Genomic DNA, 113,393 nt, shown 5'->3' with positions numbered 1-113,393 from the left:
GGATCCGCGCCTGCATGGCGCAGCGGCACTTTCGGTGCTGGCGCATCTGGAAGACTTGGTGGAGAAGGGTCAGGTGGAAACCGATGGGCCGCCGGCGCTGTTAGGAACATATCGACCGGCTTGAACCGTCTCAGCTTCCGGCGATGCCGAGCAGTTCGGCATCCAGCGCCTTCAGGTAACCATCGGCCAGATCAGCGCTGACGCCGAGATCATCCTGGCCATAGCGGGAGGCAACACGGATATCGACGAGCGTCGTTTCCGCCTCCTCGCGAATACGGATCAGTATGTCGCATGGCAGGCCAAAAATGCGGGTTCGCACGTCGCCCTGCAGGATGACATCGGTATTCTGGCGGATGAGTTCCGCCACTCCATCACGGAAGGGACGTGGCGTCGGCACGGGAACGATGGCGGGCACATCTCCGGCTGCGCTGTCATCCTGGGCTGGATTGACGGTCTGCGGGCGTCCACGCCGCTTCGGCCTCACATTGCCATTCGGATCGGCCACATCGGCGCCTTCGGCCTTGACGATGGTGATGTGATAATCATGCGCGACCTTGCGCACCGCCTCCAGAACACGGTCGGCAGCGCCCTCGTAGCGGCGGCTGATCAAGGCGGGATAGGCATCGAACTGCGCCTCGCGTTCCTGCTGCGTCACCAGATGGCGCGGCGGCAGCCACAGCTGCCGCGCATCCGGTGTTGCCAGCCATTCCGGCGGATCGTTGAGATCGGTCGAAATCTCGTAGATATGCGGCCGGGTCCAGTAGCGCTCGGCACCGAAGCCGAAAATGGCAAGCGGCAGGGCGGCATAGATGAGAGCCTTGACGGCGGAGACGCCGCCAATGGCGGCACTCTGCCAAAGCTGAGCAAGGCCGACCAGCGCAAGCAGCACCGCCAGAATGGCACAGCCGGCGGAAATCAGGAGCAGCAGAACGAAGTAAGGCGTTTCCAGCGGCGCGAAGCGATGGCCGATCAGGGTCACCCCGCAGAGCACCAAGGCAAACGAAGCAATCAGACGCGCGGCGCGGGCGGCATGTGAAACGGGACGGTCGAAGCGAATGGTCATCAAGGGCTCGTCGGCGCGTCGGATCGGAAGCCGGATGCACCGAATCCCAAAATACGACCTATGTTTAGATCAAGAAACGGCGAAAATAAATCGAATGTCACGGCACCAACATGCAATGTTCTCTCAAGGCTCAAACCAGTAACGCCTAAAGCGCGTCGCGATCTCTGAGATTCGCTCCTCGCGCTTTAGGCCCTCGTTTCTTCGCATGACGTTATCGCAAAACCGCTACGCACTTTTGCGCGCCATGCTTTAGACCAAAAACGTGAGCGCTTGCTTAAATTCCTAAAAAAGGCCATTCTTTAGCGTTTTATCGAGGCTTCGAAAGGACTTGATGAGATGGAACCGATGCTTTCTCAAGACGTCGCTGCCAAGGCACTGCCGGGCGCGGCAATTGCCGGAGCCGATACGGTCGACCCTATTCTGCCGTTGGAACTCCTGGAGCTGGAGCTTTCGCTCGAAGGTTTTTCCGGCGGGGAACCGGGCTTTTGCGAGGCCGTGCGGCACGCCACCTCGGCGGTGCACGGCGATTTCCTCTTCGATCTCCCCGCAGCAGGACTGATCTCCGATTGCCGGAGGCTGGCCGTCATCCGGATTCCCGAAAGCGATGCGACGATGCGCACGCTCTTTGCCGCGCTGGACGAGGATGGCGCGGAAATCCGTTTGCTGCAGCCGGACGAAGAGACCGAACACCTGTTACGTTTCGCCGATGCCTTCGTCGATCTCTTGCAAAGGCTGCCGGCAAAGCCCAAGGAAGCAGCGTAAGCTATCCGGCCTACGGTCCAATACGCCTTTCGCGCCATGCCGCGTGGCGCTATAGTTCGTGCCTGCACATCAGCATCCAGGACACAAAGTCATGCGTATCGCCGCCTCCATCCTTTCCCTCCTCACCATCACGCTTGCGCTCTCCTCCTGCCAGACTGCCGAGGAAATACGCGCGGCTGACGAGGCGAGATGCAGTGGCTACGGCTTCAGGCCAGGCACCCAAAACTTCGCTAATTGCCTGATGAATCAGGATCTTAGCCGGCGCGCGGACCAGCGGGCTTTCATGGAAAGCAATGATGATTTCTTCTGGGGTCCGACCGTCGTCGTTGGCGGCCCGGGATATTACTATCATCGCGGCTACTGGCGGCACTGACCGGGATATTTCAGCTTTAGAGAATCAGGCTCGCCCTTTGATCGCCGCCTGGGCTGCGGCAAGCCGCGCGATCGGCACGCGGAAGGGGGAACAGGATACATAGTCCAACCCGATATCCTCGCAGAAATGGATCGAGGCGGGGTCGCCGCCATGCTCGCCGCAGATGCCGAGCTTCATATCGTTGCGCGTGCGGCGGCCACGCTCCGATGCAATGCGGATGAGCTCGCCGACTCCGTCGAAATCGAGCGATATGAAAGGATCGTGCTCAATGATGCCCTTGCGCTGGTACGTCGGGATAAAAGCGGCGGCGTCATCGCGCGACATGCCAAATGTCGTCTGCGTCAGGTCGTTCGTGCCGAAGGAGAAAAATTCGGCAGCCTCTGCGATGATATGGGCGCGCAAGGCGGCGCGTGGCAGCTCGATCATCGTGCCGACGAGATAGTCGATCTTCATCTTCGCTTCGGTCATCACGGCGCGCGCCACCTCGTCGATGCGGGCCTTGACGTAATCGAGCTCCGAGCGCAGGCCAACGAGCGGCACCATGATTTCGGGTACAACGGCGGCCCCCGTTTCGCGTGCGGCGAGGACCGCCGCTTCGAAGATCGCGCGGGCCTGCATCTCGACGATCTCCGGATAGGAAATCGCCAGACGACAGCCGCGATGGCCGAGCATGGGATTGAACTCGTGCAGCGCATCCACCCTCTGGCGCAGGGCGGCCGGCTCCATGCCCATGATGCCGGCAACCTCGGCGATTTCCTCATCCGTTTTCGGCAGGAATTCGTGCAGCGGCGGATCGAGCAGCCGGATCGTCACTGGCAGGCCATGCATGATGGTGAACAGGCCGGTAAAATCGAGTCGCTGCATTGGCATGAGCTTGGCAAGGGCGGCACGGCGGCCCGCTTCATCCTCCGCAAGGATCATCTCGCGCATCACATGGATGCGATCGCCCTCGAAGAACATATGCTCGGTACGGCAAAGGCCGATGCCCTCGGCGCCGAAGGAACGGGCCGCGCGCGCATCGGCGGGTGTGTCGGCATTGGTGCGCACAGTCATGCGGCGCGAGCGGTCCGCCCAAGCCATGATGCGCCCGAAATCGCCCGACAATTCCGGCTGGATCATCGGCACTTCGCCCTTCAGGACCTGGCCGCTAGAGCCGTCTATCGTGACGATATCACCTTTCTTCAAGGTGACGCCAATGCCGATCAGCTTTTCATTGCGCATGTCGATGCGCATGGTTCCGGCACCGACGACGCAAGGAATACCCATGCCGCGGGCAACGACGGCTGCGTGACTGGTCATGCCGCCGCGCGTGGTCAGGATGGCCTCGGCGGCATGCATGCCATGAATATCTTCAGGGCTCGTCTCGATTCGCACGAGGATCGCCTTGCGACCTTCTTCCTCGGCAATGATCGCCTCTTCGGCGGTAAAGACGATCTCGCCGGTGGCAGCACCAGGCGATGCAGGAAGACCGGAGCCGATAACCTCGCGGCGGACGCGCGGGTCGATCGTCGGGTGCAGAAGCTGGTCCAGTGTCGTCGGCTCGATGCGGGAAACCGCTTCGTCTTCCGTGATCAGCCCTTCATCGACCATGTCGACGGCGATCTTCATCGCAGCCTTGGTGGTTCGCTTGGCATTGCGCGTCTGCAGCATCCAAAGCTTGCCGCGTTCGATGGTGAACTCCAGGTCCTGTACGTCGCGGTAATGCGCTTCCAGCTGTGCGCAAATACTGCGAAACTCGGCAAAGGCTTCCGGCATCAGCTTTTCCATTGACGGCTTGTCATAGCCCGACGCGATGCGGGCGACTTCCGTGATGCTTTGCGGCGTGCGGATGCCGGCAACGACATCCTCGCCCTGCGCATTGACGAGGAATTCGCCGTAAAGCTCCTTCTCGCCGGTCGAGGGATTGCGGGTGAAGGCGACGCCTGTCGCGGACGAATTGCCGAGATTGCCGAACACCATCGCCTGGATATTGACGGCGGTGCCCCAGGCCTCGGGAATATTGTGCAGATTGCGATAGGTGACGGCGCGCGCGTTCATCCAGCTGGCAAAAACGGCACCGACAGCACCCCAGAGCTGAACCTCCGGCTCCTGTGGGAAGGCCTCGCCCAATTCTTCCTCGATGACTGCCTTGTAGATCGAGACGACATGCTGCCATTCAACGGCGGTGAGATCGGTATCGAACTCATGACCGAACCGCGCCTTCTCATCCTCCAGAATCTCTTCGAAGACCTCATTGTCGAGACCCATGACGACATCGGCATACATCTGAATGAAGCGGCGGTAGCTGTCCCAGGCGAAACGAGCATCGCCGGCATCGTGGCCGAGCGCCTGCACTGTAGCGTCATTGAGCCCGAGATTGAGAACCGTGTCCATCATGCCCGGCATAGAGGCACGGCCGCCGGAGCGCACGGATACCAGCAGCGGTCGTTCCGTATCGCCGAACTTGCGCCCGGTGATGGCCTCCATTCGCTGCAGACCTCGCATGACCTGCGGCTTCAGCTCCTCAGGGATTTTGCGGCCGTTCTTGTAATAGAAGCTGCAGACATCGCTGACGATCGTCAGTCCCGGTGGAACCGGCAGGCCGAGATTGCACATTTCAGCAAGATTTGCGCCCTTGCCGCCGAGCCGTTCAAAATCGCCGGCGCCCCCCTCGGCCTTACCGTCGCCGAATGTGTAGACCCAATTCGTCATCGTCTCCGTCCAACTCCTCCGGTGCTCCCGATTTCGATCAATTGATCGAAATCGGGAGCCTCCGGGTCCATTCAAAGCGACTTGACGGCTAAAGCGGTTCAACTTTTTCACGGAACCTCTGAACCGCTCTAGCTCTTTGTTTTCACGCAATTCCGGATGGAAAACCGCTGCGCACTTTTCCTGGAATTGCTCTAAGCTTGCGGCTCGCGCTGGGCGAGGATCTTGTCGATGCGCATGCCGTCGAGATCGACGATCTCGAAATGCCAGTCCCCAAAGGAGAAGCTTTCACCCACCTCCGGCAGATGGCCGAGCTGGTAAAGCGCAAAGCCTGCGAGCGTATGGAAATTGACGTCCTCGTCGCTGAAGCGAAGTCCGAGCCGCGCGAAGGCGTCATAGACCGGCATCATACCTTCCATCAGCAGCGATCCGTCGGCGCGCTCGACGACATCGGGCGTGTCGTTGTCCATGTCGGGCAGATCGCCGGCGATCGCTTCCAAAAGATCCGTTTGCGTGACGATGCCTTCCAGGCTGCCATATTCGTCGATGACCATGGCGAGGCGAACGGGGGCACGCTTGAAGTTTTCCAGCACCTTGAAGACGGCCGTAGATTCATGAACGACCAGCGGCTGGCGGATGACGGCCATCGGGTTCAGCGGCTCGCCATTCAGAAGCTGATCGAGCAGATCCTTCTTCAAGATCATGCCGATCGGCTCGTCGATCGAGCCGCGGCCGACGAGAAGCTGCTCGAAGCGGCTTTCACGGATGGTCTTCTGCATTTCTTCCGGCGGATCGTCGGCATCGATCCATTCGACCTCGAGCCGCGGCGTCATGATGTCGGAGACATCGCGGTCGCCGATATTGAAGACGCGTTCGACCAGATCCTGCTGCGCCTGCTCCAGAAGGCCCGCCTCCTGGCTTTCGGCAATCAGCAGCTTGATCTCGGCCGGCGAATGCAGCGAACCCTCGCCTGCGCCAGGGCGCAGCCCGAAGAGGCGAAGCACGAGATTGCCGAGGCCGTTGAGCACGGTGATGGCCGGGCGCAACAGGAAGAGGAACAGGCCGAGCGGTCGCACGACACCGAGCGCAGTGCCCTCGCTGCGCTGCAACGCCAGGCTCTTCGGCGCGAGTTCACCAAGCACGATATGAAGTGCCGTGATGATAATGAAGGAAATGGCGACGGCGATCGCATGCGACCCAGCCGCGGCCCATGTTCCAGGCAGAAAATCGAGCAGAGGCTCGAGCAGATGAGCAAGAGCGGGTTCGCCGACCCAACCAAGCGCCAGCGACGAAATGGTGATGCCGAGCTGCGTGGCGGCCAGATTGGCGTCGAGATTGTCGACCGCCTTTTGCAGCGCCTTGGCGTTCATCCGCCCTTCGGCAACAAGTTCCGTCACGCGGCTGCGGCGAACGGACACCAGAGAGAACTCCGCCGCAACGAAAAAACCGTTGGCGGCGACGAGCAGCAATACGGCAAGTATTCCGAGGATATCGAAAATACCGCCAGTCGAATCAGACATACTTCCCTTCCGGGCGGATCAGCGCCCATGTTGTTGATCGAAGACCGAAACTAGCACGCTTTCATGATGCGCGGCAGCCGACGCGGCAATTTCTTGTCGAAACGGGAACAGTTTTCTCAATCCAGACGTGGAACGGCGCTCAAGCGATTTCGCGCAGCCGTTCGGCGGTTTGCAGATCGACAGAAACGAGTTGCGAGACGCCCTGCTCCGCCATGGTGACGCCGAAGAGGCGATCCATGCGGGCCATGGTGATGGGATTGTGCGTGATGACTACGAAGCGAGTCTCAGTAGAGGCCGCCATCTCGTCCATGAGGTTGCAGTAGCGCTCGACATTGTGGTCGTCGAGCGGCGCATCCACTTCGTCCAGGACGCAGATCGGCGCGGGATTGGTGAGGAACACCGCAAAGATCAGTGCCATGGCCGTCAGCGCCTGCTCGCCGCCGGAAAGCAGCGTCATGGTCTGCGGCTTTTTGCCCGGCGGGCGGGCGAGAATTTCGAGGCCTGCCTCCAGCGGATCATCCGACTCGATGAGCTGCAGTTCCGCCGTGCCGCCACCGAAAAGATGGGTGAACAGCCGCTGGAACTGCGCATTGACGATGTCGAAGGCGACGATGAGGCGTTCGCGACCCTCGCGGTTGAGGCTCTGGATCGCGCCGCGCAGCTTCCGGATGGCGTCGATGACGTCATCGCGCTCCTTGATCAGCGCTTGCAGCCGCTCCGTCAGCTCCTTGCTTTCCTCCTCGGCGCGCAGATTGACGGCACCGAGACGCTCACGTTCGATCTTCAGGCGCTCCAGCTCGCGCTCGACCTCGCGCAGATCAGGCACGTTTTGCGATGCTGAAAGGCCGGTCAGGCGCATGGCCTCATGCGGCTCGACATTCAGGGACTGGCGGATGCGCAATTCGCTTTCCTGCCGACGCTCACGCGCCGACACCAGCCGCTCCTCGACGCGGCCGCGCTTTTCCCGGCTTTCGGCAAGCTCGGAGAGTGCCGTCGCCGCATGGCGATCGGCTTCGCGCTGGATGCCTTCAGCTTCGGCAAGGCGATCGGCGGCCTGGCGGCGAGCCTCCTCGGCCTTCTGCAACTCGTTCATCAAGGCGCGGCGCTTGTCGTCGAACTCATCGGGTGCCAAATCGAGCTCGGCCGCCTCCTCGCGCGCTTCCTCTTCACGGTCGCGCAGCGTCTGAATGTGCTCCTCGGCGCTGGCTGCGCGCTGACGCCAGGTGTCGCGCTCCTGGCGGATCGCCATGATACGACGTTGCCGCGCCTCGTTTTCGCGGTTCAGGCCCTCATGGCGGGCGCGTGCTTCGGCCAGCACACCGCGATCCGTCGCGACTTCAGCCTGCTGGTCGCGCAGCTTCAGATCGATGGCGTCGAGATTCGGCGCATCTTCCAATTCGATGCGGGCGTTCTCTTCCTGCATGACAACGTCTTCCAGCTGCTCCTGCAGCCGACTGACGGCCTCGACGATGACGTCGCGGCGGCGGATAAGATCGCCGGAAGCCCGTTCCGCCGCAGCTAGCGCTTCGCGCGCCTCGGCCAGATGACGGGCTGCAAGGCGGCTTGCGTCACGGGCGGTGGCCAAACGGCCTTCTTCGCCCCGGATCGCATCGGCGGCGGCAGAGAGGCGCTCCTCGGCCTCGACAAGCACATCACGGGCGAGCTCGGCTTCAGCCTCCAGCTCGGAGAGGCGGTTCTTCTGGGCGAGCCGCAGGGCAGCCGCACTCGGCGCATCCGCTCCGGTCACGTGACCATCCCAGCGGAACACGGCGCCATCCCTGGTCACCAGCCGCTGTCCCGGCTTCAGCTCGGGCATCAGCCGCAGCGCATCTTCCACCGAGACAATGCCGATCTGGCGTAGACGGCGCGTCAGTGCCGCCGGCGCGCCGACATGGGTAATCAGCGGCGCGGCGCCTTCCGGCAAGGCCGGGTCGTTAGCACCGCTGCCATTGTCCGACCAATAGACCGGTGCCTCGGAATTGAGCGAGGATTCCAGATCATCGCCAAGTGCAGCGCCAAGCGCCGTTTCGAAGCCACGGTCGACACGCAGCTCTTCGGCAACAGGCGAAAAGGCACCGGACGTGTCGCCCGCCGCCAACATCTTGGAAATGGTCCGCGCCTCGGTTTCCAGCGCATTCAGACGCGCCCGCGCCTGCTCGACCGGACCACGCGACAGCGCCTCGGTTTCACGCGCCTTGGCAAGAACGGCTTCGATGCGCTGGATCTCGCTTTCCGCATCCGCAACGACACTTTCCGCCGCCTCGACCATGTCGCGCTTTTCACTCGGGTCGGGCAGATCGGCCATCTTCTCGTCAATGGCGGCAAGCTCGCGGTTCGCTTCATCGGCCTGTCGCTCGAGCCGCATCTTGCGATCGGCCAGATCGCGGATGGCGCGCTCCAGCTGATTACGGGCAGCGGCAGCTTCGGCGCGTTCTGCGGTCAGAACAGTAAATATCCGCTCGCTGTCAGCGAGCTTGGCGGCGGCCTCCTCGAAGGCGATACGCGTCTCTTCCGCAAGCCTACCGGAATCGGCAAGAATATCGGCGAGATCGGCTTCTTCTGCGTCGAGCTTTTCCAAAATAGCGGCATTGTCGGCGACGAGGCGCTGCTCGCGGTTGATATCCTCTCCGAGCTGCGCCAGACGACGGATCAACTCATCCCGCCGCCGCAGGATACGATTGACATCCTCCTCCAGCTGCGAACGGGCAATCTGCAGACGCTGCAAAGCGGCGGCGGCTTTCGCCTCTTCGTCGCGCAGTTCCGGCAGCTTGAAACTGGCGATGCCCTGTGCCTTTGCCGCTTCCATCTGGACCTGCGCCTTTTCGGCGACAAGCACGGTTGCCTGGTTCAGCGCGCTATCGGCCTCGGCTTCGGCTTCCTTGGCCTGCACCCAGCGGATATGCAACAGCATCGCCTCGCGGGCGCGGATATCGGCGGAGAGCATCTTGAAGCGGTTGGCCTGCCGCGCCTGGCGCTTCAGGCTCTCGATCTGGCTTTCGAGCTGCGACGTTACATCGTCAAGCCGCTCGAGATTGCTTTCGGCGGCACGAAGGCGCAGCTCGGCTTCATGGCGGCGCGAGTGCAGGCCAGAAATGCCCGCCGCTTCTTCGAGCAGCTGGCGTCTCGCCTGGGGCTTTGCCTGGATCAGCTCGCCGATACGCCCCTGCCCGACCATGGAAGGCGAACGGGCACCGGTAGAAGCGTCGGCGAACAGCAGCTGCACATCCTTGGCGCGCGCTTCCTTGCCGTTGATACGATAGACCGAGCCCTGCTCGCGTTCGATGCGGCGCGTCACCTGGATTTCGTCGCTGTCGTTGAAAGCGGCGGGCGCAGTGCGATCGCTATTGTCGAGGTAGAGGCCGACTTCGGCGGTGTTGCGGGCCGGGCGATTGCCGGATCCGGAGAAGATCACGTCGTCCATGCCGGAGGCGCGCATGTTCTTGTAGGAATTCTCGCCCATCACCCAGCGCAGGGCTTCGACAAGATTGGACTTGCCGCAGCCATTCGGGCCGACGACACCGGTCAAGCCGCGCTCGATAACGAATTCCGCCGGTTCGACGAAGGATTTGAAGCCGACAAGCCTCAGTCTATTGAACTTCATGGGCTGATCTCCGCCCTCCCCTCGAAGGGGAGGGTCGGACCGAAGGTCCGGAGTGGGGTGATCATGCGTTCACCCCAGAAATCACCCCCACCCGCGCGTTCCGCGCGACCTCTCCCCTCGAGGGGGAGGTAATGGAAAGCAGGCGCACGACCTCGGCCGCCCGCCTGTGATCGAAAAAGGCGCGGATCAGAGCAGGCTGTCGATAAGCTTCGACATGGCAGCAACAGACATGTCCCCTGCATAGCGCTTGCCATTGATCAGGAAGGTCGGCGTTGCATTGACACCGAAATCCTTGGCTGCGCGTTCCCGTACGGAATTGACATCATCCAGAAGCTTCTGGTTCGTCAAGCATTTCGTGAAGCTATCCTCAGTAAAACCAGCGAGTTTCGACATTTGCAGCAGCGCAGCGCGTCCATCGACGTCAGGCGAGGCCCAGGCGATCTGCTGCTTGAACAGCATTTCGACCATCGGCATGTATTGTTCCTGCGGGGCGCAGCGGGCCAGCATGAAAGCTGCGGCAGCGCGCGGATCGAACGGGAATTCGCGGATGATGAAGCGAACCTTGCCAGTATCGACGTATTTCTGCTTGATCGTATCGAAGGTCGTGACGGCGAAATGCGCGCAGTGCGGGCAGGTCAGCGACATGTATTCGACGATCTTGACGGGCGCATCTTCTTTGCCGAGTGCGATCTCCGGCAGCGGGCCGGGCTTCAGCACTTCGTTCATGTCGACATTGCCATCCGACGGCGGCACTTCATCTTCGGCTGACGCGGCGGATGCGGTGTCGGCAAAGGCAGAGAACGCCACGGAAAGAGCTGCAACGGCAGAGCCGCCCAGCAGGTGGCGTTTGGTCAAGAGCATGTCGGACATCGGCATAGAGTCACCCGTCGTTGAAAGAGGTCTTCGAAGTTTCATGCGATATAACGGCAGCTTGCCGCTAACAAGGCACGGTTGGCCAACTTTCTTCAAAGAATTGTGACCTGGGAAAGACAAAAAGCTAAAATTGCTATCGGAATCGATCCGGATCTATGCAAATTCAGTGTTCATCGAGCAAGGTCGCTGGGATATTTTGCCCAGCATAAAAGAGACGTAGAATGACGACCTGCTCGTTCTTTATATGATAAGCGGCGGTAACCCGCCGCTCAAACACCATAATACGAACACCCGGACCTAAACTCTCGCGTTGAGGCCCTCGGGCCGCCATTGTTTTAAGTGTTTCGCACTGCTCCCGAAGTCTTCGGATAAATGACAACGCGCGGCTCGGACTATCTTTCGCAATGAACTCATAGATGCCAATAACGTCTTCTTCGGCAAGAGCGCTGAAAGAGACCTTATACGTCACGACCGGCGGCTTTCATTCGCTCAGCATGCATTCTTTCAACTTTATCAAAAACCTCGTCCGCATCTCTGCTGGGTCGCGGATCATCAAGAGCTTCCTGGATCTTTGCGCGCATTATTTGATCGATGACTTCCTCTTCACGGTCCAACGCCCTCAAAGCAGCGCGCAGGACTTCACTGGCGGAGTCGTATGCTCCGGATTCCAATCGGGCATCCACGCTACGCTGCTGCTTACCCAATGTAACCGTGATTGGCTTGCTGCTTCGCATATCCAGTTCCTCGCAAATCTCGCCTGAGTATGACAGTGTCATTGGCGGGAAAGCAAGCCCGGATTATCTCCTACCGGCGTTTCCAGGCCATGGCCGTGCCAAGGCGCTGAACCGCGGCCCTGATCTTCTCATCCTCGATGCCCTCAATCATATCAGCCAGCTTGCGCGCGGCCTCGCCCTTCAAAGGCGGTGGTGTGTGCGAACGCCTGGACGCGATCGAGACCGACTTCTGCACGATACGGATCTGATTGACGGCATAGAAACCGAAGAAGCTGTTGATGCGCTGGATGAGTTCGCCCTGGGCATGGGTCAGGAAGAGTGCGCGGGCGCCCTCGCAGGCAATCGTCAGTACGCCGGGTTGATAGCGGTCGTCCATGCCGGGGCCGGTTCGCTTTGCCCATGCGATCTTCTCTGGCCGCGTACAGTCGGCAAAGTCCTCGCCGGCGATTTCGTCCCAGCAGCCGAGCAGCGTTGTGTTGATGCCGGCACGCTTTGCCAGCACCGGATCGACGATACCGTTGGTCAGCTCGGAAATCTGCTTTTCGCCTTTTCGGGGATAACTCATCTCAATCGGCTTCCGGTGCATGCTTTGTGCATCGCGGACCTTGATCGCCCGACGCAGCTTGGCCAAGTATAGAGCACTTCCCCTCGACGCGGCAAATCATGACCACGACTTTAGAATCCCCCACGGCCGCACGCCTGCTTGCCTGGTACGACCGACATCACCGCGACCTGCCCTGGCGGGTCTCGCCGCCGATGGCCGCGAGTGGTATCAAGGCCGATCCCTATCGCGTCTGGCTGTCGGAAGTGATGCTGCAGCAGACGACAGTGCCGGCGGTCAAATCCTATTTCGCGAAATTCCTGGAGCGCTGGCCGACCGTCAATGATCTCGCCGCGGCTGCGAATGAAGACGTCATGGCTGCCTGGGCAGGGCTCGGCTACTACGCTCGCGCCCGCAACCTGAAGAAATGCGCCGAAGCGGTTGCAGCCGATCATGGCGGCCGTTTTCCCAACACCGAGGAGGGTCTGCGAGCGCTCCCGGGTATCGGCGATTATACATCTGCCGCGGTTGCCGCCATCGCATTCAATCGCCAAGCAGCCGTGATGGACGGCAATGTGGAGCGCGTCATTTCCCGTCTCTATGCGATTTCGGCGCCGCTGCCGGGCGCCAAGCCGCTGATGAAGCAGAAGGTTGCCCTGCTGACACCTGCGGACCGGCCAGGCGATTTCGCCCAGGCAATGATGGATCTCGGCGCGACGATCTGCACGCCGAAGCGCCCGGTCTGTTCGCTCTGTCCCTTCAACGGCGCCTGTCAGGCGCTGGCTGCATATGATCCCGAACGTTTCCCGGTCAAGTCAGCCAAGAAGGAAAAGCCGGTGCGCCAAGGCGCGGCCTTCGTCGCAGTCAATGACGAGGGTGAAATCTTCCTGCGTCGTCGCATTGAAAGCGGGCTGCTCGGCGGCATGACCGAGGTTCCGACGACCGGCTGGACGGCACGCATCGATGGCGAGACCGGCATAGAGGCGGCCCCCTTCCCGGCCGATTGGCAACCGGCCGGCACGGTGACGCATGTCTTCACGCATTTCGAACTGCGGCTGTCGATCTGGCGTGCCAAATCGGTCCCGCGGAATGACAACCATGACGGATGGTGGGCGCCGGTTACAAATCTTGAAGACCAGGCACTGCCAACAGTCATGAAAAAAGCGATCGCGCAGGCTATTCCCAATGCGTTCGCAAAAAGCCTTTAAATCAGATTCAGGAATTCATTTATGACGACGGAAATACGGCATATCGTTTTCGATATCGGCAAGGTTCTCATCCACTATGATCCAAACCTTCCCTACAGCCGGATCATTCCGGACGATGCCGAGCGCCAATGGTTTTTCGCCAATGTCTGCACGCATGAGTGGAATCTTGAGCAGGATCGCGGTCGCACCTGGGCAGACGCCGAGGCCCTGCTGATCGCCGATCATCCCGAACGGGAAGAACAAATCCGCAGCTTCCGTAAATATTGGCATGAGATGGTTCCGCATGCTTATGACGATAGCGTTGCCATTCTGGAGCAGTTGATCGCGGAAGGCCGCGACGTCACCATGCTGACCAATTTTGCCTCCGACACCTTTCGCGAGGCGCAGGAGCGCTATCCCTTCCTCAAGAAGCCGCGCGGCGTGACGGTTTCCGGCGATATCGGCCTGATCAAGCCGGATGTCGCTATTTATGATACCCACGCCAAGAGCTTCGGTCTCGACCCGGCCTCGACGATCTTCATCGATGATTCCTATCCGAACGTCGAAGGTGCGCGGGCCGCCGGCTGGCATGCAGTTCACTTCACCGGTGCCGAGAAGTTGCGTAGCGATCTCGCCGCCCATGGCATAAAGGTTTGAGCCGATGATCTTTGACCCTGCAGAACGCATTGATCTGTTCCATGATGCAATCAATCGCCTCGACTATGAGGCGATCGAGAACTTCTTCGCCGAGGATGCCACCTATGTTTCGAACGGCGTCGGCAGCCTTGCCGGCCGCGCGGCGATCATGGAAGCCTTCCGCGGCTATTTCGACACCTACCCGGATCAGACGGCATCGAACTCCCTCGTGGAGACGCTGACGCCGCTGTCCGGCCGCGCCGTCTGGTCTGTCCGCGCCACCAACAGCAAGACGGGCAAGCCGCTGATCCGCGAAGGTGAGGAAACGATTACGTTTAACGAAGACGGCCGTGTCGTGCGCGTCGACGTTACGGATTATCAGGACTTCTAAAATCTGACACTAAAGACGCACAGGGCCTTGCCGGATAGATCGTCCGGCAAGGCCCTGTGCATTTCACCTTCTTCCCTGACTGGAGGTACACGGCGGAAGAAGGCGGATACGTTTGCGGGAAATGGGCCGAAGCTACTCGACCTTGGCCAGATCGCTGCGGATGATAGCTCTGAGTTCGTCGATCGGGCGCAGGGAACGGCCGTCGTCGAAATGCCAGAACATCCACCCATTGCATGCATCAAGGCCCTGAACTTTCGCTCCAAGGCGATGAATGGAACCGGCCTCGCCACCCGAGGCGACCGTGCCGTCAGCGCGCACGATAGCGCTATAGCGGCGCTTGGCATCCGTCAGCACCTGGCCCGGCTTGATAAGGCCGCTTTCGATGAGAACGTTGAAGGCAACGCGGACTTCGGCCTTCTTGCCGGTCATCACAGTCAGTTCCGCCTTGCCGAGCGGTTCGACGGCGGCGATGCGGGCGCTGGCCGCATCGATATAATCCTGCTCGCGCTCGATGCCGACGAAATGGCGGCCGAGGCGCTTGGCAACGGCGCCGGTCGTGCCCGATCCGAAGAAGGGGTCGAGAATGATATCGCCGGGCTTGGACGAGGCCATGATGACGCGGGCGAGCAGCGCTTCCGGTTTCTGGGTCGGATGCACCTTCTTGCCATCGTCGCCCTTCAGCCGCTCATTGCCGCTGCAGATCGGGAACAGCCAGTCGGAACGCATCTGCACGTCGTCATTGGCGGCCTTCATGGCATCGTAGTTGAAGGTATAGCCCTTGGCCTTGGCGTTCGGGCTCGCCCAGATCATCGTCTCATGCGCGTTCTGGAAACGGCGGCCCTTGAAATTCGGCATCGGGTTGGTCTTGCGCCAGACGATGTCGTTGAGGATCCAGAAGTTCAGATCCTGCAGCGTCGCGCCGACGCGGAAGATATTGTGATAGGAGCCGATGACCCAGATCGTGCCCGTCGGCTTCAGCACGCGGCGGCAGGCGAGCAGCCAGGCGCGAGTGAAGGCATCATAGGCTTCGAAGGAGGCAAACTGATCCCATTCGTCATCGACGGCGTCGACCAGCGACTGGTCCGGACGATGCAGCGTGCCGCCAAGCTGGAGATTGTACGGCGGGTCGGCGAAGATGACGTCGACGGATTGATTGGGCAGTGCCTCAAGAGCGGCCACGCAATCGCCCTTGATGATCGTGTCGATCCAGGACCCCGGAACGGCTGAAGTCCTGAGGTCGGCAAGCGGGAAAACTGACGCCATGTGATACTCGCTGTTACACTTACTCGGTGCTCTTAACTGAGTGTTATGGTTACCTAACTTGGTTACCAAAGACTAAAGCGGCATCATATTTTCTGCATTCCCGACGAAACCGCCGGGAATGCGGGTGCCACCAATTGGTGGCTCGATGTTGAGTTGCCTCACATGTCGTGCACTGCGTGGCTATCATCAGGCGCTTCGTCCCGCACCATCATTCCGTAATCGCGAAGCACCTGCGCGACGCGCAAACGATAATCGGCAAAGACCGTCTTGCGACCCGCTTTCTGGGCGGCACGATGGGCCTCGCGATTTCGCCATTGGCGAACGACAGCCTCGTCGCGCCAGAAGGACAGCGACAGGATCTTGCCCGGGTGAGTGAGGCTCTCGAAGCGCTCGATGGAGACGAAACCGTCGATCGTCTCCAGTTCGGAACGCAGCCTTGCGGCAATGTCGAGGTAATGCTGACGTTCGTCGGGATGGGGAATGACTTCGAAAATGACTGCGATCATGGCGATATCCTTGGAGTATGCGGCAGGGAGATGTTTTTCAGAAAGATGCGATCTTCCTGCAAGATGAAACGCTCGCGGCGGGCAAGATCGAGATTGGCCTGCGCCAGCGGATCGGCGGCGAGGCTCTTGCGATAGGCCTCATAGGCGGCGAGATTCTCGATATTGTAGATGCCGTATGCCGTCGTCAGCGACCCCTCATGCGGGGCGAAATAGCCGATCAGGTCGGCGCCGTTACGCGGAATGATCTGGCCCCAGGCTTTGCCATATTCCGCGAAGGCGTCCTGTTTGAACGGGTCGATCTGGTAGCGGATGAAACAAGTGATCATTGGCTTTCTCCTTTGCTGATGGGAGTGTTTTCTCACATTGCAGGACGGAGATGGTTCGGTTACGATCGAAGTATGAAAGAAGGTCCAGACATAGCACAGATCGGCTCGCTGATCGGCGATCCGGCGCGAGCGAATATCTTGACGGCGCTAATGGGCGGCCAGGCGTTGACGGCAACAGAACTGGCGGCAGCTGCCGGCGTGACGCTGCAGACAGCTAGCGCCCATCTTTCCAAGCTCGAAGCGGGCGGCCTGCTGGCACAGCGCAAGCAGGGCCGCCATCGCTACTTCACACTGGCAGACGATCGCGTCGGCAAGCTGCTCGAGGGTATCATGGGTTTTGCCGCCAGCCGCGGACATCTGCGCCATCGTCCCGGTCCAAAGGAGCCGGCACTGCGCAAGGCACGCATCTGCTACGACCATCTCGCCGGCGATTACGGCGTGCGCATGCTCGACAGCCTGATCGAGGCCGGGTCGATCTCCGCGGTGGGCGAAGGTCTGAGCCTGACGGTCGACGGCGAAAGGCATCTGGGAACGATCGGCATCGACGTCTCCGGATTGCGCTCGAGTCGCCGCCCGCTTTGCCGATCCTGCCTGGACTGGAGCGAGCGGCGCGCGCATCTCGCCGGCAGCCTCGGCAAGGCGCTGCTTTCGAATTTCCTAGACAAGGGATGGGCGCGGCGAACCGAAAACAGCCGCTCGATCTTCTTCACGCCCGAGGGCGAGCGCCGCTTTCTGGCGCTCTTTCCACTTGAGTTGAGCGATGGCGCCCGGCCGCCAGAGGCCTCACAACCAGAGCTGGATAACACGCCTTAGGCTGTCTTGATCAGCACACCGCTGAAACTGCTTGCAGCAATGTGACTGCAGAGCTCACCCCATTCGCAGCCAAGGCAGGCGTGACGGATTTCACCGCTGGCGAAATTACGGCGGAGCTTGGAAAGCAGCCTGGCATCCGGCACCAACACGGTTCCGGGGCCGATCTCCTCGCCTAGCAATGCCGCGATATCGGCAAGAGCCGCCGCATCCCGCTCGACGACCGAGGTCTTGAAGCAATGCGGCTCCTCCCCGTTCAGAAGGGGCACGCAGATGTCGTCGGGTCCGGAGACCAGCTTGATCTCCTCCCCTTCCGACAGCCGCTTGGCGATGCGGCGATAATTGTCGGTGAAGGTTGAAGTATAGCCTTCACCGACGAAGGTCAGCATGCAGAGCAGATGGTGGGCGCGAAGCCTGACGGTCAATTCAGACGCGCCTTGCCGCTGTAGACCTGGATAGTCTTCAGCACGGCAGCCGCAAGCGCCGACTTGAGCACGGCGCCGAGGATGAAAGGCACCACGCCAAGCAGCCAGCCTTTTTCCGCACCGATCAGTGCTGCAAGCCATGTACCGCCGATCGCAAGGCAGAGAATGTTGGCCGAGAGATGCGCCAGGAAGCTGCGCACGACGCGGTTGCCGCTCCAACCCCGCTCGGCAAGCCAGCCGACAAGGGCGGCAATGATCGGGAAGGATGCGAGATAACCCGCCGTCGGACCCATGAAGGGCGCAATGCCGCCTGCCCCGCCGGCGAGCACCGGAAAGCCGATCGCGGCTTCGCCCAGCCAGGCGAGAACGGTGACCGCACCAAGACGCCAACCATAGAGAGCACCGATCATGGTGATCGCGAATGTCTGCATGGTGATCGGCACCGGCACCATCGGCACCGAGATTCGCGATGCGAGCGCCAGGATCAGTGTTCCGGCGAGAACGAACACAGTCTTGGCAACAAGCGAACGCTGGCCAAGGCGAAGCGGATCAAAAGCGACTTCATCGTGATGCTGCAACAGGGACATAGGCTCTCCTTTCAAAATTATAGATAATTTTTCAGTCTCATCTATTTTATGAGAGAGATCGCGAAATCAGGCAAGTGGCAATCGCCGGATATTTTGAGTAAGCACAAATCCCGTTGAAAAATAAGAGCAATAAATCCGAAAAGCGTGGCGAACTTCAGCTGGATGTTGATCGAGCTGAAACAGCGGCAAAACAAGAAAACTCCGCACGGAGCATAGCCTGCGAGGCGCGCCCTACGAGGCATCTCAAAATTATCTATAATTTCAGCCGACGATTGCGAAGGCGTCGCGTGTCGATCCCGAAGGCGTGCGCACCGGCGCGCGGCCGATCCATTGCACATGCTTCTGCAGGATCGCTGCGGCCTCTTCGGCCCGCCCCTGACGGAGCGCCGCCAGAATGGCGCGATGGTCATGATCTGTGCGTTTTTCCCAGCCGGATTGCCAGGCGGAAAAGAGAAAGCGGGCGCTGGCGGCATGCAGGTCATCAATGGCCGCAAGCAGACGCGCCATGCCACAGGGCGCCAGGATCAGGCGATGGAAGCGGCGGTTCGCCTCCTCCCAGGCGTGGACGTCGCCGGCAGCATCACCGTCGCGCGTCGCCTGCTCGGCCTCATCCAGAATGGCTGCCGTCAGATGTGGCGCCGCGTGCTTGAGCGCCAGACCTTCGAGAGCCGCGCGCATTTCGGCAACCTCGCGGACCTCCTTGAGATCGAATGAGGCGACGCGGACGCCACGACGCGGCAGGCTGATCGCCAGCCCCTGCGCCTCCAGCCGCCGGAACGCCTCGCGCACGGGCACATGGCTCGTGCCAAACTCTTCGGCAATGTGATCCTGCCGCAGGCGGGCATCGGGCGCGATTTCGCCGCGGATGATGCGGTCGGCAAGCACCCGGCTGATGCGGCTGGCAATGGTGTCGTCGCGCTCCTTGGCCATGGCCGATCCTTAATGGCGACCCTGCCCGATGTCGAGCGACAACCAACGGTCATCACCTCTTTTGCGAATTTTGACCCTTTCGCTCACTGCAGCGCAGCCATGCCCGCCAACTGGTTGAGCTTTGCCGACATATCGTGTAAAGCCCGGCGGTCATTTTTCAGAGCATGTCCCGAAACACCAATGGTTTCCTGGAGCGTGCCGAACCCAGCCACATCAAAGGCAGCAATTTCATGAGCAATGGCTTCGACCTCATCATCTTCGACTGCGACGGCGTTTTGGTCGATTCGGAAATCATCGCGGCGCAGGTCGAATCGAAGCTGCTGACCGATGCCGGCTATCCGATCAGCACGGAGGAAATGGGCGAACGCTTCGCCGGCATGACCTGGCGCAACATCCTGTTCGAAGTCGAGCGCGAGGCCAGCATTCCCCTCTCCGCTTCGCTGCTCGACAAATCGGAAAAGCTGCTCGACCTGGCGCTTGCCAGCGACGTTCAGCCTATCCCTGGCGTTCCGCTGGCGCTGTCGCGCCTGCCAATGCCGCGCTGCATCTGCTCGAATTCCAGCTTCGCCCGCATCGAGATGATGCTAACGAAGGTCGGCTACCTCAAACTGTTTGCTCCTAATATCTTTTCCGCCAAGGATCTCGGCGCCGACCGCGTAAAGCCCAAGCCGGATATCTTCCTGCATGGCGCCAAGCAGATGAATGTCAGCCCGGCCAATACGATTGTCGTCGAGGATTCGGTCCACGGCGTTCAGGCGGCACGCGCCGCCGGCATGCGCGTCATCGGCTTCACCGGCGCATCGCACACCTATCCTTCGCATGCCGATCGGCTGACAGATGCCGGCGCCGAAACCGTCGTCAGCCGCATGGCCGACTTGCCGGGCGTGGTCATGGCGCTCGCCGAATGGGACGGCGTGCTCTGAGGCAATAGGCAATAAATGTTGCGGCTATAGTGCCGGCGGCAGCAAGGACAAGGTGATCTTTTCCTACTGCCTACTGACTGACCCCAACCTTAGTGACGCTTCTTGCGCGCTGGCTTCTCGCCCTTTGCCGGCTTCTGCGGGCCTTGGTCGAAGCCGATCTGGACGATGGTGAAGCCGCCCGAGCCGCCGGCAACCTGGATGTCGTTATCAGTGAAGAGGAACTGCGCCGTGCTTTCGCCCGGCGGGATTTCCGCCGTGTACATGATGGTCTTGCTATAGAGCGCATTGTCGTTGTCCATGACGGCAACATGGATCGGCAGGGTTATCTTGCCGGAGCTGCCCATGGGACCGGCAACCAGGCGTCCCTGCGCTACGACGTGAATGCCGAGGCTGGTGCCGTCCGTGGTGCACTGGCGGGTCGCCTGTGCCAGCGAAGCCTGATAGATCAGCTGGTTCGGATCGTCCTTGGCGCCCTTGGCGTAGGTGCGATAGACCGAATCCTCGTCGCGGATGACAGCCTGCGGGCACTTGCCGGCGACATAGGTCTGACCGCCCGTAGGTGCAGCAGTCGTGGCTCCGGTTTGCGGCGCTACCGTTACATCCGTTGCCGGCTGTTTTTCACTGTTGCCGCCGATGCCGAGAGTGCTGCAACCCGTCAGCAATGCCAGAAGCGAAGCGGAGAAAAGACGACGCGAAACCTTGCCAAACACTATAATTCCACCCTCTCCATATATTTCATGTAATCGGCCTGCAGCCTGTCAAACGGGCCTTTTATGACACTTGGCGATGGTCTATACCAGCGACGCAGCGAAAAATCGATTGGGTAGACACCGTTTTGGCTCACTTTTCGAGATCCACACATTGCCACAAACAGACGCCACATGGCGCCGATCCCACGCCCCTTGCGCAAACGCGAAAACCACGCGGCTGATCCGACGCAAAAAGACCGGCCGCCGTCGCTTCGTTCCTCTACCCTCTCAATCGATCACTCAGGCAATTTTGCGACCAAAGGAATTCTAGACCGTGGACTACATTTCAACGCGGGGAGAAGCCCCTGCCCTTGGCTTCTGCGACGCTCTTCTGGCTGGCCTTGCTCGTGACGGCGGGCTCTATGTTCCCCGTGAATGGCCTGTCCTGACGAAGAAGGAAATCCGCGCGTTCCGCGGCAAGAGCTATCAGGATGTCGCCTTCGCCGTCCTCTCGCCCTTTACCAACGGCGAGATCTCGGCAGATGTCTTCCGCGGAATGATCGACGACGCCTATGCCACCTTTCGGCATCCGGCCGTGGCGCCGCTCGTCCAGACAGGGCCGAACAGCTTCGTCATGGAGCTTTTCCACGGCACCACACTCGCCTTCAAGGATGTCGCCATGCAGCTGCTGGCGCGGCTGATGGACTATGCGCTGGAGAAGCGCGGCCAGCGGGCGACCATCGTCGGCGCAACCTCGGGGGATACCGGCGGTGCGGCGATCGATGCCTTTGCCGGCCGCGAGCGCACCGACATCTTCATTCTCTTCCCACATGGCAAAGTCTCGCCGGTGCAGCAGCGGCAGATGACCACGTCGACGGCAGCAAATGTGCATGCGCTGGCCATCAAGGGCAATTTCGACGATTGCCAGAACCTCGTCAAAGCCATGTTCAACGACGCAGCCTTTCGCGACAAGGTCAAGCTCTCCGGCGTCAATTCCATCAACTGGGCGCGAATCATGGCACAGGTTGTTTATTACTTCACGACCGCCGTCGCTCTTGGTGGTCCGGACCGGAAAATCTCGTTCACTGTACCCACGGGCAATTTCGGCGATATTTTCGCCGGCTACGTCGCCAAGCGCATGGGCCTGCCGATCGAAAAGCTTGTTATCGCTACCAACGAGAACGATATCCTGGCGCGCATGCTGAAAACGGGCCGCTATGAAATGCGCTCGGTAAAAGCCACCACCTCGCCGTCGATGGATATTCAGATCTCCTCCAATTTCGAGCGCCTGCTGTTCGAGGCCAACGGCCGCGACGCCTCCAAGGTGCGCGCCGCCATGGAAAGCCTGAAGCAGTCTAACGGATTTTCGGTCAGCGAAGAGGCTCTGAAATTCATTAAGAAGGACTTCCGCGCCGGCCGCGCCAGCGAGAAGCAGGTGGCCGAAACGATCCGCAAAACCCTTGCCGATACGGGCTATCTGCTCGATCCGCATACGGCGATCGGCGTCTTCATTGCGAACAAGAACGAGCGTCCCAGCAGTCCGATGGTAACGCTTGCGACTGCCCACCCGGCAAAATTCCCCGCCGCAGTAAAATCCGCATCCGGTATTGACCCGGCGCTTCCGACGTGGCTTGCTGGTCTGATGACCAGGGAGGAGCGTTTCGACATTCTCGATCCGGAACTTAAAGCCGTCGAAAGCTTTATCGGCAAGCATATCCGGACCGGCGAATAACAGACGCGGAAAGACAGGCGATGACAGTGGAGTGCACCCGGCTAGCGTCCGGGCTGACAGTAGCGACCCAATCGATGCCACACCTCGAAAGCGTGGCACTCGGCGTTTGGATCAAGTCGGGTTCGCGTAACGAAACCGAAGCAGAACACGGTATAGCGCATCTGCTCGAGCATATGGCATTCAAGGGCACGGCGCGGCGCTCCGCCCGGCAGATCGCCGAAGAAATCGAGAATGTCGGCGGCGAAGTCAACGCCGCCACCTCGACCGAAACCACGTCCTATTATGCCCGCGTGCTGAAGGACCATGTGCCGCTCGCCGTCGATATCCTTGCCGATATCCTGACCGAGTCGGCCTTCGACGAAGAAGAGCTGGCGCGCGAAAAGCAGGTCATCCTTCAGGAAATCAATGCCGCGAACGACACGCCCGACGATGTCGTCTTCGACAAGTTTTCCGAGGTCGCCTATCGCGGCCAGACGCTTGGGCGCGCCATTCTCGGCACGCCGGAGACCGTCGTCTCCTTCTCGCCGGAACAGATCCGCCATTATCTCGGCCGCAACTATACGACCGACCGCATGTTTGTCGTGGCGGCCGGCGCCGTCGACCATGAAAGCTTCGTGCGTCAGGTCGAGGAGCGCTTCTCCAGCCTGCCGATCAAACCGTCCGCTCCGCCCGTTATCGAGCCGGCGCGTTATATCGGCGGCAACATTCGCGAAACCCGCGACCTGATGGATGCGCAGATCCTGCTCGGCTTTGAAGGCCGCGCCTATCATACCCGCGATTTCTACTGCTCGCAGATCCTCGCCAATATCCTCGGTGGTGGCATGTCCTCGCGCCTGTTCCAGGAAGTGCGCGAATTCCGCGGTCTCTGTTATTCGGTCTACGCCTTCCATTGGGGCTTCTCCGATACGGGCATCTTCGGCATCCATGCCGCGACCGGCGGCGAGAACCTGCCTGAACTGCTGCCCGTCATTGTCGATGAGCTGCATAAATCCTCGCATGACATTCAGCAGCAGGAAATCGAGCGCGCCCGCGCCCAGATCCGCGCACAGCTGCTGATGGGCCAGGAAAGCCCGGCCGCCCGCGCCGGCCAGGTCGCAAGACAGATGATGCTTTATGGCCGCCCCATCCCGAACCAGGAGATGCTGGAGCGTCTGGAAGGCATCACGATCGACCGCTTGACGGATCTTGCCGGCCGCCTGTTCTTCGATACAGTACCGACGCTTTCTGCGATCGGGCCGCTGGAGCAGCTCGCGCCGATGGAGGACATCGTAACCTCGCTGTCGTCGCCGGTCCCTGCCTCCAGAAGCGCAAGCGGCTAAGGGCACGCCGCAGGCCTATGGGTGCAATTCTCGGGGGAGTGCTTGGCGGCATGCAAAAATCTGTCTTTCGGTTTCTCTCACGTCATACGGACGGGGTTGAACTCGAAAACGACAATTATTTGCTGCGTTTGCCGCGCTACTCCGATTTCAATCAATGGCATAAGCTTCGGGCGGAAAGCCGGCGCTTTCTCGAACCCTGGGAGCCTACCTGGCGACATGACGAGCTGACCGAGGGCGCCTATCGGGCACGCATCATCCGCGGAAAGCAGGAATACAGCTCCGGCCAGGCCATACCACTCTTCATTTTTCTCAGGGAAAACATGACGCTGGTTGGGGGCATCACGATCGGCTATATTCGCCGAGGTGCTGCACAGAGCTGCATGATCGGATATTGGATGGGCGAGCGCCACTCCGGTCAGGGCCATATGTTCGCCGCACTTCAGTTGGTTATACCCTATATCTTTTCCGGACTTGAGTTGCACCGAATTGAAGCAGCCTGTATTCCGGATAACGAGCGTAGCATGCGGCTTTTGGAAAAAGCCGGTTTCCAGCGGGAAGGTCATTTGCGCGGTTATCTTAAAATCAACGGTCAGTGGCGCGACCATGTGATGTTTTCAAGGTTGGCATCCGACACCAACCCGAACCGAAGCTTCGACCAGCGATGATCGCCGGAATGATGCAGACGTGGCCAACGGCCCGCCGGCTATGCGCCGTGATCGCAACGCTCGCGGCCGCCATGCTGCTGTTGATCGCCGGGATGGCCGATGCAGCCGAGCCCGTGAAGATCTCGCGTGACGATACTGCGCTCGACCTCACAGCGACGACCGAAATCTACACCAATCAGGGTGAAGCCTTTCAGGTTTCGACGGCAGCCGGCGCCGACGGCATCCGCCGCCGCATCGAGGTTCGCTCCTCTTCACCCAATCATCAGGGCGACTGGGCGGTTTTCGCGCTTGCCAACGTTTCCGAAGAGCAGCTTGAACGCGTCATCGTCGCGCCGCATTTCCGTCTCGTGAATTCAAAGGTCTTCTGGCCCGATCTCGGCTCGCAGCGCATCGTCGCGATCACGCCGAGCGAAGGTTTCGCGCTCGATCGTCAGCCGAGCGACGAGGCCGACGTCTTCCGTATCACGTTGAACCCCGGCGCCGTCGTCACCTTCGTTGCCGAACTGTCGTCACCGAACCTGCCGCAGCTCTATCTCTGGGAACCGAACGCGTACAAGGATACGGTCAACGCCTTCACGCTCTATCGCGGCATCGTGCTCGGCATCGCCGGCCTGCTGGCGGTGTTCCTGACCATTCTTTTCGTCGTCAAGGGCACGTCGATGCTGCCGGCCACGGCCGCGCTCGCCTGGGCGGTGCTCGGCTATATCTGCGTGGACTTCGGTTTCCTCGGCAAGCTCATCAGCATCACGTCAAGCGACCAGCGGATATGGCGCGCCTGTGCAGAGGTGGCGCTCGCGTCCAGCCTGGTGATCTTCCTGTTCACCTATCTCAATCTCAATCGCTGGCACGCTCATCTCGGTTATGTGACGCTCGCCTGGGTGCTCGGCCTTGCTCTCCTCTTCGGCGTGGCAATCTACGATCCGTCGATTGCGGCGGGCATTGCGCGGCTGTCGCTGGCGCTGACGGCAACGGCCGGCCTGCTGCTCATCATCTATCTCGGCTTCAGCAGATATGACCGCGCAATCCTGCTCGTTCCAGCCTGGGCGCTGATCCTCGTCTGGCTGTTCGGGGCCTGGATGACGGTTATGGGCAAGCTCGACAATGACATCATCCAGCCGGCACTCGGTGGTGGCCTCGTGCTCATCGTCCTGCTGATCGGCTTCACCGTCATGCAGCATGCCTTTGCCGGCGGCGCCTTCCAGCAGGGCCTGTTCTCGGATCTGGAACGGCAATCGCTGGCGCTGACAGGCTCGGGCGACACCGTCTGGGACTGGGACGTGGCGCGCGACCGCGTGGTGACGACGCCCGATATATCGGTGAAGCTCGGCCTTTCGCCCGGAACCATGCACGGCGCGGCGCGCAACTGGCTGCCGCGGCTGCATCCCGATGATCGTGACCGCTTCCGCGCGACACTCGACGTGCTTCTGGAACATCGGCGCGGCCGGCTGAACCATGAATTTCGTATTCGCGCCGAAGACGGGCATTTCCACTGGCTGTCGATCCGCGCCCGGCCGGTGCTAGGCTCCAACGGCGAAATCATCCGTTGCGTCGGCACGATCGTCGATATCACCGAGCAGAAGAATTCGGTCGAACGGCTGCTGCACGATGCCGTTCACGACAATCTCACGGGATTGCCGAATCGCCAGGTCTTCCTCGATCGCCTGCAAGCCGTTCTGACGCTGGCTTCCGATGGAAATCAATTGCGGCCGACGGTCATGGTCATCGACATCGATCGCTATAAACTCGTCAACGATACGCTTGGCTTTGCCGCTGGCGACAATATCCTGATCGCGCTGACGCGGCGTCTTCGCCGCCTGATGAAGCCGCAGGATACGCTGGCGCGTCTTTCGGGCGACCAGTTCGGCCTCATCCTCGTTTCCGAACGCGATCCCGCCAAGGTCGCCGACTTTGCCGACGCGATCAGCAAGGCGATCATGGTGCCGATCAATTTCGCCAACCGTGAGATCATCCTGACGGCATCAGTCGGGCTGACGTCATGGGTCGATCAGCAGGAAAATGCGGCCGGGATGCTCAGTGACGCGGAACTTGCCATGTACCGCGCCAAGCGCGCCGGCGGCAATCGCGTCGAGCCTTTCCAGCCGGCGTTCCGCAGCTTCGGCACCGACCGGCTGCAGCTCGAGACCGATCTGCGCCGCGCCGTCGAACGCAAGGAACTTTCGCTCGTCTATCAGCCGATCGTTCGGCTTGAGGATGCAGAAATCGCCGGCTTCGAGGCGCTGATGCGCTGGGAGCATCCGAAGCGCGGCAATATCCCGCCGTCCGAATTCATCCCGATCGCCGAGGCTTCCGATATCATCGGCCCGCTCGGCATGTTCGCGCTGGAGCAAGCGACCAACGACCTGAAGGCATGGCAACGGCAGACCGGCGACCTACCGCTGTTCGTCTCCATCAACCTTTCCAGCGTGCAGCTCCTCAACAACGAGCTTTACGACGATATCCGCGCCCTGCTCGCCAAGACCCATTGCGATCCGAGCCGCATCAAGCTGGAATTGACGGAATCGCAGGTGATGGAGAATCCGGAACAGGCGCGGCTGGTGCTCGATAAGCTGCGCGAAGCCGGCATCGGTTTGGCGCTCGATGATTTCGGCACCGGCTATTCCTCGCTCGCCTATCTCACCCGCTTCCCCTTCGATACGATCAAGCTCGACAAGGCGATGGTCCGCGATGATAGCGACAAAAAAGCTGTCTTGTTGCGCTCGGTCATTTCCATGGCGCGCGAACTCAATATGCGCGTCGTCGCCGAGGGCATCGAATCGGAAGAGGATGCGCTGGAGCTTGCCAAGATCGGCTGCAGCTACGGCCAGAGCTTCATCTTCGGGCCGCCTATGGGCTCGGATTCGGTGATACGCTTGCTGAAGGAACGCTTTCCGCTGACGAAGCGCGCCTGAGTATTCGATCACGCGCTGTCGATCAATTCCCTGATATAGTCGAGCTTGGCAACCACCGGCGGCGAGAGGATGAAGGGATAGGAATCCGGCTGCCCCATGCTGCGCTGGATGGAATTGATCGCTACGCTCAAAGGGATCCAGGCGCTGACGAGCTGCTCGGCGCTTTCTGCCTTGTAAGGATTGAAATCCACCTCGGCCGCCATGTCGTGATAGCGATGGGGATCGATTGCCAGGCCGAAGGAACGCGCCGTTTCCAGCGTATCGACGATGTGCAGATAATGTGCGAAGCATTCGGCAAAATCCTCCCAGGGATGGGAGCTGGCATAGGCGCTGATGAAACTTTCCTGCCAGTTTGCCGGCGGGCCATTGTCGTAATGGGCTTGGAGTGCTGCGCCATAATCGGCGCGCTCGTCGCCAAAGACGGCGCGAAAGGCATCGAATTGCCCGCGATCGCGGACAAGCTTGTTCCAGATGAAATGGCCGGTCTCGTGGCGGAAGTGGCCGAGCAAGGTACGATAGGGCTCGTTCATCGAGGTGCGCGCCTGTTCGCGCGTCACGTCGTCGGCCTCCGCGGCGCGGATCGCGATCAGTCCTTCCTCGTGACCGGTCATGGCCGGGACCACGGTATTGCCCTGCACCTCATCCTCTAGGAAATCGAAGACGAGCCCACCTTCGGGGTCTTGCTGTCGATCGGGATGCGGCAGGTTCCACCGCAAGAGCGAATAAAACAGATGCCGCTGCGCCTGGCTGATGCGCCGCCAGCGATCTATACCTTGTTGCGTACCAGCGTTCGGCACGAGACGATTGTGCCGGCAGGCAACGCAATAGGGCTGCGGATCGTCCGCATCGATGAGCCAATTGCAGATATCGAGTTCGGCATTCGCGCAGAAGCGAACATGCCGCGTCTGTTCGGAGACCGGATGCCAGTTCGTCTCAGTTTCTGCTTCCAGGGCATATATCGCCAAGCGATCGGGGACGAAACCGAGCTGATGACCACATCGAATGCATTGCCTGTTATCGAAATGAACAGGCTGTCCGCAATGATCGCACGTGAAAAGCCGCATACTCCCCCTCGGAAAACTTACTGGCTGGCAATAAAGAGCCTGCCACGTTTCCGTAACAGGCTCTTCCTCCCAACATCGCCGCTTCGACGTCAATTCAGACGGAGCAGCGATCATGGATTGATAAAAACAAGCAGCCGGTCACATCCGGTCGACCGCTCCCTTGACCTTATCCTTGGCTTTGCCAACGGCGGTTTGCACCTTGCCCTTGGCTTCCTGTGCAGCGCCCTTGGCGCGCATTTCCTTGTCATTCGTCGCCTTGCCGGCCATCTGCTTGGCCTTGCCGGCAATTTCGTTCGCCTTACCGGACACCTTGTCGGTCGTGCTGCTCATGTCTGACGCCTCCTTGCCTGCGACAGCGAAATTGCCGTCGCTCTGTCAGGAAAACGTCACGCACGCTATTTCGTTCCGAAACAACGCAAATCGGCTCAGCTATGGCCGGCATGGGGTGACAGCATGACCGGATTGATACCCATGAGAGCCAGCGCACGATCATACTTGTTCTCAAGGCTGCGATCGAAGATCAATTCTTCGTTTGCAGGGCAGTTCAGCCAGCCATTGTTGCCGATCTCCGCCTCGAGCTGGCCAGCGCCCCAGCCGGCATAGCCGAGCAACATCGTCGCCCGCTTCGGACCGCTTCCCTTGGAAATGGCCCTGACGATATCGAGCGTCGCCGTCAGGCTGATATCGTCACTGACCGGAATGCTGCTGTCGCTGATGTAATCGTCGGAATGCAGGACGAAACCTCGGCCGCTTTCGATGGGACCGCCGGTCTGGATCGGGAAATCGCGCGCCATCTGCGGAAGCACGATAGCATCGTCGTCCTTGATCATTTCGAGATGCAAGAGGACGTCGGTGAATGTCAGCTTCTGAGCCCGGTTGATGACGAAGCCCATAGCACCGGCATCGGAATGGGCACAGATATAAACAACCGTGCGATGAAAGTTCCGATCCTCCATGCCGGGCATGGCGATCAGGAACTGACCGTCGAGAAAACCTCTTTCGCGTCTATTCTTCAGCGTCGATAGGGACATCGTGCCTCCTGACCGCAGCCCGCAACTGCGCCGCCTCATACCAAGATGGGGCAATGTCATAAATCAATCAACTGAAAATGATCATTTACCTCTTCGGTCCTGCTGGCTCCTTGCAGCCCTATCCGCTAAATCCTTGTTCCATGATCGAAATAAGTACCGTTGCCCGCCTGTCGGCACTTCTCGCCACTTTGTTTTTCAGCACCGTAGCGACTTATGCCGCAACGAGCGAGTGGATAGACAATCAGGGCGGCAGAATGCGCCTGATCGCGCTGGCGCCGGACCCAGAAGGGCATATCCGCGCCGCCTTGCAGATCGAGCCGGAACCGGGCTGGATCACCTATTGGCGCGAGCCCGGTCAGGGCGGAATTCCGCCGCAAATAACGCCGGCAGCGAGCAGCGGCGTAATGCTGGAAAGGGCGGGCTATCCCGTGCCGAAGCCGATCCGTGTCGGCCCCATCCAGGAAATCGGCTACGACGCGCCGGTCACGTTTCCGCTTGATCTGCGCGTCACCGGCAAAGCGCCGGAAAAGCTTGAGCTGACAGCTTTCATCGGCCTCTGCAAGGATATCTGCATTCCTTTCCAGGCCGAATACTCCCTGCCCTTGCCGACGGATGTGCAGCCGACCTCGCACGAACTGGCTTTGCTCGATGCGGCAAAGGCCGTGCTGCCGAAGCCTCCTTCCCCGGATTTCGCCGTCCAGAGCCATAAGATCTCCACCGACGGCAAGAACCTTTCCCTGCATCTGACACTGCCGGAAGCGAGCGGAAATGCACCTGAGATCTATGTCACGGGGCCATCCGGCTATGTGTTCTTTCAGCAAGCGAATGCGAAGCGGGAGGGAACGACCTTCTCGGCCGATATAGTAATCGGCAAACTACCGAAGGATTATGATCCGAAGGGCCAAAGCTGGGGTATTCTGGTCGTCGACGGCGATCGGGCGATGGAAACCACCCTTGCGCTCGAATAGGCCGGATCTATAGTTCTCTGAACCGTCTTCAAACCATCGGCGGCCGTTCGAGCGCCCCGAAACAACGACCCAAGGAGAGAGCCATGACTATCGCCATCGGCGACACGCTGCCTGCCGCCACCTTCAAGGAAAAGACCGCCGACGGCCCGGTCGAGATCAGCACCGAGCAGCTGTTTGCCGGCAAGCGCGTCGTGCTCTTCGCCGTGCCCGGCGCGTTCACGCCCACCTGCTCGCTCAATCACCTGCCGGGCTTTCTCGAAAACCGCGATGCCATTCTTGCCAAGGGCATCGATGACATCGCCGTCGTTTCCATCAACGACTGGCATGTCATGGGCGCCTGGGCGCAATCGTCCGGTGGCTTGGGCAAGATCCACTTCCTCGCCGATTGGGACGGCGCCTTCACCAAGGCGCTCGGCCTCGAGGTCGACCTCTCGGCCGGTGGGCTCGGCATTCGCTCCAAGCGTTATTCCATGCTAGTGGAAAACGGCGTGGTAAAGACGCTGAACATCGAGGAAAGCCCCGGCCAGGCGACGGTTTCGGGTGCTGCCGCGATGATCGAGCAGCTTTGAGGTTTTGATAGATCAGGAAAGGCTGGACGCCCCCTGCGTCCGGCCTTTCGTTTAGCCGTGGAAGGACCTTAGCCCCTCTTTATTCCTTTTGTCTGCTTGTTACCCGGATATAATAGCCATCCGGATGTACGATACGGAAATCGCGCAACCCCCATGGCTGTAGGACAAGCTCCGATACCGTATGGCCGCAGGTTCTGGCGGCGTCATAAAAACTTTCCACATCCCCAGCGCTCAGCACGATTTCGACACCGAGGCCTGGTCGTTCGCCATTGCCAGCTCGGAGTGGATGATCAGGCCCAAGAGCCTCCCGCTTGTTGACGGAAATGATAGCCTCGCCATTCGAGAGCATTGTGTATTGTTCGCTTGTCTCGCCAACCACCTGGAAGTTCAGTGCCCGTCGATAGAATTCTATCGATGCCGCCACATCGGCGACAAACAGCTCAAGCCTCAGCTTCATAACATCCTCTCCTCCTCGTCTTGTAAACTTTGTCACCCGATATCGCGTGAAAATACAACTGGCGATGAGCGTCGCGGCGATAAGGCGCGGACATTAACGCCGGTAAATATTCCAGCCTTGTTCACCGCAAATTCGTGGCAGTTCACCGCCCGCCTCTTTTTCGCCGCATTTCATCGGCTACTACGTGTAATGTTATTACATAATTGAAAGCCCCTGGATGCCTTTTGATCGTGGTCCCTTCGCGTCGTCCCTCATGGGGCGCTCAGCCCTGATGCGCCTTGCCTATGTGGCGGTCGGTATTGCAGTGCTTTGGGCGGCTATCGGCTGGGCGGTGGCTTTGGCATGAACGACCTGATCCGCCTCAACAATCTCACCGTTACCTATGAACGTCATCCAGCCGTACACCATCTCTCGGGCGGCTTTGCCGCCGGCAGCCTCACGGCGATTGCCGGGCCGAACGGTGCCGGCAAGTCGACGCTGCTCAAGGCAATCGTCGGAGAACTGCGGCTGGCGGAAGGTTCGATCGATCGAGGGGCGCTGACGCGCAACGATTTCGGCTATCTGCCGCAAGCGGCCGATATCGTCAGACGCTTTCCGATTTCGGTTGCCGATACCGTCATGCTCGGTGCCTGGAAGAATGCCGGCGCCTTTGGTCGGTTCTCCCTAGAGGATGCCGAGCGGGCGCGCGAGGCGCTCGGCATCGTCGGGCTCTCGGGCTTCGAACGGCGGCATATCGGCTCGCTTTCGGCTGGGCAGTTCCAGCGCGTGCTGTTTGCGCGGCTGCTGCTGCAGGATGCCCGCGTCATTCTCCTGGATGAACCCTTCACCGCGATCGACCAGCGCACGACGCGCGATCTTCTCGACCTCGTGCTGCGATGGAATCGGGAGGGACGCACGGTCATCGCCGTGCTGCACGATTTCGAGCAGGTGCGAAGCTATTTCCCCGAAACGCTGCTGATCGCCCGCGAACTCGTGGGATGGGGCAAGACGCAGGATATTATGAGCCCCGCCAATCTCATCAAGGCGCGCGCAATGGCCGAGCGCTGGGATGAGGAGGCCGAAGCATGCCTGCCGGAAGAAGAGCATGAGAGTGGCGCGCTCGCAAAGCGGGAGCCGGCCGAATGACCGTCTACGACATCTTCCTCGCGCCCTTTGCGGATTACGGTTTCATGCGGCGCGCGCTGATTGCCTGCGTCTGCCTCGGCCTCGGCTCCGGCCCGATCGGCGTCTTTCTGATGCTCCGGCGCATGAGCCTGATGGGCGATGCCATGAGCCATGCCGTTCTGCCCGGCGCCGCCATCGGTTATCTTATCGCCGGCTCGCTGTCGCTGACCGCGATGGGGCTTGGCGGGCTCGTGGCTGGCCTTTCGGTGGCGCTGCTATCCGGCCTCGTCAGCCGCGCGACCGTGCTGCAGGAGGATGCGAGCTTTGCGAGCTTCTACCTGACCTCGCTGGCGCTTGGCGTCCTCATCGTGTCGTTGCGTGGCTCCAACATCGATCTGCTGCATGTGCTCTTCGGCACCATTCTCGCAATCGACGCGCCTGCCCTCTACCAGATCGGTACGATCACGACGGTGACGCTGCTGGCGCTCGCCGTCATCTACCGACCGCTCGTCATGGAATGCTTCGATCCGGGTTTCCTGCGTGCCGTCGGCGGGCGCGGACCGCTTTATCACTTCCTGTTCCTGCTGCTGGTCGTGCTCAATCTCGTCGCCAGCTTCCAGGCGCTCGGTACGCTGATGGCCGTCGGGCTGATGATGCTGCCGGCCGCCGTGGCGCAGCTATGGTCGCGCAGCCTGCCTGCCATGATGATAATCGCCACGGGTACGGCGACGGCATCAGGCTATATCGGCCTCATCGCTTCCTATCACCTCGAATTCGCCTCCGGCCCGACGATCATCATCACCGCCAGCCTGGTCTACGGCTTCTCCATTCTCTTCGCACCCTCGGGCCTTGCCCGGCGGTTCTTTCCCCGTCCCCATCTCCGGGGCTAATCCGAACAAGGAGACTCGCATGAACAAACAGAGACTGCTCCTCTCAGCCGCTGCGGCAGCCTTCGTCGCCTTTGGCGTCGCCCCACCTGCTTCCGCCGAAACCCTCAATGTAGTGGCGTCCTTCACCGTGCTTGCCGATATCGTCAAGCATGTCGGCGGTGACCATGTGAAGGTGTCGAGCCTCGTCGGCCTGAACGGCGACCCCCATGAATTCGAGCCGTCTCCAGCCGATGCCAAGACGCTGAACGCCGCCAAGGTCGTCTTCGTCAGCGGCGAAGGCCTGGAAGGCTGGATGGACCGGCTGATTACCGCTTCCGGCTACAAGGGAACGCCTGTTGTCACCTCCGAGGGCATCAACACCCGCACCATGGTCGACGACGGCAAGACGGTCACCGATCCGCATGTCTGGAACAGCCCGGTCAATGTGAAAATCTGGGTCGCCAATATAGAAAAGGCTCTGTCCGCGGCCGATCCGGCAGACGCCGCCGATTTCAAGGCCAACGCCGAGCGCTACACGAAGGTCCTGACCGAACTCGACACCTACGCGCACAGCAAATTCGACAAGATTCCGGACGATCGCCGCAAGGTGCTGACCAGCCATGACGCCTTTGGCTATTTCGGCCGCGAATACAAGGTCAGCTTCCTCTCGCCGCTCGGCGTCTCCACGGAAACGGAGGCATCGGCTGCCGACGTTGCCAAGCTGATCGAGCAGATCAAGACCGAGCATGTGAAGACCTATTTCTTCGAAAACTCGAACGATCCGCGCCTCGTCAAGCAGGTCGCCAAGGCAACCGGCGCCGAACCCGGCGGCGAGCTCTATGTCGAGGCCCTCTCCAAGTCCAACGGACCGGCTTCGACTTACGAAAAAATGTTCCGTTATAACGTTGACCAGCTCGCCGCAGCGATGGCGAAGTCGAGCTGACCATTCAACGCGCGTGGTCGCAGGCATGGGCTGCCTGCGACCACCTCACTTAAATGTTGAAATCGAAGACCATCAGGCCGGCCAGACCACCGTCCGTGGACGAAACGATGCGTTCGCCGACGGCGACGTGATCGGGATGCACCAGATAGGCATCGCGCGCTTCGACACTCTCGAAGGTGACGACAAATCCATCGGCGAAGCCGCCATGCAAGCCCTCGGGCGAGACATTCGGCCCATATTTCACATCAACAATGCCCGGAATGACCTTTTGCAAGGCGACGACGGCGTCGAAGAGCGCCCTCTTGTCGTCCTGTGTCAGGGCGGATTTAAGTCTAAGAAAAACGCAATGCAGGATCATAAGGCAATCTCCCTGGAAGTCGGCGGCAGCATAGAGGGAAAGGGCAGCCGGGCAAGGCACCAATTCGCGAACATTGCATTCCGGTAGCGAGGCGAATGGCGACGTGTTAGCTGGAAAAATAGCTCACACCGACAGATGAGCTTTGGCTGCCGCAGTGATTTCGCGTGTCAATTCCGCAAGCCGGTCGGCCGCGAGACGGTTCACTTGCCAATATAATGGAATATACAACGGCGTGTCCGGGATCAGTTCGACCAAGCGCCCGGCTTCCAGATGCTCCCGCACAAGCTGGATGGGATTCATTCCCCATCCCATGCCTGCAAGGCTGGCATCGACGAAGCCTTGAGTCGAAGGCAGCCAGTGGCTCGGATAGGCAAAATCCTCGCCGAATGTCTGGCGTATCCAGCGGCTTTGAAGCCTATCCTTCTGGTTGAAGGTCAGTGCCGGCGCGTTCTGGATCGCTTCCGGGGTAACACCTTTTGAAAAATGCCGGGCGATGAAAGCGGGACTTGCCGTCGCATGGTAGCGAAGCGCGCCGAGAAACATACGCCGACATCCCTGGATCGGCTTTTCCAGGCTGGTGACAGCTGCAATAACCCGCCCCCGCTGCAGCCATTCGGCCGTATGATCCTGGTCGTCGATGGCGATATTCAAGAGATAGGGAGAGCGTTTGGTAAAACCGGATATGGCTTCCACGAACCACGTCCCGAGGCTATCGGCATTCGTGGCAATGTGAAGCGTGACCCTTTGCTTGGGATCGTCGGGATCGACGAGCGCCGGCAAACGTCCGAACAGCTCGTCTTCCAGCATGCCGACATTCTCCATATGGCGGCAGAGCCAATCACCCTTTTCCGTCGCGGTGCAGGGATTACCCCTGACGATCAGGACGATGCCGAGGCGCTCTTCAAGCTGCTTCACCCGCTGCGAGACGGCCGAAGGCGTGACGTTGAGAATGGCTGCCGCCTTTTCGAAGCTGCCGGTCTGGACGACCATTGAAACGGCACGGAGAGCGGAATAATCGAGCATGGCTTAGTTTTTCTTAATCTGGATTAGCAACATTAAGTAGCCTAAATCTTCATATGCCGATACCGGAAATGCTCATCGGTTTTGGAGCACTTCGGTAGGCATGAATTTTTCGATCTATATGACGGGCCTGATGATGGGGCTCAGCCTGATTGTCGCGATCGGCGCGCAAAACGCCTTCGTCCTGCGTCAGGGTCTTCGCAATGAACATGTATTCGCCGTTTGCCTTGCATGTGCGCTCTCGGATGCCGCGCTCATCGTGCTCGGGGTGACGAGCTTTCGCCAGATCTCCGCGCTGCTGCCCTGGCTCGATCCTGTCATGCGCTATGCAGGAGCGGCCTTCCTGATCTGGTACGGAGCCAAGAGCCTCTATTCCGCCTTTCGTTCGACCGCGGTGCTGGCTGCCGGAGAGGCGAAGGCATCGAGCTTCCGGCAGACGCTTGCCATGTGCCTGGCGCTTACCTGGCTCAACCCGCATGTCTACTTAGACACGGTCGCGCTGCTTGGCACGATTTCCACCCGATTTCCGGGAAACGAAGCTTCATTTGCGGCGGGTGCCATGACGGGTTCTTTCCTGTTCTTCTTTTCGCTCGGCTTTGGCGCGAGGTGGCTGAGGCCGATCTTTGCGAAACCCGCATCCTGGCGCATTCTGGAAACGCTCATTGCCCTTACCATGTGGATGATCGCCACCAAGCTGCTGAGTGGAGTATGATTTCTGCGTTACATTCATGGACAGTCACACGGTGCTAAGCGTAGGACGATTTCAGCTTCTGCTTTTCGAGCGCTATCGCGGGTCTGAGCCTGACAGAGAAGGAAAACAATCGTGACGCTCTTTACTGGCCTTTCGGCCTTTCCGATTACCCCGACCGATGCTTCCGGACATGTTGATATTGTAGTGCTCGCCCGCCTGCTCGAACGCATCCAACTGGCGGGCGTTGATTCCATCGGGTTGCTCGGCAGTACGGGCGGCTACGCCTTTCTGTCACCCGAGGAGCGCCGGCGGGCCGTACAGGCGGCAATGACAAGTGTCGGCGGCAGGCTCCCCGTCATCGTAGGCGTCGGAGCGCTGCGGACCGACGAAGCGCAGGCATTGGCGCGCGATGCCAAGGCGGCCGGTGCGGACGGGCTGCTGCTGGCCCCGGTGTCTTATACTCCACTCACGGAGGAGGAGGTCTATCAGCACTTCGCAGCCGTCGCGGAAGCCGGCGAACTGCCGCTCTGCATCTACAACAATCCCGGCACGACGAAATTCACATTCAGCGATGGGCTGATTGCCCGCCTGGCAAAGGTGACGAATATCGCGGCGGTGAAGATGCCTCTGCCGCAAAGCGGCGATTTCCAGGAAGAGATAGGGCGTCTGCGCCAGGAAACGCCAAAAGGTTTCGCCATCGGTTACAGCGGCGATTGGGGAGCAGCGGCCGGGCTGCTCGCCGGTGCCGATGCCTGGTACAGCGTTGTCGGCGGCCTCCTGCCCGCCGAGGCGCTGGCGCTCACATGGGCCGCTCAAGCCGGCGACGCCGCTGAAGCCGAACGGCTCGATCGAAAATTCCAACCGTTATGGAGCCTGTTCAAAGAGTTCGGCAGCTTCCGCGTCATGTATGCGATTGCCGAAGCGCTCGATCTTTGCAGGATTGATCCGCCGCGCCCGATCCTGCCGCTCTCCGCAGCCGAAAAGGCGCGCGTGAGAAGTGCGCTCGATCATGTCTTAGCGTGATCGAGTTCTGTGCGGCGCGGCTGGTCCGAGTTTATCGCCGACGAGCTACTTCCGCTTAAACGGCTCCATGCCCTTGCGCGCCAGTTCGTCGGCGCGCTCATTCTCCGGATGTCCCGCATGGCCCTTGACCCAGTGCAGCGTCACCTTATGTCTGTTATAGGCCTCGTCCAGCGCCTGCCAGAGCTCGGCATTCTTCACCGGTTTCTTGTCTGCGGTCTTCCAGCCGTTCTTCTTCCAGCCGAAGATCCACTTGGTGATGCCGTCCTTGACGTAGACGCTGTCGGTATAGAGATCGACCTCGCAGGGGCTCTTAAGGGCGCCGAGTGCCGAGATCGCCGCCATCAGCTCCATGCGGTTGTTGGTCGTCTCCGCCTCGCCGCCGGAGAGTTCCTTTTCCACCTCGCCATAGCGAAGCACCGCCCCCCAGCCGCCGGGGCCGGGATTGCCGGAGCAGGCGCCGTCCGTAAAAATATCGACGTGCTTCATGCCTTCAGCCCGTATTCGGCTGATGAAGCGATCTGGCGGTGGAAGCGCAGTTTGCGCAGATATTCGATCGGGTCTTTCTTGGTGACCATTGCCCCGGCTGGGGTCGTCAGCCAATCGTAGAGGCGCGTCAGGAAGAAGCGCAGCGACGAGCCGCGGGCCAGCGTCGGCAGGGCGGCGATTTCGGCAGGGCTCAGCGGCCGCATGCTCTGATAGCCCTCCAGCAGCGCCATGCCTTTGGTGATATTATAGGCGTGATCCTTTTCGAAGCACCAGGCATTCAGGCAGATTGAGACATCGTAGGCGAGCTGATCGTTGCAGGCGAAATAGAAATCAATGAGGCCAGAGAGCTTGTCCCCGAGGAAGAAGACATTGTCCGGGAAAAGATCGGCATGGATGACGCCCGCGGGCAGACCCTTAGGCCAATGCTTTGCAAGGAAATCGAGTTCGCCGCGGATTTCATCCTGCAGGCCGGCTTCAACTTCGTCAGCGCGTGCCTCGGATTTTTCCCAGAGTGTCTGCCAGCCCGCGATCGACAATGCATTCGGGCGACGGATCTCGAAACCCTCGCCGGCAATATGCATGGCGGCCAGTGCCTTGCCGACTTCGCGGCAATGATGCGCTTCGGGCTTGCGCAGCCACATACCCTCGAGGAAGGAGATCAGGGCGGCAGGGCGGCCGGAGAGATGGCCGAGCAAGGCGCCGTCACGGCGCGGCAAGGGCAGCGGACAGGACAGACCACGGCTCGCCAGATGCTGCATCAGCCCCAGAAAAAACGGCAGATCGCCCTTGTCGACGCGCTTCTCATAAAGCGTCAGGATCAGCGGATCGCGGCTCGTATGTAAGAGGAAGTTCGAATTCTCGACGCCTTCGGCAATGCCCTTGTAGGAGAGCAACTCGCCGACATCATACTCGGTCAGGAACCACTTCAAATCGTCTTCGGTAATATCGGTATAAACGGCCACGAACTATTCCCTTGATACATATAAGCTGCCACAGCCACCCGCCCTCGTGGTTCGAGACGGCCCCCTTCGACAAGCTCAGGAGCGCCTCCTCACCATGAGGGCTGATCGAGGCGTCTGGCGGCAAAATTCGCTCCACCTCATCCTGAGGTGCTTTGCCGATGTAGCGTCAGCGCAAGCGGCAAGGCCTCGAAGGAAGAGGTGGCCCTCTCATTCTCCGTTGACGAAAGCCATATCTGCTGTCGTCAGCTCTATACTGCGAAGCTCGCGATTGACGAGGAAATTCTCGGTTTCCTTCACAGTTTCAGCGAGTTCCACCACAGCATTATAGCGGGCGCGGAAGGCTTCGATGATCTCGTTGACGATGACTTCTGGCGCGGATGCACCAGCGGACAAACCGACCGTCTTGATATCGCCGATATTATCCCAATCGATCTCGGCAGCGCGCTGGACAAGGACGGATTTCTTCGCCCCTGCCCTCAGCGCCACTTCGACGAGGCGCTTGGAATTCGACGAATTCGGCGCACCGACGACGATGAAGAGATCGCAGCCCGGCGCCGCCTCCTTCACCACTTCCTGGCGGTTGGTCGTGGCATAGCAGATCGAATCGGCGGCCGGTGCGGTGAGATTGGGAAAACGCTCCTGCAGCCGCGCAATGACGCCTGCGGTATCGTCAACCGAGAGCGTCGTCTGCGTGACGAAGCCGAGATTGTCCGGATCATCAGGCTGGTAGACGTCGGCATCCTCCACGGTCTCGATCAGCGACACGGCACCCTCTGGCAACTGCCCCATGGTGCCGATCACTTCCGGATGGCCGGCATGGCCGATCAGGACGACGTGGCGGCCAAGGCGATTGTGGCGCATGGCCTGCTTGTGCACCTTGGAGACCAGCGGACAGGTGGCATCGAGATAGAAGAGATTGCGCTGGTCGGCATCGGCCGGCACGGACTTCGGCACGCCATGCGCCGAGAAGACGACAGGCTGGGCGCGATGCTCGGCTGGAATCTCGTCCAGCTCCTCGACGAAGATGGCGCCCTTAGCTTCCAACCCTTCGACGACATAGCGGTTATGGACGATCTCGTGGCGGACATAAACCGGCGCGCCATAGGCTTTCAGCGCCAGAACGACGATCTGAATGGCGCGGTCGACGCCGGCGCAGAAGCCGCGCGGCCCGCAAAGCCGGATGGTCAGGTCAGGTTTGGAAACGGCTATGTTCATATCTCTTCCGAAATGCGACAGTGGCGTGAGCCATAGATAGGGCTGCACTGCCGCCTGCTCTATTCAGTCCGCATGATCTTATTCAAAAACCGCTGCGCACTTTTTGGGATCATGCTCTAGCGGAATATTCCATCGAAATGAAGCTATTCTATTGCATGCCTCTATTGTGAGGGCGCGTCCGGATGGCGCTTGCGCCACCAGGATATGGCGACGATCGCTGCCAGCGCCGCTGCCAAGCCATACCAGGTCACGGCATATTGCAGGTGATTGTTCGGCAGATCGATGATGGTGACGCCGCCGATGGGCAGACCTGCCGGATTGGGCGTCTTGTCGGCATCGATGAAAAAGGGCAGCACCTTGTCCTTCGGCAGGCCGACACTGGAGGTCATGACGTCCAGATCCTTCCAGAAGAAGATGTTCTTGCCGAGATCATTGTCCGGCATGCCGTCGGGCCGCTCGGTGAGTTTGGCGCGGGCAAGACCAGTGACAGTCTGTTCGCCGGTCAATTCACCCTGTTTGCGCTTTTCTGGGTCCTTCGCCTCTGTGGGAACGAAGCCTCGGTTGACGAAGACGAAGCGGCCGTCGTCCAGCTGCAGCGGCGTATAGATGTGATAGCCGGGATCGCCATCGTAGGTGGCGAGGAAATGCCGCTCCTTGTCGTTGAGGTAATGGCCGGTGGCGGTTACGACACGATATTCGATATCGCCGCCGGATGCCGCCATCGTCTCGATCGCCGACAAGGACATAGCCGGCGCGTCCTTGCGGGCCGCTATGTCAGCCAGCAGGCTCTCTTTCCATTGCAGTCGCTCGACCTGCCAGGTGCCGAGCCCGATGAGGAGGACGAGCGCAACGAGCAGAAGCAGCGCCTTGGCGATTTGCCACAAGGGATTGGCACGGCGCACAGGCACTGCGGCCTCAGTCACGGTGGACACGCCCTTCGGCGGCGTTGTTGCGATATTGCAGGGCAATCAGGATGCCCTTGCACCAGCGCAGTGACAGAAGCGAAAGGATGATCGTCAGCGGCGCGAACAGCACGATATAGACCCATACCGGCGGCGCATAATTGATCTGCATCCACAGGACCGAGCCGATAATGATGAAGCCGACGATCAGAATGACGAAGACCGCCGGACCATCGCCCGCATCCGCGAAGGCGTAATCGAGATCACAGGCCGCACAGCGCGGCTTCAGCGACAATAATCCATCGAAGAGCTTGCCTTGGCCGCAACGGGGGCAACATCCCTGTATGCCGACCTTGAACGGATCGACGGGCGCAAAGAGGGCGCTGTCGCTATGGGATGCCTCGTCCGGCGTATTATCTTGCTCTGAGCCCAAAGTTCCGTCTCGATCAGCTAAAATAGCGAGCGATCACATGAACCTCGCCCCTATCATTATAACTAACTGCGAAGCATGCATCCGTCCAATCGAAAAGCTCTCAGCTCCCCCTCATCAGCCTCAAAACAAGCAAAAGGGATCGAATTCATGCCATTCAGCGAAGGCAGTCCACCCGGCCGGATCATCATCCTCAATGGTGCGCCGCGGTCCGGAAAAAGCAGCATCGTCGAGGCGATACAGGCCGATTTTGAGGGCGTGTGGGTCAACCTCGGCGTCGACGCCCATGTGCGGCATATCACGCCCCCGCGCTACCGTCCGGGCATCGGCTTGCGTCCCGGCGGCGAGCGGCCTGATCTCGAGCCGCTGGTTGCGCGCTTTTATGCCGCACTCTATGCCTCGATCGCTGCACACAGCCGCATGGGATTGAATGTCGTCGCCGAGTTCGGTCATCATGACAGCTATTCCCAACCGCTCGGCATTCTCGCCGATTGCGCCCGGCTGCTGACGGGGCTGCCCGCTCTGTTTGTCGGCGTGCACTGCCCGCTTGATGTCGTGATGGGGCGGCGGCTGGCCGAAGGTCCGGAAAGACGGGACACTTACGTCAAGGTCGAGGCTGGCATGCCTGTCCCTGTGCCGGTCGTTGCCTGGCAGGAACAGGTACATCGGCCCGGCATTTACGATCTGGAGATTGATACGTCCGTGAGCGACCCCAAGGCATGCGCCGAGCAGATCCGGCGATTGCTCGCTGAAGGTCTGCCTCATCCGACGGCATTCGAGAGGATTGCCTCAAGGGATTGAGGGCATCAAAACAAAAGACAGGCGCTGAGCGCCGCCCCTGAGTTAATGTGGAATCCAAGTAAATACTGCTGCTGAAACCTTATGGCATAGGCATTTCGGACGGACAGCAATCTGGCAATCATACCGTCGCAGAATCTTGAGACTTGTTACGCCACTGGCTTTAGTCGCAAAATGTGCCGCAGGTTTCAGGGATTTTAGCGACAGCCTATGTCTCTTTATTCCATTCGAGAGCACGCCGTGCCGCGAAGAAGGCAGCCACAATGATCAAAATCGGCTCGATCGTGATCCATTGCTGTGAGTTTGAGCGCATGGTCGCCTTCTGGCAGGAAGCCTTGCATTACGTCCCGCGTGAGCCTGTGAGCGATGACTGGGTTGTGCTTCGTGATCCTGAAGGCCACGGCCCGAATGTCTCCTTTCAGGCCCGTGACCGAAGTGGCTGGCGGAGAAGCTGGCTGCACTTGGATCTTTATACCGATCGCCAGCAGGAGGAAGTCAATCGCTTGCTGACGATCGGAGCGAAACAGTACCCGTGGCGCTATCCGGAAAATGCCGACTATGTGGTTTTGCAAGACCCTGACGGCAATCTTTTCTGTGTCGTGCAAAAGCCGCAAATTTCCTGACTTTCGAACGGCGCAAAAGTCCAGCTAAAATATCGCTCGCAAAAGGAAGAGTTTCGCGACAGAAGGCATTCAGCATTTCAGTTAAAGGCTGGCGCTAAGCGCCGCCTTTGGTTTTCCAGAGATCGATACCGATCAGCCAGCTGCGAGCGGTGCGCCCCAGCTGCCCCAGACATAGATGCAGAAGAACAGGAACAGCCAGACGACGTCGACGAAATGCCAGTACCAGGCGGCCGCCTCGAAGCCGAAATGCTGCTTCGGCGTGAAATCGCCCCGGATGGCGCGAACCAGGCAGACCAGCAGGAAGATCGTGCCGATCAGAACGTGGAAGCCATGGAAGCCGGTCGCCATGAAGAAGGTCGCGCCATAGATCGAGTTTCTGAATTCGAACGGAGCGTGGGCATATTCATAGGCCTGGACGCAGGAGAACAAGGCGCCCAAGAGGACCGTCAGCGTCAGGCCCTGGATCAGTCCCTTGCGGTCGCCATGCAGCAGCGCATGGTGAGCCCAGGTGACGGTCGTGCCCGACAGCAGCAGGATAATGGTGTTGTAGATCGGCAGATGCCAGGGGTCGAGAACCTCAACGCCCTTCGGCGGGAACTGGCCGCCAAGGAAGGCTGTGCGCGATGCCTGGATCGCCTCGTTCGGGAACAGGCTGACATCGAAATAGGCCCAGAACCAGGCGACGAAGAACATCACTTCAGAAGCGATGAACATAATCATGCCGTAGCGCAGATGCAGCGAGACGACTCGGGTATGCGCGCCCTCATGCGCTTCCTTGATCGTGTCCGCCCACCAGCCGTACATGACGTAGAGGATCACGGCGAGGCCGATGAAGAACAGCCAGGGCTGCGCGAAATTGATCCCGAACAGATGTACCGCGCCGCCATTCAGGTAGCGCATGAAGCAGACGCCGCCGAAGGTGATCACGAACGCCCCAAAGGCCGCAATGATCGGCCACGGGCTGGGATCGATAATGTGATAGTCGTGTTTTCTCTGATGCGCCTCGGCCATATCAGCAATCCCCGAATAACTTTTTCCCATATTGCTTCCGGTCAAACCGAGAAGCACTCTCCATCAAAGTTTCTTTTCCACCGGCTTCGTACCGCCGTCATTGGAAGCCACGGGCTTTGCGCCTTCCCGCGGGTAGTAGGTGTAGGATAGTGTCAGCGCATTGATCGTCTTGGTTTCCACAGCCTTGGTGATCTCAGGATCGACATAGAAAACCACCGACATCTCGCGCTTTTCTCCGGGCGCGAGATCCGTCTCATTGAAGCAGAAACACTGGACCTTGTTGAAATAGACCCCGGCTTCCAACGGCGTGACATTGAAGATCGCCTGGCCGCGCTCCATCTTGTCCGACTTGTTCTCGATCTGGAACTTGACCTCGACCGTCTCGCCGATCTTCGGGCTCACCGACTTCTGCAGCGGCTTGAAATCCCACGGCAGGCCCGGCGCGACATTGGCGTCGAAGGAAACCTGGATCTGCTTGTCGAGGATGACGTTCGAGACCTGCTCGACGCGCTGCGTCGTGCCGTTATAGCCCGTCACCTGGCAGAACATGCGATAGAGCGGCACGGCGGCGGCGCACATGGCGCTCATGCCGACGACGAAGCTCAGGCACATGGCAACGATCATCCCGTTGTTGCGGCCGCCGCTTCTCGTGCTTTTTGTGACCTCCCCCTGCATGACGCCTCCTCAAACGTGTCCGGAACCGACCTTGATGATGGTGATTGCGTAGAACAGCACCACCAGACCGGCAAGCACCAGCCCGAGCGCAATATTGCGCCCTCGCCGCGATTTCTTCTGCGCCTCGGTCAGCTTGACGAGTTCGATCATAGCCAGCCTCCACCGCCACCCGACATCAGAACGGTAACGAGCCGGTCGATCAATAGCGCGGAAAAGATCGCGAAAAGATAGAAAATGGAGAAGCCAAAGAGCTTCTTTGCCGGCACCATCTTCACGTCGCCATCGGCCATGCGCCAGACGGCGATGGAACAGTGCACGAAGATCACGCCGAGGATCGCGGCAACAACACCATAGCCGAGGCTCGCAAAGCCCATGAAGGTCGGCACGACGCCGAAGATGGCGGTCAGCACCGCATAGACGACGATCTGATTCTTCGTCGTCTTAACGCCGGAGACATTCGGCAGCATCGGGACGCCGACGGCCTCGTAATCACCCATCTTGAAGAGCGCCAGCGCCCAGAAATGGGCCGGCGTCCAGAGGAAGATGATGAGGAAGAGCACAATGCTTTCGACTGGCACGCTGCCGGTGACGCAGGCCCAGCCAATAACGGGCGGGAAAGCGCCGGCTGCACCGCCGATGACGATGTTCTGCGGCGTCGAGCGCTTCAGCCACATCGTGTAGACGACGGCATAGAAGAAAATGGTGAAGGCGAGAATGCCGGCGGAAAGCCAATTAATCGCAAGACCGAGGATAACAACCGAGAAGCCTGACAGCACCAGACCAAAGGCCAGCGCCTCCGACGGATTGATGCGGCCTGAAGGTATCGGCCGGCTCTTGGTCCGGGTCATGACGGCATCGATATCGGCGTCGTACCACATGTTCAAGGCACCGGATGCGCCGGCACCGACCGCAATGCAGAGGATTGCGATGAAGCCGAGAACTGGATTGATATGACCTGGGGCCAGCACCAGGCCAGTGAAGGCAGTAAAGACGACCAACGACATCACGCGCGGCTTCAGAAGCTCGAAATAATCGCGCGCACCCGCTTCCGACAGGCCGGTTTCGCCTTGCTTTGCGAGCGCTTCGTGATTGTCGATGACCGTCATTCTCTCTTCCAATTATCCGTTGAACCGGACGCCGCTTATTACGGCGTCCGGAAATGAGCTACTTGATGCGCGGCAGCTCTTCCCACTGGTGGTGGGGCGGCGGCGACGACAGCTGCCATTCCAGCGTGGTCGCACCATCGCCCCAGGGATTATCGCCTGCGACGCGCTTCTTCGCGAATGCATCTATAACGCCCCAGAAGAAGAAGCAAAGGCCTACGGCTGCGACATAGGAGCCGATGGAGGAAACGAAGTTCCAGCCGGCATAGGCATCCGGATAGTCGATATAGCGGCGCGGCATGCCCGCACGGCCCAGGAAGTGCTGCGGGAAGAACACCATGTTGACACCGATGAAGGTGATCCAGAAGTGCCAGTTGCCGATCCGCTCATTGTACATGTAGCCCGTCATCTTCGGGAACCAGTAGTACCAGGCTGCGAAGATGGCGAAGACGGCGCCGAGCGACAGAACGTAGTGGAAGTGGGCCACCACGTAATAGGTCGCATGCAGTTCGCGATCGAGGCCGGCATTGGCGAGCTGGACGCCGGTGACGCCGCCGAGCGTGAACAGGAAGATGAAGCCGAGCGCCCAGATCATCGGCGTGCGGAACTGGATCGAACCGCCCCACATCGTCGCGATCCACGAGAAGACTTTGACGCCTGTCGGCACCGCGATGACCATCGTCGCGAAGACGAAGTAGCGCTGCGTGTCGAGCGAGAGGCCGGTCACGTACATGTGGTGGGCCCAGACGACGAAGCCGACGGCGCCGATCGCGACCATGGCGTAGGCCATGCCAAGATAGCCGAAGATCGGCTTGCGCGAGAAGGTCGAGATGATGTGGCTGATCATGCCGAAACCCGGCAGGATCAGGATGTAGACTTCTGGATGGCCGAAGAACCAGAAGAGATGCTGATAGAGCAGCGGGTCGCCGCCGCCTTCCGGCGCGAAGAAGGTCGTGCCGAAGTTGCGGTCCGTCAGAACCATGGTGATGGCGCCAGCCAGAACCGGGAGCGACAGCAGCAGCAGGAAGGCGGTGATCAGCACCGACCAGGCAAACAACGGCATCTTGTGCAGCGTCATGCCGGGAGCGCGCATATTCAGGATGGTGGTGATGAAGTTGATCGCACCGAGGATCGAAGAGGCACCGGCAATGTGCAGCGCGAAGATGACCAGATCGATCGCCGGGCCGGGATGGCCGACCGTGCCAGACAAGGGCACATACATCGTCCAGCCGCCACCAGCGCCGTAGGCACCTGCCGGGCCTTCGACAAACATCGAGAGGAGGAGCAGCAGGAAAGCCGGAACGAGCAGCCAGAACGAAATGTTGTTCAGGCGCGGGAAAGCCATATCGGGCGCGCCGATCATGATCGGCACCATCCAATTGGCAAAGCCGCCGATCATCGCCGGCATGACCATGAAGAAGATCATGATCAGCGCGTGGGCGGTGACGAAGACGTTGTACATCTGCTTGCCGCCATCAATGGCGGCATCGCCCGAAAAGCCGTAGACCATCGACGCCAGACCGCTGAAGATCTGGATGCCTGGCTCCTGCAATTCCATGCGAATGGCAACGGAGAGGAGGAAGCCGATCACGCCCGCAAAGATCGCGAAGATCAGATAGAGCGTGCCGATATCCTTGTGATTCGTCGAAAACAGCCAACGTTCGGCGAAGGTCTGCTTGTGTGCGTGATGATCGTCGTGCGCGTGAGCGTCGTGAAGCTCATGCGAGTGATCGTCGTGTGCCTTGGATCCAGCCATTGTTCCTACCCTCTTACTTCGCCGTATTTTCCGCGACCTTGACGGTCGTCGGCTGATCGACGGCGGCCATCAGAGCCTTGTTCGCCTTGCCGACGTCGGTTGCAGCAGCGGCAAGCCACTGCTTGTACTGATCATCGGAGACGACGCGGATGGCAATCGGCATGAAAGAGTGATCCTTGCCGCAGAGCTCGGAACACTGTCCATAATACAGGCCTTCGCGGTCAGCATTGAACCAGGTTTCGTTCAGACGGCCCGGAATGGCATCGATCCTGATGCCGAAGGCGGGCATGGCGAAGGAATGGATGACGTCGGCCGGTGCGGCGGTGATAAGAAGGCGAACGTTCTTGCCGACAGGCACGACCATTTCATTGTCGACAGCAAGCAGCCGCGGATATTTCGACTTGTCGTCCTTGCCGGCGGCGGTGCGGTCCTGTTCCTTCAGCATGAAGGAATCGAAGGCAACCGGCGTCGCGCCGCTGCCCTCATATTCATAATTCCACTGCCATTGCGTTGCCGTCGCCTTGACGGTGACATCCGTCTTCTCCGGGAAGGTCAGCTGATCGGTCAGTAGATTGAAGGAGGGAATAGCCAGGAAGAGAAGAATGAGGACCGGTCCGATGGTCCAGATGACTTCGATCAGCGTGTTGTGGCTCGTCTTGGACGGAACCGGGTTCTTGGAAGCCCGGAACTTGACCATGACCACCACCAGGAGGGCCAGAACAAGCAGCGTGATCGGAATGATAAACCAAAGCGTGTATGCCTCAAACCAGCGGATTTGATGCATGTTGCCGGTTGCCGCCTGCTGCATACCGGTTTCCCAAGGTCTCGGCTGATCGGCGTAGCTACCCGTCGCAAAAAGCAGACAGATCATAGCCGCCAGAGCCGCGTAAGCTCTTTTCATCACGATGTCTCTCCCTCCAGCGTTTGATCCCAGATCTTCCTCAAACGCAGTATCCCTACAATCCATTGCGCTTCAAACCACAGTTTGGGATGCTCCGCAACAACTCAAGACATTTGTTAGTGCGGCATTTTTGCGCGAATATCCCCCCATGCTTGTCTCGGACATGGCAAGCATTTCATCATCATACGAAAAATTGCATCGCGGTCCATGGCGCCGCCGGGACAAAATGGAGTAGACGTCGTATTTCCGCCGTAGTCGGTTGGAATCCAGCAGCCGGGGCTTTTCATTTGCCGGCCTGGGCTTCAACAATAGCGGCACTGATTCGAATCTAGAGGTTTCCATGGGTTTTCGTTCCCTCGCCCGGCTTTTGCTTGTTACCGGCAGCGTTGCTGCCGCAGTTGCTGCACCCGCATGGGCGCAACAGGCACAGCAGACTCAGCCGCCGGCGCAGCAGACCCAACAGTTGCAGCCGGACCAGCCGGGCCAACAGCAGCCGCATACGCAGCAGGTGCCAACAAGCCAGGTTCCGCAACCGCCGGGTACGGTTCGCTCCAGCCATGGCGCATGGTCCGTCGTCTGCGACAAGCCGGCCGGCGCCTCGACCGAGCAATGCGCGCTGATGCAGAACGTGATTGCCGAGGATCGTCCGGAAATCGGTCTGTCCGTCGTCGTGCTGAAGACGGCTGACCGCAAATCCAAGATCCTTCGCGTGCTGGCGCCGCTCGGCGTGCTGCTACCGAATGGTCTCGGCCTCAATATCGACGGCAAGGATATCGGCCGCGCCTATTTCGTGCGCTGCTTCTCCGACGGCTGCTACGCAGAAGTCGTGCTCGAGGATCAGTTGCTGAAGACGCTGCGCAGCGGTGCCACGGCAACCTTCATCGTCTTCCAGTCGCCGGAAGAAGGCATCGGCATCCCTGTGGATTTGAAGGGCTTCGCGGACGGCTACGACGCCCTTCCCTGACCGGATGGGCTTGCTCTTGCGCGGTGCGAAGCCTACATCGGCTCTGAACGGAGCACCTGATCCATGAATACCGATCTCCTTACCCTTTTCGATGCCGATGAAGCGAAGCTGCGCGGCATCGTTGCCAAGGCGCTTTCAGGCGCCGATGACGGCGAGCTCTTCGTCGAACATGTCCAGGCGGAATCGCTGACCTTCGACAATGGCCGGATGAAGGGCGGCAGCTTCAACACCGAGCAGGGCTTCGGCCTTCGCGCCGTTGCCGGCGAAGCGGTGGGCTATGCCCATGCGGGCGATCTGTCCGAAGCGGCCTTGAAGCGCGCCGCCGATGCGGTGCGTGCGGTGACATCCGGCTATGCCGGCTCCTATGCGGCCGCGCCACAGCGCACCAACAAGGTGCTCTACGGCGACGAGAACCCGATCGGCACGCCGAGCTTCGAGGAAAAGGCAAAGCTCCTGCAGCGGATCGACAGCTATCTGCGCGACAAGAACGACAAGGTACGCCAGGTGACGGCATCCATCGCCGCAAGCTGGCAGGTGGTCGACATTCTTCGCGCCGACGGTCATCGCGTCCGCGATGTCAGGCCGATGACGCGCGTCAATATCTCCGTCATCGTGGGTGACGGCGACCGGCAGGAATCCGGCTCGTTCGGCACGGGCGGCCGCATCGGCTTCGGCGATTTCGTCACGGAGGACAATTGGCACCATGGCGCCGACGAGGCGCTTCGCCAGGCGCTCGTCAATCTCGAGGCGATCGAGGCACCCGCCGGCACGATGGATGTCGTGCTCGGCTCCGGCTGGCCGGGCGTCATGCTGCACGAAGCCGTCGGTCACGGGCTGGAAGGCGATTTCAACCGCAAGAAGACATCGGCTTTCGCCGGCCTGCTCGGCCAGATGGTGGCCGCTCCCGGCGTTACCGTCGTCGATGACGGCACGATCGAGAATCGCCGGGGCTCGATCACCGTCGACGACGAAGGCACGCCTTCGGCCTATAACGTGCTGATCGAGAATGGCAAGCTGGTCGGCTACATGCAGGACCGGCAGAATGCCCGGCTGATGGGCATGAAGGCAACCGGCAACGGCCGCCGCCAGGGCTATGCCCATACGCCGATGCCGCGCATGACCAACACCTATATGCTCGGCGGCGACAAGACGCCGGAGGAAATCATCGCCTCGGTGAAGAAGGGCATCTACGCCGTTTCCTTTGGCGGCGGCCAGGTGGATATCACCTCGGGCAAATTCGTCTTCGGCTGCACCGAAGCCTACCTCATCGAGGACGGCAAGGTCGGCGCTCCGATCAAGGGTGCGATGCTGATCGGCAATGGGCCGGACGCGATGAAGCGTGTTTCGATGATCGGCAACGACATGAAGCTCGATACCGGCATCGGCAATTGCGGCAAGGCCGGCCAATGGGTTCCCGTCGGCGTTGGTCAGCCGCATCTGCGCATGGACCAGATCACGGTGGGCGGCACCAAGGCCTAGCCGCCCCGGCCTGCTACGCCTGAGGGCGAAAGAGCCACTTGCGCTCGACGGCGGCCGGCAGATCGAGGCCGTTGCGATGCGCGAATAGAAGAATATGGCCGAGCACATCGGCCGTTTCATCGGCAAGCGCCGTCGCAAGATCCGCGTCGCTCATGCCCTTGCGCCGCCCACGGCCGGTGACCCGATTCCAGATCTGGACCAACTCGCCCATTTCTTCCTGGAGTTTCAACACGAACCAGTCGTCGTCGCGCTCCATGCCATTATCGGCGGCGTAACGTTCTGAAGCCGATTCGAATTGCTCCATCAGATCTTTCAGCATCGAAATCGTTCCCTTTATGTTCCACACATCAATGAACGATTCCCGCAAAAAAGTCGAGCCGGCGGAGAAAAACACCGCCGCCTCGCTTCTATCCAATCAAGATTATGCTCAGCCCTTGCTCGGCAGCAGCATGCAATCGAAGTCCTTGCGCTTCAAGGCGGAGCAAGCCGAACTTGCATCGTCGCGGCTTGCAAAGCCGGTGAAGCGGGCGCGGTAGACCGTGCCGGCGCCCTTGCCGACGGCTTCGGTATAGGGCGAGGCATTGGCGAGCGCATTGCCAGCCTTGGACTTCGCTTCCGAGAGCAGATCCTTGGCAGCCTGGGCGGTTGGCGTCGCCGCGATCTGCACCTGCCAGCTTCCGGATACCACCGGCTTGCTGGCGGCTGCCGTCTGCTTGTTATCGACGAGGATCTCGTCCATCGCAGCCGGGCGATCCATCGGCACGGTGACGTTCGAAGCGGCGGCAAATGCCATCGGAACGACCTCGGTACGCTTGCGCGCCGGTGCAGGTGTCGTCGTGGCAGTAGTCTGGGCATCAACATCGACGGCAACATCGTCCGATGCAGACGCCACTTCAACCTGCTTGCCCATCTTGCCGCCGCCGACGCTCGCCATCAGACGCGATGTCGCCACGGGGGCTGCCTTGGGCACATAGCGATCCAACAGCGACGCCATCATCGCATCGCGGCCGCGCGCGGTGGCGCCGCCCATAACAACGCCGATCACCCGCCGATTGCCCTGACGCACGGCGCTGACGAGGTTAAAGCCGGAGGCATTCGTGTAGCCGGTCTTAATACCGTCCATGCCTTCATAGCGATACATCAGGTTGTTATGGCCGCGCACGTAATGGCCGCGGTAGTTGAAGCTCGTCTGCGAGAACAGCCGGTATTCCTGGGGATAGTTGTTGATGAGAGCGACTGCGAGCGTCGACATATCCCGCGCCGTCGTCCACTGCTGCATGTTCGGCAAGCCGGAGGCATTCAGGAAGGTGGTGCGGCGCATGCCGAGTTCGCGCGCCTTCTGCGTCATCATCCGGGCAAAGCCGCTTTCGCTGCCGCCGAGCGCTTCCGCCATGGCGGCTGCCGCATCGTTGGCGGATTTGATGATCATGCCATCGACGGCTTCGCGGACAGTCACCGTACCGCCGGGCTTGAGGCCGAGTTTGGTTGGCGGCTTGGCGGCGGCGAAGCGCGACACCGGGATCCGGGTATTCCAGCTCAGCTTACCGCGATGGATCGCCTCGAAGGTCATGTATAGGGTCATCATCTTGGTCAGCGATGCCGGATGGTTGAGGTCATCCGCATTACTCGATGCCAGCACTTTGCCGGTCTTTGCATCCATGATGAAATAGGCGCTGCCGGCGAAGCTCGCTACAGGAGCGCTCAACAGCAAGACGGCCGCAGACAAAGCCATCAGAAGTCGTTTCATAATTGTCCCCAACCGAAAGAATGCCAACACACCGCATCAATCCCTGTACGATTTTGCGACAAGAAGCCTGATATCGGTGCGATATTGAGGCAACAGCCTCGATAGTTCTTCAATTTTGCCTTTCCTGGTAAAATAAGCATTAACGCATTGGAAATTATGGCAAAGATTCAGTAAGGTTTAACGGGGATGCGCTACAGCGTTGACATTGGTCAACCAGGTCGAGCCGCATGGAACAGGGCATCAAGGTCCGCCTTAAGCGCACGATGATCTCAAGCGGGCTTGAGGCTGCCGCAATCTTGAAGGGTGCGGGACTGATGCGCGATGTTGCCGGTCTCGGCACGATCTTCACCCTTCATCACGTCCGCCCTGCCCTCCCCCGCCGTTTTGCGCCCAATGCGCATCTGGAGGTCTCGCCCGACTTTCTCGATCAGGCGGTCGCCCGGCTGAAACAGGACGGTTACGAGTTCATCGCACTCGACGCTCTTCCGTCACGGACAAAAGCGGCTGCCGGCAGGCCGCCCTTCGTCGCCTTTACGCTCGACGACGGCAACCGGGACAATCTTGACCACGCCCTACCAATCTTCGCGCGCCACGATGTGCCCTTCACCGTCTTCGTCGCCCAGGGGCTTTCGGAGCGGACCCATAGTTTATGGTGGGAGACGCTGGGCGAACTGCTTGGCGGGCTTGATCGCCTGACATTCGATTTCGGACGGGGAGAAGAGTTTCTGCCACTCGGCAAGGACAGCCAGAAGCATGCCGCATTTGCCCGCTTCGCCGCCTTTGTCCATAGTCATGAAGAAAGTGAAGCCATCGGCCGGATCGATGAGCTTGCGCGGCGTCACGGCCTGGAGCCGCTCGACATCGTCCATGCATCGATCATGGATCGGGATGAATTGCGGCAGCTCGCTCGCCATCCCCTTGCCTCCCTCGGCGCCCATACGGTGAGTCATCGGGCATTGGCAAGGCTGCCCGAGGCAGAGGCGGTCGCAGAAATTGCACTCTCGGCCGGTTACGTCGCTGACATCACTGGAAAGCGGCCAACCATAATCGCCTATCCCTATGGCACGAACGAGGCCGTCTCCTCGCGCGAGGGGCGGCTTGCGGCAGAGCTCGGCTTTTCCGTCGGCGTCACCACCCGCCCAGGCACGATCACGACAGCAAACGGCAACTCGCCGCTATTGCTGCCGCGGCTCTCGCTGAACGGCCATTACCAAAAGCCTCGCTTTGCGTCGGCGCTTGCATCCGGCATCCCCATGCGGCTGATGGGGCGCCGGGAAACGGCATAGGATTCAAAGCATGTCGCGCAAAAGTGTGCAGCGGTTTTGGTTTTGCGGCGACGACATGCGTAACATCCAAAGACCTGAAGTGCGGGAAGCGAATCTGAAAGATCGCGACGAACTTTAGGGATACATGCGCACCTTTTGCCAGGCTCCCTCCGGTACATCGCGGCGAAATTCGATGCGATCGTGCAGGCGGAACTGGCGGTCGTGCCAGAATTCGATCGACAGCGGCCGGATGCGGAAGCCGGACCAGTAAGGCGGGCGCGGAATATCACCTATCGCGTAGCGGGCAGTATATTCGGCAACGGCCTTTTCCAGTGCGAAGCGGCCTTCTAGAGGGCGCGACTGCTTTGAGGCCCAAGCGCCGATGCGGCTGCCGCGAGGCCTTGTCTTATAGTACTCGTCGGCTTCCTTATCGCTCACCACCTCAACCAGGCCGCGCAGGCGCACCTGGCGCCGCAGTGACTTCCAGTGGAAGCACATGGCCGCTTTCTTCTGGGAAAGAATTTCTTGGCCTTTCTGGCTCTCGAAATTTGTATAGAATACGAATCCGTCGCTATCGAAACCTTTCAGAAGAACCATGCGGACATTTGGCAAACCATCCTTATCCACCGTTGCCAGCGCTACCGCATTCGGATCGTTCGGTTCGGTGGTCTCCGCCTCACGCAGCCAGGACGCAAAGAGACTGAAAGGTTCGTTCTGTTCGGTGAAGTCACCGCTTGTTAACTCGTTTTCCGACATATTAATTCAAAAGCTCCGCAATTCCTAATAACCGCCGGCCCCTCTGGCTGGCCAAGAAGTTCGGGTGGAAGTCATAGCAAAGTCGATCGTTCATACAAAGCGCAAGCTTGCAAAAGGCGTGACGATGGCTGTCGCCCTCATCTCCCTTTTCACCCTTGGCGGCTGCGTCGGCGGCGGCATGGACTATCTGAGCTCGGCCAAAGTGGATCGCAGCGTATCGACGGGCACCGTGCCGACGGCACCGGTGACAGCGGACAGCATCTCCGACGAGGCGACGGTGCGCAATGCCGTCACCTCGGCGGACCTCAATAAGCTGAAGGGCCAGCCCATACCCTGGGCAAATACCTCGACCGGCAGCGCCGGCGTCATCGACACGATTGTCGAAAGCAATGCCTCCGGCGTGGTTTGCCGCCAATTCCGCACGAGCCGGCACTCCTATCAGGGCGTTGCCAATTTCTCTGGCAGGACTTGCCTTGTCGGCCTCGGCGAATGGCAGTTGCTGAGCTTCCAGCAGGCGGGCTGATCCGCCCTTCTTCCCTTTTTGCCTGCCTCCAAATCAGCTCACGCTGATAGGCATTCTATTGCCATCAGCGATGCGCCTCCGACTGCAAATCCCAGGCATCGGCCGTTAGCGATCGGCTAACCATGCCTTAAAATGCAGACCTTCAGGTCCTATCCGCCGTAACGCCTGATTAGCAACTTTTCCCGCAGGATCGGTTCATCGGCGCATTAGTCTTGCCTCCCATGACAGGAAGCAGGATGGCGAAGCGCTATCAACTGGTTCTTTGCTTGGGGTGCTGCGATGGGGCTTGAGCACTTCCATGAATGATGGCGGGAAAGATGCGGGATCCGTACAAGGTGCTGGGCGTTAGGAAAGATGCGGGGGCGGACGAAATCAAGTCCGCTTGGCGCAATCTGGCGAAGACCGCCCATCCAGATCACAATCCGGGCGATCCAACCGCGTCGGAACGTTTTGCCGAAATCGGCCGCGCTTACGAGACCTTGAAGGATCCGCAGAAGCGCAGCCGCTACGACCAGATCGCGCGCATGGCCGAGGCAAAAGGCCAGAGCCAGGAACAGACGATCATGCAACAGCGGCAGGCGGTTCGCGAGGCGGCCGAAAAGGCCAAGACAGCGCGCGCCAATGCCGACAAGATCATGGAAGAACTCGCGCGGGCGAATGCCCGTAAGGCGGCGGCTTCCGCTGCGTCCGGCCAACAGGGCAATGCCGCCGAATCGCCGGAAGACATGGTCGAGCGCATTTTTGGCGTGAAGGCCGGCCAAGCGCAGCAGGCACAGGCCACGGCGGCGGCAGGCGCAAAGCAGGCGGAAAAATCACAGGAGCAACCCGATACCGCGGCGGCCGAAGAGCCGCAGGTGGAAGAAGAGCAACTGGCGACAGCTTCCGCCGGCTCGCGCTCGGCCTTCGGCATTCTCGGCTCTCTGGTGCGACGCATCACGGGCGGCAATGCGCCCGAAAAGCCGCCGGAAAAAACCCCGGAGGTCGCCGCCGAAGCCACGGTCACGCTCGACGACATGCTGAAGAGCCGCTGGATTGCCGTTCCGCTGCCCGACAACCGTGAGGCGCGCTTCCAGGCGACGACTGATATCTCCAATGGCCAGGTGCTTCACCTTAGGGGTCAGGGACTCAAACTGCAGGGCATGCTGCGCGGCGATGTCGCCGTCACCGTGCATCTGTCGACCGACGGGCGCTTCACGCTCGAGGGCAGCGATGTGCGCACCATATTGCCTGTCAGCATCGAAAATGCGGTCCTTGGCTGCGAAACAACCGTCGATGGATTGAACGGGCCGGTCAGGATCACGGTGCCGGCCTGGTCCGGTTCGGATCAGGTGGTGCGCATTTCCGGCGAGGGATTGCCCGATGGCAATGGCGGAAAAGGCGATCTCATCGTCGAATTGCGGCTGATGCTGTGGGAAAAACCCGACGATAAGGTCACGGATCTCATGCGCAGCATGCGCGAGGGCCTTTTCCTGTGAAATTTTGGTGACAACAGCACCCTTTGTTACGATCCCTAACAGTTGATGATCTTTACGATGCTTGAACAGGGGAACGGCCTATGCCATAGGCAGGTCATTCGAAAGTTCAAGGGAGCAGAATATGGCTCAATCCACTGGCCTCATGGCAGGCAAGCGCGGCGTCATCCTCGGCGTAGCAAACAACCGTTCGATAGCGTGGGGTATTGCCAAAGCCTGCTCGGATGCCGGAGCCGAAATCGCATTGACGTGGCAGGGCGATGCCCTGAAGAAGCGCGTCGAGCCGCTCGCTCAGGAACTCGGCGCCTTCATGGCCGGCTATTGCGACGTAACCGAGCCGGCAACGATCGATGCCGTCATGGACACGCTAGAGGCGAAATGGGGCAAGATCGATTTCGTCGTGCACGCCATCGCTTTCTCCGACAAGGATGAGCTGACCGGCCGTTATCTCGATACCAGCCGTGACAATTTCACGAAGACGATGGACATCTCCGTCTATTCCTTCACCGCGGTTGCACAGCGCGCCGAGCGAATCATGAATGACGGCGGCTCGATGATCACCCTCACCTATTATGGTGCGGAAAAGGTCATGCCGCACTACAACGTCATGGGTGTCGCCAAGGCCGCTCTCGAAGCAAGCGTGCGCTACCTTGCAGTCGATCTCGGCAGCCGCGGCATCCGCGTCAACGCGATCTCGGCAGGCCCGATCAAGACGCTCGCAGCGTCCGGCATCGGCGACTTCCGCTATATCCTGAAGTGGAACGAGTACAACGCGCCGCTGAAGCGGACTGTCACGATCGACGAAGTCGGCAATTCCGCCCTCTATCTGCTGTCCGATTTGTCGACGGCCGTGACCGGCGAAATCCACCACGTCGATTCCGGCTATCACACGGTCGGCATGAAGGCCGTGGACGCGCCTGACATTTCCGTCGCGAAGGACTGACCAACAGGAAGCTGACCGTGTCGCCCATCCTCTATGTGATACGCCACGGTCAGACCGACTGGAATGCCGAGCGGCGCCTGCAGGGGCAGAAAGACATCGATCTCAACGCCATTGGCCGCGAACAGGCGCGGCAGAACGGCATCGATCTCGCCGAAATCCTTGCCTTCGAAAACCGGCCCTTCGATTTCGTCGCAAGCCCCTTGCGGCGCACCCGCGAAACCATGGAAATCGTTCGGCAGGCCATGGGGCTGCCGCCCAAGAACTACAGCACCGACGACAGGTTGGTCGAAGTGTCCTTCGGGGCTTGGGAAGGCTTTACTCTCAAGGAATTGAAGGCGACGGAGCCCGACCGTCTTGCCGAGCGCAAGGCGAACAAATGGGACTTCATCCCGCCCGGTGAAGACGCCGAAAGCTATGAAATCCTCTCCTGGCGTGTGAGCTCATGGCTGGCATCCGTCGACCGTCCAACGGTTTGCGTCACGCATGGCGGCGTCATCCGTACGCTGTTCCGTCTGATCGGCGATGTCGAAAAAGAAGAGGCGGCGGAAATCCCGATCCATCAGGACCAGATCCTGAAGGTTGATCCGGAAATGAAGATTATCGGCTGGATGTGACGCGCGTCCGGATGAGACCGAGGATCGTCGCCTCGCACAACTGCTTAAAACCGATCAATCGAAAGTTCTAGGTTCCCCACCGCGTAAGTGCCTGGCGAAGCCGGGGTTTATTGGACAATATCAAGATCGTTGACGACGCGCTTGCCGTCCACTTCCGTGTAGAAGACGACGACCTTCACACCGGCCTGCAGGCCGCTGAAATCGAAATCCTCGGGCACTTGGTAGCTCTTGCCATCATCCAGCGTGATGTTGAAGTTCTTCGCGTCGACCTTCTTGATGACGGCCTCGACATCTGCGCTCTCAGCAAAACCAGCAACAGGAGCAAGCAGGCTTGCCGTGGCCAAAAGCGTCGCTACAAAGAAGCGCATCGTCGTCACCCTTCAGGTAAATTGATTATGATTTCTTATGCAGCTAGAAAACACGTCGAATATGGCGGAAGTTGCCCGCAATAGTGGCTTCGCTCGCCCAATTGGTGAATGCTTCGTCACAATCCACAGCCTGGGTTAATCTTTATTTACCACTCGGCATGCGCAAGAAAAGGAAGACGCGGCGGCAATTTCTGCGCGGCTGAAAGAAAGATCTTGTCTTGCCGACTTCTGGGGCCGCCGATAATCGAAGCCCAGCCGGTCTCAATCATGAGCATGAGGTCGTCCGAAAACCGCTTACACTTTTCGGCATCATGCTCTATGAGTGGGCCGCAATTGCAAGTGACAAGACGCGACCTGCCCGTCAGGCTGCGCTAATCCGGTCGTTTTACATGTCGCATAATACATTCGGTCACCTCTTCCGCGTCACCACCTGGGGCGAAAGCCACGGTCCGGCGCTCGGCTGCGTCGTCGACGGCTGCCCTCCGGGCCTCCGTTTCAAGCTACAGGACATTCAGACCTGGCTCGATAAGCGCAAACCGGGGCAATCGCGTTTTGTGACGCAGCGGCGCGAGGACGATCTCGTCAAGGTTCTGTCCGGCGTCATGATGGACGAGGATGGCGAGACGATGATCTCGACCGGGACGCCGATCTCGATGCTGATCGAGAATACCGACCAGCGCTCGAAGGATTATGGCGAAATCGCACGACGTTATCGTCCCGGCCATGCCGACTATACCTATGACGTCAAATACGGCATTCGCGACTACCGCGGCGGCGGTCGCTCCTCGGCCCGCGAAACCGCGGCGCGCGTCGCAGCCGGCGGCATCGCCCGCCTCGTCGTGCCCGGCGTGACCATCCGCGGCGCGCTGGTGCAGATCGGCAAGCACAAGATCAACCGCGCCAACTGGGATTGGGCTCAGGTCGATCAGAATCCATTCTTCGCTCCCGATCCGGAAATCGTGCCGGTGTGGGAAGAGTATCTCGACGGCATCCGCAAGGCCGGCTCCTCGATCGGTGCCGTGGTGGAAGTCGTGGCGGAAGGCGTCCCGGCCGGGCTTGGCGCACCGATCTACGGCAAGCTCGATCAGGACATCGCCTCGCTGCTGATGTCGATCAATGCCGTCAAGGGTGTCGAAATCGGCGAAGGTTTCGCATCCGCCGAACTGACAGGCGAGGAAAATGCCGACGCGATGCGCATGGGCAACGACGGCAAGCGGATCTTCCTGTCCAATCATGCCGGCGGCATCCTGGGCGGCATTTCCACAGGCGAGCCCATCGTCACGCGCTTTGCCATCAAGCCGACCTCCTCGATCCTGACGGAACGCCAGTCTATCGATGCCGATGGCAATAATGTCGATGTTCGCACCAAGGGCCGCCACGATCCTTGCGTCGGCATTCGCGCCGTTCCGATCGGTGAGGCGATGGTCGCTTGCGCCGTTGCCGATCATTATCTGAGGGATCGCGGCCAAACGGGCCAGCAGAGGTAGGGACTTCGAGATGTCTTACGACCAGAAGCGTGTTGTCGATGCCATCCGGGCGTTCGAAGCTGGAGAGATCGTCGTCGTCATGGACGATAACGACCGCGAGAACGAAGGCGATCTGATCGTTGCCGCCGTTCACTGCACGCCGGAAAAGATGGCCTTTATCGTCCGGCACACTTCCGGCATCGTCTGCACGCCAATGCCGCGCGAGGAAGCCAAGCGCCTCAATCTCAATGCCATGGTCGCGGAAAATGATTCCGCCCATACGACGGCCTTCACCGTTTCCGTCGATTTCAAGCATGGCACCACAACAGGCATTTCCGCCGACGACCGGACCCTGACGGTTCGAAACCTCGCCAATCCGAATGTCGGCCCCACCGATTTCGTCCGTCCCGGCCATATCTTCCCGCTGGTTGCGCGCGAAGGCGGCGTGCTGATGCGTTCGGGCCATACCGAAGCCGCGGTCGACCTCTGCAAGCTTGCCGGCCTGCCGCCGATCGGCGTCATCAGCGAGCTCGTCAATGATGACGGCACGGTGACGCGCGGCCAGCAAGTGGTGGAATTTGCTGAGCAGAACGGCCTGAAACTCCTTTCCGTTGCCGACCTTATCGCCTATCGCCAGCGCAAGGAAACCCTGATCGAGCTCGGCACCAGCTTCGACATCGAAACACCTTTCGGCAAGGCGCGCGCCCATACCTATTCCCTGCCCTGGGATCCGATGCAGCATCTTGCCGTCGTCTTCGGCGACATTCGCGACGGCGTCGATATTCCGGTCCGGCTGCATCCGGAAAGTGTCGCCGAGGATCTGTTCGGCAAGCGCCGTCCGGTCGATTTCTACATGAAGAAGATCTCCGAAGAAGGCCGAGGCGTCATCGTCTATCTGCGTGAAGGTTCCGTCGGTGTGGGTCATTTCGACAATGGCCGCAAGGCGCGCCAAGCCGAACGCGAGAGCCATGCCGAGGCGCAGGCGCGAGACAGCGAATGGCTGGAAATCGGCCTCGGCGCGCAGATCCTGAAGGATCTCGGTGTCAGCTCGATCAAGCTGCTCACCAGCCGCGAACGGCACTATGTCGGCCTCGAAGGTTTTGGCATCAAAATCGCCACAACGGAAATCTGCTGATTCCACCCTCCCCTTGAGGGGGAGAGTCGGAGCAAAGCTCCGGGGTGGAGTGATCGCGTCGATCTCCGCAACCAAACAATTGTCACCCCCACCCGCCGCTGCGCGGCGACCTTCGCCCTCAAGGGGGAGGTGATGAAAACTCGCGATCCAGCAGGCCCATCATGATGTCGTCGTGCCAGCGGCCATTGACGTAAGCGGTCTCCCGCTCCCTTCCTTCGACGATGAAGCCGCATTTTTCATAGGCGCGGATGGCGCGCTTGTTGTAGGCGAGCACGCGTATTCCGATGCGATGCAGTCTCATCTCGCCGAAGGCATGATCTAGCAGAAGCGTGATCGCTTCCGTGCCAAAGCCTTTGCCAAGCAAGGCGGGATTATAGATCCCGATTGCCATCGTCGCGCGCCGGTCCTGGTGATTGACGTTATCCAATCTGATCACGCCGGCAAAGGCGCCCCTGATCTCGATAACCCATGCGTGAGGATGATCGGCAATACCCTGAACCCACAGCGCCGCACCCTCCCGAGTGATGGGCTTGATGTCCTCCTTGTTGACGCCATACATCTCCACGATCTCGGCATTCGTGCCCAGAGCGAAGCGCACATCAGCGTCGTCGGCACATGGCGGGCGGAGCCTGACATTGCTGCCCTCGAGAATTGGTGACGACAATGAATCCTCCCTTTTGATGGGCGCCTGTGCCTATACGGCGCCCTAAGCCACGACGGAAATCTGCCGATCCCCACCCTCCCCTTGAGGGGGAGGGTCGGAGCGAAGCTCCGGGGTGGGGTGATGTTTCCCCACACTCAAGATCACCCCCACCCGCCGCTACCCGGCGACCTCCCCCCAAGGGGGAGGTGACAAAATTGTTATCGACCCACCCACGTTACGCCAAATACGCGGAGCCAATTGTCATAGGCGAATTTTCGCAGGGTTAGTTCATCGAATCCGCTTTGGCGCATGGCATCCATGAGGCGCGGCAAGCCGCTTGCATCTCCGATCTCGCGAGGCATGACGGCACCATCGAAATCCGATCCGAGAGCGATCTCATCCGCGCCGACGCGAGTGATGAGGTAATCGATCTGGCGAATAACGGCGTCGAGCGGGGTGTCCTCGTCAAGATTGGCATCCGCGCGGATATCGTTGACGGCCAAATTCAGCCCAACGACCCCGCCGGTGTCGCGGATCGCGTCCAATTGCCGATCGGTCAGGTTTCGGGTCGATGGACATATGGCATGGGCGCAGGCGTGGGTGGCCACGAGCGGAGCGGTGCTCAATGCGGCGACATCCCAAAACCCGCACTCGTTCAGATGGGAAATATCGATCATGATGCCGAGTTCATTGCATCTTCTGACCAGATCCTTGCCCAAATCCGTCAGCCCAGGCCCCGTGTCGGGTGATCGCGGATAAGCGAACGGAACGCCATAGCCAAAGACGTTCGGGCGGCTCCACACGATGCCCAGGGATCTAAGGCCGGCATCGTAAAGGCTATCCAGATAGCCGAGATCGGGGCCGATGGCGTCGGCGCCTTCCATATGGAGCACGATGGCAAAGGCGCCGTCATATCGTGCCGCCTCGATCTCGCTGACGCTCGTTGCAAGACGTATTTTAGCGCCCGAGCGCCCGATCAGCTTCTTTATGGCCGAAAGCTGTCCGTCGATCTGCAGCCGTGCATAGTCCGGATGCACCGCGTCGGCATAGCGAACTTCGTAGCCATTGTGGGTGATCGTGAGATCATCCACCGGCTCGTGCTCCGGCGAGGCATACATAGCAAACAATCCGCCGGCCAAGCCTCCTTCGAGTGCTCTTGGAAGATCGAGATGTCCGGCCTCGGACCGCGCCAGAAAATCGCGGCCGTCGGCCTTATAGTCCAACATGAACTGGACCGCATCATTATGCCCATCGAAAATCCGGATAGTGTCCATGCGACCGCAGTCCCAAAAAATCAACAGCCGTTCCCCGGACGCCGCTCACCACCATCTCTCGAAAGGCAACAGGCGGTCATCCTCGCCAGCCGTCGAGAAACACGACCTTCTCGACGCCGGTGAAACGGGCAATACGCTCCAGTTCCGCTTCCAGCTTCTCCAGTCGGCCGGCGGATGCCTTGACGCCTGGTTCTAGCCACAGGCGCTTGACGTCGAGAGTGCCGGCCTTACGATCGGCCTTCATATCGATCCGGCCGATCAGACGGTCTCCTTCCAAGAGCGGAAAGACATAATAGCCGTATTCGCGCTTCGGCTCCGGCACGAAAATCTCGATACGATAGAAGAAGCCGAAGAGGCGTTCGGTGCGATTGCGATCGCGCAGCGTCGGATCGAAGGGGCTAAGCACGCGGATGCGGGCCGGCGCTTCGGCATGGCTGTCGAGCGTGTCATGGAAATCTTGGAATGCGAAGGAAGGACGAGGCTTGCCGCCGCCGGCGGGCTCGATCAGCACTTCGGTCAACTCGTCACGATGCGTCTCGATCCAGCTTTTGGCTTCCTGCGGCGTGACCAGATCCCAGAAGGCGGCGATTTCGCCTGAGGTCGCAAAACCGAGGCGCTGCAGCGCGCTGCGGCAGGCCCAGTCGACGAATTCATCGTGCTCCACTTCCGGCTCATGGAAATGAGCCGGAAGCACACGCTCCACGAGGTCGTAGACCTTCTGGAAATTGGTACGGCCGGCGATCGCGAACTTGCCGGTGCGCCAGAAATATTCGAGCGCCGTCTTGTTGGGGTGCCAATTCCACCAGCCACCGGAGACATGATCCTCCGCCTTGACCTCGCGGGCGGTGATCGCGCCGTTCTTCAGCACGCGCTCGTAGGTTTCCTCGAAAGCCGCCTCGAACCCCTCGCCGCGCCATTTCCGCCAGCGCTCGATGATCGCCACTTCCTCGCGGCGAAAACGGTGCTTCCAATAGACGAAGAAAGCGCTCGGTAGAATAGAGGCGTCGTGCGTCCAGTTCTCGAAGAGCGCGCCGTCCTTTTCCAGAAGTTCCGTCAGATGCTCGCGCCGATAGGTCTGGTTGCGCGAAAACAGGATCTGGTGATGGGCACGCTCGACGGTGCCTATGCTATCGACCTGCACGAAGCCGATGTCGTGGATGAGCTGCAGCAGCCCCGCCTTGGTCAAGGCGCGGTTCGGCGGATTGGCAAGCCCCTGCTTGGCAAGGAACACGCGGCGAGCGTCACGATTCGAGAGCAGATTCGTCATTGCGCGATCATAGGCATAAATTCCCATGCTTTCAAAGAGGCGTCGATTTGATAATTCGATGCAATGCGCTATAGCTCCGCGATCAACTACCGAACAGGGAAGCCGCTTGGACATCCGCTTCGAAAACGCTGGCGTCAATTATGGCAAGCGCACTGCGCTGTTTCCTCTGAATCTCACGCTTCAGGAGCGCCGCATCGGGGTGATCGGCCTCAATGGCTCCGGCAAGACGACCTTCGCGCGGCTGATCAACGGGCTCGTCAAGCCGACGACGGGACGCGTCGCGGTCGACGGGCTCGATACGGTCGGAGATGCCGCCAAGGTTCTGGGCAAGGTTGGCTATATCTTCCAGTCCCCGCAAAACCAGATCATCCTGCCCATCGTGCGCGACGACATCGCCTTCGGCCTCAAGGCGCGCGGATATGACAAGGCGCAGATCGATGCGGCGGTCGAGGGCATTCTTTCCCGCTTCGGCGTCGGTCATCTCGGCGCGCGGCGGGCACATGAGCTCTCCGGGGGCGAATTGCAGATGGCTGCCCTTTGCTCGGTGCTCGTGACTGGCCCGGATATCCTCATTCTGGACGAGCCGACGAACCAGCTCGACCTTAGGAACCGGGCGCTGGTGCAGAAGACCATGATGGGGCTGCCGGAAAGCGTCATCGTCATCAGCCACGACCTGCCCCTGCTCGAGGGTTTCGAGCGGGTGCTTTTGTTCGATCAAGGCCGGCTCGTCGTCGACGCTTCGGCAGAGGAAGCGATCACTCGCTACCGGGAGATGGCGGGCTGATGCAGACGCTGCATGTCGATGTCGATACTTGGCTCCACCGGCTTTCGCCGCGCGTGAAGCTGCTGGCTCTGACCGCATTTGGCATATTGCTTTTTCTGACTCAGTCCATCGCGCTGCTTGCCTGTGCAAATCTTGTCGGCGCCGGCTTCTATTTCCGCAGCGGCCTACCAATCCGAGACGCATTGAAGCGGCTGCGACCGATCCTGATCTCGATTGCCGTGCTCGCCGTTTTTGCAGCGCTGGTCGGCCCGCTGCACGCGGCGATCGTCACGGCGCTCAGACTGACGGCGCTGGCGCTATTCGCCGCCACGGTGACGGCCACGACCTCGATGGCCGCCTTTATCGATGAAATCACCGTGCTTGCCATGCCGCTCGAAAAGATCGGCTTGCTCAAGGCCGCCGATATCGGACTTGCGATCGGCCTCGTCATTCGTTTCGTCCCCGAGATCCTTGATCGTTACCATGCGATCCGCGAAGCGCATCAGGCGCGCGGGATCAAGGTTCGCCTGGCAACCACGCTCGCGCCGCTCATCATCCTGACGTTGCGCGATGCGGACAATATTGCGGCGGCGATTGACGCGCGCGGCATTCGGCGTCAATGAACATAGATCTTTTTCGGAAGGAGCCGCCATGAACACCCGCGATCTCGTCCTCTCGGCGCTATTTGCCGCCATCATCGTGGCGCTCGGCCTCTTGCCGCCAATCCCCATCGGCATCATTCCGGTTCCGATCACGGCGCAGTCACTCGGCGTCATGCTTGCCGGCGTCGTCCTAGGCGCCAAGCGCGGGACGATCGCGGTGCTGCTGGTGGTGGTGCTTGTTTCGATCGGCCTGCCGGTCCTTTCCGGCGGACGCGGCGGCCTTGCCGTCTTTGCAGGCCCGACGGCCGGCTTCTTCGTCGGCTGGATGTTCGCAGCCTTCATCACCGGCTACCTCTCCGAACGACTGGTCAAGCCGGAACAGAGCAGCCTGGTTCAGGGTGTCGGCTTCTTCATCGCTGCTGTTATCGGTGGGGTGGTGGTGCTCTACGCGTTCGGCATTGCCTGGCTCGCCATCAATATCGGCTTCAGCAAGGCGTTTATCGGGTCCCTGGGCTTCGTGCCGGGCGATATCATCAAGGCTGTGGTCGCGGCCCTGGTGGGCCGCGCCGTCATGGTCGGCTACCCGCTTCTGCCACAGCGGAGCTGATTACATCGCGCAAAATGTGCGACGGTTTTGCGGGCAGCGATGGGGAGCTTAGCCTGGCTCACGCCAGATATTTGTAGAGCCAGTCGCGCGTGTCTTCCGGCAGCGGCACCGGGTCATGCTCATCGCCGCGCACCGCGAGCCAGAGGATTTCCACCTCCGCTGCCAGCTCGTTGCCAGTTTCGACGGCCACGACGAAACCGATCGACTTGCCGCCAATCTTGTTGACGCTGATCGAGTAACGGGCAAGGTCGTCATAGTGCAAGGCGCGGTGCAGCGAGCATGATGCCTTCTTGGCAATATAGACGGGCTCGTCGTCGACCAGCGGCCGCGTGCGCCAAAAGTTGGAGAGCGCGGTCTCGGCCTGCGAGATGTAGGAGGCGATAAACATCTGGCCGTGCCGGTCGACATCACGCGGCGGCACCCTTACCTCGATGACATCGGATCGTTCTACTCTCGCCATGACGCAACAACCCTGGCCGACGCCGTACTGACCTTAATGAAAGCTTAACACCGCGCCTCGATAAGTAAACGGCGCCACTCCAAAGTGGTTAAGATGAATTGTTGACATTGTAGTGACATTGTCCATGTCCTGTAATAGGCGTCACACCTCATTTATAGATTGGCCCCATGAGCACACGTCTTTACGAACATCCGATCTTTCTTGAACACATCGTTCCACCTGGCCATCCGGAGCGACCGGACCGGCTTCGCTCGCTGAACATTGCGCTGGAGCATCCGAATTTCGAGAGGCTGGACCGGCGAAAGGCGCCGCCCGCGCATGAGGATGCGATCCTGCTTGCGCATCCCGAGGAGCATCTGGATTTCGTGCTGCGCTCGATGCCGGACAGAGGCGACGAGGGCGAGATCAGCCAGATCGAGGCGGATACCTATGCCAGCCCGAAGACGCTGCAGGCGATCATGCATGGCGTCGGCGGCGCCATGGCGGCAGTCGACGACGTCTTCTCCGGTGCGGCCGACAATGTCTTCGTCGCAGCCCGGCCGCCCGGTCATCATGCCGAGAAGACCAAGGCCATGGGCTTCTGCTTCTTCAACAATGCCGCGATCGCCGCCCGCCATGCGCAAAAGGCCCACGGCGCCGAGCGCGTCGCCATCGTCGATTGGGACGTGCACCACGGCAATGGCACGCAGGATATCTTCTGGGATGACCCATCCGTGCTCTTCTGTTCCACCCACCAGATGCCACTCTATCCAGGCACCGGCAAGAAGGAGGAGCGCGGCGCGCGCAACACCATCGTCAATGCGCCGCTGTCGCCCAATACCGGCGGCGATCATTTCCGCGAGGCCTTCAAATCCCGTGTTCTGCCGGCGCTGCACGACTTTCGCCCCGACCTCATCATCATCTCGGCCGGGTTCGACGCCCATCATCGCGATCCCCTGGCGCAACTGAACCTGACCGGCGAGGATTTCGACTGGGCGACGGGGCGGCTGCTCGAGGTTGCCGACCGCAGCGCCAAGAACCGGGTCGTCAGCCTGCTCGAAGGCGGCTATGATCTGGAAGGTCTCGCCGAGTCGGCGGGGATGCATATTCTACGCATGATGAAAGGTTGACGATGAGCGAGAGCGCCAAGGCAGATGTATCAGGCTATTCCTTCGAGAAGGCCGTGGCAGAGCTTGAAAGCATCGTTGCCCGGCTTGAGCGCGGCGATGTAGCACTTGATGAATCCATTTCGATCTATGAGCGTGGCGAAGCGCTGAAGAAACATTGCGAGGCGCTGCTCTCGGCTGCGGAAAACCGCATCGAGAAGATCAGGCTCGACCGTGCCGGCAAGCCGCAGGGCACGGAAGCGCTTGATGGCGCGTGAGGCTGGCGGCTGGCTGAAGAATAGGTAAGATCACAACGGCGAGCCGAACATATTGTAGCCCTTGTAGTTAAGTATGAATGCAAAATTGATGGTCTTCCAATTTTCAACTGTCGTGTAGGAGACGCTGTTTTCCCGAAGCCGGCTGGCTAGCGGGTATTTTGTGTGAATCACCGCTGCGAATTGATCTTCGATGGTCTTGTCGTCGGCCATACCGGGATGACGACGGTCCTGGACAGTGCACAATCCCTTTGGATTGATACCCACGATGAGGGACCCATCATCCGTAGAGCCTTCGGAATAGGTATATTTTCCAGACAACAAGCTCGACTTTTGCTTGGTTTCGAACTTCTTTATGCCGTATCGCGCCGCTGCGGCGTAGCTTTCGGCATAGGGTGCCTTGTAGGCGAAGCAGATATCGCGAAATGCGGCGACACCGCGATCCATTGCGACTGGACCTGCCGGCTTTGCAGCGGTCGCAGCAGACTTATCGCTCGTCGTGCTGCATCCCATCAACGTCGTTCCCAACAGAACGGCGATCAACGTTTTATTTCTCGTGCTGTCCATGCGTACGGCCCTCAAATAGATTCCTCGAGCCAATCGCACAGGTTGAGAGATGAGACAACCTACACGCACATCTCATACAGGAAATTTGAGTTTCCCGACCTTTCTCGCTAGGTTGAGCCTCAACCGAAAGGAGAGCCTTCATGTCCTTCTTCCCAGGCAACGATCCCCAAGCCGGCGATGCCTTCGCCTGCGATGTCATCGAGAACCTTATCATTCCGCGCACCAGCGACCTTGGCGGCTTCTCCGTGCGGCGCGCGCTTCCAAGCAGCCGGCGCCGGCTGGTGGGGCCGTTCATCTTCTTCGACCGCATGGGACCTGCGATTTTACGGCCGGGCCAGGCGCTCGATGTGCGCCCGCATCCGCATATCGGCCTTTCCACCGTCACCTATTTGTTCGATGGCGAGATCCGCCATATGGACAGCCTCGGCACGGCCAAGGTGATCCGCCCCGGCGACGTCAACCTGATGACGGCCGGGCGCGGTATCGTGCATTCCGAGCGCACGCCGGAAAACCTGCGCGACCATCCATTCGCCATGTCCGGCCTGCAGACTTGGCTGGCGCTGCCCGACGACAAGGAGGACATCGATCCCTCCTTCGCCCATACGGAAAAGGATGACCTACCAACGATTGCCGACGGCGGCGTGACCGGACGCGTTGTCATCGGTGAATTCGAGGGCCTGAAATCGTCAGTGAAATCCTTCTCAGACACGCTCTACGTCGATCTTCAGCTCCAGCCCAATACGACGTTTCCTTTTGGAGCAGCACACGAGGAACGGGCGGTCTATATTCTCTCCGGTTCGCTCGTTGTCGCCGGCGACCGTTTCGAACAGGATCAACTCCTCGTCTTCCGTCCTGGCGATGCGATAACGCTGGAGGCTGGCGAAAAAGGCTGTCATCTCATGCTTTTTGGCGGTGCAGCGCTCAATTCGAAGCGCTATATCTGGTGGAATTTCGTCTCGTCCTCAAAGGAGCGCATCGAAAAGGCCAAGGAAGAATGGCGCACGGGCCGCTTCGATATCGTGCCGGGTGACGAGGAAGAGTTCATTCCCCTGCCGGAGGGCTAACGGGTTCATAACACTCCCACATGTTTCTTGTTCGGGAGCACCTTGAATTCGGCGTCTTTTGTCGCAATCTGTTTTGACGTAAAGGCGGACAACCGCCCAAGAATAGCAAGAAAGAGGCATCAGCCTTGACACAAATGCCACAGACGCCCCTGCTGGACCGGGTCCAATATCCTTCCGACCTGCGAAAGCTGGAGGACCGGGAATTGCCGCAGCTCGCCCGCGAAGTTCGCGACGAGATGATCGATGCGGTATCGCGTACCGGCGGACATCTCGGCGCCGGCCTCGGTGTTGTCGAACTGACCATCGCGATCCACAGCGTCTTCAATACGCCGAACGATCGTCTGATCTTCGATGTCGGGCATCAGTGTTATCCGCACAAGATCCTGACCGGTCGTCGCGACCGCATCCGCACGCTGCGGCAGGAAGGCGGTCTTTCCGGCTTCACACGTCGGGCCGAAAGCGAATACGATCCGTTCGGCGCCGCGCATTCCTCGACCTCCATTTCCGCCGGTCTCGGCATGGCTGTTGCCGCCGAGCTCGAAAACACCGACCGCCGTGTGATCGCCGTCATCGGCGACGGTGCCATGTCGGCCGGCATGGCCTATGAGGCGCTGAACAATGCCGGAGCGCTGGACGCGCGGCTGATCGTCATCCTCAATGACAACGACATGTCGATTGCCCCGCCGACCGGCGCCATGAGTGCCTATCTCGCCCGTCTTGCCTCCGGCCGGACCTATATGGGCTTCCGGGATTTTGGTAAGAAACTAACCGCCTATCTCGGCAAGAAGGTCGATCGCGCCATCACGCGGGCAGTCGAACATGCACGGGGGTATGTGACCGGCGGCACCATGTTCGAGGAGATGGGCTTCTACCATATCGGTCCAATCGACGGCCATTCCTTCGAGCATCTGCTGCCCGTGCTGCGCAACGTGCGCGACAATGCCCAGGGACCGGTGCTGATCCATGTCGTGACGCAGAAAGGCAAGGGCTATCCCCCGGCCGAAGCGGCTGCCGACAAATATCATGGCGTCAACAAATTCGACGTCATCACCGGCGCTCAGACGAAGGTGAAGCCGAATGCGCCGAGCTACACAAGCGTCTTTGCGGACGCTTTAGTGCAGGAGGCGACCCTCGACGACAAAATCGTCGGTATCACCGCCGCCATGCCGAACGGCACCGGCCTCGACAAGCTGCAGGAGTTCTTCCCCAAGCGCTGTTTCGATGTCGGCATTGCCGAGCAGCATGCCGTGACTTTCGCTGCCGGCCTTGCCGCCGAAGGCTACAAGCCCTTTGCCGCCCTTTATTCCACCTTCCTGCAGCGTGCCTACGACCAGGTGGTGCATGATGTGGCCATTCAAGGGTTGCCGGTCCGTTTCCCGATCGACCGCGCCGGCTTCGTCGGCGCCGATGGCCCGACGCATGCGGGCTCCTTCGATACTGCTTTCCTCGCGACCCTGCCGGGCTTCGTCGTCATGGCCGCGGCAGATGAGGCAGAGCTGAAGCATATGGTGCGCACCGCTGCCGCCTATGATCTCGGTCCGATCTCCTTCCGCTATCCGCGCGGTGAAGGCGTCGGCGTCGATCTGCCGGAACGCGGCCAGATCCTTGAAATCGGTAAGGGTCGCGTCATCAAGCAGGGCACGAAAGTCGCCCTCCTCTCCTTCGGTACGCGTCTGGCCGACAGTCTTGCCGCCGCCGAGGATCTCGATGCCGCCGGTCTTTCGACGACGGTCGCGGACGCACGCTTTGCCAAGCCGCTCGATCGCGATCTCATCCGCCAGCTCGCCGCCCACCACGAGATCCTCATCACCATCGAGGAAGGTTCGGTCGGTGGCTTTGGCAGCCAGGTCATGCAGTTCCTTGCCAATGAAGGCCTGCTCGACAGCGGCCTGAAAATCCGCTCGCTGGTCATGCCCGATATCTGGATGGAACAGGCCAAGCCTGAGGCCATGAATGCCATGGCGGGCCTTGATCGCGCCGGCATCGTGCAGACGGTATTCCAGGCACTCGGCCGCGGCCGGATTGTCGAAGCAGCCGGATGACTCGCAAAAATCAGGCAGCCCTACGGCTGCCTGATACCACCAGGTCCGAGCACGTCAGGCTTCGAGTGCGTTGAAGACCGCTACGCGGTCTCGGCCTGCTGCCTTGGCCTGATAGAGCGCAGAGTCGACATTCTTCAACAGCGGGATACGCGTCGCGCCATCATGCGGCGCCAGCGCGGCGCCGATGCTGAGCCTTGCGAAAATCGACACGCCATCCACAGCAAAAGGGGCTCTGAAGGCTGCAAGCAGCCGTTCTGACAGGGACACGAGTGCATTCTTGTCAGGCGAGTCCGGGACGAATATCGCAAATTCGTCACCCCCCATGCGCACGACGATGTCGTCCGCGCGCAGGACCGAACGGATACGCACGGATGCCTCGCACAGAACTTCGTCGCCGACATTGTGACCGAAACGGTCATTGATCGATTTGAAGCCATCCATGTCGAGATAGAGGACGCCGAAATTGCTGCCTGTCGCTACCGCCGTACTCAACGCGCCATCAACAACAGCTTCCAGCGCCGACCGATTGAAGAAACGGGTCAGCGGATCGGTCATGGCCGCTGCGCGCAGATCATTCTCGGCTATTCCCATCAGCAAGTTCGTTTTCTGCAGACGTAGAAGCGCGCTTGCGATCTGGGCAAAGTGTCTCAGACTTTGCTCCTCACTCGAGGAAAACTGCCTCGGCCTCTGATCGAGGATGCAGAAGGCGCCTACCGGCAAACCGTTCTCCAGTCGCACCGGAGCGCCTGCATAAAAGCGGAAATAGGGATCATCGAGAACAAAGGGGGCAGCCTTCAGCTCCGGTTCTTCCATGAGATCCGGAAGGACCAACAGTTCGTCATCGAACACCACCCGTGTGCAGATCGACATATCGCGTGAGCATTCGGCGATCTTCAGTCCCGCCTGCCCTGCTATGCGCTGCCAGTCCTCATCGATAATGTTGATTGCCGCATAGGGCGTCTCGAACACGCCTCTAGCGAGTTCCGCAAGGGTCGCGAGCTCCGGAGTCGGACCGCTGTGAATCGCATTCAGGGAGCGTACGGCCAAAAGTCTCTGTGTTTCATTGGCCGGAACTCGGACGAGCTGTCCCATTCGAATCTCCCTCAGCATCATCATGCGTACTATAAAAAGGGGCGTTCGCCGCTCAGGACAACCCTGCCGCCGATCAAATATTTAATAAATCTCGATCAAAGGATGGTCCGCCGAAAACAAGATCATGACCCAAAGAGCCATTCTTCCAGGGAAAGAACGCTCCAGGCGCAGCGGCGCTGCACCAAAGTCGGACAGGCCGCAGCTCTCATGCACACTGTAAAAAACAAGGCGGCCCGCCGCAAAGCGACGGGCCGATGAAGTCCACGAAGATGATTCACCGTGAGCCGCCCCTAAAGGGCGCCCACGAGGCCATCGTCGAACGATCAGAATTCTTCCCAATCGTCCCGCGCGGTGGCGGCAGCCGCTGCAGTTGCCTTTCCGGCGAAGGCCTTGGCAACAGTGCGGCCCAGAGCCCGAGCCGGCGATGCGGCCGGCTTCGAGCGGGCGGTCGCAACGGCAGGCCGTACAGGTGCAGCCTGTGCGGCATCGCCGAGGCGGAACTGCTGGAGCAGTTCGTTCAGCGCCGCAGCTTCGCGGGCGAGCGCATGGCTTGCCGCCGTCTGCTCCTCGACCATGGCGGCGTTCTTCTGGGTGCCCTGGTCCATGTTGTTGACGGCCGTGTTGATCTCCTGCAGGCCGGTCGACTGCTCGCGGGTCGCCGTCACGATCGCTCCGACATGGCGGTTGATTTCCTGCACTTCGGATACGATCAATTCCAGCGCCTTGCCGGTCTCGCCGACCAGCGACACACCAGTATTGACCTGATCGCTCGACGTCGTGATGAGCGATTTGATCTCCTTGGCGGCGTTGGCGGAGCGCTGGGCAAGCTCACGCACCTCCTGGGCAACGACCGCAAAGCCCTTGCCGGCATCCCCCGCACGCGCGGCCTCGACGCCGGCGTTCAACGCCAGAAGGTTCGTCTGGAAGGCGATGTCGTCGATGACGCTGATGATGTTGCTGATCTCGCCAGAGGACTTTTCGATCTGCTGCATGGCCGAAACGGCGTTGCGAACCACTTCGCCCGACCGTTCCGCACCCTGGCGGGCACGCTCGACGAGATGGCCGACATCTTCCGCACGCTTGGCGGAGTCGCGCACCGTGGTCGTGACCTGCTCCAATGCCGCGGCCGTCTCTTCAACCGCGGCAGCCTGCTGCTCGGTGCGATGCGCCAGATCATCGGCCGCCGCACGGATTTCGTCAGCACCTGCATTGATGGCGCGGGCATTGGAGCCGACAGACTGCAGGGCCGCCTCCAGCTTCTCGACTGCATTGTTGAAATCAGCGCGAACGCTGTCGAATTGCGGTGCAAAGCTGTTGTGAAGGCGGGTTGCGACATTGCCCGACGATAGAGCCGAGAGGCCGCCGGCGAGCGCTTCCATGGCGAAACGGATTTCGCCTTCTTCACGCGCCTTCTGCTCGTCATTCATCAAGCGCTGACGTTCGGCATCGCCGCGCATACGCTCGGTCTCACCGGCAAGACGCAGCTTCTCGATACCAGCCTGCCTGAAGACGAGCACGGCATCGGCCATGCGGCCGATTTCGTCGCCGCGGCCAACGGCCGGGACTTCGACGTCATGCTCGCCATTTGCCAGGCGGCCCATGGCAGCCGTCATGCCGACGATCGGGCGCACGATGATCCGCGACAGCAGCCATGCAAGCACGGCGGCCGCGAGCGAAGCGAAGATACTGCCGGCGATAAGCGTCAGGCGAAGATCGCCATTGGCATCGTCCTGCATGGCTGCGAGGTCGCTCGCCCTGGCACGTGCGGCCTTCTTGATCTTGGCGGCAGCGTCGCGGAAGCCATCAAGCTGACCCTTGGTTTCGTTCTGGCCAATCTTGACGATCTGATCGAGCGGCATCTCGGTTTCCTTGCGCGCCTTGGCCTGTGGCTCCGCGAGCTGATGGAAATAGAGATCGGCAGCCTTCTGCATGTTATCGATCGCCTGCAGCAGATCCGGAGAATCGGCGGCGACCTCCTTGGCGGCTGCGATGCTCTTCAGCATCCGCTCGCGATTGTTGAAGATATCGCCGTAGGTGCTTTCGCTGCGCAGAAGCAGAAAACCGCGCAGATTGACAGCCTGTTCCAGCATCGACTGCAGGGAGTCGTCGATCAGGCTGACGAGCTGCTGCGATTTTGCCTGCTCGTCGGCGGCTCCGGCCGACACGTCCTGCTTTGCATAGACGAAAGCGGAAACACAGGCAAAAATCGCGATCAGGGCCGTGAATGTAATGGCAAGCTTGCCATTCAAAGAGAGTTTTTTCGCAAACATGAGCGAGCGCCTCCTGAGCGCCGGTCCTGGCGAGCATCGTCCTGCCGTCATTGGGAGGGAGTACGGCCGATGCTCGAAGAATTCAGGGAGGGCATGATTGGGACGCAGACGCGCGAAGCCTTCATGGCAGGCGGCAATCTGGAAACAGATCACCGCAATCCCCGGCATGAGTAGAGGTTTCGGCTTTAAATTTATTTAATTTGCGCGGACTGCTCAGCTCAACGCTAGTTCACCGCCGCCGCGGCCAGGATCAGGATATCCAGATCGTGCTCCGGGTAAAAATCCTGCGCCGTCATCTGGAACGTCGTCGCACCGATCTTCTTCACATTCGTACCGCAGAAGCTGATGTAGTTCTCGGGACTGCCCTTGTCGACCGTCAGCTCGAAATGCTTGATCGGGCCGGACCAGTTGGCACCCGTCGTCAGCACATAGGAAATCCAGCTCTCGGTATAGCCGCGACCACCCTTATCGGCCGCTGCGGCAAGCTTGACGGCCGTCTTCAAAAAGGCCTCATCGAGGCAATATTTGGCGCGATAGTTCTGCAGTTGCTGCTTCTGGTAATCTTCGTCGCCGGCAAAGGTGATGGCGACGGTGCCGCCGACGCTCGGCTTGTAACGATGCTCCACGGCGATCCTGGCCTTGGCCGGAAACTTGGTGCGCCACCAATAGGTCGTATGCAGCGTCCACATCGGCGTCGGATGATGTTTCATGCCCTGGCCGTCGGCGTCGTATTCGTCATCGGCGATCAAACCCCGGGCTGTCCAATCCTCGAGCACATCGACGGGCAATTTAGCGACGGCATCCGTCGCCGCCTTGCTGAGCGGCAGCAGCGGCACGCCGTGAGCCTTCAGTTCGTCGGTCATGTCGACCCCGGCAACCGATACGCGCTGCTGTAGGGTCGGCATGATGGCCTTGCCATCCTGCGTCACGGTGAAACCCAGGAAATTGTCGGAATCGACATTTCCGGCATCAACCATGCTGTCGATGTCGCCCTTGATATCCGGCATCGGAAAGGCGACGACGCTTTCGACATCTTTGTCGGAGGTGTTTTCAAAGACGTAATCCACACGGACCTGTTCTGGCGAAATGAACAGCTTTTCCTGATCCATGCTGATATCGCCGGTGCGGACGTAAGCGAGGCCGCCGGTTCTCAGCTCGGCCATGGTATCGTTTGCCATAGCTGGAGCCGCTGACATCGCCATCAGCGCAGCATAGCCACCAATCTTCCACATGATGCCCCTCACCCGTTGATTGCGGCGATTATGGCTGGTTGCGATCCGGCGTCAACGCCGATTGCAGCATAAAAGGCTTGCAACATAATGCATTGCCCGGCATGGACAACCCATGTCCGAACCGCAACGCCTCGATCAGCTTCTTGTCACCCTTTCGCTCTTCGCCAGCCGCTCGCGCGCTCGCGATGCTATCCAGCGCGGCACGGTCACCGTGAACGGCAAGATCGTGACGAAGCCGGGGGCACTTTTTTCCGAGAATGCCAAGATCAACATCGACGATCCGGCGCAGGATTATGTTTCCCGCGCCGCGTTGAAGCTGGTGGCGGCACTCGACCATTTCGGCCTCGATCCGAAGGGACAACATTGTCTCGATGTCGGCGCCTCGACAGGCGGCTTTACCGAAGTGCTGCTTCAGCGCAGCGCTACCCATGTCACGGCGATCGATGTCGGCCACGGCCAGATGCATCCGCGCATAGCGGACGATCCGCGCGTGACCAATATCGAGGGGCTGAACGCGCGCAATCTGACGGCAGAAGATATCGGCGAACCTTTCACCTTCGTCGTTTCCGATGTCTCCTTCATTTCGCTGAAGCTGGCTCTTGCACCGGCCCTTGCGCTTGCCGAACCGGGCGCCCGGGCGGCGCTGCTCGTAAAGCCGCAATTCGAGGCGGGCCGCGATGCAATCGGCAAGGCCGGCCTCTTGAAGGACCCCTCCTCCGCCCCGGCAGTCGCGGCCGAGCTTGAGCGCTGGTTCACCGAAGACATGGGCTGGCAGAGCCTCGGCCTCATCGCCTCGCCAATCGCTGGCGGCGACGGCAACCAGGAATTTCTTCTCGCAGGGATTAAGCCATGAGCACCGAAACCGTTACCATCCAGAAGCTCGGCGCCCAGGGCGACGGCATCGCGCAGGGCACCGATGGCCCAATCTACGTGCCCTTCACGCTGCCGGGCGAAAATGTCGCCATCGCGCGGGTGAAGAGCCAGGGCACGCTGATGTCCATCTCAGTCGCCTCGCCGGATCGCCAGGAGCCGCACTGTCGGCATTTCGGCCCACATGGCGTCAACGGCGCCTGCGGCGGCTGCACCCTGCAGCATTATGCCGACGCGCCCTATCGCGCCTTCAAGCGCCAGCTGGTTGTCGACGCGCTTCGCTCCAAGGGCCTGACGCCCGAAGTGGACGATATCATCGCCGCGCATCCGGGCGAGCGCCGCAGGGTCGTCTTCGCCGCGCGCAAGACTGAAAAAGATATGCTGATAGGCTTCAATCAGGCCGAAAGCCATCACATCGTCGCCATCGAGGAATGTCCTATCGCGTCAGCCGGCATCATCGCTCGCCTGGCGGCGATCAAGACGATCGCCGCGGCAATGGTCGTCAATGCCGAAGCCTTCCGCATCTCCGTATTGGAGACGCAGACCGGCCTCGACCTTGCCGTCGACGGCATCAAGTCACTTTCGGACAAGCAGCGCCGCAGCACGATCGAAACGGTGCTGTCGCTTCGCGGCATCGCCCGCGTCTCGCTGAACGGCGAGATCCTGGTGGAACCGGTAAAGCCGATGATCGATTTCGGCGGCGTTCAGGTTGCGCCGCCGCCCGGTGCCTTCACGCAGGCGACCAAGCAGGCCGAGGACGCCATGGCGGAGCTGGTTGCAACCCATGTCGGCAAGGCCAAGCGCATCGCCGATCTCTTCGCCGGTAGCGGCACCTTCTCTCTTCGCCTGGCGCGGATCGGGCGCGTGCATGCGGTGGAAAGCGAAGACAAGCCGCTTGCGGCATTGGATCACGCCGCACGCAACACGCAGGGACTGAAGCCCGTCAGCGTCGAGCGTCGCGATCTCTTTCGCCGGCCGCTGATGATGCAGGAACTGAAGGTCTACGACGCCGTCGTCTTCGACCCGCCTCGCGCCGGCGCGGAATTCCAGAGTAAGGAACTGGCCCGCTCGCAGGTCAAGAAGATCGTCGCCGTCTCCTGCAACCCACTGACCCTTGCCCGTGATCTCGCTATCCTGGTCGAGGGCGGCTACCGTGTTACGCGGGTGACCCCTATCGACCAGTTCCTGTGGACCTCGCATGTCGAAGTGGTTGCGGCGCTGGAAAAGTAATTATCTTCGCCTCGAATTCGGTGGCCGACCCTCGTGGTTCGAGGCTACGCCCTAGAGCAATTCCAGGAAAAGTGCGCAGCGGTTTTCCGTCAGGAATTGCGTAAAAACAAGGAGGTAGAGCATTTTCGCGATTCGAAGAAAAGCGCAACGGCTCTAAGTGCTTCGCACCTCACCATGAGGGCGGAGTCGCTCACGATCGAGATGCGCCAGAGATTAGCCGTCATGCTGAGGAGGCCTGAAGAGGCGTCTCGAAGCACGAGGGGGATGTGTCTCACCGCTTCATGAAAGCCTCGAAAGCCGCGCGCGCCTCGGCGCTTTTCAGCTGGGCGGCGAAATGTTCGGCTTCTTTCTGAATCCGCTCGAGGACAGCATCGGGAGGACCCCGCATGAGATCACGTGCGATCCGCAGAGCCTCGGGCGGCTTGGCGGCAAGTTTAGCCGCCAGCGACAGCGTTTCGGTCTCCACCGTTTCCGGTGACGCCACCTTCCAGATAAGGCCCGCCTCCCTTGCTTCGGCAGCGGAGAAGCCTTCGCCGAGGGCAAGCAGGGCGAAGGCACGCTGATGTCCCATCACGCGCGGAGCAAGCAGGCTCGAAGCCGCTTCCGGAACCAGCGCAAGATCGACGAAGGGTGTCCTGAACAGGCTGCGGTCGGAGGCAACAGTCAGATCGCAATGCAGATGGATCGTCGTGCCAATGCCGATCGCCAGACCATCGACGCCGGAGACGACGGGCTTATTCGTGCTCGCCAGTGCAACGAGAAAATCAATGACTTCGCGCCCCATATTGCCGCTCATGGCGAAGGCAAGGAAATCGGCCAGATCGTTGCCGGCCGAAAAACAGCCTTCCGTGCCGAGAAAGACGTGGACGCGGATATCCGGCGCGGCCTCCGCTGCCTTTAGCGCATCGGTCATGGTCTGATACATGGCGCGCGTGATGGCATTCTTCTTTTCCGGCCGGTTTAAGCGGATGATCTGGACCTGTGGCGCAGTCTCGGGGCGTTCGATGAGGATGTGGTCGGTCATCATATATCCTTAGGCAAGCGCGATGCGAGCAGCTTCAAGGCTGCCGGCTCCGACAACGACGCGATCGGCAAGGGCGGTGGTTTCAGCCAAAAGATTCTCGGCGGCGAAGCGGCAAAGCGCAATGCGCTTGCCACCCTGGCCGTCGCCCGCATCGACGAGGCCGCCCTTGGCGAGATAGGATCCGGTCAGCACCAGGCCGAAGAGCCGCTGGTAAGGGGTGGCGCCCGCCAGAGCTTCAGCGACGGCGCCGTCCGCCTGCTTCGACAGGAGCCATTCGCTCGTCTTTTCGAGATCGGCAATGGCCGCCTGCAGCCGCGGCGCCGTTTCGCCGAAACCTTCAAGATTGGATTTTGCGATACTATCGGCAATCTCGCGCAATTCGATAATGAAACCACGCACATGGTCGCCATTGCCAATCGTCAGCTTGCGCGTCACCAGATCGATAGCCTGAATGCCGTTGGTGCCTTCGTAGATCGGTGCGATGCGCACATCCCGCAGCAGGCGTGCTGCCCCCGTCTCCTCGATGAAGCCCATGCCGCCATGAACCTGGACGCCAAGTGAAGCGGCATCGACGCCGGCATCGGTGGAGAAGGACTTGGCGACCGGCGTCAGCAATGCTGCACGCTCCTGCCAATATTTTGCCCTCTCCGGATCGCGCTGCGACATGTCGATCGCCTGTGCACAGGCGTAGCAGATCGCGCGCGAGCCCTGCGTCAGGGCTTTCATCGTCAGCAGCATACGCGCAACATCGGGATGTTCGATGATGGGGCTCATGCCTGATACGGCCGTGCCCGGCGCGCGGCCCTGGGTGCGCTCCCGGGCATAAGCGATGGCCTTCTGGGTTGCCGCTTCGGCAATCGCCACGCCCTGGATGCCGACTGCGAGACGCGCGTTGTTCATCATCGTGAACATGCAGGCCAGGCCTTTATTTTCCTCGCCAACGAGCCAACCGACGGCGCCCTTTTCCGCACCATATTTGCCATCGCCATAGATCATCGTGCAGGTCGGTGAACCATGAATGCCGAGCTTATGTTCCAGCGAATGCACGAAAAGATCGTTGCGGCCGCCGAGCGAGCCATCCTCATTCACAAGGAATTTCGGCACGAGAAACAGCGAAATGCCGCGCGTGCCGGCCGGCGCATCCGGAAGGCGGGCGAGAACGAGATGGATGATGTTCTCGGTCGCTTCGTGATCGCCCCAGGTGATGAAAATTTTCTGGCCAAAGATGCGATAGGTGCCGTCATCGCGGCGTTCGGCGCGGGAGCGCAGAGCGCCGACATCGGAACCCGCATGCGGCTCCGTCAGGTTCATGGTGCCCGTCCACTCGCCCGAGACGAGCTTTGCCAGATATGTCTTCATGAGGTCTTCGCTGCCGTGAGCCCGTAACGCTTCGACCGCCCCCATGGTCAGCGTCGGGGCGAGGCCGAAGGCCATCGAAGCGGAATTCCACATTTCCAGCGTCGCGATATTCAGCATGTGCGGCAGACCCTGCCCACCGAACTCCTCGGGCGCGGTCAGGCCATTCCAGCCACCAGCGATCCAGTCGCGGTAGAGCTTCTCCCAGCCATCGGGAAGAACCACCTTGCCATCCGCCAGCCTCGCGCCTTGTTTGTCGCCATTCTCGGCAAGCGGCTCCACCTCGTCGCCGGCGAAACGCCCGGCTTCCGACAGGATGGCATCGACAAGATCGGTGCTGAGATCGCCAAGAACGCCCTCTTCCATGGCGCGCTCCATGCCGGCGACATATTTCAGCGTGAACGCGATTTCTTCGACAGGCGCCTTGTACATGATGATTTCCTCCGGATCGATACTGGCAATGACCCGCCTCTCCGGACCGTCGGCCATTTGTGGCTATAGCTAGTTTATTTTTACGTAAACGTCAATTTTCTCAAATTGCAAGAAGCATCGATTCCATCATCTCGCGAACCCGAACGTGACATGCGTCTTACGCGCGCCGAGCGGCCGTGACATCGCCGCCTACATCCGCGATTATTCCGCCCAAGCAGCGACTTGCATAAACAATCGTCATGAACGAAGACTAAGGCAACTGTTCAGACAATGCGAACGATGCCCCCATGAACACGCTCACGTCAGCCAACACCATACCAGGCTTTATCTGGGCATACCGCCTCCGTCCCGGCGAAACCAAGCCGGAGCGCCTGCCTGACGATACCGATCGTTCGAGGCTGTTCGGCGACGACGGCTTTCTCTGGCTGCATCTCAATCTTGTGGATGCCCGGGTGCCGGCCTTCCTCGAGGATGCGCCGGGGCTGAACGAAGCCGCCCGCATAGCGCTGACCACGCATGAGACACATGCAACGATTACGGTCGACGAGCAGATGCTTTTCGGCACATTGGTCGACTTCCAGCGCGACTTTGCCCACAACACCCACGACATCGGCTGGCTGCATTTCGCACTGACTGATCGCCTGCTGATAACAACCCGGCTGCAGCCGCTGCGCAGCCTGGACCGGACCCGGGTGCTGATCGAAAAAAACGCCGCACGGTTTTCCAATCCCGTTGATATTTTCGAGCTGATCGTCGTCGAGTTCCAACGAACCCTGATCTCCGTCGTCATCGAAATCAGCGAAGAGCTGAATGGCATCGAGGATTTCGTCCACGGCAATACGTCGCGCGACGAGCGTGCCAAGCTGCCGCCCATCCGCAGGACCATCGTGCGCCTGCATCGCCATTTGCGGACCGTTCTTTCGCTGATGCGCCACGCCGCTGCCTCCGACGACGAGGAGATGCCGCTCGGCTTCGAGGATGTCGCCGGCCGGCTGACGGGGCGCCTAGAAGCGGTCGAGCACGACGTCTATGCGCTGCAGGAACGGGCCAGGCTGCTGCACGAAGAGATCGATTCGAAGCTTGCCTCCGAGATCAATCGGCATCTCTATATCCTGTCGATCATGACCGCTTTTCTGCTGCCCCCGACATTGGTGACCGGCTTCTTCGGCATGAACACATCGGGCCTGCCGCTGGCGGGCGGCGCAAGCGGCACCGGATATGCGGTGGGGTTCATCATCGCCTCCATGCTGCTGGCATGGTGGCTGCTCAGGCGGGTCAATATTCTCTGACGTCAAAGTATGAAAAAGCCGCCCGGCGAGAAACCGGACGGCTGGCATTTGTCGTTCTGAAATTACCGCTTAGAAATACGGCGAATAGCACTGACGGCGCGGGCCGGAATTCGGCTGGAACGTATTGTCGTAAGCGCGATAGGAGCGATAGCGCGACTCGCACCAGGCGACGTGGCGTGGATTGATGCCGGCACTCGGAGCCGGAGCCGGCGCGTAATAGCGCGGCTGGCTGGCGATCGCGCCGCCCACGAGAGCACCGGCGCCGAACGCTGCCAGCGGGAACCAATAGCCGTCATAATAGCGATAACCGCGACGATAGCCCGGATAGCCGCGATAGCCTCCATACCAGCCACGGCGATAATAGCCGCCGTGACGCCATTGAACCTGTTCGACATTGCCAGGCGCGGCCTGGGCGGGCGCGGACTGCCTTACGATCGGCGCGGCGGGCATCTGCATGGCGAAAGACGGTGTGAAGCTCGTCAGGGCAACGGCAGCCGTTACGGCGACTGTCGCGATTTTTGCACGGAAACCAAGCATTTTCATCTCCATTCCCTGGTTCGACTTGGCACTCAAGTCTGTAGGCGTTTCATGTCGGGAATGCTTCCCGAGCAAGGTTTCGCTGCCTGCTTCGTCGCATATCCGAATAGACGACAAAGAACGCGGCAGCGCGTTATTTAGTTCCTCAAATCCCTACCGATTTAAGGAGTTACGAGGGGCTCCACGATGAATTTATAGTGATTGCTTTCTTAACCCAAGATTAACCAGCAATCCTTACTATTATTTCATGAAAGGATACCGAAAGAGTAACCTCCTCATTTACGGCTTGCTGACGATCCTGGCCCTGATGGGGCCGGTCTCCAAGCCTTCGGCCGGCGAAAGCCCGCCCTGGGGCGATCCGAAAAACGCCCTGATTGTCGATGCTTACGAGCTGAACACCATCAACTGGAACGCGTTTCTGCAGGACAAACGGATAGCCGGCTTCATCTCCAAGGCCTCCGACGGATTGCCCGAAAGCTTCAGCTGCACCGGCGATCACGGCGGCGATACGGTGGCCCATTGCAGGACGATGTGGCGCAAATACGCAGTCAGCCGTGAGCTCTTTCAAACGCGCCGCATGCTGGCAAAGGCGAATGGTCTGTTATGGGGCGCCTATCATCTGGGGCGGCCCGGCAATCCGATCGACCAGGCCAATCATTTTCTCGATTATGCCGATCCACAGCCGGATGAGCTGATGGTGCTCGATATCGACGGCATGGACACGACGCAGTTCATGTCACTCGACGATGCGCAGATCTATGTCGCCCACATCAAGGTCAGGACCGGGCGCTACCCCATTCTCTACGTCAATCACAACACGGCGCGATACATAGCCGACCACCGGGGCACCTATCCGCTGCTGTCGCGGCTGCCCTTGTGGTATGCACGCTACAAGCCTGATGTCAAAGGCACTTTTCCACTCGGCAACTGGGACAATTATGCCATTTGGCAGTTCGCTTCTTCAGACAATTGCTCGGAGAAAAGCTGCCCCTATCGCGTGCCGGGCACGCTCACCGATATCGATGTCAATGTCGTGCCGATGACGAAAATTCAGCTCGCCAAGATCTGGCCGCAGGGCGATCTCCTTCCGGCCAAGCCGCTGCCCGCGCCGGACCTGACGATCGCGCTCGCACAGATGTGCAGCGGGCCGCGCCAGACGCTCGTCTCGCTCATGGCCGATATCGACCCGGTCGTCACGGCGTCAACGCCGCAATCGAAGCCGGTCGAGATCAACGAACTGAATTACCAGGATTTCTAGAGCGGATTTAGACTTTAGGTCGAATAGACCTAAAGTCGTCCGGCTCTAGGCCTCGACCTGGACGTCCGTCTTCGGGCGCGAACAGCAGGCGAGGATATAGCCCTCGTCGATCTCGTCATCGAGAATGCCGCCATTGTGGCTCATCTCGACTTCGCCCGAAAGCTTCAACACCCGGCATGTGCCGCAGAGGCCGGATTCGCAGGCCGCACCGATGCGCACGCCGGCACCGCGCGCCGCCTGAAGCACGGTCTGCCCCGCCGCGCAGACGACATCCTTGCCAGCCATGGTGAAGCGGATCGTCGTCGCGGCCTCGCCCGATGCATCATCGGAAACCTCCGCAAGCGGCGTTGCCGCATTGGCCGGCTGGAAGCTTTCCTGATGGTAGCGCGACATGTCGAAGCCATGGGCTTCCAGCATGGAGCGCACGGCATCCATGAAGACTTCCGGGCCGCAGCAGAAGATCGTCCGATCCATGAAATCCGGCGCCAGCAAACCGATCTTCGCCTTGTCGATGCGGCCCTTCAACCCCGACCAGAGATCCGTCCGGCCGCAGCCTTCGACGATGAAGCCGAGATTGAGGTTCGGCATGAAGCGCGCGAGATATTCGAGCTCCGAGCGGAAAATGATATCGGCCGGGCCGCGCGAGCAGTTGACGAAGGTGATATCAGACAGCGGTGCGATATCGGACATGTAGCGCGTCATCGACATCATCGGCGTGATGCCGGAGCCGGCAGAGATGAAGAGGTATTTCTCGCCGGGATGACGGATATGGCTGAAGTCGCCGAGCGGGCCGAACGCCTTGATGCGCATGCCCGGCTTCAGGTTCTCGAACATCCAGCGCGTGCCGATGCTGTCCTTCTGCGCCTTCACCGTCACGGCGACCGAGAAGGGCCGCGACGGCGTCGACGACAGCGTATAGGTGCGCATGACCGGCTCCGGAGCCGTCGGCAGCTCCAGCGTCACGAACTGGCCCGGCAGATAGCGGAACCAGTTGTCCTTGTCGGAGCGGAACGTGAAGGTCATCACGTCGGGCGCTTCGGGCGTTGCCGAGAGGCATTCGAGCACATGCTGCCTGTCATTCCAGGGCTGCATCTGATCGAGGTGGCGATGCGGAAGGGAGACGGTCATGTTCATGCTCAGGCAACCGCCGACAGCTTGGCTTGGTCGCCCTGCAGCCGGTTGATCATGAACGTCGTGTACCATTCGACGAACTGCATGACGCCACCTTCGTGGATTTCCGAATAGGGACCGGGCTCATAGGCCGGCGAGCGGATGCCGAAGGCATTTTCCTCGACGATGCGGCGGTCCTGATCGTTGGTTTCGGTCCAGACGTGGGTCAGCTCTTCCAGATTATAGTCGACACCTTCGACGGCATCCTTATGGACGAGCCACTTCGTGGTCACGGCGGTTTCCTCGGCGCTGATCGGCAGGACACGGAAGGAAATCGCGTGGTCGCCGAGCATGTGGTTCCACGTCGTCGGATAGTGGAACAGCAGCATGGTGCCGATGCCGTTGATCGTCACGTCGGATGAGAGCGGCCGCCTGACGGCGTTCTGGCCCGACATGGTGTAGCTTTCGGCCCCTTCGATCAGCGGCATGCGCGCGGCGCGGAACTGGCCATCCGGCGAGATCTTGAACTCGCTCGGCAGGCCGGCGGCTTCGCAGCGCTGCCAGTGTTCGGCGATGACGGGGTCATTCATCGCGCCTTGCACGCCGGTGACGGTCGGCGCTTCCGGGAAGGTGCGGCAAAGCTCGGGGTGATTGGCCGCGCAATGGTAGCATTCGCGGTTATTTTCCCAGACGAGCTTCCAGTTGCCCTTTTCGATGATGGTGCTCTGGAAGGCGACCTTGGCTTCGCTGATGCGGTGCGGTGCCATGTAGGGCTCGATCGTGGCGCGAACCGGGGCGAAATCGGGAACGTTCTGCGCGAGGCAGATGAAGATGTAGCCGCCGACGCTTTCGCAGTGAACCGGCTTCAGCGAATATTGGCTCTTGTCGAAATCCTCCGCCATCTGGCGGGCGAAGAGCAGCGAGCCGTCGAGCTCGTAGGTCCACTGGTGATAGGGGCAGACGAGCTTTGCCGAGGAGCCGCGCTCAGTGGTGCAGACACGCGAGCCGCGATGGCGACAGCTATTGTGGAAGGCGCGGATGACCTGATCGCGGCCGCGAACGATCACGACGGGATAATCGCCGATCTGGACGGTGAAATAATTGCCCGCGCGCGGCACTTCGCAATCATGGCCGATGAACAGCCAGTCGCGATAGTAGATCGTCTCCATATCGAGCTTGAAGTAATCCGGATCGGTGTAGAACGGTTGCTCAAGGCTGAAACCCGTCCGGTGGTTCTTCAGTTGCCGCAGAACTTTGCTGCCGATGTCCATTTGCCTATCCTTAGCAGTACCAGGAGGCGGGCAAAGGACATGCGCGGCCGATTGGGAGCGGCCAAAAGCAATGTCCCGACCACCCGCCGCGGTCAGTAAACCTATGTGCCCAAGGCTGGTTTCCGGGCTCTGGAGCGGCGCTGTTTCCAGAGCCCCATGGCACCTTCCCAGGTCGATCCGACCCAGTGGCTTTATCCGCCATGCCTCACTCCACCACCGTTGCGGGGGCAGCGCCGGATTTTGACCGGCTTCCCAATTCTCCGTCTCCCTAGCAGACGGCACCTTGAGATTGATGGCATCATAGCTCCCGGCTCCGCCAGCCGCTGCGCTGCAATGCGACATCGGCTCCGAAATTGACGACAGGCGATACGGGACGTCTGGACGGTTGCATGTCGTGAGAATATTGGAAGGTGATTCAATCATTTACTCGCCCGCGCGAGAGGTGGCCTGAGCATCGCATTTGCATTCTGCCAATGACGCTTTATTCTGATTGCGACAAGCCCGCGAACGGCCGCTATTCAGGAGAATAAGTGCGTGGCGGAAAGCGCCTGCAGAGTCGGTAGCGAGAGTTTTCGCTCAGGCGCGATTAAGCTCGGCTCAAGCTCCGTAATCCATCATGTCCTCCGAAGAGTTTTATAGCGAGATCCGGCATGGCCAAACTCAGATATTTCGACGCTGGGAAGCCCGCCGAGCCCGAACCGGCGCCAGCGGTATCGACGACGGGATACACAGAATTCCTGCGCACCGGCCGCATCAACCGCAACAGACTACACTGGCTGCCGGAAGAGCGGGAATACCTTACCCACGAGCAGGTGGCTGTGCGCACGGCACAGAAGCTCAGGGATGCCGGCGAAAAGACCCATGACCGGCTCAACAGCTTTCACAAGTCCATCCGCTTTCCGAAGCTCATCTTTCACCACACGCTGAAGGACACGCCGCATCTCGGCTATTGCCATGTCACTGCCGCGAGGACGCAATTCGCTCAATATGAGCAGGTGAACTGGGCCTTCTACATCGCCAACTTCTTTGCTCGGATCGGCCAGGAAGAGAATTTCTTCGAGGACATCAGCCTCAAATATTCGCGAATGTATTTCGCGGTCGCGATCCATCCGGACAGGCAAGCCGAAGACAAGAAGCTGACGATCAACCGCGACGTCAGAGGTAATGGCGTGCTGTTCCACACCCACGACCCGCAGATCGCCATCCGCAATGTTCTTCTCCTCGGCGCGCGCAACGAGCAGCTTCGCGATATCATTCGCCAGCTTTGACGATTGATCCGAAGACTCGAAGGGCATAAGAAACGGCCTGAACTGCAAGCAGGCAGGCCATGGCTCGACACATAGACATTCTCGAACATCCGCAAACGGCAATAGAAGTGGCGACAGCGACTCTCGCCGAGGGTCTGCCGATCGGGCTGCCGACGGAGACGGTCTACGGCCTTGCCGCCGATGCCACCAATCCTGCCGCCATTACCCGGATCTACGAGACGAAGGGGCGGCCGCGCTTCAATCCGCTGATCTGCCATATGAGCGATCTCGCCATGGCCGAACGCTATGCGGTCTTCGACCCCATCTCCCGTAAATTGGCGGAAGCCTTCTGGCCCGGCCCGCTGACGCTGGTGCTGCCGCTGAGACCCGACAGCGGCATCCATCCGCTGGCAACCGCCGGGCTCGACACGGTCGGCATCCGCGTGCCGCAAGGCTTTGCAGGCGAGCTGATCCGCGCCTTCGGCCGTCCGCTTGCCGCGCCGAGTGCCAATACTTCGGGCAAGATCAGTGCCACCAGCGCCGATCACGTAAGTGACGATCTCGGGGAACGGATCACGCTCATCCTCGATGCCGGCGCCTCGGTCGTCGGCGTGGAGTCGACCATCGTCAAGGTCGAGGATGGCGAGATGCGCCTGCTGCGGCCCGGCGGGCTGGCGGCAAGCGAGATCGAGCGTGTGGCCGGCAAGGCGCTGAAGCGCAAGAAGAAGGCTTCCGCTGCCATCGAGGCACCGGGGATGATGGCTTCGCATTATGCACCGGGTGCAGCCGTGCGGCTCGACGCGACTGAGGTTTCCCCGAACGAAGCGCTGATCCGCTTCGGGACGCCAGATATTCCGGGCATCGAAAAGGCTATTGCCGTGCTGGATCTGAGCGCTGCCGGCGATCTTTCCGAAGCCGCCGCAAACCTCTTCGACTTCATGAAGCGCGCCGATGCCACCGGTGCGGCCACGATCGCCTTTTCGCATATTCCCGACGAGGGCCTCGGGGAGGCCATCAACGACCGGCTGCGCCGCGCCGCCGCGCCCAGAGAATAAATCAGCCCGACATCATCAGGCAAAGGACACGCCATGAGCAGCTCCGCCCCCTCTTCCGACCTTCTCGATCGCTTCGCCGCCATCGTCGGCGAAAAACATGCCGTGCGGGACCCTGCGGAAATTGCGCCGCATCTGGTGGAAAACCGCGGACTCTATCACGGCGCCTCGCCCATGCTGCTGAAGCCCGGCTCGGTGGAAGAGGTTTCGGCGATCCTCAAGCTTGCCAGTGAGACCGGGACGGCTATCGTTCCGCAGACCGGCAATACCGGCCTTGTTGGCGGCCAGACGCCGCGCGAGGGCTGCTCGGACATCATCCTGTCGCTGGAGCGCATGAGCCGCGTGCGCGATATCGATCCGGTCAGCAATACCATGATCGTCGACGGCGGCTGCATTCTGGCGGATGTTCACAAGGCAGCGGCCGAGCATGGCCGCATGTTTCCGCTTTCGCTTGGTTCCGAAGGCTCCTGCCGTATTGCCGGCAATCTTTCCACCAATGCCGGCGGTACGGCGGTTCTTGCCTATGGCAATATGCGCCAGCTCTGCCTCGGCCTCGAAGTCGTGCTGCCCACGGGCGAGATCTGGAACGGATTGCGCCGCCTGAAGAAGGACAATACCGGCTACGATCTGCGCGATCTCTTCATCGGCGCGGAAGGCACGCTCGGCGTCATCACCGGCGCGGTGCTAAAACTCTTTCCACAGCCACTCGGCCATCAGGTCGCCTTTGCCGGCCTGCAATCGGTCGATGATGCGCTGACCCTGTTCAAGAATGCCTCCCGCCTCTGCGGCACGGCGCTGACCGGCTTCGAGCTGATGCCGCGCATCGGCGTCGAATTCACCACGCGACATATTCCGGGCGTGCGCGACCCGCTGGAGACGGTGCATCCCTGGTATGTGCTGATCGACATCTCCACCTCGGATTCGGCCGAAACGGCCGAGCGGATGATGACGACACTGCTGGAAAAGGGCTACGAAGACGGTCTCGTCCAGGATGCAACCATCGCCAGCTCGGAAGCACAGCAGAAGGCCATCTGGCATATGCGCGAGAGCATGTCAGACGCCCAGAAACCGGAAGGTGGCTCGATCAAGCACGATGTTTCCGTGCCGGTCGCGCAAATCCCGCAATTCATGGCGGAAGCCGAAAAGGCGGTTATCGCTGCCATGCCGGGCGCACGCGTCTGCGCCTTCGGCCATATGGGCGACGGCAATATCCACTACAACATCTCGCAACCCGTCGGCGCCGACAAGACCGAGTTCATCGGCCGCTGGCGCGAGATCAACAAGATCGTGCATGGTCTGGTGCTGCGGCATGGCGGTTCGATCTCAGCCGAGCACGGCATCGGCCAGCTGAAGCGCGATGAATTGGCTTCGATCCGCTCCGATATCGAGATCGACCTGATGCGCCGGATCAAGACGGCTTTCGATCCGGCGGGGATCATGAATCCTGGCAAGGTCCTTAAGGTCTGAGGTTTAGACTGTCACGACGACCCGCTCGGAAGCGAAGCAGCCGATCTGGCAGGAAATGACCATACCATCGGCATCAATGTCCTCGCCGGCATAGGCAAGCACTGGTACGAGGCGCGATTGCTGCAGCAGGCGGGCTTCGACTTCAGTCGGCATGCGCGCGGTGATGTCGGTGGAGCGGCGCCAATAGTCCGTCACGCCATACTCCCTCAGGGCTGCCGTGAACGAGCCCATTGCGGCGAACTTCTCCGCCAGGCGGGGGAAGCGCTTTGCCGAGCAGCTGCGCATGACGACGGAGACGGGAAGCGCGTCGGCATTGGCGACCAGGCACATGTTCAGCACTGCCTCGCCCGGCCGCAAATTCAGCCTTGAGGCGATATCGGCGGATGCCGGACCCTCCTTCACCGAGAAAACCTTGCGCGTGAGGTTCGCATCCGTCGCAGTCAGATCCTTGCTGAACCGCACCTTGCCGCCCAGTTGGAAACGAACGGGCATATCGGCGCGGACATAGGCACCGCTGCCGCGCGCCACGCGTAATAGTCCCTCCCCTTCCAGTTCTGCGATCGCACGCCGCATCGTCACCCTGGAGACGCCGAATTGTTCGGACAGGGCCCGCTCGCTCGGCAGGCGACTACCCGGAGCATAACTGCCCTTGTCGATAGCGCGTCGGAGTTCCGCGGCAACGCTCGCCCAGCCTCCAGCAACTTTTGCGCCTTCGCCCTGTCGATTTTTCTCTTCCATCACAAATCTGTCGCCTTGAAATTGGTATATACCAATTTATAAAGATTCAGATCGTTTATGGAAGGGTTCGGCATGGGCGACAAGCGAATATATGTGACTTCGGTCAGCAGCAGCGGCGTGCATGAGTTCAGCAAGCAGACCAAAGATTACATTCAACTGCTGACCGGGCTCGGCGTGGAGGGCGACGCGCATATGGGGGTGACGGTGAAGCATCGCTCACGCGTCGCGATCGATCCGACCCAACCCAACCTGCGCCAAGTGCACCTCATTCAGGAGGAGCTGTTCGACGAGCTTACTGAAAAGGGTTTTTCCGTTTCGCCGGGTGACATGGGCGAGAACATTGCGACCCGAGGGATCGACCTGCTCTCGCTGCCCCAGGGGACACGCCTGCATATCGGCGCGGAAGCGATCATCGAGGTCACGGGCCTGCGCAATCCCTGCAAGCAGATCGATAATTTTCAGAAGGGCTTGCTGCACGCTGTACTCGACAAGGATGCCGATGGCGGGTTGGTCCGCAAGGCGGGGATCATGGGCATTGTCGTGCAGGGCGGCTGTGTTCAGCGAAATCAGATTATCCACGTCGAATTGCCGCCGCTGCCGCATGTCAAGCTTGAGCGGGTTTGATGCGCTCCGTATGAAGAGAGGTTAGCTTTAAGTATGCCGCGCGTCTGATACCCCCTCTGTCGCTTTCGCGACATCTCCCCCACACGGGGGGAGATTGGTAGTTTGCAGCGCTCTTTCGCCTCAAGCTGATATCGCGTCTGTTGAAATCGAAGTTTCTATCTTAACAAGGGCAGGCGGCAAACTCCCAACGATCTCTCCCCGTGTGGGGAGATGTCGCGAAAGCGACAGAGGGGGTGCGCACTCTCCGCGACGACCGCGGCCAGCGTCGCCCCCCAGCTGGATCAATCGAAATCGTCCTGGCCCGAATTGCCGCCGCCATTGCGGTTACCGGAGATGATCTCGCGTTTGCCGACGTGGTTGGCGGGGCCGACCAGACCGTCCTTTTCCATGCGCTCGACGAGCGAGGCGGCGCGGTTGTAGCCGATGCCGAGGCGGCGCTGGATGTAGGAGGTCGAGCACTTCTTGTCGCGCATGACCACCTTGATCGCCTGTTCGTAGAGATCGTCCCCGTCTTCCGAGGCGATCGCGCCCTTGTCGAAGACAGCCGTATCTTCTTCCTCGTCTTCCTCATCCTCGTCGGCGGTAACCGTGTCGAGATATTCCGGACGGCCCTGCAGCTTCAGGTGCGCCACGACCTTCTCGACTTCCTCATCGGAAACGAAGGGGCCATGGACACGGGAAATGCGGCCGCCGCCGGCCATATGCAGCATGTCGCCCTGGCCGAGGAGCTGTTCGGCACCCTGCTCGCCGAGGATCGTGCGGCTGTCGATCTTCGAGGTCACCTGGAAGGAGATGCGGGTCGGGAAGTTCGCCTTGATCGTGCCGGTGATGACATCGACCGAGGGGCGCTGCGTCGCCATGATCAGATGGATACCGGCGGCACGCGCCATCTGCGCCAAACGCTGGATCGCACCTTCGATCTCCTTGCCGGCGACCATCATCAGGTCGGCCATTTCGTCGACGATGACGACGATGTAAGGCATCGGCGTCAGGTCCATTTCCTGTTGCTCCTCGATCGGGGCACCGGTGCCCTTGTCGAAGCCGGTCTGGACCATGACGTGGATCGTCTCGCCCTTTTCCTTGGCGGAGGCAACGCGGCTGTTGTAGCCGTCGATATTGCGCACGCCGAGGCGCGACATCTTCTTGTAGCGATCCTCCATTTCGCGCACCGCCCATTTCAGCGCCATGACGGCCTTCTTGGGATCGGTGACGACGGGGGTCAGGAGGTGCGGGATGCCGTCGTAGACGGACAGTTCCAGCATCTTCGGATCGACCATGATCAGACGGCACTGTTCCGGCGTCATGCGATAGAGCAACGACAGGATCATCGTGTTGATGGCGACGGACTTGCCCGAGCCCGTCGTACCAGCAACGAGCAGATGCGGCATCTTGGCAAGTTCGGCGATGACAGGCTCACCGCCGATCGTCTTGCCGAGGCCGAGCGCGAGCTTATAGCCACTCTTCTCGAAGTCGGGCGAATCGATCATCTCGCGGAAATAGACGGTCTCGCGGTTGACGTTCGGCAGTTCGATGCCGATCACGTTGCGGCCGGGAACGACGGCAACGCGAGCCGAAAGGGCCGACATCGAACGGGCGATATCGTCCGCAAGGTTGATGACGCGCGAGGATTTGACGCCGGGCGCCGGTTCGAATTCATAGAGGGTTACGACCGGGCCGGGACGGACATGGATGATCTCGCCCTTGACGCCGAAGTCCTCCAGCACGCTTTCCAGCAGGCCGGCATTCTGCTCCAGTGTTTCCTGCGTCATGATGACGCCGGAACGGGCAACGGGCTCCTGCAGCAGTTCCCGCGGCGGAAGCTCATATTCGCCATCCGCAGTACGGGCGATCGGACGCCATTCGGGCGGAGTCAGGGAGACGGGCCGCCGCGGCGAAATCGGCGATGGGGGTGCATCGATCAGGCGCTGCGCTGCAGCTTCGACAGCCGGGATGGTCGACGCAGCCTTGGCGATAGGTTCGGCAGCAGCCGGAGCTGCGACCTTCGTCGGCATCGGGGCAACGACCATTACCGGAGCGGAACGAGCCTCGACGGCAGGAGCGATTTCAGCACCATAAACGGCGGTGACGAAGGCAGGCGGTATGAATGTCTCGGCTGGCGCTTCCACCGCAAGCTGCTGCTCAGCTTGCGGGACTTCCTCGACAACGGGCGCAGCTTCGATAGCCGGAGCCAGAACGGCCGCTTCCAGCGCTGCGAGCTCGTCTATCGCCGGCGTGCTCAGATCTGCCGCCGGTTGGCTGGAAATGGTTTCGACTGGTGCTGCGACCTCTATTGCCGGAGGCTGCGCGGCAACGGGCTGCGGCTCGATGGCCGCTGCCGGGCGGCGGCACTCGACGACGCGGAACTTCGCGATGATCGATTCGGCATCGACTTCCGGCTTGGACGTCGCGGGCTGCTTCGGCTCACCCTTGAGGGCAGAGACGAATTCGCCGTCGAACGGCATCGCATCCCAGAAAGCGAAATCGGAAAGATGGGCAAGACGCGATTCGACCACAGGCGCGGCTACGGACTCGGGAACACTTGACTTTACAGGGGAAGCATCCAGCGCGATCGCGGGAGCTTTCGAGAATGCGGTAGCGATAACGGTCATCTCCAATGCGTCCGGCTCGGTCGCCGGGGAATTCTGAATTACTGTCGGAATATAGCCTTCCACCACCAGCGGCATGTCTTCGAGCGGTGGCAGATGGAACTCGTCCTGCCGCACGGGCGGGATGACAATGGCTGCAGCCGGTGCCGCAGGTGCTTCGGCGACAACAGGCGGCTCCATCACCCGCATCGCGGCGTGCGCGGAAGCCTGCGGCCGGATCTCAGGCTTCGGTTCGGCGGGCGGACGGCGGCTGATGATTTCGTTTTCACGCGTGCGGGTAAAGCGCACGTTCGGCCCCATCAGAAAGGCATTCTGCCAGCCGGGCGATGCGAGATCCTCCGCGGAGATCCCCTGCGGCAGAACCGGCATTTCCTGTTCGCTCGTAACCGCAGCGGCCTGCAACGCCTCTACAACGGGCGGCGGCGCAGCGGCGGTGCGTCTCCTCACCTCGTCGGCGAGGCGCTTTTCCTCGGCCTGGCGCTGCTCTTCCGCCTTGCGCTTGGCTTCGCGGGCATTGCGAATCTTCTCTTCCAGAAACGCGCGGCGAGCAGCGATCTGCTCGGCCCGGCGGGCCTCTTCGGCCGCCTGCTCCGGGTCGAGATCCCCCTCCGGCTGGACGCCTTGCGAGGCATTGGAAAGTGTCGTTCGGGAAAGACGCATGAGACCTGCAACCCAGTCATTGATATTGCCGTTGGCTTCTCAAATCGAATAGGGCAAGGATGGTTAATAAGTTCCTTCCTGCCGTTGTGGAAAGCTGCCATTCCACACCCGAAAACACGTCCGATTATGCTCGGAAACCCTGAAGAAACAAGAGCATGGCAGGGCCATGCCGCCCGGAGGCACAACAGGAGAGAGGTTACATTTTTTGCGGGGACCTGTTACCGCGACGAGGACAGCTGCGCGATGGAAAGCAGCGTATCGGCGCTGATGCCGGAGCTCGACGACGAGCCCGTGAGAATCGATAGCGCCGGCGATGTCGAGGAGGTCGTATTGTTCTCCATGTCATACATCGCGGAGAATCGCTGTAGCAGCTGATTGACCTTATCCGGGTCCTGCAGATCGCTCACATTGACGAACTTGCTCAGCATGCTGGCCTGGGTATCGACATCCATGTTGGAGATCGAGCTTGGCAGGTTGTAGGTGGTGGTGATGACCTCATAGAGCGCCGAATCGCCCATGATGTCATAGATCGAGTTGATATCAGGCGCCTTGCGCTGGAAGTAGAGCGCCAGACGCACGCCGGGATTGGTCTCGCCTTGCTGATCTTCCAGCGTTTGATGCAGAAAGAGATCATTGGTCGCAGCAAGCGCGCCCTGGTTTTGCGCCGTGCCGAGCTTCGTGTCGGTCAGATTTCCGTCGGTGCCGAAATTGAACGCCTCGACGATGCTCTTGAACTTGGCACCATCCGTCGTGTTGATGAAGCTCTTCGAATCGGATGGATCGGAGGCGAAAGCCTTCTTCAGCGTCGCCGTATCGACCGTCTTCGGATCGATGCCGTTGGCCGTCAGGATGAAATTCGTAAGCTTGCTGTCGGCCAGGAGATCCGTGACGCTGGTCACCTTGACGATGTTGGTGGCGAAATAGGTGCCGGCGGTCTTGGCGTCGCTGGTGGCTTTGGTCAGTTCGGCGCCCGATAGCCCCGCGGTACTGCGGCTCGAATATTCCGAGATATAGCTGTTGATCTGCGTCTGCGACAAAGACTGCACCGGAGCCTTCAGATTGCCTTTGCTGTCGAAATTGAATGCCTTGGCAAGCGCGGTGAAGCGGGAGTCCTTGAGCGAGTTGACATAGCTCTTCGGATCGTAGGGATCGCTTTCGAGAATCTTGGTCAGCTGTGACTTCGTGACTTCGTTCTCACCGATGCCATAGGCACGCAGCGCCATCTGATAGAGTTCCGGCGCACTGTCGTTGGAGGTATCACTGTCGGACGCATTGCTGGCAAAGAAATCCTTGATGGTCTTCACATCGGCGATGCGGTTCTTGTAGTTGTTGACCGCATCCGTGGTCAGGGTCGATTGCGATGACTGATAATTGCTCATATAGGCCTTGGAGGCCGCGTCGATCTCGTCCTGGGACTGCGCGGTCTGGCCGGAAGCAAGTGTCCCGTCCGACTGGAAATTGAATTGGGAGACGACGTCGGTCAGACCGAAGATGGCGGCGGTCGTCGAATCGCCGAAGGCGTTCTTGAAGACGACGGCTGGCGTCGTCGGATCGATGCCGTAAGCCGTCTTGATGTAATCGAAAAGGCGCGTGTCCGATGTCAGCTGGTCGACTGACGTGATGGAGCCGATATGATTCTTGTAATAGAGATCGTTGTCGGTTGCGCCGACGCTCGTCGTGAACGAGGGCACGGCGGAATTGTAGGCGCTCATCACATCGGCCTGCTGGCTGAGCGTCTGCGGCCCTCCGGGATAGTTCGCGGTATAGCCTGCCGTGGTGGCGCTTATCTGGTCAGATGTCTGTGCTTGTGAACCGGATGCGACGGTGCCATCGCTCTGGAAGTTGAATTCCGCCATGACCGCAGTCAGCCCATTCGAACTCGCTGTGCTGGCATCCTTGGCCGAAGCATTGAACTGATCCGCCGTGATATAGGATGGGATATTGAATGCCGTCTTGACGTACTGGAACAGCTGCGGATTGGACGTCAGCTGATCGACCGAGGTGACGCTGCCGATATTGGTCTCGTAATAGGCCGTGTCTCCATCCGGGGTCGATGTCTTGACCGTGCCGTCGGCATTGAAATTGAATTCCGCCACCAGCGCCTTGTCGGCAGTGCCGCCATTCTGATTGACGTAGCTGTTCGGATCGCTGAGATCGCTCGTCAGCATCTGCTTCAGAGCCGAATTCGACACATAGGTCGGGTCGATACCGTAGGCCTGCAGCACATAATTACGCAGGCGCGTATTGCCGAGCAGGTCATCGACCGTCTTAACCGAGCTGATATTCTGGCTGTAATAGGTCGTTTCGGTCGCCGCCGACGTCTCCTCATTCGTGAAGGACTGTTGGTAAAGCCCGATGAGGTCGTCTTCCTGCGTGCTGGTTTGTGCCGTATTCGTCGTGCCCGTCGCGCTCGTGCCGAAATTGAACGCCGCAGCGAATTCTTTGTAGCGCGGATCGGTGAGCTTGTTGGCGAAACTGCTGGAGTCGCTGAGGTCGCTGGTCAGGACCTGTTTCATAAAGGCCTTGGCATAGGTCATGTCGGAAAGCCCGTAAGCTTCCATTGCGTAACTGTATAGCTGATAGTCATTCAGGAAGTCATCGACGTCAGTTACTTTGCCGATATTGGCGTTGTAATAGTCGATCAAACGCTTGCTTTGCGACTGCTGCGCCACCTGGTTGAGTGAGGTCGCCATATCTCTGGTTGCGATCGTATAACCAAGATAAGTGGAAATCATCAGCAGAATCCCAATAGATCTCTAATAAAGGGGGCGAATCTGGCTGACATTATTTCATACAAACCTTACCTGAGACTTACACGCACTCACCTTATGCGTGCACTATACTGAAGCACCACCCTGCCCTGTGTTCACCTTATGGAAACCCTGATGCATTCGAGTTTGCTAACCATTTGAGGACGCAAAGTTTTCTTAACCTCGATTTTTAAGCTGTCTGGAAGGGACGGCGCCTAATCTGCCCAACAACGAGAGGACAAAGTTCTCCGAGAGAAGACCGAAACAACCGGCTCTCAGGTAAAGCAAGGGTAGAAAAATCGATGACTAATACCGTCCTGAAGCCCGACTGGGCTGGAACCACACTGCGGCTTGATCCGGCGCGCTTCCCGCAACAGGTCAGCTACGCCATGCGAGGTGCCGAAGGTGATGTCACCATTACGATCGACGAGCGCGGCGCAGTGCTGCGCAAGATCCTGCCGTCCAGCGGCCTGCCGCTGTCCGTTGCCTTGCCCAAGCGTGCATTCCAGGGTGTAGCCGCCCGCGCCATAGATCACGGCGACGGCGAAGTCACCGTCACGCTAGAACTGCATCACTCCGATCCGGATCTCTGCATCCCCCTTCTCGTGGCCCACGATTTGAGCGACATCGCCGCCGACTGGCGCTCCTGGTCGGAAGCCTTCCGCATCCCGATGCTGATGATCGAAGCCGACGGCGTGGCCCGTCCGCTGGAAGAACATCTCGGCGGCGTCCGCTCGCAGGACAGCCAGCCGCGTCGCCGCCATTCCTATTTCGCAAATCGCCGCCCACGCTTCCTCGTGCGCCGCACGACTGGCAAGCTCGGCGTCAAGATGAAAATCCAGGGTCGCGAGATCATTGCCAGACATTAAGCCGATTAGGCTTGAAATCGAATATCGCCAGAAGCCGGCCGCGGGAAAACCGATCCCGCGGCCAAAATCTTATGGTATCAGCGAGCGCTCCATAATGATCGTTCGTTCATCGCCATGAAAACTCTCGCCGACAGCATGGAAGCCGAGCTTTTCGTAAAAGCCCTGCGCGGTAATCGACGAGGGGACGGACAGAATGGCATTACCACCTGCCCTCGCCGCCCGTTCGATTGCCACCATCAGGCAGGCGCCAATGCCGCGTCGCTGCGCGGAGGGAGAGACGAACACCGTGCGCACGACGGCACGGTCAAGGCTCGCGGTGCCGACAATGCTTCCATCTTCGACCGCCACGAAGACCGTTCTGCTGCTCATGAGCCTGCGCACGCCAGCGGGACTAAAGCTTTCGGCAACGCGCGCGATGATATCGGGAGAATAGTCCTGTGCGTTGCTTTCGTGAAGTGCGGTCAGGATTACGCCACTGATAGCCTCGGTGTCCGCCTCTGAGGCCAGACGGATTTCGCATGCCATGACGCCCTCCTCTGGAACCTGATGCGGCGCATTCCATCCTTCAGGGAGCGAGAAACAGGAACGACAGGAAAAGACCGACGAAGATGATCAGCCCGACCCGATTGTTTGATTTGAAGAGGGCCAGACATTGTGTGCCGTCGTTGATATCGAGCACGGCGATCTGATAGGCGAACATGCCGCCGGCGACGATCAGGCCGAGATAGGCGAGCCAGCTTGTACCGGCGAGCGCAAAGGATAGCAGCATCAGAAGCAGCGTCGCTCCATAGAGCCCGACCAGCCAGAGGCGAGTCTGATCGCCGAAAAGCCGGGCGGTCGAACGCACACCGATCAGCTCATCATCCTCCTTGTCCTGATGCGCGTAGATCGTATCGTAACCGATGGTCCAGAGGATGGCGGCGAGATAGAGCACGATCGGGGCAAGCGACAGGCTGCCGAAGAGACCCGCCCAGCCCATCAGAGCGCCCCAGGAAAAGGCAAGGCCAAGGAAGAATTGCGGCCAGTCAGTAAAGCGCTTGGCAAAGGGATAGAGCGCAACGATGCCGAGCGATAGGACACCGAGCACGATGGCAAACCAATTGAACTGCAGGAGCACCAACAAGCCGACGAGAGCCTGCAATGCGATGAACACCTTTGCCTGGAGCCGCGTCACCCGGCCCGAGGGCAGCGGGCGCGAGCGGGTGCGCGCCACGGACATGTCGATCTCGTGGTCGACCAGATCGTTGTAGGTACAGCCGGCACCGCGCATCGCGACGGCGCCGATGAAATAGAGAAAGAGATGGTAGATCACCACGAAGCCGGGGGAGCCATGTCCAAGGGCGACGGAGGCATTGGCCGCAAGCGCGACGGACCAGAAGCATGGCCACATCAGGAGCTGCCAGCCGATCGGCCTGTCCCAGCGTGCAAGCTGGGCGTATGGCCAAAGCGTCGGGGGCAGAACGCGGTAGACCCAGTTGCCGGATGGCGCGTCAGCGACGCGCCCATTGATGTCGCCTGTGTTTTGCATAGGCGAGTAGTAGTGATATCCGGCGCCTCAGGTCAAGCGGCGAGGCCATAACGAGACATGACCTCGTCCGTTGCTCAGTTCATCGTGAAATTGAACTTGTAGCTGGCGGAAACGCCGATCAGCAGTTGGTTGCGGTCGCCACGCTCGCGCACGAGGCTGCTGTCGGCAGCCGGGCCGGTGAGCCGGGTATATTCGAGGAAGGTGCTGGTGGTCCAGTTCTGCGAGGCCTTCCAGGTCAGTGCGCCGCCGAAACCGACGGATTTGACGCCGCCGCCGGGCTTGTAGCCGCTGAGGCCGGAGGCGGCCGATTCGCGCGCATTGACGCCGTAATAGGTGTCGAAATAGTCGCTGCTGGCGAGCGTCATGCGCGGACCGGCCGAAGCGCGAAGCTCCGGCGTGATGTCGGTAAAGGCATCCACCGCTGCATCGGCAACGACGCCGCTATGGGCGCGAATGCCCTGACGAACTTCGACGCGGGCACGCAACCAGTCCGTGGGATAGGCTTCAGCAAAGCCGCCGGCTTCCACACCCCACTTGACCTTCTTCAATCCTCTCAGCTCACGGCCGTCGCCGCTGTCGCGGCTCGGCACGAACTTGCCGACGATGCCGACGCGGAAGGCATCGCTTTCGATCAGGGCAAAGGAGGGATTGTCGTTGCGCGAGGAAAAGCGTGGGCCAGGACCCTGCCGGCCTATGGATACCAATGGCGACCATTGCAGCTTGTTGTGCTTGCCGCCTTCGAATTTCGGTGCAGAGAAACCGGCCGCACCGACGCTTAGGTACCAATCACCCGACCACAAATGCTGGCCGTCGCCCGCCTCAGCAGCGCCGGCATAGGCGATGGCGGAGAGGCCGCCAATGAAAAGGAACCTTAACTTTGCAAACACAACGAAACTCCATGATACGCAATACAAAGGGCCGGAGGACCCGAGAGTTGCTGCAAATTATGCGGATCGCGTTACCGCTCCCTTAACCACAAAACCCCGAATCCCGTCAGAACATCAAATTCAGGTTGCTCTAACCGGATGCCATTCGACATGCGCCGGCCTATCGTGTTGATTTAATTTCTGTATAGATGCTCAATCGTGGGTAACGGTCGCAATTGCCAGTACCCGCCATCTCATAGCCCCCAATTTCAAAAGATGAGAAGCGAATGAAGAGCATATCCCTGATCTCCCTAGGTCTGATGCTGGCTGCCGGCATGGCGCTTTCCGGCTGTGTCGGCACTCCGATCGGCGGGGCGAAACAAAGCCATTTTTCGGGAAGTGCCGCCCCCGGCAAGAAGACGAAGATTACGAGTACTTCGCTCGTGAAACAGGACTGCACCTTTGCAGGATTTCCCTATACGGGCGTCATCAAGCAGCCTGCCCACGGCAAGGTTGACATCGAGCACGGCCCGGTCGCGGCAAAGTTCCCGAAAGACAGCAATGCCTACCTGTGCTCGGGCAAGACGGTCCAGGGGAACATTGTCTACTACACGCCGAATCCCGGTTTCTCGGGCACCGACCAATTCACCCTGCGGCTTACGGGACTGAATACGGATGGTACGGTGCAAGACGGCACCTTCACCGTCCATGTCGGCAGATAGCAACTTTGATGACGCGCAGGCATGAATAGAAAAGGCCGGACCGTGGCTTTCCGCGGTCCGGCCCCCTCAAACGGCGCGATGACAGGGGCTCAGAACGTCACCTTCTCCAAAGGTGCGCGCCCTGCCTCGAATTCCCTCAGCTTCGCCTCGCGTTCCGCGATGTAATTGCGGTTGTCGGGGACGGCGAACTGGTTCTTGGTGATCTGGAGCTGCATGATGAAGAGCTCATCCCAGCGGAAGCCCATTTCGGAACCGGCTAGATAGAACTCCCACATGCGGAAGAACTTCTCGTCATAGAGCGCGACGGCATCGGCCTTGCGCGCCACGAAGCGGTTGCGCCAATGCCTCAGCGTATAGGCATAGTGCATCGGCAGGGTCTCGACATCCCGCGTGAGCAAGCCGGCCTTTTCCAGCGGCGGCGTGGTCTCGCCGATCGACGGAATGTAGCCGCCGGGGAAAATATACTTTTCGATGAAGGCGTTAGTGGCAAAGCTCGGCTTCGGGCGGGCAATGGAGTGCAGCAGCATGACGCCATTATCATCAAGCAGCTCCGAAACCTTGCGGAAGAACTTGCCGTAGTCGCCGATGCCGACATGTTCGAACATGCCGACCGAGACGATACGGTCGAATTTCTTGCCGGTCATGTAGCGATAGTCCTGTAGCTCGAAGCGGACTCGATCGGAGAGGCCACGCTTGGCCGCCCGCTCACGCGATACCTTGAGCTGCTCTTCGCTGAGCGTGATGCCGGTCACGTCGAGACCGGGATAAGCTTCGGCAAGATACATGGCCATGCCGCCCCAGCCGGAGCCGATCTCCAACACCTTCTGGCCAGGCTCGACCAGCAGTTTAGCAGCGATGTGCCGTTTCTTGGCGATCTGCGCTTCATCCAGGCTGATGCCAGGTGGATTGAAATAGGCGCAGGAATATTGCCAGTCCTCATCGAGGAAGAGATCGAACAACTTCGCCGAGAGATCGTAGTGATGCGCAACATTGTACTTGTTGCGATTGATCGGCGAGCGGCTCTTGATCTGCTGCCAGGCGATGCGGCCGATCAACAGCGCCGCCATGCGGAAGTCGAAGACCTCGTTGGTGGTATTCTGCTTCACCAGCGACAAGAACTCGTAAATGTCGCCCTGCTCCAGGATGAAGCGGCCTTCCATATACATTTCGCCGAGCTTGAGCGTCGGATCGCGCGCGACGGCATCTTCAGCCTGCTGGTCGGCAAACCGGACGGCTACCGTCTCTCCGGTACCGTCGCCGACCACATGGGTCTCGCCGGATGCGAGCGTAAGCCTGAGTGAACCTTTACGGATGATTTTCTGGACGAGAGGAAAAAGGGTCGACGCCATGGACGCCTCGAATGTTATGACATGACATTAAGGCAACTTTAACGCCTCACAGCGTCGTGGCAAGCGCACCTTTCCACAGTCATTGGCACTCTGGCAACAACGCTGCCAGAGTGTGACATTCTTGCACGAAGTTCCGCTAAGTCCTTATTTTCGTTTGAGTGCATCGGCCAAGGCGGCTCCAAAACTACCCTGCTGTTCGGCCTTCGGACGGGTATTTCCCTTAACGCCAGCGTTGCGCAAACCACCCTGTTCGCGTGTGTCACGCCCCGACGGGGCTGCCACAGTGCTGCCATCTTTGCGCATGGAAAGGCCGATTCGCTTACGCTTCGCATCGACTTCCACGACCCTGACCTTGACGACATCGCCAGCCTTCACGACCTCATGCGGGTCCTTGATGAAACGGTCCGCCAGCTGCGAGACATGCACCAAACCGTCCTGATGGACGCCTATATCGACGAAGGCGCCAAAGGCGGCAACGTTGGTCACGGTTCCCTCCAGCAGCATTCCCGGCTTGAGGTCGCTGATCTCGTTGACGCCCTCCGCAAAGGTCGCTGTCTTGAAGCTCGGACGCGGATCTCGGCCCGGCTTTTCCAGCTCGGCGATGATGTCACGCACGGTCGGCAGGCCGAATTTGTCGTCGATGAATTGCCGGGGATCGATGGCCTTCAGCGTTGCCGTATCGCCCATCAGCGTGCGGAGATCACGGCCGCAGGCAGCAACGATCTTCTTTGCCACACCATAGGCTTCCGGGTGCACCGAGGACGCGTCGAGCGGCTCTTTGCCATTCGGGATGCGCAGGAAGCCGGCGCATTGCTCGAAGGTGCGCTGGCCGAGACGGGCGACTTTCAGGAGATCGCGCCGCGTCTCAAACGCGCCTTCGACATCGCGATGCTTGACGATGGCATCGGCGATCGACGGGCCAAGACCCGAGACACGGGAAAGCAGCGGCGCCGAGGCCGTGTTCAGATCGACCCCGACAGCGTTCACCGCATCCTCGACCACGGCATCCAGCGAACGCGACAGCTTTTGTTGGTCGACATCGTGCTGATATTGGCCGACGCCGATCGATTTCGGCTCGATCTTCACCAGCTCCGCCAGCGGATCCTGCAGGCGGCGGGCAATGGAGACAGCACCACGCAGCGAGACGTCAAGGCCGGGGAATTCAAGAGCTGCCGTTTCCGAGGCGGAATAGACCGATGCGCCGGCTTCCGAAACGATGACCTTGGTCGGCTTCGGAGCGGGCAGTTCGGCCAGCATGTCGGCCACCAGCTTTTCGGTTTCGCGGCTGCCCGTGCCGTTGCCGATCGCGATCAGCTCGACCTTGTGCTTGCGGATGAGCGCGGCCAGCGTCGCCTGCGTGCCGCGTACGTCGTTCTTCGGCGGGAAAGGATAGACTGTCGTCGTCTCCAGGAGCTTGCCCGTGCCGTCCACCACGGCGACCTTGACGCCGGTGCGGATGCCCGGATCGAGGCCCATGGTGGCGCGCGAACCGGCAGGAGCCGCCAGCAGCAGATCCTTCAAATTGCGGGCGAAGACATGGATCGCTTCTTCTTCGGCACGTTCGCGCAGTTCGCGCATCAGGTCGAGCGACAGTGACATCGAAAGCTTCACGCGCCATGTCCAGCTCGCGACCTCCGTCAACCAGCGATCGCCGGGCCGGCTGACGCCGATATCATAGGCCGCAGTGATCATGCGTTCCACCGGCTTGTTCGGTGAGACGGCATCAACATCGACTTCGATAGTGAGCGTCAGGACCTCTTCGTTCCAGCCGCGCAGCATGGCGAGCGCGCGATGACCGGGTGCTGTCGCCCAACGCTCCTGATGGGCGAAATAGTCCGAGAACTTGGCGCCTGCCTCCTGCTTGCCGTCGACGACGGCGGCCTTCAGCGTGGCGTTGGTCTTCATGTAGTTGCGCAGCTTGCCGAGCAGATCGGCATTTTCGGCAATGCCTTCGGCGATGATATCGCGCGCGCCTTCCAGCGCCGTCTTCACATCAGGCACATCGGCCGTGAGGAAACTTTCGGCCAGCACCGTCGGCTCCTTGGAGCGATCGGCAAGGATCGTGTCGGCCAGGGGGCCGAGGCCACGCTCTCTCGCAATCTCGGCGCGCGTGCGGCGCTTCGGCTTGTAGGGCAGATAAAGGTCTTCCAGCTCAGACTTGGTTGCGACCATGGCGATCTTGCCCATCAACTCGTCGGTCATCTTGCCCTGGCTGGTGATGGATTCGATGATGGCGGCACGGCGGGCTTCCAGCTCACGCAGATAGACGAGACGTTCCGACAAAGTGCGAAGCTGGGTATCATCGAGGCCGCCAGTCACCTCCTTGCGGTAACGGGCAATGAAGGGCACGGTCGCGCCTTCGTCCAAGAGCTCGATGGCGGCCTTGGCCTGATCCGGGCGGGAGTTGATCTCGGCGGCGATGGTAGCAGCAAGGGAACGGATATCGGCGGACATGTGTCTCTCTGAACTGGACAATCGTGAGGGGACCATAAGCATGATCCCGCGGACATAAGAAGCGGTTTTCGTCACGGAACACGCCAATCCGGGCGCGGAGATGGCATGGAGGGCGAAGCCGCTTCCGCTTTAGCGGGATAAAAAGGCATGGCAATGTTGCCAGCCGTGCCTCCACAGGATTTGCCGCTTGACCTTTGGTCCAACCCCGCTTAACCGCGCAAAAGGACGCAACGAAAGGGCAAGCCATGAGAGTTCTGTTGATCGGATCGGGCGGACGCGAGCACGCACTAGCCTGGAAGCTGGCGCAATCGCCTCTCATGACGGAATTCTATGCCGCACCGGGCAATCCCGGCATTGCCGAGCATGCGACGCCTGCGGCGATCGATATCGACAACCATGACGCCGTTGTCGCCTTCTGCAAGGACAAGGCCATCAACTTCGTCGTGGTCGGCCCGGAGGCGCCCTTGGTCGCCGGCATTGCCGATGCGCTACGCGCCGCCGGCATCGCTGTCTTCGGCCCTTCTGCAGCGGCGGCACAACTCGAAGGGTCCAAGGGTTTCACCAAGGATATTTGCGCCCGCTACAATATTCCCACCGGCGCCTACCAGCGCTTCAACAACGCACCGAAGGCGAAAGCCTATATCCGCGCTCAAGGCGCACCGATCGTTGTCAAGGCGGACGGCCTGGCGGCGGGCAAGGGCGTCACCGTCGCCATGACGGTCGACGAGGCGCTTGCCGCGATCGACGATTGCTTCGAGGGTGCATTCGGCGAGGCCGGCGCGGAAGTCGTGATCGAAGCCTATCTCGATGGCGAAGAGGCAAGCTTCTTCTGCCTTTGCGACGGCAAACATGCGCTGGCGCTTGCAACCGCCCAGGATCACAAGCGCGTCGGCGACGGCGATACCGGCCCGAACACCGGCGGTATGGGCGCCTATTCCCCTGCCCCCGTCATGACTGCAGACATGGTCGAGCGCACCATGAAGGAGATCATCGAGCCGACGATGCGCGGCATGGCGGAAAGCGGCCATGCCTTCAGCGGCGTCTTCTTCGCCGGGCTGATGATCACCGCCAAGGGGCCTGAGCTGATCGAATACAATGTCCGTTTCGGCGATCCCGAATGCCAGGTACTGATGATGCGGCTGAAGAGCGACCTGCTGCCGCTGCTCTATGCCTGCGCCAACGGCACGCTGGATCAGGTGACGGCCGAATGGAGCGACGACCCGGCGCTGACCGTCGTCATGGCCTCGAAAGGCTATCCCGGCTCCTATGCCAAGAACACGCCGATCACAGCACTACCCGCGGATAGTGAAGGTGAGAAAGTGTTCCATGCCGGCACAGAACTGAAGGACGGCACGCTGGTTGCGACCGGCGGTCGGGTACTGAACATCACGGCGACCGGCAAGACGGTGAGCGAGGCAAAGGAACGTGCCTATGCTCTGGCTGGCAAGGTGAAATGGGATAACGGCTTCTACCGCAACGATATCGGATGGCGTGCAGTGGAGCGTGAAAAGTAAACACCGCGGCGGCTCTGCAATCGCAAGTCCATTAAATTTTTACCTAGTCTCCTGACGGGATGGAAATAAAGCTCCCGTAATATCTCCGACATTATAGGCGGAGTTCTTGGTTATGCGTTCCTTCTTTGTGACCTTGGCGTGTGTACTGACCGGCGGCTCCGCCATGGCCTCGTCGATCCAGCCGATCGAAGGCACGATGATCGGCGGCAGAGGCAGCATTATCGACAAGAGCTGCACCGAGTGCCCTCCGCTGAAGCCGCCAGTCGCGGAAAGGGAATATAGCGTACCGACGCTGGAGCCCGGCACCCAATCCGTCGTCGTGCGTAATATCGATGGTCAGAAAAGGGTGGTCCGCACCGAAGCGTGGATGGGCGGTTCGCCTGTCACCTTCGTCAGCAAGCCTACGCCAGAAGCGCTCGCGGCCGCCGGTGAGCCCGTCGATGGCATCGACATGACGGCTCGGACGGCAGCTTTGCCCAACTCCTCCGCGGCTCGCGAACCTGCGCCGCTCGATATCTCCGGCTTCCAGCTTCGCCAATAATCTGGCAATCCATTCCCGGCTGAGTTTGTTTGCTTGCGGAATGCCGGCTACCATTCACGTTTTCGAATATATTTTCCTAATATTCGGGATATCTAAATAAATTATCAGGAAATGCTTGGTTCAGCCGTAGTCATCCTTAAGTCAAAATATGTATTACTTATGATTCAAGCGCATATCTGCGGTTTAAATTAAAATAAAACACAACCAAATCCCTACAATTAAAGCTTTTTTAGACATAAACAGCGATTTTACTGTCACCGGACAGCAGCATGTCATTCGAGCGGCGGCAAGCGTATTGGGATTCTCTCAGGCGATCGCACAGGCGGTAGGAAACCGCACCGGTATTCACCCCTGTGGGAGGCACCATGAAGAATCTCAAGATTTCGCATCAATTATTTGCCCTGCTTGGCGTCCTGATGGCCGCCTTCGCGGTGGCGACTTATTTCCAGATCCGGTCCCAGGCCGATTCCATTTACGACGACCGCTTCGACATGCTGCGCACGCAGGTCGAATCCGGCATCTCGGTTTTGAACCAGTATTATCAGCGCGAAAAATCCGGCGAGATGACCCATGAGGCGGCCCAGGCCGAAGCCTTCAAGGTTCTGTCGCATGTCAGCTTCGCGCCGGCAGGCTATCTCTTCGGTTTCGATTACAATGTGATCCAGCGCATTCATCCGAGCCCCGTCAATATTGGCAAGGACATGTCCTCGCAGGTCGACAAGAACGGCACTCATTTCAGCAAGGAAATGGTGGAGAAGGGCATCAAGGGCGGCGGCCGCACCATCTATTACTGGAACAAGCCGGGTCACTCCGACAGCGAGTTCTTCCTGAAGGGCAGCTATTCAGCCGCCTTCGCGCCCTGGCAGATCGTCCTAGGATGCGGTGTCTACATGGATGACCTCGAGGCGCAGATCGAGGCCACCATGTGGCGTGCGCTCATGATCTGCGGCATCGTCTTCCTGATCGGTATCGGTGCCGCCTTCTACTTCATCCGCGGCATCACGAAGCCGCTGACCGACGTCCATGCGGCCCTGAAGGCCGTCGCCGACGAAGACGTGAAGACAGCCATCCCACATACCGAGATGCGCAATGAAATCGGCCTGATGGCGAAGGCAACCCAGGCGCTGCAGGAAAAGGTTCGCGAACGTCATGCACTTGCCGACCGCCAGGCAGCACAGGAGCTGGAAATCAGCAACGAGCGCGAACAGAACCTGCGCCAGCAGCAGGACGAGGCCCACGAACAGGCGCGCGTCGTCTCGGTCATCGGCCGGGCGCTTGAAGACCTCGCCCGCGGCGACCTCACCGTGCGATGCGGCGATCTCGGCGCAAGCTATGCCGGCCTTCGCAACAACTTCAACGAGGCACTGTCGCATCTGGAAGCCGCGATGGGCCGCGTCAACGCCAAGGGCAACGACATCGGCCTCAGCAAGGAAGAAATCCGCCGCGCCTCCAACGAACTGTCACAGCGCACCGAACGTCAGGCCGCCAGCCTGGAAGAGACCTCGGCAGCGCTCGACGAGCTCACCGTCGCCGTTCGACAGACCGCGGAAGGCGCCGATGAGGCCAGCAAGCGCGTTCATGCCGTCAGCGCCGAAGCATCGCGCAGCGATGCCGTGGTTGCCCAGGCAATCGAAGCGATGAGCGGCATCGAGAAGTCTTCGGCAGAAATCGGCAAGATCATCGGCGTCATCGATGAGATCGCCTTCCAGACCAACCTCCTGGCGCTCAATGCCGGCGTCGAGGCGGCTCGTGCCGGCGAATCCGGCAAGGGTTTTGCCGTCGTCGCCCAGGAAGTGCGTGAACTCGCCCAGCGCTCCGCGGCAGCCGCCAAGGAGATCAAGGACCAGATCGCCCGCTCTTCCGGCCAGGTCGACCAGGGCGTCCGCCTTGTCGGCGAGGCGGGCGAGGCGCTGAAGCGCATCTCCGACCAGATCAAGGCCGCCAACGAGATCGTCTCGAAGATCGCCCACAGCGCCTCCGAGCAGGATACGACGCTGCGCTCGATCTCGTCTTCGATGAACCAGCTCGATGCCGCTACGCAGCAGAATGCCGCCATGGCCGAGGAAACCACCGCGTCGGCCGAGACGCTCGCTGCCGATACGGAGGATCTTCTCGCCCTCATCCGCGGTTTCCGCGTCAACGAAGGTCGCGCGACCATGGATCATCGCCGCGCCGCCTGATCAGTACAGTTGCAAAAATGGCAAACCGCCGGGCTCGCGTCCGGCGGTTTTCTTTTGAGCAAAGCTTTGCTGCGTCAGTCTGCGACCTTCAGGCGCTCAACCAGCAGGTCGATCTCGCGATCGGAATAGACCTCTATACCGGCCTGCTTGAGCAGCGCCGCGGTGACGCCGCGGCCCCTCTGCTTGCCGCCGGAAAATGTACCATCATAGATGAAATCCGAGCCGCAGGACGGGCTGCCGTCGATCAGGAGAGCATAGCGACAGCCGGTTTCATTGGCGAGGGCCAGCGCATTTTCCGCCGCCTGGCGAAACTCCGCCGTGACATCACCGCCGGTGATTTCCATCACGCGCGCCGAGCCGGCAAGCACGTCCTCGCCGGTCGCACCGCCTGCAATTTCGGCCGGCGGCCTTGGCACCGCCATGCCGGCGGACATTTCCGGACAGATCGTCACCAACCGCCCCTCCTCGCGCCAGCGATCGATCGCCGGATGAACAAGAGGCTTGGAGCGGCCGTCATAGCGGACGGCATGGCCCATGAGGCAGGCGCTGACGAGAATCTTTCCGGTCATCGCGCCCCCGTGTCTTATCCCGCGATCTTCGAGAAGTCGGCGACCGTGCCGGTCGCCTGGCGGATCAGGCGCAGCAGCGCCAGGCGATTGGCGCGGATGGCGGCATCTTCATCGTTGACGAGCACATCCTCGAAGAAGCGGTCGACGGGTGCGCGCAGCTTGGAAAGGGCTGCCATGGCCGAACGGAAATCTTCCTTGGCGATCGCATCGGAGGCCTCGGCAGAGGCGGCCTTTACGGCAGCAAAGAGATCCTTTTCGGCATCTAGTTTCAGCAAGGCTTCCGAAACGCCATCGGCAACGACGGTGCCCTTCTTCTCTTCGGCAGCCAGAAGCTGAGTGGCGCGTTTGGTGCCGGCGAGCAGGTTCTTGCCGTCTTCGGAGGTGATGAAGGCAGTCAGCGCCTCGACGCGGCGGGCAACCATCAGCAGATCGTCGGCCTGGGGCGTCAGCACGGCGTCGATCAAGTCATGGCGGGCACCGAGATCGCGCAGGTAGACCTTCAGGCGGTCATGGAAGAAGGCGAGCAGATCGGCATCCTTGGTGGTCGCCAGCAGCGGCAGACGCACGCCGCGCTCCAGGAGGATGCGGACGACACCGAGGGCTGCGCGGCGCAGTGCATAAGGATCCTTCGAGCCCGTCGGCTTTTCGTCGATTGCCCAGAAGCCGACGAGCGTATCCAGCTTGTCGGCAAGCGCAACAGTGATTGCAACCTTGTCTTCGGGAACGCGGTCGGAGGGACCTTGCGGCTTGTAGTGATCTTCGATCGCAGTCGCGACCGAGGCATTCTCGCCCTGCAGCGATGCATATTTGCGGCCCATGACGCCCTGCAGTTCGGGGAATTCGCCGACGGCTTCGGTGCGCAGGTCGGCCTTGGCGAGCACGACGGCACGATCGACCAGAGCGGCATCGGCGCCGGTGATCTTGGCGAGTTCAGCGGCCAGCGCGCGGATGCGGGCGACACGCTCGCCCTGACTGCCGAGCTTGGCATGGAAGGTGACGTTGAGCGCGTCAAGTTTGGCCATGCGCTGATCGAGCGGCTTCTTCAGATCGAGGCCGAACTTTTCAGCGGAGGCTTCCAGCGTTTCGAGATCGGGCAGATCGCCCTGGTCGCGCTTCCAGAAGTGCAGCGCGTCGGACAAACGAGCGCGCACGACCTTGCCGTTGCCGTGGATGATTTCCTTACCGCCATCCGTCGCCTGGATATTGGCGACGAGAATGAAGCGGTTGGACAGCGCACCCTCCCCTTGATGGGGAGGGTCGGCACGCAGTGCCGGGGTGGGGTGATTTTGTTGGGACGCGAGATCACCCCCACCCGCAGCTTCGCTGCGACCTCCCCCCTCAAGGGGGAGGTGAGAGCCTTGCGGCCGTGTGACGAAACACTTCTGGTTGGTCTTGATGGTCAGGCGGATGATCTCGGACGGGATCGAGAGATAATCCTCCTCGAAGGAGCCCATCAGCACCTGCGGCCATTCGACAAGGCCGGAAACTTCCTCCAGCAGGCCTTCATCCTCGACCAGTTCGAGGCCGTTGGCGAAAGCGACGTCGCGGGCATCATGCAGGATGATGTCCTTGCGGCGCTCCGCATCCAGAACGACGTAAGCCTTTTCCAGGCTCGAAGCATAATCCTCGAAACGCTTGACCGTAATCGGGCCGGGGGCATGGAAGCGATGGCCATAGGTCACGTTCGAGGCGACGATGCCGTCGATCTCAAAAGGAATGACCGTGGTTTCTTCATGCTCGGTGCCGAAGGTGCAAACGATCGACTGCAGCGGGCGCACCCAGCGCAGCGAGCCGGGCTTTACCGAGGCCTTGCCCCAGCGCATCGACTTCGGCCAGGGGAAGTTTCTTATGATGTCGGGCATGACCGCGGCAACGATTTCCTCGGCAGCACGGCCGGGCTTGGAAATGATCGCAACGTAAAAATCGCCCTTCTTCGGGTCGCTCTGCACCTGCGCCTCGGAAATGGAGGACAGGCCAGCACCGCGCAGAAAACCTTCGATCGCCTTCTCGTTGGCATCGGTGCGCGGGCCCTTGCGCTCCTCGCGCACATCGGCCGAGCGCGCCGTCAGACCGCGAATATCGAGCGTCAGGCGCCGCGGCGTCCAATATTCCCTGGCACCTTCATAGGAAAGACCCGCTTCGACCAGGGCATCGGTCACCAGCTTCTTCAGGTCGCCGGCAGCCTTGCGCTGCATACGGGCGGGAATTTCCTCGGAGCGGAGTTCGAGAAGGAGATCGGGCATGTCAAGGTTCCTCACCCTCCCCTTGAGAGAGAGGGTCGGCACGGCGTGCCGGAGTGGGGTGAAAACGGTCGGCCTCTGCTAGCAAAATTTGCCGCTGCTGCACAATGGCAAATATCGTATCCAGAACAGCCTCCATCTCATCCATGACCTCTGCATTCCAGAATCGGACGACGTGATAGCCTTGGCTCTCAAGAAAGGCTGTCCGCTCGGCATCATAACGCCTTGCCGCATCTTCCGCATGCTGGCTGCCGTCAAGCTCGATAATCAGACCGATCTGATGGCAGGCGAAATCGGCGAAATAGCGCCCGATCGGAACTTGGCGGCGAAAATGGGTGCCTTCGATCGGGATGCGCCACAGATGCTTCCAAAGCTTGGCTTCCGCATCGGTCGAACCGGCGCGTAGGCGACGGCTGTTGGCGATTTTGAAGCGATCGAGTTTGGAGGGCTTTTTAAGCATCAACGATCCACATCCGTTGCGATTACAAAGTCACCGTTCACACCCTCCCCTTGAGGGGGAGGGTCGGCACAAAGTGCCGGGGTGGGGTGATCGCGGCAACCTCTGCGGCCAAACAATCATCACCCCCACCCGCCGCGTCGCGGCGACCTCCCCCCTCAAGGGGGAGGTGGTTAAATACCACCCACCGCCGCCG

General features: G+C 60.2%; 110 protein-coding genes and 1 riboswitch (1 of these 111 running past the window's edge). Of the genes, 50 read left to right on the top strand and 60 right to left on the bottom strand.

The annotated features are described in order from the left end of the window. Positions 1–124, top strand: partial view of an MBL fold metallo-hydrolase gene (locus PH558_RS16440; protein WP_285205556.1) — the 3' portion only. Its footprint begins 785 nt before the window's first position; the window shows 124 of its 909 coding nt (coding positions 786–909); its start codon lies off the left edge, out of view; the stop codon is at positions 122–124. A gap of 6 nt (positions 125–130) precedes the next feature. Here PH558_RS16440 and PH558_RS16435 read toward each other — a convergent pair whose 3' ends face one another. Continuing rightward, the gene (locus PH558_RS16435) at positions 131–1,063 is read right to left on the bottom strand and encodes a DUF1499 domain-containing protein (protein WP_113232087.1); all 933 of its coding nucleotides are present in this window, start codon (positions 1,061–1,063) and stop codon (positions 131–133) included. A gap of 345 nt (positions 1,064–1,408) precedes the next feature. Here PH558_RS16435 and PH558_RS16430 point away from each other — a divergent pair, with 345 nt between their 5' ends. Next, complete coding sequence (locus PH558_RS16430; RefSeq protein WP_285205555.1) at positions 1,409–1,825, top strand: hypothetical protein; 417 nt, start codon at positions 1,409–1,411, stop codon at positions 1,823–1,825. Between the two features lie 91 nt (positions 1,826–1,916). Next, on the top strand, positions 1,917–2,198 hold the full coding sequence (locus PH558_RS16425; RefSeq protein WP_285205554.1) for a hypothetical protein: 282 nt from the start codon (positions 1,917–1,919) through the stop codon (positions 2,196–2,198). 24 nt (positions 2,199–2,222) lie between these two features. Here PH558_RS16425 and ppdK read toward each other — a convergent pair whose 3' ends face one another. From ppdK to PH558_RS16390, 7 genes are all read right to left on the bottom strand, one after another. Further along, positions 2,223–4,889, bottom strand: coding sequence for a pyruvate, phosphate dikinase (gene ppdK / locus PH558_RS16420; protein ID WP_285205551.1), 2,667 nt, complete (start codon positions 4,887–4,889; stop codon positions 2,223–2,225). A 191-nt stretch (positions 4,890–5,080) separates the two neighbouring features. Then, positions 5,081–6,406 (bottom strand): hemolysin family protein, encoded by a 1,326-nt coding sequence (locus PH558_RS16415; protein WP_095434188.1) that lies wholly within the window; start codon positions 6,404–6,406, stop codon positions 5,081–5,083. A gap of 139 nt (positions 6,407–6,545) precedes the next feature. Continuing rightward, positions 6,546–10,007 (bottom strand): chromosome segregation protein SMC, encoded by a 3,462-nt coding sequence (smc, locus tag PH558_RS16410; protein WP_285205550.1) that lies wholly within the window; start codon positions 10,005–10,007, stop codon positions 6,546–6,548. A 186-nt stretch (positions 10,008–10,193) separates the two neighbouring features. Further along, the gene (locus tag PH558_RS16405; protein ID WP_095434186.1) at positions 10,194–10,883 is read right to left on the bottom strand and encodes a DsbA family protein; all 690 of its coding nucleotides are present in this window, start codon (positions 10,881–10,883) and stop codon (positions 10,194–10,196) included. 160 nt (positions 10,884–11,043) lie between these two features. Continuing rightward, positions 11,044–11,349, bottom strand: a complete 306-nt coding sequence (locus PH558_RS16400) for a type II toxin-antitoxin system RelE/ParE family toxin (RefSeq protein WP_285205549.1) — start codon at positions 11,347–11,349, stop codon at positions 11,044–11,046. Further along, positions 11,339–11,614, bottom strand: a complete 276-nt coding sequence (locus PH558_RS16395) for a type II toxin-antitoxin system ParD family antitoxin (protein WP_285205548.1) — start codon at positions 11,612–11,614, stop codon at positions 11,339–11,341. The genes PH558_RS16400 and PH558_RS16395 overlap by 11 nt, the downstream gene beginning before the upstream one ends. A gap of 70 nt (positions 11,615–11,684) precedes the next feature. After that, complete coding sequence (locus PH558_RS16390; protein WP_285205546.1) at positions 11,685–12,179, bottom strand: DUF721 domain-containing protein; 495 nt, start codon at positions 12,177–12,179, stop codon at positions 11,685–11,687. A 95-nt stretch (positions 12,180–12,274) separates the two neighbouring features. Between PH558_RS16390 and mutY the strand changes: the two genes are divergently transcribed. From mutY to PH558_RS16375, 3 genes are read left to right on the top strand one after another with little or no spacing between them, the layout of a single operon-like run. Continuing rightward, on the top strand, positions 12,275–13,363 hold the full coding sequence (gene mutY / locus PH558_RS16385) for an A/G-specific adenine glycosylase (RefSeq protein WP_285206018.1): 1,089 nt from the start codon (positions 12,275–12,277) through the stop codon (positions 13,361–13,363). Positions 13,364–13,384: 21 nt separating this feature from the next. Next, a complete protein-coding gene (locus tag PH558_RS16380) occupies positions 13,385–13,999 on the top strand; it encodes an HAD family hydrolase (protein ID WP_285205545.1) in 615 nt (204 codons plus the stop codon). Positions 14,000–14,003: 4 nt separating this feature from the next. Further along, on the top strand, positions 14,004–14,369 hold the full coding sequence (locus PH558_RS16375) for a nuclear transport factor 2 family protein (RefSeq protein ID WP_095434182.1): 366 nt from the start codon (positions 14,004–14,006) through the stop codon (positions 14,367–14,369). Between the two features lie 132 nt (positions 14,370–14,501). Here PH558_RS16375 and PH558_RS16370 read toward each other — a convergent pair whose 3' ends face one another. From PH558_RS16370 to PH558_RS16360, 3 genes are all read right to left on the bottom strand, one after another. Further along, entirely contained in the window at positions 14,502–15,632 is a 1,131-nt protein-coding gene (locus PH558_RS16370) for a site-specific DNA-methyltransferase (protein ID WP_095434181.1), read from the bottom strand. 158 nt (positions 15,633–15,790) lie between these two features. Next, on the bottom strand, positions 15,791–16,138 hold the full coding sequence (locus PH558_RS16365; RefSeq protein WP_285205541.1) for an antibiotic biosynthesis monooxygenase family protein: 348 nt from the start codon (positions 16,136–16,138) through the stop codon (positions 15,791–15,793). Then, complete coding sequence (locus tag PH558_RS16360; RefSeq protein ID WP_285205540.1) at positions 16,135–16,464, bottom strand: NIPSNAP family protein; 330 nt, start codon at positions 16,462–16,464, stop codon at positions 16,135–16,137. Before PH558_RS16360 ends, PH558_RS16365 begins: the two co-directional genes overlap by 4 nt. Positions 16,465–16,536: 72 nt before the next feature. Here PH558_RS16360 and PH558_RS16355 point away from each other — a divergent pair, with 72 nt between their 5' ends. Further along, positions 16,537–17,277, top strand: coding sequence for an ArsR/SmtB family transcription factor (locus PH558_RS16355; RefSeq protein WP_285205539.1), 741 nt, complete (start codon positions 16,537–16,539; stop codon positions 17,275–17,277). On the opposite strand, the gene PH558_RS16350 is transcribed toward PH558_RS16355, so the two are convergent. The 3 genes from PH558_RS16350 to PH558_RS16340 all read right to left on the bottom strand — a co-directional run bounded on the left by PH558_RS16350 (position 17,274) and on the right by PH558_RS16340 (position 19,216). Next, a complete protein-coding gene (locus PH558_RS16350) occupies positions 17,274–17,699 on the bottom strand; it encodes a DUF1284 domain-containing protein (protein ID WP_285205538.1) in 426 nt (141 codons plus the stop codon). The genes PH558_RS16355 and PH558_RS16350 overlap by 4 nt on opposite strands. Next, a complete protein-coding gene (locus PH558_RS16345; protein WP_285205537.1) occupies positions 17,696–18,286 on the bottom strand; it encodes a biotin transporter BioY in 591 nt (196 codons plus the stop codon). Before PH558_RS16345 ends, PH558_RS16350 begins: the two co-directional genes overlap by 4 nt. A gap of 261 nt (positions 18,287–18,547) precedes the next feature. Further along, positions 18,548–19,216, bottom strand: coding sequence for a GntR family transcriptional regulator (locus tag PH558_RS16340; protein ID WP_095434175.1), 669 nt, complete (start codon positions 19,214–19,216; stop codon positions 18,548–18,550). A gap of 230 nt (positions 19,217–19,446) precedes the next feature. Between PH558_RS16340 and PH558_RS16335 the strand changes: the two genes are divergently transcribed. Beyond that, on the top strand, positions 19,447–20,139 hold the full coding sequence (locus PH558_RS16335) for an HAD-IA family hydrolase (protein WP_285206016.1): 693 nt from the start codon (positions 19,447–19,449) through the stop codon (positions 20,137–20,139). 89 nt (positions 20,140–20,228) lie between these two features. On the opposite strand, the gene PH558_RS16330 is transcribed toward PH558_RS16335, so the two are convergent. Further along, entirely contained in the window at positions 20,229–20,849 is a 621-nt protein-coding gene (locus tag PH558_RS16330) for a hypothetical protein (RefSeq protein WP_095434174.1), read from the bottom strand. Between the two features lie 313 nt (positions 20,850–21,162). On the opposite strand from PH558_RS16330, the gene thrC reads away from it, so the two are divergent. The 4 genes from thrC to PH558_RS16310 are packed head-to-tail and all read left to right on the top strand — an operon-like array spanning position 21,163 to position 27,453. Next, the gene (gene thrC / locus PH558_RS16325; protein ID WP_285205535.1) at positions 21,163–22,560 is read left to right on the top strand and encodes a threonine synthase; all 1,398 of its coding nucleotides are present in this window, start codon (positions 21,163–21,165) and stop codon (positions 22,558–22,560) included. A 20-nt stretch (positions 22,561–22,580) separates the two neighbouring features. Next, positions 22,581–23,879, top strand: a complete 1,299-nt coding sequence (locus PH558_RS16320) for a M16 family metallopeptidase (RefSeq protein WP_095434172.1) — start codon at positions 22,581–22,583, stop codon at positions 23,877–23,879. A 50-nt stretch (positions 23,880–23,929) separates the two neighbouring features. Then, a complete protein-coding gene (locus tag PH558_RS16315; protein ID WP_285205533.1) occupies positions 23,930–24,544 on the top strand; it encodes a GNAT family N-acetyltransferase in 615 nt (204 codons plus the stop codon). Then, a complete protein-coding gene (locus PH558_RS16310) occupies positions 24,541–27,453 on the top strand; it encodes an EAL domain-containing protein (RefSeq protein WP_371865500.1) in 2,913 nt (970 codons plus the stop codon). The genes PH558_RS16315 and PH558_RS16310 overlap by 4 nt, the downstream gene beginning before the upstream one ends. An 8-nt stretch (positions 27,454–27,461) precedes the next feature. On the opposite strand, the gene PH558_RS16305 is transcribed toward PH558_RS16310, so the two are convergent. From PH558_RS16305 to PH558_RS16295, 3 genes are all read right to left on the bottom strand, one after another. After that, entirely contained in the window at positions 27,462–28,517 is a 1,056-nt protein-coding gene (locus PH558_RS16305; protein WP_285205531.1) for a zinc-binding metallopeptidase family protein, read from the bottom strand. Positions 28,518–28,655: 138 nt separating this feature from the next. Further along, entirely contained in the window at positions 28,656–28,847 is a 192-nt protein-coding gene (locus PH558_RS16300) for a CsbD family protein (protein WP_069613771.1), read from the bottom strand. 95 nt (positions 28,848–28,942) lie between these two features. Further along, positions 28,943–29,548, bottom strand: a complete 606-nt coding sequence (locus tag PH558_RS16295; RefSeq protein ID WP_285205529.1) for a YqgE/AlgH family protein — start codon at positions 29,546–29,548, stop codon at positions 28,943–28,945. A 140-nt stretch (positions 29,549–29,688) separates the two neighbouring features. On the opposite strand from PH558_RS16295, the gene PH558_RS16290 reads away from it, so the two are divergent. Further along, positions 29,689–30,516: a protein-disulfide reductase DsbD domain-containing protein gene (locus PH558_RS16290; protein WP_285205528.1), complete on the top strand. Its 828-nt coding sequence runs from the start codon at positions 29,689–29,691 to the stop codon at positions 30,514–30,516. Positions 30,517–30,599: 83 nt separating this feature from the next. After that, entirely contained in the window at positions 30,600–31,085 is a 486-nt protein-coding gene (locus tag PH558_RS16285) for a peroxiredoxin (protein WP_285205527.1), read from the top strand. A 79-nt stretch (positions 31,086–31,164) separates the two neighbouring features. On the opposite strand, the gene PH558_RS16280 is transcribed toward PH558_RS16285, so the two are convergent. Beyond that, entirely contained in the window at positions 31,165–31,542 is a 378-nt protein-coding gene (locus tag PH558_RS16280) for a VOC family protein (RefSeq protein ID WP_285205526.1), read from the bottom strand. Between the two features lie 342 nt (positions 31,543–31,884). Between PH558_RS16280 and PH558_RS16275 the strand changes: the two genes are divergently transcribed. Genes PH558_RS16275 through PH558_RS16265 form a run of 3 tightly spaced genes read left to right on the top strand, consistent with a single transcriptional unit; the run spans position 31,885 to position 34,458 of the window. Continuing rightward, positions 31,885–32,667 carry a metal ABC transporter ATP-binding protein gene (locus tag PH558_RS16275; RefSeq protein WP_285205525.1) on the top strand — a complete coding sequence of 261 codons (783 nt, stop codon included), beginning with the start codon at positions 31,885–31,887 and terminating at the stop codon, positions 32,665–32,667. Further along, a complete protein-coding gene (locus PH558_RS16270) occupies positions 32,664–33,536 on the top strand; it encodes a metal ABC transporter permease (protein WP_285205524.1) in 873 nt (290 codons plus the stop codon). Before PH558_RS16275 ends, PH558_RS16270 begins: the two co-directional genes overlap by 4 nt. A 19-nt stretch (positions 33,537–33,555) precedes the next feature. After that, positions 33,556–34,458 (top strand): metal ABC transporter solute-binding protein, Zn/Mn family, encoded by a 903-nt coding sequence (locus PH558_RS16265; RefSeq protein ID WP_285205523.1) that lies wholly within the window; start codon positions 33,556–33,558, stop codon positions 34,456–34,458. Between the two features lie 49 nt (positions 34,459–34,507). Here the strand turns inward: PH558_RS16265 and PH558_RS16260 are convergent, their stop codons facing one another. Beyond that, positions 34,508–34,816: a Dabb family protein gene (locus tag PH558_RS16260; RefSeq protein ID WP_285205522.1), complete on the bottom strand. Its 309-nt coding sequence runs from the start codon at positions 34,814–34,816 to the stop codon at positions 34,508–34,510. Positions 34,817–34,939: 123 nt separating this feature from the next. Continuing rightward, positions 34,940–35,839: a LysR family transcriptional regulator ArgP gene (locus PH558_RS16255; protein ID WP_285205521.1), complete on the bottom strand. Its 900-nt coding sequence runs from the start codon at positions 35,837–35,839 to the stop codon at positions 34,940–34,942. Between the two features lie 100 nt (positions 35,840–35,939). Here PH558_RS16255 and PH558_RS16250 point away from each other — a divergent pair, with 100 nt between their 5' ends. Both PH558_RS16250 and PH558_RS16245 read left to right on the top strand, forming a co-directional pair. Further along, entirely contained in the window at positions 35,940–36,548 is a 609-nt protein-coding gene (locus tag PH558_RS16250) for a LysE/ArgO family amino acid transporter (protein WP_285205520.1), read from the top strand. 111 nt (positions 36,549–36,659) lie between these two features. After that, positions 36,660–37,550: a dihydrodipicolinate synthase family protein gene (locus PH558_RS16245; RefSeq protein WP_285205519.1), complete on the top strand. Its 891-nt coding sequence runs from the start codon at positions 36,660–36,662 to the stop codon at positions 37,548–37,550. A 45-nt stretch (positions 37,551–37,595) separates the two neighbouring features. Here PH558_RS16245 and rnhA read toward each other — a convergent pair whose 3' ends face one another. The 5 genes from rnhA to PH558_RS16220 all read right to left on the bottom strand — a co-directional run bounded on the left by rnhA (position 37,596) and on the right by PH558_RS16220 (position 41,548). After that, positions 37,596–38,036, bottom strand: coding sequence for a ribonuclease HI (rnhA, locus tag PH558_RS16240; protein WP_095434161.1), 441 nt, complete (start codon positions 38,034–38,036; stop codon positions 37,596–37,598). Further along, positions 38,033–38,998: a homoserine kinase gene (locus PH558_RS16235; RefSeq protein ID WP_285205512.1), complete on the bottom strand. Its 966-nt coding sequence runs from the start codon at positions 38,996–38,998 to the stop codon at positions 38,033–38,035. The genes rnhA and PH558_RS16235 overlap by 4 nt, the downstream gene beginning before the upstream one ends. 207 nt (positions 38,999–39,205) lie before the next feature. Further along, positions 39,206–40,213, bottom strand: coding sequence for a 4-hydroxy-3-methylbut-2-enyl diphosphate reductase (gene ispH / locus PH558_RS16230; protein ID WP_095434159.1), 1,008 nt, complete (start codon positions 40,211–40,213; stop codon positions 39,206–39,208). 161 nt (positions 40,214–40,374) lie between these two features. After that, positions 40,375–41,136 (bottom strand): SURF1 family protein, encoded by a 762-nt coding sequence (locus PH558_RS16225; protein ID WP_095434158.1) that lies wholly within the window; start codon positions 41,134–41,136, stop codon positions 40,375–40,377. Further along, the gene (locus PH558_RS16220; protein WP_095434157.1) at positions 41,129–41,548 is read right to left on the bottom strand and encodes a DUF983 domain-containing protein; all 420 of its coding nucleotides are present in this window, start codon (positions 41,546–41,548) and stop codon (positions 41,129–41,131) included. Before PH558_RS16220 ends, PH558_RS16225 begins: the two co-directional genes overlap by 8 nt. Positions 41,549–41,695: 147 nt before the next feature. On the opposite strand from PH558_RS16220, the gene PH558_RS16215 reads away from it, so the two are divergent. Then, complete coding sequence (locus tag PH558_RS16215; protein WP_285205506.1) at positions 41,696–42,346, top strand: chloramphenicol phosphotransferase CPT family protein; 651 nt, start codon at positions 41,696–41,698, stop codon at positions 42,344–42,346. Positions 42,347–42,606: 260 nt separating this feature from the next. Then, on the top strand, positions 42,607–42,966 hold the full coding sequence (locus tag PH558_RS16210) for a VOC family protein (RefSeq protein WP_095434155.1): 360 nt from the start codon (positions 42,607–42,609) through the stop codon (positions 42,964–42,966). Between the two features lie 132 nt (positions 42,967–43,098). Here PH558_RS16210 and PH558_RS16205 read toward each other — a convergent pair whose 3' ends face one another. The 6 genes from PH558_RS16205 to coxB form a co-directional block, all read right to left on the bottom strand. Beyond that, the gene (locus PH558_RS16205) at positions 43,099–43,977 is read right to left on the bottom strand and encodes a cytochrome c oxidase subunit 3 (RefSeq protein ID WP_095434154.1); all 879 of its coding nucleotides are present in this window, start codon (positions 43,975–43,977) and stop codon (positions 43,099–43,101) included. A gap of 63 nt (positions 43,978–44,040) precedes the next feature. Then, positions 44,041–44,652 (bottom strand): cytochrome c oxidase assembly protein, encoded by a 612-nt coding sequence (locus tag PH558_RS16200; RefSeq protein WP_095434153.1) that lies wholly within the window; start codon positions 44,650–44,652, stop codon positions 44,041–44,043. A 9-nt stretch (positions 44,653–44,661) separates the two neighbouring features. Beyond that, a complete protein-coding gene (locus tag PH558_RS16195) occupies positions 44,662–44,802 on the bottom strand; it encodes a hypothetical protein (protein ID WP_015339051.1) in 141 nt (46 codons plus the stop codon). Further along, entirely contained in the window at positions 44,799–45,758 is a 960-nt protein-coding gene (locus PH558_RS16190) for a heme o synthase (RefSeq protein ID WP_095434152.1), read from the bottom strand. The genes PH558_RS16195 and PH558_RS16190 overlap by 4 nt, the downstream gene beginning before the upstream one ends. Before the next feature lie 58 nt (positions 45,759–45,816). Continuing rightward, positions 45,817–47,511 carry a cytochrome c oxidase subunit I gene (gene ctaD / locus PH558_RS16185; protein WP_095434151.1) on the bottom strand — a complete coding sequence of 565 codons (1,695 nt, stop codon included), beginning with the start codon at positions 47,509–47,511 and terminating at the stop codon, positions 45,817–45,819. Positions 47,512–47,524: 13 nt separating this feature from the next. After that, entirely contained in the window at positions 47,525–48,412 is an 888-nt protein-coding gene (gene coxB / locus PH558_RS16180; RefSeq protein ID WP_095434150.1) for a cytochrome c oxidase subunit II, read from the bottom strand. A 340-nt stretch (positions 48,413–48,752) separates the two neighbouring features. On the opposite strand from coxB, the gene PH558_RS16175 reads away from it, so the two are divergent. Together PH558_RS16175 and tldD are read left to right on the top strand one after the other, a co-directional pair. Next, the gene (locus tag PH558_RS16175; RefSeq protein WP_069613870.1) at positions 48,753–49,376 is read left to right on the top strand and encodes an invasion associated locus B family protein; all 624 of its coding nucleotides are present in this window, start codon (positions 48,753–48,755) and stop codon (positions 49,374–49,376) included. 63 nt (positions 49,377–49,439) lie between these two features. Then, positions 49,440–50,855, top strand: coding sequence for a metalloprotease TldD (gene tldD, locus PH558_RS16170; protein WP_285205495.1), 1,416 nt, complete (start codon positions 49,440–49,442; stop codon positions 50,853–50,855). A 13-nt stretch (positions 50,856–50,868) separates the two neighbouring features. Here tldD and PH558_RS16165 read toward each other — a convergent pair whose 3' ends face one another. After that, on the bottom strand, positions 50,869–51,174 hold the full coding sequence (locus PH558_RS16165) for a nucleoside triphosphate pyrophosphohydrolase family protein (protein ID WP_285205490.1): 306 nt from the start codon (positions 51,172–51,174) through the stop codon (positions 50,869–50,871). 108 nt (positions 51,175–51,282) lie between these two features. Beyond that, complete coding sequence (locus tag PH558_RS16160) at positions 51,283–52,602, bottom strand: D-alanyl-D-alanine carboxypeptidase family protein (RefSeq protein ID WP_285205488.1); 1,320 nt, start codon at positions 52,600–52,602, stop codon at positions 51,283–51,285. Positions 52,603–52,829: 227 nt separating this feature from the next. On the opposite strand from PH558_RS16160, the gene PH558_RS16155 reads away from it, so the two are divergent. Further along, complete coding sequence (locus PH558_RS16155; RefSeq protein ID WP_285205486.1) at positions 52,830–53,888, top strand: polysaccharide deacetylase family protein; 1,059 nt, start codon at positions 52,830–52,832, stop codon at positions 53,886–53,888. A 114-nt stretch (positions 53,889–54,002) separates the two neighbouring features. Here the strand turns inward: PH558_RS16155 and pdxH are convergent, their stop codons facing one another. Continuing rightward, on the bottom strand, positions 54,003–54,623 hold the full coding sequence (gene pdxH, locus PH558_RS16150) for a pyridoxamine 5'-phosphate oxidase (RefSeq protein ID WP_112605952.1): 621 nt from the start codon (positions 54,621–54,623) through the stop codon (positions 54,003–54,005). 64 nt (positions 54,624–54,687) lie between these two features. On the opposite strand from pdxH, the gene PH558_RS16145 reads away from it, so the two are divergent. The 4 genes from PH558_RS16145 to PH558_RS16130 all read left to right on the top strand — a co-directional run bounded on the left by PH558_RS16145 (position 54,688) and on the right by PH558_RS16130 (position 58,175). Further along, positions 54,688–55,146 (top strand): RT0821/Lpp0805 family surface protein, encoded by a 459-nt coding sequence (locus PH558_RS16145; RefSeq protein WP_095434146.1) that lies wholly within the window; start codon positions 54,688–54,690, stop codon positions 55,144–55,146. Positions 55,147–55,463: 317 nt separating this feature from the next. After that, a complete protein-coding gene (locus tag PH558_RS16140; RefSeq protein ID WP_285205484.1) occupies positions 55,464–56,621 on the top strand; it encodes a DnaJ domain-containing protein in 1,158 nt (385 codons plus the stop codon). Between the two features lie 121 nt (positions 56,622–56,742). Next, complete coding sequence (fabI, locus tag PH558_RS16135) at positions 56,743–57,561, top strand: enoyl-ACP reductase FabI (protein ID WP_285205481.1); 819 nt, start codon at positions 56,743–56,745, stop codon at positions 57,559–57,561. Between the two features lie 17 nt (positions 57,562–57,578). Further along, positions 57,579–58,175 carry a histidine phosphatase family protein gene (locus tag PH558_RS16130; protein WP_285205479.1) on the top strand — a complete coding sequence of 199 codons (597 nt, stop codon included), beginning with the start codon at positions 57,579–57,581 and terminating at the stop codon, positions 58,173–58,175. Positions 58,176–58,282: 107 nt separating this feature from the next. Here PH558_RS16130 and PH558_RS16125 read toward each other — a convergent pair whose 3' ends face one another. Next, positions 58,283–58,543 (bottom strand): DUF1344 domain-containing protein, encoded by a 261-nt coding sequence (locus PH558_RS16125; RefSeq protein WP_015339036.1) that lies wholly within the window; start codon positions 58,541–58,543, stop codon positions 58,283–58,285. 389 nt (positions 58,544–58,932) lie between these two features. Here PH558_RS16125 and aroC point away from each other — a divergent pair, with 389 nt between their 5' ends. Both aroC and ribB read left to right on the top strand, forming a co-directional pair. Next, complete coding sequence (aroC, locus tag PH558_RS16120; protein ID WP_285205477.1) at positions 58,933–60,030, top strand: chorismate synthase; 1,098 nt, start codon at positions 58,933–58,935, stop codon at positions 60,028–60,030. A gap of 10 nt (positions 60,031–60,040) precedes the next feature. Continuing rightward, a complete protein-coding gene (gene ribB / locus PH558_RS16115) occupies positions 60,041–61,144 on the top strand; it encodes a 3,4-dihydroxy-2-butanone-4-phosphate synthase (RefSeq protein ID WP_285205475.1) in 1,104 nt (367 codons plus the stop codon). A 118-nt stretch (positions 61,145–61,262) separates the two neighbouring features. Here ribB and PH558_RS16110 read toward each other — a convergent pair whose 3' ends face one another. The 3 genes from PH558_RS16110 to PH558_RS16100 form a co-directional block, all read right to left on the bottom strand. Beyond that, complete coding sequence (locus PH558_RS16110) at positions 61,263–61,808, bottom strand: GNAT family N-acetyltransferase (RefSeq protein WP_285205472.1); 546 nt, start codon at positions 61,806–61,808, stop codon at positions 61,263–61,265. Between the two features lie 197 nt (positions 61,809–62,005). Then, complete coding sequence (locus tag PH558_RS16105) at positions 62,006–63,061, bottom strand: dipeptidase (protein ID WP_285205470.1); 1,056 nt, start codon at positions 63,059–63,061, stop codon at positions 62,006–62,008. A gap of 76 nt (positions 63,062–63,137) precedes the next feature. Further along, positions 63,138–64,328 (bottom strand): winged helix-turn-helix domain-containing protein, encoded by a 1,191-nt coding sequence (locus PH558_RS16100; protein WP_285205469.1) that lies wholly within the window; start codon positions 64,326–64,328, stop codon positions 63,138–63,140. Positions 64,329–64,434: 106 nt separating this feature from the next. On the opposite strand from PH558_RS16100, the gene PH558_RS16095 reads away from it, so the two are divergent. Genes PH558_RS16095 through PH558_RS16085 form a run of 3 tightly spaced genes read left to right on the top strand, consistent with a single transcriptional unit; the run spans position 64,435 to position 66,300 of the window. Then, a complete protein-coding gene (locus PH558_RS16095) occupies positions 64,435–65,112 on the top strand; it encodes an energy-coupling factor ABC transporter ATP-binding protein (RefSeq protein ID WP_285205466.1) in 678 nt (225 codons plus the stop codon). Next, positions 65,112–65,714 (top strand): energy-coupling factor transporter transmembrane component T family protein, encoded by a 603-nt coding sequence (locus PH558_RS16090; RefSeq protein WP_095434140.1) that lies wholly within the window; start codon positions 65,112–65,114, stop codon positions 65,712–65,714. Before PH558_RS16095 ends, PH558_RS16090 begins: the two co-directional genes overlap by 1 nt. Positions 65,715–65,742: 28 nt before the next feature. Next, entirely contained in the window at positions 65,743–66,300 is a 558-nt protein-coding gene (locus PH558_RS16085) for a biotin transporter BioY (RefSeq protein WP_285205464.1), read from the top strand. Positions 66,301–66,358: 58 nt separating this feature from the next. Here PH558_RS16085 and PH558_RS16080 read toward each other — a convergent pair whose 3' ends face one another. After that, positions 66,359–66,760 carry an acyl-CoA thioesterase gene (locus PH558_RS16080; RefSeq protein WP_095434138.1) on the bottom strand — a complete coding sequence of 134 codons (402 nt, stop codon included), beginning with the start codon at positions 66,758–66,760 and terminating at the stop codon, positions 66,359–66,361. Between the two features lie 167 nt (positions 66,761–66,927). Between PH558_RS16080 and PH558_RS16075 the strand changes: the two genes are divergently transcribed. Continuing rightward, complete coding sequence (locus PH558_RS16075; RefSeq protein ID WP_285205462.1) at positions 66,928–67,869, top strand: histone deacetylase family protein; 942 nt, start codon at positions 66,928–66,930, stop codon at positions 67,867–67,869. A 2-nt stretch (positions 67,870–67,871) separates the two neighbouring features. Next, entirely contained in the window at positions 67,872–68,123 is a 252-nt protein-coding gene (locus tag PH558_RS16070) for an exodeoxyribonuclease VII small subunit (RefSeq protein ID WP_095434136.1), read from the top strand. Between the two features lie 30 nt (positions 68,124–68,153). On the opposite strand, the gene PH558_RS16065 is transcribed toward PH558_RS16070, so the two are convergent. After that, complete coding sequence (locus PH558_RS16065) at positions 68,154–68,687, bottom strand: hypothetical protein (protein WP_285205461.1); 534 nt, start codon at positions 68,685–68,687, stop codon at positions 68,154–68,156. Between the two features lie 140 nt (positions 68,688–68,827). On the opposite strand from PH558_RS16065, the gene PH558_RS16060 reads away from it, so the two are divergent. Continuing rightward, positions 68,828–69,751 carry a pirin family protein gene (locus tag PH558_RS16060; RefSeq protein WP_285205460.1) on the top strand — a complete coding sequence of 308 codons (924 nt, stop codon included), beginning with the start codon at positions 68,828–68,830 and terminating at the stop codon, positions 69,749–69,751. A gap of 125 nt (positions 69,752–69,876) precedes the next feature. Next, positions 69,877–71,793: a 1-deoxy-D-xylulose-5-phosphate synthase gene (gene dxs / locus PH558_RS16055; protein WP_285205459.1), complete on the top strand. Its 1,917-nt coding sequence runs from the start codon at positions 69,877–69,879 to the stop codon at positions 71,791–71,793. Positions 71,794–71,847: 54 nt separating this feature from the next. Here dxs and PH558_RS16050 read toward each other — a convergent pair whose 3' ends face one another. The 3 genes from PH558_RS16050 to PH558_RS16040 form a co-directional block, all read right to left on the bottom strand. Then, complete coding sequence (locus tag PH558_RS16050) at positions 71,848–72,885, bottom strand: sensor domain-containing diguanylate cyclase (RefSeq protein WP_095434132.1); 1,038 nt, start codon at positions 72,883–72,885, stop codon at positions 71,848–71,850. Between the two features lie 323 nt (positions 72,886–73,208). Further along, on the bottom strand, positions 73,209–75,155 hold the full coding sequence (locus tag PH558_RS16045) for a methyl-accepting chemotaxis protein (protein WP_095434131.1): 1,947 nt from the start codon (positions 75,153–75,155) through the stop codon (positions 73,209–73,211). Between the two features lie 224 nt (positions 75,156–75,379). Continuing rightward, positions 75,380–76,387 carry a DUF4424 domain-containing protein gene (locus PH558_RS16040; protein WP_095434130.1) on the bottom strand — a complete coding sequence of 336 codons (1,008 nt, stop codon included), beginning with the start codon at positions 76,385–76,387 and terminating at the stop codon, positions 75,380–75,382. A gap of 112 nt (positions 76,388–76,499) precedes the next feature. On the opposite strand from PH558_RS16040, the gene PH558_RS16035 reads away from it, so the two are divergent. Together PH558_RS16035 and PH558_RS16030 are read left to right on the top strand one after the other, a co-directional pair. Continuing rightward, entirely contained in the window at positions 76,500–77,240 is a 741-nt protein-coding gene (locus PH558_RS16035; RefSeq protein ID WP_095434129.1) for a TlyA family RNA methyltransferase, read from the top strand. After that, positions 77,237–78,487, top strand: coding sequence for a class I SAM-dependent RNA methyltransferase (locus tag PH558_RS16030; protein WP_285205451.1), 1,251 nt, complete (start codon positions 77,237–77,239; stop codon positions 78,485–78,487). The genes PH558_RS16035 and PH558_RS16030 overlap by 4 nt, the downstream gene beginning before the upstream one ends. 271 nt (positions 78,488–78,758) lie before the next feature. Here PH558_RS16030 and PH558_RS16025 read toward each other — a convergent pair whose 3' ends face one another. Next, positions 78,759–79,511, bottom strand: a complete 753-nt coding sequence (locus PH558_RS16025; protein ID WP_285205446.1) for a crotonase/enoyl-CoA hydratase family protein — start codon at positions 79,509–79,511, stop codon at positions 78,759–78,761. A 9-nt stretch (positions 79,512–79,520) separates the two neighbouring features. Next, complete coding sequence (locus tag PH558_RS16020; RefSeq protein WP_285205445.1) at positions 79,521–81,299, bottom strand: acyl-CoA dehydrogenase family protein; 1,779 nt, start codon at positions 81,297–81,299, stop codon at positions 79,521–79,523. Positions 81,300–81,586: 287 nt separating this feature from the next. Here PH558_RS16020 and PH558_RS16015 point away from each other — a divergent pair, with 287 nt between their 5' ends. Further along, a complete protein-coding gene (locus tag PH558_RS16015) occupies positions 81,587–82,588 on the top strand; it encodes a transporter (protein ID WP_285205443.1) in 1,002 nt (333 codons plus the stop codon). A 69-nt stretch (positions 82,589–82,657) separates the two neighbouring features. On the opposite strand, the gene PH558_RS16010 is transcribed toward PH558_RS16015, so the two are convergent. Next, complete coding sequence (locus PH558_RS16010) at positions 82,658–83,125, bottom strand: BA14K family protein (protein WP_285205441.1); 468 nt, start codon at positions 83,123–83,125, stop codon at positions 82,658–82,660. A 247-nt stretch (positions 83,126–83,372) separates the two neighbouring features. On the opposite strand from PH558_RS16010, the gene PH558_RS16005 reads away from it, so the two are divergent. Next, on the top strand, positions 83,373–84,383 hold the full coding sequence (locus PH558_RS16005) for a glycoside hydrolase family 25 protein (RefSeq protein ID WP_285205438.1): 1,011 nt from the start codon (positions 83,373–83,375) through the stop codon (positions 84,381–84,383). A gap of 45 nt (positions 84,384–84,428) precedes the next feature. Here the strand turns inward: PH558_RS16005 and PH558_RS16000 are convergent, their stop codons facing one another. Continuing rightward, a complete protein-coding gene (locus PH558_RS16000; RefSeq protein WP_095434120.1) occupies positions 84,429–85,517 on the bottom strand; it encodes an FAD-binding oxidoreductase in 1,089 nt (362 codons plus the stop codon). Between the two features lie 2 nt (positions 85,518–85,519). After that, complete coding sequence (locus PH558_RS15995; RefSeq protein ID WP_095434119.1) at positions 85,520–86,764, bottom strand: aromatic ring-hydroxylating oxygenase subunit alpha; 1,245 nt, start codon at positions 86,762–86,764, stop codon at positions 85,520–85,522. Positions 86,765–86,860: 96 nt separating this feature from the next. Further along, a riboswitch (cobalamin riboswitch) is annotated at positions 86,861–87,065 on the bottom strand. Positions 87,066–87,414: 349 nt separating this feature from the next. Here PH558_RS15995 and PH558_RS15990 point away from each other — a divergent pair. Genes PH558_RS15990 through PH558_RS15980 form a run of 3 tightly spaced genes read left to right on the top strand, consistent with a single transcriptional unit; the run spans position 87,415 to position 90,530 of the window. Further along, positions 87,415–88,032 (top strand): DUF6656 family protein, encoded by a 618-nt coding sequence (locus PH558_RS15990; protein ID WP_095434118.1) that lies wholly within the window; start codon positions 87,415–87,417, stop codon positions 88,030–88,032. 59 nt (positions 88,033–88,091) lie between these two features. Further along, positions 88,092–89,066, top strand: coding sequence for an L-threonylcarbamoyladenylate synthase (locus tag PH558_RS15985; protein ID WP_285205432.1), 975 nt, complete (start codon positions 88,092–88,094; stop codon positions 89,064–89,066). A 33-nt stretch (positions 89,067–89,099) separates the two neighbouring features. Then, the gene (locus tag PH558_RS15980) at positions 89,100–90,530 is read left to right on the top strand and encodes an FAD-binding oxidoreductase (RefSeq protein ID WP_285205430.1); all 1,431 of its coding nucleotides are present in this window, start codon (positions 89,100–89,102) and stop codon (positions 90,528–90,530) included. 3 nt (positions 90,531–90,533) lie between these two features. Here the strand turns inward: PH558_RS15980 and phnF are convergent, their stop codons facing one another. Then, complete coding sequence (phnF, locus tag PH558_RS15975) at positions 90,534–91,268, bottom strand: phosphonate metabolism transcriptional regulator PhnF (RefSeq protein WP_285205429.1); 735 nt, start codon at positions 91,266–91,268, stop codon at positions 90,534–90,536. 72 nt (positions 91,269–91,340) lie between these two features. Between phnF and PH558_RS15970 the strand changes: the two genes are divergently transcribed. After that, complete coding sequence (locus PH558_RS15970; protein ID WP_285205428.1) at positions 91,341–91,892, top strand: MOSC domain-containing protein; 552 nt, start codon at positions 91,341–91,343, stop codon at positions 91,890–91,892. A gap of 281 nt (positions 91,893–92,173) precedes the next feature. Here the strand turns inward: PH558_RS15970 and PH558_RS15965 are convergent, their stop codons facing one another. Together PH558_RS15965 and PH558_RS15960 are read right to left on the bottom strand one after the other, a co-directional pair. Next, on the bottom strand, positions 92,174–94,867 hold the full coding sequence (locus tag PH558_RS15965; RefSeq protein ID WP_483314163.1) for a DNA translocase FtsK: 2,694 nt from the start codon (positions 94,865–94,867) through the stop codon (positions 92,174–92,176). Between the two features lie 509 nt (positions 94,868–95,376). Continuing rightward, on the bottom strand, positions 95,377–97,893 hold the full coding sequence (locus tag PH558_RS15960) for a DUF1217 domain-containing protein (RefSeq protein ID WP_095434113.1): 2,517 nt from the start codon (positions 97,891–97,893) through the stop codon (positions 95,377–95,379). Positions 97,894–98,210: 317 nt separating this feature from the next. On the opposite strand from PH558_RS15960, the gene PH558_RS15955 reads away from it, so the two are divergent. After that, positions 98,211–98,777 (top strand): DUF6101 family protein, encoded by a 567-nt coding sequence (locus PH558_RS15955; protein WP_092709621.1) that lies wholly within the window; start codon positions 98,211–98,213, stop codon positions 98,775–98,777. A 69-nt stretch (positions 98,778–98,846) separates the two neighbouring features. Here the strand turns inward: PH558_RS15955 and PH558_RS15950 are convergent, their stop codons facing one another. From PH558_RS15950 to PH558_RS15940, 3 genes are all read right to left on the bottom strand, one after another. Beyond that, positions 98,847–99,302, bottom strand: coding sequence for a GNAT family N-acetyltransferase (locus PH558_RS15950; protein ID WP_285205418.1), 456 nt, complete (start codon positions 99,300–99,302; stop codon positions 98,847–98,849). Positions 99,303–99,342: 40 nt separating this feature from the next. After that, entirely contained in the window at positions 99,343–100,305 is a 963-nt protein-coding gene (gene ubiA / locus PH558_RS15945; RefSeq protein WP_285205415.1) for a 4-hydroxybenzoate octaprenyltransferase, read from the bottom strand. 74 nt (positions 100,306–100,379) lie between these two features. After that, the gene (locus PH558_RS15940) at positions 100,380–101,165 is read right to left on the bottom strand and encodes a MipA/OmpV family protein (RefSeq protein WP_446740080.1); all 786 of its coding nucleotides are present in this window, start codon (positions 101,163–101,165) and stop codon (positions 100,380–100,382) included. Between the two features lie 293 nt (positions 101,166–101,458). On the opposite strand from PH558_RS15940, the gene PH558_RS15935 reads away from it, so the two are divergent. Next, entirely contained in the window at positions 101,459–101,893 is a 435-nt protein-coding gene (locus PH558_RS15935) for a hypothetical protein (RefSeq protein WP_285205409.1), read from the top strand. A gap of 89 nt (positions 101,894–101,982) precedes the next feature. On the opposite strand, the gene PH558_RS15930 is transcribed toward PH558_RS15935, so the two are convergent. Beyond that, positions 101,983–103,242 (bottom strand): cyclopropane fatty acid synthase, encoded by a 1,260-nt coding sequence (locus PH558_RS15930; protein WP_285205408.1) that lies wholly within the window; start codon positions 103,240–103,242, stop codon positions 101,983–101,985. 144 nt (positions 103,243–103,386) lie between these two features. Next, on the bottom strand, positions 103,387–105,696 hold the full coding sequence (locus PH558_RS15925; protein ID WP_285205405.1) for a Tex family protein: 2,310 nt from the start codon (positions 105,694–105,696) through the stop codon (positions 103,387–103,389). Positions 105,697–105,941: 245 nt separating this feature from the next. On the opposite strand from PH558_RS15925, the gene purD reads away from it, so the two are divergent. The 3 genes from purD (at position 105,942) to PH558_RS15910 (ending at position 109,931) form a co-directional block, all read left to right on the top strand. Beyond that, positions 105,942–107,210 (top strand): phosphoribosylamine--glycine ligase, encoded by a 1,269-nt coding sequence (gene purD / locus PH558_RS15920; RefSeq protein WP_285205403.1) that lies wholly within the window; start codon positions 105,942–105,944, stop codon positions 107,208–107,210. Positions 107,211–107,322: 112 nt separating this feature from the next. Beyond that, a complete protein-coding gene (locus tag PH558_RS15915) occupies positions 107,323–107,751 on the top strand; it encodes a plant virulence effector HPE1-like domain-containing protein (protein ID WP_095434105.1) in 429 nt (142 codons plus the stop codon). 365 nt (positions 107,752–108,116) lie between these two features. After that, positions 108,117–109,931, top strand: coding sequence for a methyl-accepting chemotaxis protein (locus PH558_RS15910; protein ID WP_095434104.1), 1,815 nt, complete (start codon positions 108,117–108,119; stop codon positions 109,929–109,931). Between the two features lie 74 nt (positions 109,932–110,005). Here the strand turns inward: PH558_RS15910 and PH558_RS15905 are convergent, their stop codons facing one another. Genes PH558_RS15905 through PH558_RS15895 form a run of 3 tightly spaced genes read right to left on the bottom strand, consistent with a single transcriptional unit; the run spans position 110,006 to position 113,200 of the window. After that, positions 110,006–110,500 carry a 2-thiouracil desulfurase family protein gene (locus tag PH558_RS15905; RefSeq protein ID WP_285205396.1) on the bottom strand — a complete coding sequence of 165 codons (495 nt, stop codon included), beginning with the start codon at positions 110,498–110,500 and terminating at the stop codon, positions 110,006–110,008. Between the two features lie 14 nt (positions 110,501–110,514). Next, positions 110,515–112,743, bottom strand: coding sequence for a glycine--tRNA ligase subunit beta (gene glyS, locus PH558_RS15900; RefSeq protein ID WP_285205395.1), 2,229 nt, complete (start codon positions 112,741–112,743; stop codon positions 110,515–110,517). 1 nt (position 112,744) lies between these two features. Further along, the gene (locus PH558_RS15895) at positions 112,745–113,200 is read right to left on the bottom strand and encodes an endonuclease domain-containing protein (RefSeq protein WP_285205394.1); all 456 of its coding nucleotides are present in this window, start codon (positions 113,198–113,200) and stop codon (positions 112,745–112,747) included. Positions 113,201–113,393: the final 193 nt, after the last annotated feature.

This window comes from Rhizobium pantanalense (assembly GCF_030182525.1).
Classification (GTDB): Bacteria; Pseudomonadota; Alphaproteobacteria; order Rhizobiales; family Rhizobiaceae; genus Rhizobium.
The sequence above is the reverse complement of the archived record's forward strand: the minus strand, read 5'-3'. Positions and strand labels throughout refer to the sequence as shown.

Bases quoted from the DNA above. Each gene is read 5' to 3' on its own strand.
- PH558_RS16435 (WP_113232087.1), bottom strand. From the start codon at position 1,063: ATGACCATTCGCTTCGACCGTCCCGTTTCACATGCCGCCCGCGCCGCG.
- PH558_RS16430 (WP_285205555.1), top strand. From the start codon at position 1,409: ATGCTTTCTCAAGACGTCGCTGCCAAGGCACTGCCGGGCGCGGCAATT.
- PH558_RS16425 (WP_285205554.1), top strand. From the start codon at position 1,917: ATGCGTATCGCCGCCTCCATCCTTTCCCTCCTCACCATCACGCTTGCG.
- ppdK (WP_285205551.1), bottom strand. From the start codon at position 4,889: ATGACGAATTGGGTCTACACATTCGGCGACGGTAAGGCCGAGGGGGGC.
- PH558_RS16415 (WP_095434188.1), bottom strand. From the start codon at position 6,406: ATGTCTGATTCGACTGGCGGTATTTTCGATATCCTCGGAATACTTGCC.
- smc (WP_285205550.1), bottom strand. From the start codon at position 10,007: ATGAAGTTCAATAGACTGAGGCTTGTCGGCTTCAAATCCTTCGTCGAA.
- PH558_RS16405 (WP_095434186.1), bottom strand. From the start codon at position 10,883: ATGCCGATGTCCGACATGCTCTTGACCAAACGCCACCTGCTGGGCGGC.
- PH558_RS16395 (WP_285205548.1), bottom strand. From the start codon at position 11,614: ATGCGAAGCAGCAAGCCAATCACGGTTACATTGGGTAAGCAGCAGCGT.
- PH558_RS16390 (WP_285205546.1), bottom strand. From the start codon at position 12,179: ATGAGTTATCCCCGAAAAGGCGAAAAGCAGATTTCCGAGCTGACCAAC.
- PH558_RS16380 (WP_285205545.1), top strand. From the start codon at position 13,385: ATGACGACGGAAATACGGCATATCGTTTTCGATATCGGCAAGGTTCTC.
- PH558_RS16375 (WP_095434182.1), top strand. From the start codon at position 14,004: ATGATCTTTGACCCTGCAGAACGCATTGATCTGTTCCATGATGCAATC.
- PH558_RS16370 (WP_095434181.1), bottom strand. From the start codon at position 15,632: ATGGCGTCAGTTTTCCCGCTTGCCGACCTCAGGACTTCAGCCGTTCCG.
- PH558_RS16365 (WP_285205541.1), bottom strand. From the start codon at position 16,138: ATGATCGCAGTCATTTTCGAAGTCATTCCCCATCCCGACGAACGTCAG.
- PH558_RS16360 (WP_285205540.1), bottom strand. From the start codon at position 16,464: ATGATCACTTGTTTCATCCGCTACCAGATCGACCCGTTCAAACAGGAC.
- PH558_RS16355 (WP_285205539.1), top strand. From the start codon at position 16,537: ATGAAAGAAGGTCCAGACATAGCACAGATCGGCTCGCTGATCGGCGAT.
- PH558_RS16345 (WP_285205537.1), bottom strand. From the start codon at position 18,286: ATGTCCCTGTTGCAGCATCACGATGAAGTCGCTTTTGATCCGCTTCGC.
- PH558_RS16340 (WP_095434175.1), bottom strand. From the start codon at position 19,216: ATGGCCAAGGAGCGCGACGACACCATTGCCAGCCGCATCAGCCGGGTG.
- PH558_RS16335 (WP_285206016.1), top strand. From the start codon at position 19,447: ATGAGCAATGGCTTCGACCTCATCATCTTCGACTGCGACGGCGTTTTG.
- PH558_RS16320 (WP_095434172.1), top strand. From the start codon at position 22,581: ATGACAGTGGAGTGCACCCGGCTAGCGTCCGGGCTGACAGTAGCGACC.
- PH558_RS16315 (WP_285205533.1), top strand. From the start codon at position 23,930: ATGCAAAAATCTGTCTTTCGGTTTCTCTCACGTCATACGGACGGGGTT.
- PH558_RS16310 (WP_371865500.1), top strand. From the start codon at position 24,541: ATGATCGCCGGAATGATGCAGACGTGGCCAACGGCCCGCCGGCTATGC.
- PH558_RS16305 (WP_285205531.1), bottom strand. From the start codon at position 28,517: ATGCGGCTTTTCACGTGCGATCATTGCGGACAGCCTGTTCATTTCGAT.
- PH558_RS16300 (WP_069613771.1), bottom strand. From the start codon at position 28,847: ATGAGCAGCACGACCGACAAGGTGTCCGGTAAGGCGAACGAAATTGCC.
- PH558_RS16295 (WP_285205529.1), bottom strand. From the start codon at position 29,548: ATGTCCCTATCGACGCTGAAGAATAGACGCGAAAGAGGTTTTCTCGAC.
- PH558_RS16290 (WP_285205528.1), top strand. From the start codon at position 29,689: ATGATCGAAATAAGTACCGTTGCCCGCCTGTCGGCACTTCTCGCCACT.
- PH558_RS16285 (WP_285205527.1), top strand. From the start codon at position 30,600: ATGACTATCGCCATCGGCGACACGCTGCCTGCCGCCACCTTCAAGGAA.
- PH558_RS16280 (WP_285205526.1), bottom strand. From the start codon at position 31,542: ATGAAGCTGAGGCTTGAGCTGTTTGTCGCCGATGTGGCGGCATCGATA.
- PH558_RS16275 (WP_285205525.1), top strand. From the start codon at position 31,885: ATGAACGACCTGATCCGCCTCAACAATCTCACCGTTACCTATGAACGT.
- PH558_RS16270 (WP_285205524.1), top strand. From the start codon at position 32,664: ATGACCGTCTACGACATCTTCCTCGCGCCCTTTGCGGATTACGGTTTC.
- PH558_RS16265 (WP_285205523.1), top strand. From the start codon at position 33,556: ATGAACAAACAGAGACTGCTCCTCTCAGCCGCTGCGGCAGCCTTCGTC.
- PH558_RS16260 (WP_285205522.1), bottom strand. From the start codon at position 34,816: ATGATCCTGCATTGCGTTTTTCTTAGACTTAAATCCGCCCTGACACAG.
- PH558_RS16255 (WP_285205521.1), bottom strand. From the start codon at position 35,839: ATGCTCGATTATTCCGCTCTCCGTGCCGTTTCAATGGTCGTCCAGACC.
- PH558_RS16250 (WP_285205520.1), top strand. From the start codon at position 35,940: ATGAATTTTTCGATCTATATGACGGGCCTGATGATGGGGCTCAGCCTG.
- rnhA (WP_095434161.1), bottom strand. From the start codon at position 38,036: ATGAAGCACGTCGATATTTTTACGGACGGCGCCTGCTCCGGCAATCCC.
- ispH (WP_095434159.1), bottom strand. From the start codon at position 40,213: ATGAACATAGCCGTTTCCAAACCTGACCTGACCATCCGGCTTTGCGGG.
- PH558_RS16215 (WP_285205506.1), top strand. From the start codon at position 41,696: ATGCCATTCAGCGAAGGCAGTCCACCCGGCCGGATCATCATCCTCAAT.
- PH558_RS16210 (WP_095434155.1), top strand. From the start codon at position 42,607: ATGATCAAAATCGGCTCGATCGTGATCCATTGCTGTGAGTTTGAGCGC.
- PH558_RS16205 (WP_095434154.1), bottom strand. From the start codon at position 43,977: ATGGCCGAGGCGCATCAGAGAAAACACGACTATCACATTATCGATCCC.
- PH558_RS16200 (WP_095434153.1), bottom strand. From the start codon at position 44,652: ATGCAGGGGGAGGTCACAAAAAGCACGAGAAGCGGCGGCCGCAACAAC.
- PH558_RS16195 (WP_015339051.1), bottom strand. From the start codon at position 44,802: ATGATCGAACTCGTCAAGCTGACCGAGGCGCAGAAGAAATCGCGGCGA.
- PH558_RS16190 (WP_095434152.1), bottom strand. From the start codon at position 45,758: ATGACGGTCATCGACAATCACGAAGCGCTCGCAAAGCAAGGCGAAACC.
- ctaD (WP_095434151.1), bottom strand. From the start codon at position 47,511: ATGGCTGGATCCAAGGCACACGACGATCACTCGCATGAGCTTCACGAC.
- coxB (WP_095434150.1), bottom strand. From the start codon at position 48,412: ATGAAAAGAGCTTACGCGGCTCTGGCGGCTATGATCTGTCTGCTTTTT.
- PH558_RS16175 (WP_069613870.1), top strand. From the start codon at position 48,753: ATGGGTTTTCGTTCCCTCGCCCGGCTTTTGCTTGTTACCGGCAGCGTT.
- tldD (WP_285205495.1), top strand. From the start codon at position 49,440: ATGAATACCGATCTCCTTACCCTTTTCGATGCCGATGAAGCGAAGCTG.
- PH558_RS16165 (WP_285205490.1), bottom strand. From the start codon at position 51,174: ATGCTGAAAGATCTGATGGAGCAATTCGAATCGGCTTCAGAACGTTAC.
- PH558_RS16160 (WP_285205488.1), bottom strand. From the start codon at position 52,602: ATGAAACGACTTCTGATGGCTTTGTCTGCGGCCGTCTTGCTGTTGAGC.
- PH558_RS16155 (WP_285205486.1), top strand. From the start codon at position 52,830: ATGGAACAGGGCATCAAGGTCCGCCTTAAGCGCACGATGATCTCAAGC.
- pdxH (WP_112605952.1), bottom strand. From the start codon at position 54,623: ATGTCGGAAAACGAGTTAACAAGCGGTGACTTCACCGAACAGAACGAA.
- PH558_RS16140 (WP_285205484.1), top strand. From the start codon at position 55,464: ATGCGGGATCCGTACAAGGTGCTGGGCGTTAGGAAAGATGCGGGGGCG.
- fabI (WP_285205481.1), top strand. From the start codon at position 56,743: ATGGCTCAATCCACTGGCCTCATGGCAGGCAAGCGCGGCGTCATCCTC.
- PH558_RS16125 (WP_015339036.1), bottom strand. From the start codon at position 58,543: ATGCGCTTCTTTGTAGCGACGCTTTTGGCCACGGCAAGCCTGCTTGCT.
- aroC (WP_285205477.1), top strand. From the start codon at position 58,933: ATGTCGCATAATACATTCGGTCACCTCTTCCGCGTCACCACCTGGGGC.
- ribB (WP_285205475.1), top strand. From the start codon at position 60,041: ATGTCTTACGACCAGAAGCGTGTTGTCGATGCCATCCGGGCGTTCGAA.
- PH558_RS16105 (WP_285205470.1), bottom strand. From the start codon at position 63,061: ATGGACACTATCCGGATTTTCGATGGGCATAATGATGCGGTCCAGTTC.
- PH558_RS16100 (WP_285205469.1), bottom strand. From the start codon at position 64,328: ATGACGAATCTGCTCTCGAATCGTGACGCTCGCCGCGTGTTCCTTGCC.
- PH558_RS16090 (WP_095434140.1), top strand. From the start codon at position 65,112: ATGCAGACGCTGCATGTCGATGTCGATACTTGGCTCCACCGGCTTTCG.
- PH558_RS16085 (WP_285205464.1), top strand. From the start codon at position 65,743: ATGAACACCCGCGATCTCGTCCTCTCGGCGCTATTTGCCGCCATCATC.
- PH558_RS16080 (WP_095434138.1), bottom strand. From the start codon at position 66,760: ATGGCGAGAGTAGAACGATCCGATGTCATCGAGGTAAGGGTGCCGCCG.
- PH558_RS16075 (WP_285205462.1), top strand. From the start codon at position 66,928: ATGAGCACACGTCTTTACGAACATCCGATCTTTCTTGAACACATCGTT.
- PH558_RS16070 (WP_095434136.1), top strand. From the start codon at position 67,872: ATGAGCGAGAGCGCCAAGGCAGATGTATCAGGCTATTCCTTCGAGAAG.
- PH558_RS16065 (WP_285205461.1), bottom strand. From the start codon at position 68,687: ATGGACAGCACGAGAAATAAAACGTTGATCGCCGTTCTGTTGGGAACG.
- PH558_RS16060 (WP_285205460.1), top strand. From the start codon at position 68,828: ATGTCCTTCTTCCCAGGCAACGATCCCCAAGCCGGCGATGCCTTCGCC.
- PH558_RS16050 (WP_095434132.1), bottom strand. From the start codon at position 72,885: ATGGGACAGCTCGTCCGAGTTCCGGCCAATGAAACACAGAGACTTTTG.
- PH558_RS16045 (WP_095434131.1), bottom strand. From the start codon at position 75,155: ATGTTTGCGAAAAAACTCTCTTTGAATGGCAAGCTTGCCATTACATTC.
- PH558_RS16040 (WP_095434130.1), bottom strand. From the start codon at position 76,387: ATGTGGAAGATTGGTGGCTATGCTGCGCTGATGGCGATGTCAGCGGCT.
- PH558_RS16035 (WP_095434129.1), top strand. From the start codon at position 76,500: ATGTCCGAACCGCAACGCCTCGATCAGCTTCTTGTCACCCTTTCGCTC.
- PH558_RS16030 (WP_285205451.1), top strand. From the start codon at position 77,237: ATGAGCACCGAAACCGTTACCATCCAGAAGCTCGGCGCCCAGGGCGAC.
- PH558_RS16025 (WP_285205446.1), bottom strand. From the start codon at position 79,511: ATGACCGACCACATCCTCATCGAACGCCCCGAGACTGCGCCACAGGTC.
- PH558_RS16020 (WP_285205445.1), bottom strand. From the start codon at position 81,299: ATGTACAAGGCGCCTGTCGAAGAAATCGCGTTCACGCTGAAATATGTC.
- PH558_RS16015 (WP_285205443.1), top strand. From the start codon at position 81,587: ATGAACACGCTCACGTCAGCCAACACCATACCAGGCTTTATCTGGGCA.
- PH558_RS16010 (WP_285205441.1), bottom strand. From the start codon at position 83,125: ATGCTTGGTTTCCGTGCAAAAATCGCGACAGTCGCCGTAACGGCTGCC.
- PH558_RS16005 (WP_285205438.1), top strand. From the start codon at position 83,373: ATGAAAGGATACCGAAAGAGTAACCTCCTCATTTACGGCTTGCTGACG.
- PH558_RS16000 (WP_095434120.1), bottom strand. From the start codon at position 85,517: ATGAACATGACCGTCTCCCTTCCGCATCGCCACCTCGATCAGATGCAG.
- PH558_RS15995 (WP_095434119.1), bottom strand. From the start codon at position 86,764: ATGGACATCGGCAGCAAAGTTCTGCGGCAACTGAAGAACCACCGGACG.
- PH558_RS15990 (WP_095434118.1), top strand. From the start codon at position 87,415: ATGGCCAAACTCAGATATTTCGACGCTGGGAAGCCCGCCGAGCCCGAA.
- PH558_RS15985 (WP_285205432.1), top strand. From the start codon at position 88,092: ATGGCTCGACACATAGACATTCTCGAACATCCGCAAACGGCAATAGAA.
- PH558_RS15980 (WP_285205430.1), top strand. From the start codon at position 89,100: ATGAGCAGCTCCGCCCCCTCTTCCGACCTTCTCGATCGCTTCGCCGCC.
- phnF (WP_285205429.1), bottom strand. From the start codon at position 91,268: ATGGAAGAGAAAAATCGACAGGGCGAAGGCGCAAAAGTTGCTGGAGGC.
- PH558_RS15970 (WP_285205428.1), top strand. From the start codon at position 91,341: ATGGGCGACAAGCGAATATATGTGACTTCGGTCAGCAGCAGCGGCGTG.
- PH558_RS15965 (WP_483314163.1), bottom strand. From the start codon at position 94,867: ATGCCGGTTCTGCCGCAGGGGATCTCCGCGGAGGATCTCGCATCGCCC.
- PH558_RS15960 (WP_095434113.1), bottom strand. From the start codon at position 97,893: ATGATTTCCACTTATCTTGGTTATACGATCGCAACCAGAGATATGGCG.
- PH558_RS15955 (WP_092709621.1), top strand. From the start codon at position 98,211: ATGACTAATACCGTCCTGAAGCCCGACTGGGCTGGAACCACACTGCGG.
- PH558_RS15950 (WP_285205418.1), bottom strand. From the start codon at position 99,302: ATGGCATGCGAAATCCGTCTGGCCTCAGAGGCGGACACCGAGGCTATC.
- ubiA (WP_285205415.1), bottom strand. From the start codon at position 100,305: ATGCAAAACACAGGCGACATCAATGGGCGCGTCGCTGACGCGCCATCC.
- PH558_RS15935 (WP_285205409.1), top strand. From the start codon at position 101,459: ATGAAGAGCATATCCCTGATCTCCCTAGGTCTGATGCTGGCTGCCGGC.
- PH558_RS15930 (WP_285205408.1), bottom strand. From the start codon at position 103,242: ATGGCGTCGACCCTTTTTCCTCTCGTCCAGAAAATCATCCGTAAAGGT.
- PH558_RS15925 (WP_285205405.1), bottom strand. From the start codon at position 105,696: ATGTCCGCCGATATCCGTTCCCTTGCTGCTACCATCGCCGCCGAGATC.
- purD (WP_285205403.1), top strand. From the start codon at position 105,942: ATGAGAGTTCTGTTGATCGGATCGGGCGGACGCGAGCACGCACTAGCC.
- PH558_RS15915 (WP_095434105.1), top strand. From the start codon at position 107,323: ATGCGTTCCTTCTTTGTGACCTTGGCGTGTGTACTGACCGGCGGCTCC.
- PH558_RS15910 (WP_095434104.1), top strand. From the start codon at position 108,117: ATGAAGAATCTCAAGATTTCGCATCAATTATTTGCCCTGCTTGGCGTC.
- PH558_RS15905 (WP_285205396.1), bottom strand. From the start codon at position 110,500: ATGACCGGAAAGATTCTCGTCAGCGCCTGCCTCATGGGCCATGCCGTC.
- glyS (WP_285205395.1), bottom strand. From the start codon at position 112,743: ATGCCCGATCTCCTTCTCGAACTCCGCTCCGAGGAAATTCCCGCCCGT.
- PH558_RS15895 (WP_285205394.1), bottom strand. From the start codon at position 113,200: ATGCTTAAAAAGCCCTCCAAACTCGATCGCTTCAAAATCGCCAACAGC.